The following is a 115343-nucleotide window of genomic DNA, read 5'->3' as shown; positions in this document are numbered from 1 at the left end:
AAACAGGAGGATTATGGTCTAATGCCAGGGTTCCTTCCTCATTAGCCGCTCAAAACGATCCAACTTTTGCTCCCTGCTGTAGATTTTTCTTGGGCGATCAACCTGCACAAATTAATGCAGTGGGAGGTAGTTTTCAGTGGAATGCTACGGAAAAAATAAATTTAGCCGCTTGGGGTGGTTATACTTTTACTGACTTTATCAATGCACTTCCTGATTTTGATGATGAGTTTGCCGTAGGGAATCCTAATATTAATGGGATTGGTGATTCTGCTGGGGAAGAGCCTTTTGCTGAGTCGGCAACTTTCTCACTTTCTTTCGGTTTTAACGAGCCTTTTGGTAGAGAAGGGGATCTATTCGGTTTTATATTTGGGATGCCTCCCAAATTAGTGAACGCAGGACCAGAAACCAGAGGGAATTCTGTACCATTTTTTGAGCAGGTGATAAATAATGAGTCTGAGACTGTCGTTACTGATAACAACCCTAACTTAGATACTGTAGGGACAATCTTACAAGAGGTTGATGCCCGAGGTTTACCAAGAACTGATGAAAATATCGGTCAAGTGGCTGATGATTTAGTTGATGCAGATGTTTTGCCTACTAGTTTAGGTCAAGAAGATGAAGCCACTTCCTTGCATTTTGAGTTTTTCTATCGCTATACAGTTAACGATCATATATCAATTACTCCAGGATTTTTCTTTGTGACTAATCCAGGTCATATTGCGGATAACGACACTCTTTATGTCGGAACTATTCGGACTACTTTCCGTTTTTAAAAGTTGATCAATAAAAGTTATCAGCTAATAGCTAATAGCTAATAGCTTTTAATCAGACGAGGTTTTAAGCTTTGTCTGATTTTTTTGTATCGGCTCATAGTATCGATGTTATTCAGTTGATACACAGCCTATGTTGTTCATGGCTCGAATCGCTGGTGAAAATTGAGGATTAATTTGTTTTAGCTGTCGATAAACATCACAAGCTTCTGTATACCTTTGACTTTTTTCTAAGGCAGCAGCGCGATTCATTAAGACAAATGGGTCGTGGGGTTGGATTTCTACTGCTCGATCAAAAGAGGCGATCGCTTCGTCGTTGCGGTCTAATGATGACAGAGTGATGCCACGAGCAACCCAAGATTTATAATCATTGGGTTGGATATTTAAGGCTTTTTTGAATGAATTGAGTGCCTCTTGATGCTGTTGAATTTGGCTTAAAGCTACTCCGCGATCGCGCCAGGCATGATAGAAGCTGGGATTAATTTCTGTAGAGCGTTCGTAAGAGGCGATCGCCTCTGGTAAATTTCTAAGACCATCTTGTAAAAGTGACCCACGATTATGCCAAGTTAGGTAAGATTTGGGCTGTAGTTTTAATGCTCGATCAAATGCTGCCAAAGCTTCCTCATATTTACGTAAAGCAAATAGTGTGTTGCCTTTACCTAATAAAGCTAAATGGGAATCTGGGTTAACAGTCAAAGCCTGTTCATAGGCTAAAAGTGCTTGTTGATGCTGCTGTAATTTACCCAGCACATTGGCTTTATCGAGAATAGCGGTGATATTTTTGGGGTTTTCTCGAACTTGCTTATCGTAGGCTTCGACCGCCTCTTGATAAAGTCGCATTGCCTCTTGAGGCTGATTAATATATTGCAGTGCCAAGGCTCTATTTTGCCAGAGTTCTGGGTTAAGAGGATCAAAAGCCTGAGCATTGTTAAAAGCGACCATTGCCTCTTCGTGTTTACCCATGCCTAGTAAAGCAACGCCACGATCTTTCATCGCATTAACGTAATCAGGTTTTAATCTCAGTGCCTGCTCTTGAGCTGCCAGAGCATCTGGATAACGTTCTAGTTTATATAAAGCCCTTCCTTTTCGATTCAAAACTGCCACATCTTTAGGACTTAACTGCAATGCTTTATCGTAAGCCGTAACTGCTGCTTCAAAACGTTCCAACCGATACAAGGCTTCACCTCTGCCGGCCCATACTTGGGAATTGTTAGGGCTAATCTGTAATGCTTTGTCGTAAGCGGCGATCGCAGCTCGATAACGTTCTAAATAAAATAAAGCATCTCCTCGATTTTTCCAAGCCGAAGTTGATTGAGAATTAATTTTAATCGCTTCTTGAAAACTTTTAAGGGCAGTTTTGGGGTCTTCTGATAACTGTTTTTTTCCCTGCCAGATATGGTAAAAAGGTCTTATAGTAGGAAATAATAGTTCACCCATGCCACCCAAGGCTAGGATAGCAATAACTACCGCTACGAAGTATTTAGGTTGTTGATAAATTCTATTAAATGCGGTTTTAATTTTGGATTGTAACTCTGAGGAAATAATTGAGGTAGTAGCAATCAATTTGCTGTTTTTTGACTCAATATTTTTCGTTGGGGAGTTAATTTGATTGAGATCGGTAATAATTTCCTCTGCCGAAGTGTAACAATTGGGAGCATCCAGAGTGATCATGCGCTCAATTATGTTGACTAATTTGCGAGAGAGCTTGCAGTTTTCTTGTTTGAAGATAGCTTTGACCACAGGGGGAGACATTAATTTGGCTGGATCTATGCCTGCGAGCATCTGAATTGCCATAATTCCGACAGCATAAAAATCAGCCTGATAAGCTTGTTGTTGTCTCCCATTGACTAAATTTTGTGGATAATAACTATTTTCTTCGGTAATTAGTTTGGTTGTTTTCTTTTGAATAATTAGACGTTCGACAAGATTGTGAATTAGACCAAAATCAATCAAAACAATTCGATGATCTGGTAGAGAGATGGCAAAATTAGAGGGTTTCAAGTTGCCATGTACAATTCCCTGTTGATGAATGGAGACGAGAATTGACAAAATCTCTTTGAGCCAGCTTATGGTTTGGGTTTCGCTAATCTGGGGAGTTTTTTGTAGTCTTGTAGCTAATGTTTCTCCCTCAATGTATTTTTGAATCAGATAAAAGCGGTTATTTTCCTCGAAACAAGCTAAAAGTTGTGTAATTTGATTATTGATTACTCTCATCTGCCAAACTGTGGCTTGTTGAACCCATAAAGCTTTGATCTGGGCTAGATTTACCGGGTCATCAAGTCTTAGCTGGAGTTGTTTAACTATGCATTTTAATCTTTGGGGCATTCCTAAATCTTCGGCCAAGTAGGTTTTGCTCCATCTACCTTTGTTTAGCTCTTGAATTAGCTTATATCGTCCACCGATTGTTTTTATTTGGTCTTGCTTCATTATGATTAGAGGTAGATGCTCTACCGACTCACAACCAGATTTGACTAAATCAATTCCACTAATTTGTTAATTTAAAGTTAAGTTCTTATTATAATGTTGGAAAATTTAAAGATAATAGTATTATGGACAGAGTATAAAGATTTATCATATTAAGTTTAATCAAAAAGTAGAGTTAAAAAAGGCGTTTAGGAATCTTAATTATTCTTTACCTGGCTGACCCTATTCTTGCCTCTCTCGTCTATTGTTCTATTGGGTAACTGTTATTGCTTTTTATAATTAGAAATTTTGAGCAGCAAAACGCATATTTGTATCTAGTATTATCTATATTAAAAATTATAAGTGAACTAGATAATATTCGGAGTGAAGTTCCTATGTAGAACTTATATCTTAAAGGTAAACTATATGCACTATTGGCAGCCAAACTACTGAAAATAATTATCTTTGAGCACCATTGTCGCTTACATTACTTTGTTCGAAAATGGTTCCATTTGCTTTAAGTCAAAAAATCATATACATCTTAATTCTCATCTTGAAGACCATGTCATTAAAACAAAAATTTAACCAAGTTACCCTGGCAGCTATTTTGGCAGGAGCTACTTATGCAGCTACTGCTCCAGTTTTTGCTCAACAACCAGGATTTCAACAACCAGGATTTTATTTTCCATCTGCTAGTTTTTTTAATCCTTTTGCAGCCTATTACCAGTCAGCTGACGATGAAGTCGACCTAGATCTTCTATTAGAGCAATTTCCAGAATTTAATTCGCGTTTAGAGGAAGCGAATTTACAAGATACTTTAGATAATCAAGATCAGTTAACTGTTTTAGTTCCAAGTGAAGAAGCATTTGCTAATTTATCTCCCGAAATGAAAGAGAAGTTAGCTGAGCCAGAAAATTTTAAAATGCTAATGCAATATCATTTGGTAGAAGGTCAGATTAGCGAATCAGACTTCCAAAATGGTTCAGTACCTACTGTATTAGAGGAAAATTCAGTACAGATTACTAGTGTCCCAGTGGGAGATGATCAGGTTAGCATCAAGTTAAATGAAGCTAATGCTAGTGAACCTCTGGCAGCCAGCGATGGTATGGTAATTCCCATCGACCAAGTCTTAATACCACCTGAATTGTTAGCTTCAGCTAAGAACTAAATTTAAGTAGGAGCATATTTAAACAAGCTATTGGCTAACAGCCAATAGCTTGCAGTTTTTGTTATTTTGTTAAAAACTTAATTCATTCGACACCCCAGGTTTCTCATCGCATCTAGAATTTGCTCAGAGCTAGGAGTAGCCAAGCGCGAACGACGGTAAGTGTCACAAGCTTCATTATATTGACCATTTTTAGTATAAATCATACCCTTCTGCCTCCAAATCATCGGCTCCTGTGGTTTGATTTCAATCGCTTTATCCAAAGCTGCTAACGCTTTTTGATCTTGATCGAGCATCTCCCAAGCAGTTGCCAGACCTAACCAGCTCTTAATATCTTGAGGCGCAATTTCGCTAGCTTTAGTCAGGGATTCAATAGCTTGAGTATAATTTCCTTGTTGATTTAAAGCTAGCCCTCGATCTCGCCACAGTGGTGCATAATTGGGATTAATGGCAATTGCCTTATTATATTGAGCGATCGCCTGAGGTAAGTTATTTTGATTATTCTGATGCACTAATCCTTTAGCGTGCCAAGCCATATAGGATTGAGGACGAATTTGTAAGGCTTGATCTAGGGCTGCTAATGCCTCCTGATCTTGACCGATTTTAGCTAAAATTTGCCCTTTGGCAACCCAAGCTTGATAGAGATTTGCTTTGAGCGCAATTGCCCGCTCGTAGGAATTTATGGCTTTCTGATACATTTGCCCAGCAGCAAAAAAGTCTCCTTGTGAAAGCCAAATACGAGCTTTTTCGGGATTTTTCTGGATTATATCTTGATAATTGCGAATAATTTCTTGATTGACCCGCGCAGCTTCTTGAGGACGATTTAAAGCTTTTAGAATCAGAGGTTTGTCTTGCCATAGCTTTAAATTTAACGGTTCAATGGCTTGAACTCGATTCAATACTGTTAATGCATCGTAATATCTACCCAAGGCTTGCAGGTTTTTAGCGCGATCGCTCAAAAATTGAGCATTAAGGCGATCAATTTCTAACGCTGCTTCCTGCATAGTCAAAGCTGTTTGGTACCCTTGTAGCTTATAGAGAGCTTTTCCTTTGTGATTATAAAGTTCTCCATCATCTTGCTGTAATTCTAATGCTCGATCGTATGCAGCGATCGCTTCAGTAAATCGTTCTAAACTATAGAGAACATCCCCCTGCTTCTTCCAGTTGCTAAAGTCTGTTGAATCTAACTCAGCTGCTTCATAATAGGCTTCTAAAGCCTCTGAATACAGCTCTAGTTTATATAAAGCATCGCCCCTACCTGACCAAGCAAGAACACTCTCCGGCTTAAGATCGATAGCTTTAGTGAAACTATTCAGGGCAGCTTGGGGGTTTTTGGTTAATAGCTGTTTACCCTGATACCAGTAGTAGAACGGTCTAACTGTAGGATAAGCAAATTCAATACTTCCAAGGAGAAAAAATATCCCTAGTAAACCGATTACAATTGGCAAGACAGGTTTTCTAGACTGGGTTAATTCCTCAGTATTTGTCGTATCGCTCTGTAATCCTAGGGGGTATTGAATTAAAGATTTGGCAGAAAAATTAATTTTGTGCAAGTCATTTAAAACTTTATCCGCGGATTGATAACGTTGTCCCACATCTAGATGAATCATCTTATCGATAATTTTCACCAATCGGCGATCAATCACAATTTGTTGTGACCAGATTATTTTTCCTGTTTGCTTATCTCTCGGAAATGTAGCTGGTTTGACCTTAGTTAAAGCTTCAATCATAGTCATACCCAAAGCATATAGGTCGCTATTAATAGTTGGTCTACCAGCAATTTGTTCTGGAGACAAGTAGTTTTTCTTATCTTTATTGTGGCTGGAGTCTAGAGTGACATTGGGTAGCATTTTTAAATCCGCCAAAATGCCAAAATCAGTCAAAATAACCTGCTGATCTTCATGGCGAATCATTAAGTTTGAGGGTTTAATATTGCGATGAATAATGCGATTTTGATGAATGAATCTTAAAACAGCAAGGGTACTTTCTAAAATGCCAATTATTTCTGCAGTCGATAGATTTTGCTGCTCTATTTTTTGAGCTAAGTTTTCCCCTGGGATATATTCTTGAACTAGATAAAATTCGTCATTTTCCTCAAAATGGTCCCAAAGTTGGGGAATTTGATCGTGGTATCCCAGTCTTTCTAAAACTGATAGTTCTTCCGCAAAACGCCGTTCTATAGTGATTTTGCCATCACTAGGTGTATCAGTCAGTTCAATTTGCTTAATTAAACAGGGAGATTGATATTGACGACGCAAATTATCAGCCAAATAAGTCTCAATACCAGCATTACCACCCAAATAACGGGTAATAGAATAACGACCTCCGATTACCTGTTTAATTTTAAGTAATGGTCGCAGATCCTGAAGTACCTCTAGAGCAGAACGATAGCGTTCATCGATACTTAAGGACATCATTTTGGTCAAAATTATTTTTAATTTGGGACTTAGCTGAATTTGAGTTAACCACAGGCTTGGAGTTGGCTCTAAATCTTTTGGCGCTTGTCCAGTCAAAGCATAAACTGCTGTTTTCGCTAAGGCATAGATATCACTACTAAAGTGGGATTGTCCTGCTTTTTGTTCCGGCGCTATGTATGCTTCGTTACCAAAGAGGTTGTTAGCAACTATATCTCCTTTGAAGTTAATTTCGGTTGATTCTACCTCCCGTATGGCGCCGAAATTAATCAGAACATAGGAGTTATCTTGTTTCCGTCTAACTAGATGAATCGGTTGAACATTACGATGAATAACATTCGTTTTATGGATAAAATCCAAGATCCTTAAAGTATCTTGGATGAGATAGACAGTATCCGCTTCATCAAATACTTTACGTTCAACTTCTTGAGCTAAATTATCGCCATCAATATATTCTCGAACTAAATAAAACTGTTTTTTTTCAATAAAATAGCGATAAAATCGGGGAATTTGCGGATGATCTCCCAACCTTTCTAAAATTGCTACTTCATTAATGAAGTGTTGTTTAATCGCCTGCCAATTTGCCTCATTTTTCCAAGTTGGCTCTAACTGCTCCACAGCACATCTAGCGTCTCCAGTAGCTTGTAAATCTTTTGCTAGGTAGGTTTTACTCATTTCCTTTCTACCTAACTTTTGAATAATCTGGTAGCGATTACCAATAATTGAGCCTGGAAAGTGCATTATTTCCTCAGAATTGGTGATGTTGGGGGCAGAATTGAGTAGTTCCCTGTTGGGAGTAGGCATAATTAATCTTGATTTAAAAATAAGGCAGCAATTTTTAGCAAGATTGAGCTTGGTAATTAGAGCTTAATTAAGTTGGATGACCTATTGTATGATCATTTTTTATTTCCTGGTGAAAGTCTCTCCTATTGAATTTTGCTTCAGGGCAATTATCTTAGCTGTATTACTTTCTCTGGCAACTCGCACTAATAATCCAGCTAATAGTAAAGAAGCAATAATTGAGTTAATCCCATAACTAAAAAACGGTAGAGGTAAACCGGTGGTTGGTAGAGAACCCGTAGCCACAGCAATATTAATTAATGATTGCCCCACAATAAAAACCATTGCTCCTACTGCAACTAACCGAGGAGTACTATGACGACATTTAATTGCTACCCTTAATGCCACAGTACCATAGCCAATAATTAATAACAGTAATAAGACACAGCCGATAAAACCAAATTCTTCAGCGTAAACCGCGAAAATAAAATCTGTAGAGCGAATCGGTAAGTATGATAATTTTTGTTGAGAAAGCCCAAATCCCGCACCATGTAAATTCCCTGAAGCGATCGCCAGTAAGCTTTGAATTAACTGATATCCTTTACCATGGTAATCTTTCCAAGGATTAATAAAAGAAGTAATACGATCTAACTGATAAGAATTTAAAGCTACACTTAAACTTGCTACACTAAACCCACCAATGGCAACTGACAGAAGTTGACTCCAGGGTAATTCTGCTGCTAAGGCAATAAGCCATAAACTCATCCCACATAAGCCAGTGGTACTTAAATTAGGCTGTTTTAAAATTCCAGCCAAGACCAAAGCAAATACAATCAACCAGGTCAACCGAACCTTGTTTTGCAGTTTGTTCCAGCGAGAAAACAAATAAGCAGCCTGTAAGACCAAAAAAGGTTTGATTAACTCCGATGGCTGTAATGAAAATGGTCCAATAGCAATCCAACGACTTGCTCCCATAGTAGTTTTACCCAAACCAGGAACTAAAGTGGCAAAAATTAACAATAGCAAAACTAACACTATTAAAGGAGAAATTTTGAGAGTTCGTCGTAAAGGCTTGCGAGCCATCCAATTGAACCCGAAAATACCTATGCCAACTCCAATTAATTGTCGCTTAAAAATATACAGCCCATCATTATAGTCCACCATACCCTCAGGGTATGATGCTGACACCAACGTAACCAAACCAATAATTAGCCAAATACAAGTCAACCAGTTTAATAATCGAGCTTCCCATGTCCAAGATCTGACTTGAGGATTGACAAAGGGAATTAAATAACTTAGATATTGCTTCACAGTTTTTGCATTAACAATATTTTCTCTTCTCAAAGGTAACAACTAGTCAACAAAAAAGAGGTCAATCAGACCTCCTTTTCGATTCAATTAATACGGTAGATACCTTAGGATAAGCCTGTATTCATACCTTGTTTGCCTGTTGCTAGCTCAACTTTCATAATTTTGCCACCCATCTTCATAATTCGTTGTTGCTCACGAAACCAATTATCGTAGGGAACAAGCTTGGTGAAAAAAGTATTTTGCAATTCTCTTTGAGTGCGAATTCTAGTTTGACTGGGAACACAGGCAGTCACCTTAAACATACGCATGAGATAAATTCTCCCTATTTATTAAAAAAAGTTTAGTTTTCCTGTAAGTAATTGTGTTTAGCAAAAATTTAGTTGCTTATTTATATCGTGCCACATTGGTTTAGTCTCTTAGATAGAACTAAAACATCAAAATTCGGGAGTCAGGAGTCAATACTAGATCATCTAAACTTACTTTTCTTTCGCGCTCGAAAAAACTAAGCTTTATTAGAACCAGCACTCACTCTAGACTTCCCGAATTTGTACGCTTACTATTCTACGATAAACTCAGGATGCTAATAGATCTTAGCTTAAGCCAGAGCAGATATAGTCGAAATAAACACCCATTTCTTTACCAGCATCAGCACCAACTAAGCTAGCAGTTACTTCTTTCATAGCTTGAATAGCTTGAACTGTAGAAGAAACAGGAACTCCTAAAGAATTATAAGTTTCTTTCAAACCATTTAATACACGCTCATCTAGGATCGAAGGATCTCCAGCTAGCATTGCATAGGTAGAATAACGAAGATAGTAGTCTAAGTCACGGATACAAGCTGCATAGCGACGTGTAGTATACATGTTACCACCAGGACGAGTAACATCAGAATATAGCAAAGATTTTGCTACTGCTTCTTTAACGATGCTAGCCGCGTTAGCACTAATTACGCTTGCTGCACGTACTCTTAGTTGACCAGTTTGAAAATAGTTTTTAAGCTTGTCCATAGCAGCACCATCGAGGTATCTACCTTGAACATCAGCTGAATTAATTACAGAGGTAATTGCGTCTTGCATAGTTTTGTTTCCTTATCTTACCTAGTCTTAAATGTTTAACACTGATAAGTTAGTGTATTTTTGAAAAAGTTTGTTACTGGTATATCAGCAGTTAAGTATAGATAGCTAGATGCTAAATACTACTGCATGGCTCCGATAACATAGTCGAAGTAGGAAGCTGCTTCGGTAGTGTCATCAGCAGACATCATGGAAGTAGCCACGTTTTTCATTTCACGGATGCTTTGAGCAACAGCACCTACATCAGTACCTAGAGACTTATACATCTCTTTCGCACCAACTAAACCAATTTCTTCAATTGGAGTTACATCACCTGCTACTACACCATAGGTGATTAGGCGTAGGTAGTAGTCCATGTCACGCAGACAAGTTGCAGTCATTTCTTCGCCGTAAGCGTTACCGCCAGGAGAAACAACATCAGGACGCTTTTGGAACAATTGATCGCCAGCTTGTTTAACGATGCGCTCGCGGGACTCAGTTAGAGTTTGAGCGATACGTAGACGGCTTTCACCAGTTGTTACAAAGGATTTAATTCTTTCTAATTCTCCAGGACTCAAGTAACGAGCCTCTGCATCTGCATTCACGATGGATTTCGTGACAATACTCATCGATGGATTCCTCCCAATACAATGAAATCAAATAAAGTAATGAGCTATCTTTAGAATCGATAGTGTTGTTCAAACAAGATCTCCAGCTCCCTTGTCCGAAGGCATAACTTCATCGCCGAAGCGATTTACCTAAGTTACTAGAGACGAGGTCATTCAACTAAACTAGGTTCTAAAACTTAAAATCTATGTTTGGCTGGTGCTGGATCAATCCCTCTGGATAATAGATTACTCTGTTTTGCTACCCAGTTTTCAACTTTTAGCTACAAATTAGTATCGCAGCTAGCCCAAACTAATGTGCAAAAAGTAGCTACTGCCTTAACAAACTTTTACATAAAGCTAATACTTGATATTAAATATTGCTCTACGTCAACTTTTGCTTTTAAAATGCCTCAGAGTCAATAATTTTAGTTGTCTCTTGGGGCTGACTTTTTTATTGGAGTGATAATCCAACTTAACTATCATCTGATACTTTGTTGCCGTTGATTGCTTTCCCTTAACAGAATTTAATGTTCAATCCCGCAATATTGTTGAGATTTGACAATCAAAACTAAGTATTCAATATCAAAGATAGTTCCCCCAGTTTTCTAATACTTATAAGCTAGATTAATCTGGGAAAAAATCAAAGATATTGATTACTTAAATAATTCTGACTAAACAGGGTATATCTTTCTATACGTTTAACTTGGTTGGCTCAAAACTGGGGACAACAATATCGTCGTTTTGTTTGGTCAATTGATTATAGAGCTTCTCTGTGTTGGGGAAATTAGCCGCTGGTAGAGTGGGGAAACGTCGGTAAGGAACTGTGTCTTCACCAAACACTTGTACATACTCCATGCTATTTACCATAGCTCCGATAAATGCCCGAATTCCTTGAGAAGCTAAAATTTGATTGTATTTCTGAATTTCCCTTTGATTTAATGGCGCACGACCCAAGAAGTGTTTGGTTCCCAACTCGATCGCCTTAGTATTGGGATAGGGAGTATAGAATTCTTTGATGTATAAGTCGGAACAACCTAACCCTTCAATAAATTCTTTGACGTTGATTTCGTTATTACCGAGGCGACTTTCGAGAACCGCAAACTGGGTTTGTACTACATAAGGATCGATATCGCGCTCAAATATCTGACGATACGCAGCCTTGATTGCGTTTTTCACCCCAACTTTGTCAAAGGTGTCAGTGAGCTTGAATACTTTACTTTGTTGACGCTGTACAGTAACCCCCTGTAAGATTTTTTGTTGAACTTCGGGAGTAGTACGGAAAGTACTCACTTGACCTAGTTCTACAAAACGAGGAGTTTCGTCTTTATCAACTTTGGCACCAATACCATCTTCAATTGCGCCAGGACGTGCTTTACGTAGCTGCAAACCAGCAGGGGTTAGATAACGTTCATAAGGAACAGTATCCTCACCAAACGCCGCGGAATACTCTTCTGAGTCAATAATGGCATCAACTAAAGCATAAAAACCTTTCTTAGAACAAAGATCAAAGTATTTATTGATTTCTTGACGACCATAGGTAGGACGACCCAACAAACGACGGTGAATATATTCCACCGCTTTAACCACGTATAAAGATGTCCAATATAAGTTACGGAATGTATCGGATTTTGCCAAGATTTTGATAAACTCACGTATTGTGATGTCACCATTCTCTAGCTTGATTTCTGCTACTTTAAGTTCTTGACCCTGATATACATCACGACCAAATACTTGGCGATAGCAAGCACGAATCACTGCTTGAGTTGAGTTTTCCGAGAATTTAACGCCACTACCATTGCTAGAACCTGGCAACTCGTTATTTAGCCGGAATACTTTTGCTCCGAGAGAACCAGGGAACTCTCCCCTGGCAGCAGGATTACTATTTTGATTCTTGATTCCTGCTCCGCGATGAATCAATAGACGTTTCGTATCTTTATTAAATGGTGCAGGACTACTGCTAGGATTACGAGTTTCTTTAGGGAAAATCGCCCCAAACTGAATTTCTAGAGGATCGTTACCCGAACCATATACGTGCTGGTCTGGTAGAGGACGATCATAGCGAGCAAAGGTAGTTACAAATTGGGGAACTTTACGGAAAGGCGCACTGTAATTCAACAGTTCTTGCTGCATTCCCCAATTGCGACATTCTTGAGCTTCTTGACCTAAGCCTCTAAGATAAGGAACTGTCTCTTCCCCAAAGTAGTCTGCATACTCTTGAGAATCAACTAAAGCATCGACTAATCCAGCTAATCCTTTTTCAGAAACAACCGAGAAATAAGCTTGAACTTCTTCTCGAGAAGAAGGACCACGTCCAAGAATGTGGCGGAAAGCTAATTCTAGAGCACGGCTATTAATAAAGGGCTCAAAAAACTGTTTCCGATATAAAGGAGATTTACATAAACGACGAACAAACTCTTTCATGGAAATATCGCCATTTTTTACCTGAGATTCCAGATAAGAAACAGACTGACCATAGGCGCGAGTAATATCTCGTTCAAAGATTTGTCTATATGCTGCTTTAATTACAGATTGCTTTTCAAGAGTAGACAAACCAGGCTTCATGACAAACTTCTGGCGGTTCTCTGCAGCATTAAAGTAACTTTGAGGCAACTGTAAACCCTGAATATCGGAAGAAGTGCCCTGACGCAATTTATTAGCAGGGGTAGATGCTTTAAACTCAGAGATAGCTACATCAAAATATTGAGTAACAATTTCTGCTGCTGACTGATCTTTACGAAAATAGTCTCTAGAAGCTGCTCGCATCTCTTGTAATGCCACAATTGTTGCTGCACTAGAGCAAGCTTTCTCAATGATTTCGCGCAACCCTCTAATATTAACTACCAGAATGTTGGGATCTCCTGCGACAATTGCATAGCTTATATAGCGCAAAAACCAGGACATATCTCGCAAGGACTTCTGCATATTCGCCGGTCCATATTGAGAAACGTTGATTGGTCTAAATCCTGCGGGAGCAGGACCAGACCCCCCTGCAAACAAGCTTCTAAATGCTCCAAATAGGTTGCCACTACTGCTATTGTCATCTTCTTTTTGCTCTACAACTAGCTCACTAGGCACACCAGTATTTCCGCTAGAGGTAGCCATCGCCATCTCTTCTACTGCTGGTGGTTTTTCCAAATAGGACATAGGAGAACCACCAGTAAAAATACGATTTGCCGCTCGTGAGACGATAATGTCCGCGTTGTTAGTTATGGTTTGAGCAATATTTAAACGTTGAAAACCAGATTTATAATATGCTGTTAATTCCTTAAGTTCGCCTCCTTCCAAGAAGCGGTCTTGCTGCTCCGCCTGCAAGATTGTAGATACCGCTACTGTTTGATAGAGTTGAGGACGGGCTAATGAACTGCCACCACTTGCCGTTACACTCATGTTTACTTTATTTATGTTTTTTACTTATAGTTCAGCTTTTAGCGTAAAACGTTTCGCGCTTTCTCAGGGAATTTATTAAGAAGTATGTATTAATATCATGACTTAGGTTAAGGTGATTTCTTTTTGTAAATTAATAGCTCTAAGAAATAATTAGTAATGTTTTCAAGACTTTAGAACCCTATGAATGACCTTTGTCAATCTTGCTTGTAATACAATATAATTATTAACTTTTAATAAGCCAGGTGATTAATTATTTTTATTATTTGTTCATGATCCCTGGCGATAAGCCTCTAACCATTAACTAGTAATGCATCGATTTTTACTAGTAAGGTATTCGTTTTATAACAGTCTTGCTGATAAGTAGTATGTTTAAACTTTTATAATCAAGAATCAGTATTTACTTGCTGGAATAGTCTAAATCAGCTAAAGGCAAACTATTTTAGAAAAAGTAACAAAAACTATCAGCAAAGGTAACAATAAACTGTAGGTAAAAAAATACTTTAGATCGGGCTATGACTACGACCTTTTCCCCTGCCAGTTCCCTTGAATCTCTACTAGGTAATGAAGCCGAAAGCTTATTAACCTATCAAGCAAAGATCTCAAAAGATATGCTGCACTTACCCGGAGCAGATTTTATTGAGCGTATTTTTGTGAATAGCGATCGCAATTCTCAGGTGTTGCGTAGTTTGCGACAGCTATATTCCACAGGAAGACTAGCTAATACTGGTTATCTTTCTATTTTACCTGTAGATCAGGGGATAGAACATTCAGGAGCAGCTTCTTTTGCACCTAATCCCATTTATTTTGACCCCGAAAACATCATTAAATTAGCTTTAGAAGGTGGTTGTAATGCTGTCGCGACAACATTGGGGGTGTTGGGCATGGTATCCCGCAAATATGCCCACCGCATTCCCTTTATTGTCAAGCTGAACCATAACGAATTACTAACTTATCCCAACCCCTCAGATCAAATCATGTTTGGTAACGTTGAACAAGCATGGAATTTAGGAGCGGTAGCTGTAGGTGCTACTATTTATTTTGGCTCAGAAGAGTCATCCCGCCAAATCCAAGAGGTTAGTGAAGCTTTTGCTCATGCTCACGAGTTAGGCATGGCAACTATTCTCTGGTGTTATCTGCGCAATGACGTTTTTAAACAAGATAAAGACTATCATTTAGCAGCGGATCTTACAGGACAAGCTAATCATCTTGGGGTAACTATCGAAGCTGATATTATCAAACAAAAACTACCAGAATGCAACGGTGGTTATAGAGCAGTTGCTCAGGCAACAGGTCAAAAATATGGTCGGACTGACGATCGTGTTTATAGTGAATTAACCAGTGATCATCCCATCGATCTAACTCGATATCAGGTACTCAATTGTTATGCAGGGCGTAGCGGTTTAATTAATTCTGGTGGCTCTTCTGGAGATAATGATTTTGCTGATGCGGTGCGTACGGCGGTAATCAACAAAAGGGCTGGCGGTTGTGGTTTAATTTCTGGTAGAAAAACTTTTCAGCGTCCGATGGAAGAAGGTGTTAAGTTATTTCATGCCATACAGGATGTTTATTTATCAAAAGATGTAACAATTGCTTAGTTTTGAGTTCGGAATTCGGAATTCGGAGTTCGGAGTTGTTTAGCGAAATAATGATAATTTGAACATTTAAAAAGCTATTAGTTTGAAAGTTCATAGCTTATTTGAGTTATCGTTTGTAAGCAATCAGTAGAGATTTTGGGGCGAAAGTTATTCGCCCTGAAACAAGCCATCGCTTTATACTCAATTTTTTTAGAGTTTTTGCTCCGTTGGTCTAATAAACTTCGTCATGAGAGCCTAAATTAAGCAACAAAATCGCAGTTTCTTCAGTTTTAGACTTTTTGATAAACTCAAACAAAATTCGATATTAATAATCAATCGAACAAGACCAAACATCTGCTAAATTTCCCGTTAACTTGTGAGTGCGAAGATTAGGGTGATAACAATCATTTTCAAGTTGCTTGAGAGTTTTGGCGATCGCAATACGTAGTTGGGGATTCTTACGGACTAAACGCTTAAAAGAGCGTAAAGATTTAGGAGTCCAAGCGATCTTCATTCTCGATCCAACTCTGCTAAAAAATCTTCGACAGAACCAAATTTAACTTGTTCTTCTCTATATTCTTGTCTTACATCTTCAATTTCCTGTTTTAGTTGCTCGCGTTTTTTTGCCTTAAGCGATTTTGGATGATTTCTATGAGAATAGTTTGATCTTCTATAGACAAGGCTTCTACTGTAGCGATCGCTTGTTGAAATACAGAATGAATCTGTATTGCTTTAAATTTCATAAATATCTAGAAGTTTTATATCTAATTACATTTTAGGTTTAATGTGAATTAAATTTGTTATTTTTGAGCAAAAATTAGCTAATCAGGCAGATATCTAAACTTAGCTTTAGTTACGGCAGGGGTTTGGGGAGGTCGTAACGTCCCCAATGGGGGGTCTGGGGGGTTAATCCCCCAGTAAACAAATTATGATTTTCAAGAATGAATTGACAATCAAACAGATTATAAATTAAGTATTTTTAATTCACATCAAGCATATTTTATCGATCTTAATCTATCTAATTTACAGCCGTTTTCAGTTGAATAGACTCTGTTGTAAATTAACTATTTCGTAGCTTTTAGCTATCAGCTATCAGCTATTAGCTAAAAGCCGTTTTAATATTTGATTGTTGTAGTCTACTTATTTGAAAAGCGCAGTAACTATTGCTCAGGAGATTCAGCGCCAATAACTTTTTCTCCTTGCTTTTCTTTCTCTGCTAATTCAAAATTTAAAGCTAAAAGTTTGACTAAAATGTCATCATTTGCTTTAAAATTATAAGCTTGCAAAACTAATTTATCTAGTTGCTGATGTAGCTGATAAAGTTTACTGGCTGGTTCATTAAAGTATTCATTATAAAGTTGCGTAATCCCCCATTGTTTTTGTTCCATTTGTTGCGTTCTATATTCGTGAAGTTCAACAGCTTTATCGCGGATCTGTTGCACTGTTTTTTGACTCGGCGTTTGCGGAAAAGGAAAAGTTTCAAAGCAAGTTGTATTTGTATATCTTGTGTCACCTTTCAAAGTAGAACTTTGTGCTTGTACCCACAGGCGATGAATCTTTGAATTTAAAATACCTAAAATATAGTAGTCATCTGAAGCAACTACAACATTCAAATCACCTGGTAGCCAATTAAAAGGCGCAGGAATAAATACAGCCCACTTAGAAACTCTTGGTAATGTAAAGTAATAGGATAAAGGTGCGATCACTTCTCTCATTTTTAAAGCATTTACCCCATGTTTCCACCAATTTAACCTTCTAAGTTTGCTACGATTTTTATCTCGCTCAGGTTTTACATAAGTTTTTATATGTTCAAAAGGCAATTGATAATCGCTAGCATCCTCTAATGACATATTGGCAAAATCTATAATCCATCTGTCGGGTTTTCCATTGATATTTTGAGCTAAATTATGACCCATAGAAAATAGTTTCAAAACCTGCTCGTTTTTACTATCTTCTGCAATCCATTCTTCAACTTGCTTTTTGCTAATAATAAAATCTTTGCCGACTGGACTTACACCCTGGAAGCATTTATTGTAATTAGCCCGTAAAGTTTTTGCACCAGAAACGTCAATATGAGGCTGTAGAGAGGAATTAATCAAACTAACTGGCTTATCATCTAAAAAATACTGCTGTGGTTTTTCCAAACTCCAATTAACAATACTGACGTGAACTTTTGCTTCACCCGACCAAGGTTGAGTAGAAATTGCTTCATGAATATGTCCACCGTTATCAGTCACGTAATCTAAAGTTGCTTTACGGCTTTTACCCTGACTAATAGAATTAGTGCCAACCAAACCAACCCTACCTATTTCCCTAATGTTATCTTGTGCTAAGCGAAACCAATAGCTACAAAAATCGACTGAATCTTTAACATCAGGAAAATGTTTAAATACCTTTTCTACATATTCATCGCCCAAATTTAACCTCATGTGTTTACCACCTAAAAAAGGAGGATTGCCAATAATTGCGTCAGCTTTTTGCCAGGGAGTGAAGAGGGCATCTTTGCAGACGATGTTGTTATCTAAAGTGTCGAGGGGTAATTCTTTTTCAGTTAAATTTAACTTGTCGATCGCGACTTTTTTAGCAATAGTTAAAGTTACTTTTGCCAACTCTACTGCAAAAGGATTTATATCCATGCCGTAAAATTGCAACGGGGTAACTAAACCCATCTGTACTTGTTGTTTACCAGCTTCGGATCTACGACGAGAAGCTATTTTATCGAGTAGTAACTTTTCAATTTCTTTTAACTCCTGATACGCCAGATATAAGAAATTTCCCGAACCACAGGCAGGATCGAGGACGCGATAGTTTTGCAGTTCTAGCTGTAAAGAATTTAATTCGGCAATGGTATTAGCAGCCTCAATTTTGTCATCCCAGTAATTACTAATCGTCGGTTTAACGATTTTCATAATGTCCGCTTCGGAAGTGAAGTGCATCCCGTAAGCATGACGTTCTTCTTGATTTGCCGTGCCCTCAAAAATATTACCGAAAATTGCAGGGCGAACCTGTTGCCAATTTTCCCGCGCTGCTGCATCGAGATAGTTTAATTCTTCCTTAGTTAATTCAATGGGATTTATTGTGGCAAACAAACCACCATTAAAATAATCTACACCTTTGTATCTACCTGCTGGAGTAATTCCAGGTCGATTCATTTGCTCAAACAGTCCACCCAATACATCATAGGAACTTTGACCTTGCAAACAATCTTGAATACAGCTAATAAACATATTGGCTGGTAATAATCCGCGATCTTCAGCGAACATAGCCAAGACACATTGTAATACCAATCTTTGGGCTGCAAGAATACTAAAACCTTCTTTTTCGCCTCTTTGTTTAAGAATTTCACATAGTTCGCCCATTTTACGGGCAGTTTCTTTAGTAACCTCTACCTGATTGTTTTGGAAAATGGGGTTTTTCTCCTCTACCCCCATAAAGCCAAATGCCGAATATCTTTCAGGTAATTGCTGTAGAGTAACTACATCTACAGGTTCATCTACTTGATTGTTGAAATCGTAGATCCAAAACTGATCGAAATTACACAGCATTACGTAGCGCGGACGATTAGGAACTATTCTCGTCCAGTAATTAAAAGCCTGTCGGTAATGTTTGCCTAAATCTTCCCCCTGCTTCTTCATCTCAATCAAGACACGGGGTTTCCAAACTAAATCCGCAAAACCTGTTTTACCTTTCTTGCTGCCCTTTTTGATGGCAACTTCATATTCTGCACCAGCCTGTAATGCCCCCTGATGTCCAAAAGCCTGAAAAAATTTATCTAAAAATACCTGCGCTTGACTTCGTTCTTTGCCTGAAATGTATTGCAAGCGGAAGTTGACAAATTCGTTGAGACTTTGGGGAGTAGCTACCATATATCTAGTCGGCTAACTGATATAAATAGCGTTCCCGTTTTCCCAAATTAACTTATACGAAAAATTACGTGATTTGTATCACTATGTTTAATTGTTAAGCAAAATTTACAAAGATAAATAGCGAGAATCAGCATCTTGAGTGATTTCTTCGACTGTTTCTAAGTAAGTTGCGATCGCATCTTTGATATTATCCAAAGCTTCTGCTTCAGTTTGTCCTTGTGACCAACATCCAGGCAAACCAGGACACCACACAGCATATCCCTCTTCGCTTTTTTTAAGTTTTACTTTGTAACGCATCTAGTTCAAATCCTCATTGTTCAACTTTATTCATCATAAATCTGGAAATTAGGCAAGGGGATTTAATTTGCCGTAGACACGATCAATAGGTAAACATTTCTTGTAAAACAGACATTACTGCTTTTATCTCTTTAACTGATAATGTTCCTAATTTTGTTATCAAACGTTTCTTATCAATAGTTCTAATTTGATCGAGCATTACTTGTCCCTGCTTGCCCTTGAAATTTATTGCCACTCGACTTTTATAGTCTCTTCGTCTAGTAGTCATTGGTGCAATAACTATCGTGCGAATATACTTATTCATTTCATCAGGAGAAACGATTATACAGGGACGAGTTTTTTTTACTTCCGAACCGATTGTAGGGTCTAAATTAACTAGATAGACTTCTCCCCTGTTTACCATTCCCACTCCTGGTCATATTCTGTGGGAATAACATCATCGATTAATAATTTATCATCTCCATTAGCCGCCATCTCTTGAAAAGATTCTAACCATCCTTCTCTTACCTTATGAGGACTCAATACCAAACTACCATCTTTAATTTCCATCTCAATTGAATCTGTGAACCCACATTGTTCCATAATTGTCTTAGGAATTCTGATTCCTTGAGAGTTACCAATTTTGATAATGTCTATTTTCATTTTATAGTAAGTAATTACATTGTATTTACCTTGAGTTTAACATTATAAAAAACTGAGCTATTCACCCTCTTTATTTTTTTGTTTCGATCCTTCATCCTTTAAAAATATGTCCGATTCACAAGCAATTAATCAGGCTGTTGCCAACCTGTACAATACTTATCCTTTTCCTCCAGATCCTCTTTCGGATCTCGAACCTCCTGGATACAATTGGCGATGGAGTTGGACAGCAGCTTATAGTTTCTGTACGGGAATGAAACCCCCTACCCAAGATATTCGCATTTTAGATGCGGGTTGTGGCACAGGTTCAGGTACTGACTATCTTATTCATCAAAACCCTCAAGCCGAAGTGATTGCGATCGATCTCAGTGAAAAGGCTTTAGAAGTTGCGGAGGAACGTTGTAATCGTTCGGGAGTAATTGCCAAACACGCAAAACCCGTTCAGTTTTTCAACCTCAAGCTGGAAGAAGCGACGCAATTGGAAGGAGAGTTTGATTTTATTAACTGTGTGGGAGTGTTGCATCATTTGCCTGAACCGGAGAAGGGCATCCAGGCATTAGCCAAAAAATTGAAGCCAGGAGGCATTCTGCATATTTTTGTTTATGCCGAATTAGGACGTTGGGAAATTAGTCTGATGCAAAAAGCGATCGCCCTCCTTCAAGGAGAAAAACGAGGGGACTATCGGGATGGGGTGAAAGTTGGTCGGGAAATTTTTGCTAATCTTCCTGAAAATAATCGAATTCTTAAACAAGAAAAAGAAAGATGGGCATTAGAAAATCATCGCGATGAAGCTTTTGCCGATATGTATGTTCATCCCCAGGAAATCGATTACAATGTGTCAACTTTGTTTGGCTTAATTGATGCTTCAGGGTTAGATTTTGTTGGTTTTTCTAATCCTCAATATTGGCAGTTAGACCGTCTGGTGGGTGAGTCTTCCGAGTTAATGTCCAGAGCGAAAAACTTAAGCGATCGCGAATTATATCGCTTAATTGAACTACTCGATCCCAACTTGACACACTACGAATTTTTTCTAGCTAAACCACCACTGAATAAAGAAGATTGGTCTGATGATCATGTTTTAGGTCAGGCAATTCCCGAATGCTATCCCTGTATGCAGGGTTTTCCTAGTCAAAACTTCCTCAATTTTGAATATCAGATGGTAAATTTGTCTGATGATGAATATGAATTCATGCTGGCTTGCGCCAAAAATGAAGCACAAAGGTTGAGTGTTAAGGAGATACTAGCTTCTTGTCAGTTAGATTTAGCAGGAGTAAGAACTCTTCTTGAGCGACAGTTAATCATCTTAAGTCCCCAAGAGTAAATGAACTTTTTGATCTTAGATAATTGCGATCGCTTTGACTGTATTGGGAACCCATTTCAGCTCTAAAAGTTTACTGGGAATTTAATTAAATTGTTCATTTAGAAATTTTTAATAATTGGTAACAATACCGTGATATGATCGCTGAGGACTGGGAATTAGAAGCATTGCTACCTGGTTCGTAGCGTTGCCAAGTAATGCCTTAGTAGACAGCTCGCTTTACGGGGTTAAATATTTGTCTGATAAGACAAGTATAATTACTTGAAAATTACTGCTTTATGCAGGAAAAAATCTAGTTTCAGTAACCAAAATCAAAGAATGGGTCAGCAGTCGAGTAGCGTAACTTTGTCTAATCAATCTCCAGAACCATCACTAGCACAAGATGAGCATTTTACTCCCCATGATTCTAATTCTTTAGAGAACCATGACCCAATGGCGGAATATTATCAGCTACAACAAATGTTGTTGTTGACTACTCTGGCATTAATGGGAATAATTTTTGTTCCTGTGTGGTATTTTGGCTCGCTGAACACTGCTCTTAACTATTTATTAGGTGCCAGTGTGGGACTAGTGTATCTGAGAATGTTAGCGAAGGAGGTTGAACGCCTAGGTCAACCAGAACAACGTCTCGGTGCTAAGGGGTTAGGACTTTTTGTCATTCTCATAATTGTCGCTAGTAAATGGCAACAATTGCACATTCTTCCTATCTTTCTTGGATTTCTGACTTATAAGCCAGCAATCATTATCTATACTGTGCAGTCAATCATTTGGTCGCCAGAAAAAATAGACAATGACGCTTAAAGTAAGCAATTTTTAATGAAACTACAAGAATGATTTTTATTTAATGTTTTGCTCAATCTAGGCATATGGAAATTCTAGGTGCTTTGACTTTTCTAAATATTTTCACCCTGGCAGAATTAGAAGTTGGAGAACATTTTCTCTGGAAAATTGGCAACTTCACAGTTCATGGACAGGTTTTTCTCAATTCCTGGATAGTAATAGGTCTGTTAGTAATAGCTTCTTTGGCTGCAACTCAGAATATCCAGAGGATTCCTAGTGGCATCCAGAATTTTATGGAGTTTGCCCTAGAATTTATTCGGGATTTGGCGAGGAACCAGCTAGGGGAAAAAGAATATCGTCCCTGGGTGCCTTTTATTGGCACTTTGTTTTTATTCATTTTTGTGTCAAATTGGTCTGGCGCGTTAGTGCCATGGAAACTGATCGAGTTACCCTCTGGCGAGCTAGCAGCCCCCACTAATGACATCAATACAACGGTGGCTTTAGCGTTGCTCACTTCCTTAGCGTATTTTTACGCTGGGTTGAAAAAGAAAGGATTAGGATACTTCAAACATTACATTGAACCAACTCCTATTCTGCTTCCGATCGCAATTTTAGAAGATTTCACCAAACCTCTTTCTCTAAGTTTCCGTCTTTTTGGTAATATCTTGGCTGACGAATTAGTAGTTGCCGTATTGGTTCTTCTAGTTCCATTGCTAATACCTTTACCAGTGATGGCACTGGGTTTATTTACCAGTGCAATTCAAGCCTTAGTATTTGCTACCCTAGCGGGAGCATACATTCATGAGGCATTGGCAGATCACGATTAAGAGGTTCGTTTAGAAGTTAGTTAATTTGCTTCTAAATTGATTCAATCTAAATGTTGAAGTGGATTTTTTTTTATCGCTTCACACCACTTTTTAAAGTTCTTTGTTCAGTAAATTTAAGTAGGTAAAATTATCATGGATATTCAAGCTGCTTCCGTTATCGCTGCTTCTCTTGCTATTGGTTTAGCTGCTATTGGCCCTGGAATTGGTCAAGGTAATGCTTCTGGTCAAGCAGTAGCAGGTATTGCTCGTCAGCCTGAAGCTGAAGGAAAAATTCGCGGTACTCTACTATTAACTTTGGCATTTATGGAATCTTTGACCATCTACGGTCTAGTAGTTGCTTTAGTACTATTATTTGCTAATCCCTTTGCCTAAACTTTTCTAGGATTTGTAGAGATACTAATTGATATTAATTTGGTATCTCTACAAATTTGATTGTTCAATCCAATTTGCCCTATAAAAATGTTTGATTTTGATGCGACTTTGCCTCTAATGGCAGTGCAGTTTTTAATCTTAACAGCACTGTTAAACGCAGTATTTTATAAGCCATTAACTAAGGTGCTGGATGAACGAGACGATTATGTTCGTGGTGGTGCTACCGGTTCTCGAGAGAAATTAGCTGAAGCTGAAAGCATAGTCAAGGAGTATGAGAAACAGATTGCCCAGGCGCGTCGTGAATCTCAAAATCTGGTACAAACAGCCCAAGCAGAAGCCAAAGAAATTACTGCGCAGAAAATAGCAGCAGCCCAACAGGAAGTTCAGTCTCAAAGAGAAGAAGCAGCTCAGGAAATAGAGCAGCAAAAAGCAGCAGCTTTGACTACTTTAGAGCAGCAAGTAGATTCTCTGTCTCGTCAAATCTTAGAAAAAATACTCGACCCAGAATTAGTCAATTAAATTAGAACTGATTAATAGCGGGATTAAATTTAAAAAATAACTGAATTCAAGATCTGGGTATGATAGAGACTTTATTATTTCTAGCAGAAGCACACTCAGAGGTTGAAGGTGGTTTTGGTTTAAACTTAGATATTTTAGACACTAACCTAATCAACCTCACCCTTTTGGTGGGGATACTGTTTTATTACGGTAAACCCCTTCTCGGTAATATTTTGGCAGAAAGACGTGCCAAAATTGTTGAGCAAATTGAAGCAGTAGAGCAGAAGCAAAAGCAGGCTGAAATTACTCTAGCAGAAGAAAAGAAAAAACTAGAGGAAGCTCAAAAAACAGCCGTTAAAATTCGTCAGGATGCCGAAGTTAATGCTCAAAAAGCCAGAGAAACTATCTTGGCTCAAGGAGAAAAAGAGGTAGAACGCCTCAAAGAAATGGCTGGTAAAGACCTCAGCTCCGAACAAGAAAAAGCGATCGCCCAGTTGAGAGAGCGTGTTGTCGCTTTGGCATTAGAGAAAGCGCGTTCTAGTATGGGAAATATGCTCAACGACGATGCCCAACGCAAGCTAATCGACAACAGCATCGCTAAATTAGGAGGTTAATAATTATGAGTGGAACTCTAGTCAGTAGTGAAATTGGCGAACCCTATGCTCAGGCATTAATGTCTTTAGCACAGCAAAATAACTTAACCGAACAGTTTGGCGAAACCTTTCGTTCTTTGAGTTCTCTTTTATCAGAGTCGGCAGAATTTAAAGATTTTGTGCTTAATCCTGTGATTAAAGGAGAAGACAAAAAAGCAGTGTTGAAGCAAGTAATGGGTAACGACGCAAACCCTTACTTAGTAAACTTTATGATGCTATTAGTCGATAAAAGACGCATTGTTTTTCTGGAGTCTATTGTCGAGCAGTATCTCAACTTGCTACGCAAACTCAACCAAACTGTTCTAGCCGAAGTGACTTCAGCGACAGAACTAAATGAAGAACAAAGAAATAACTTGGTTGAGAAAGTGAAAGCATTCACTGATGCTCGTGATGTAGAGCTTAAAACTAGTATTGACCCTGATTTGATTGGAGGAGTCATAATTAAGGTTGGTTCAAAAGTAATTGATGCCAGTCTTCGTGGACAACTTCGTCGCATTAGTATCAGTCTAAATCAATAAGACATAAACTGACGCAGTAGCTAAATGATTGCGTCTTATCAGCAAAAATAATCTAAAACTAATTCTTACAGACAATAAAAGCTATGGTTAGCATCAGACCAGACGAAATTAGCAGCATTATTCGCCAGCAGATCGAATCTTACGAACAAGATGTTCAAGTATCCAATGTAGGAACTGTTCTCCAGGTAGGGGATGGCATCGCTCGGATCTATGGACTAGAACAGGCAATGGCTGGGGAACTTCTAGAATTTGAAGACGGTACAGTAGGTATTGCCCTCAACCTAGAAGAAGATAACGTCGGTGCCGTACTTATGGGTACAGGCTTCGGTATTCAAGAAGGTAGTACAGTTAAAGCTACTAGTAAAATTGCTTCAATTCCTGTAGGAGAAGCTTTGATCGGTAGAGTTGTTGATTCATTGGCTGAACCTATAGATGGTAAAGGTGATATCAATACCAGCGAAACCCGTTTGATTGAATCCATGGCACCTGGGATTATTGAACGTAAGTCAGTTTGTGAACCACTGCAAACTGGTATTACCGCTATTGATGCGATGATTCCCGTAGGTCGTGGTCAGCGAGAGTTAATCATTGGCGATCGCCAAACAGGAAAAACTGCTGTAGCAGTAGACACTATCATTAACCAACAGGGTGAAGACGTAGTCTGTGTTTACGTTGCTGTGGGACAAAAAGCCTCTACAGTAGCCCAGGTAGTCGGCACCTTAGAATCTAAAGGCGCGATGGACTACACAGTTGTAGTGGCTGCTAACGCCAATGATCCGGCAACTCTTCAGTATCTTGCTCCTTATACTGGCGCAGCGATCGCTGAATACTTCATGTATAAAGGTAAGGCAACTTTGATTATTTATGATGACTTGTCCAAGCAAGCTCAAGCATATCGTCAAATGTCCTTGTTACTTCGTCGTCCACCAGGTCGTGAAGCATATCCTGGAGACGTATTCTATCTTCATTCCCGTCTGTTAGAGCGTGCAGCAAAATTAAGTGATGAATTAGGTGGTGGTAGTATGACAGCGCTACCCATTATCGAAACTCAAGCTGGTGACGTATCTGCCTATATTCCTACCAACGTAATTTCGATTACTGATGGTCAAATTTTCTTATCTTCTGACCTCTTTAACGCTGGTTTCCGTCCAGCAATCAACGCCGGGGTTTCGGTATCCCGTGTAGGTTCTGCGGCTCAAACTAAAGCGATGAAACAGGTAGCAGGTAAACTCAAACTGGAATTAGCTCAGTTTGCTGAACTAGAAGCTTTTGCTCAGTTCGCTTCTGACTTAGACGCAGCGACTCAAAACCAATTAGCACGAGGTCAACGTTTACGCCAAATCCTCAAACAGCCTCAAAATTCTCCCCTATCCGTAGCGGAGCAAGTAGCAGGGGTATATGCTGGTTTAAATGGCTATTTGGATGAAGTTCCTGTAGAAAAAGCGAGTGAATTCGCCCAAGGATTACGTGATTATATAGGTACTAGCAAGCCAAAATACACAGAAATCATCGCTTCTGAGAAAAAATTAACCGATGAAGCCGAAAATCTTCTGAAAGAAGCGATTAACGAATTTAAACAATCCTTCATGGCAGCAGCCTAAAAAAAGGGATGAGGGATAAGGGATGAGGGATAAGAAAACCTTCCCTCTTCAGCCCTCATCTTTCATAATTCATCATTCATCCTTTATAGACATGGCTAATTTAAAAGCGATTCGCGATCGCATCGCGTCGGTAAAAAATACTAAAAAAATCACTGAAGCAATGCGCTTGGTAGCAGCAGCCAAGGTTCGCCGCGCCCAAGAGCAAGTTAACGCAACCCGTCCTTTCGCCGATAACTTGGCGCAGGTTCTCTACAACGTTCAAGGCAAACTTAAGTTTGAAGATGTTGATTTGCCTTTGTTTAGACAACGAGAAGTTAAAAAAGTTGCTCTGTTAGTCGTTAGTGGCGATCGCGGTTTGTGCGGTGGTTATAACACTAATGTAATTCGTCGAGCGGAAATTAGAGCCAAAGAATTAGAAGCACAGGGTGTCAAGTATACTTTTGTTCTAATCGGACGCAAAGCAACTCAATATTTCCAAAGACGTGAAGCTCCAATTGACAAAACTTTTGTTGGTTTAGAGCAAATTCCCACTGCATCCGAAGCATCAGATATTGGTGATGAACTATTATCTCTTTTCTTGTCGGAAGAAGTAGACAAAGTAGAACTTATTTATACTAAGTTTGTTTCTTTAATTGCTTCCAAACCAGTTATTCAGACTTTACTGCCCTTAACTACCCAAGGCTTGGAAGTTCAAGACGATGAAATCTTCCGTCTAACTACTAAAGGAGGAGACTTCGGTGTAGAAAGAGAGACCGTTACTACAGAAGTATCCGAATTTCCCCAAGATACAATCTTTGAACAAGATCCCGTACAAATCTTGGATGCCTTATTACCTCTATATCTCAATAACCAGATTTTACGTTCACTTCAAGAAGCAGCAGCTAGCGAGCTGGCAGCCAGAATGACGGCAATGAATAATGCCAGTGAAAACGCTTCAGATTTGATGGGTACTCTAACTTTGTCTTATAACAAAGCCAGACAAGCAGCGATTACTCAAGAACTTTCTGAAGTAGTTGCAGGCGCGAATGCTCTGTAATTTTCAAGCTATAAGCTATAAGCCTTTTTTTCAAGAACATATTAATACTTTACTTTAACGTCTAGTGACCCTAGGCGTTTTTTATTGAGATTATACCGTTTAAAATTTAAAAGACAACAGATCGCTTTTGTAGGGGCGCATGGCAATGCGCCCTTACGATCAATGTGTAGTCAAAGCTATTCAATTTGGTATTAAGTGTGTCTATTTTGTGTTTCAATAGAAGACAAAAACAAAGGAAATTTAGCTCTTTTTTTTTAATTTCCACAGGGTCTAGAAAATCAATAAAGTGTTTGAATTGTGGCGATCGCTATTTTTATTTTTTTGCTCAGTAATTGATGTCAAGTATTTATTCTCGGAGGTATATACTACGCCAAGGGAAACAAGCCCTCTTGGGATTTTCTGTTGCCAATGTTTTAAATGGAATCAAGCAAAGTATAGCCTTCGGTGATAACACTCTCAACCACCACTCAATAGAAGCTGTTATTCATAATTTGACAGAGCAAATTCCTTTATGGATGAAGCAGTTTAAAATCCCTGGACTTTCTTTAGCCGTAATTCAAGAGAAAAAAGCATTTTGGCATCATAGCTTTGGAGTTAGAAATTACTATAGCCAAAAACCTGTTGATGATCGGACTATTTTTGCTGCCGCTTCCTTAAGTAAGCCTCTTTTTGCTTATGCTGTGATCAAAATGGTGGAAAGAGGATACTTAAACTTAGATACCCCCCTAACAGAATATACTGCTAAACCTTATATCAAAGACGATAGATTAAAGTTAATTACTGCTCGTCGAGTTTTATCCCATACTACGGGTTTTCCCAATTGGAGTGGTGATGAACCAGTTTGGATTGAAAATACTCCTGGAAAGAAATTTGGCTATTCGGGGGAGGGTTACTTATACTTGCAAAAAGTTATTGAGGAAATTACTAATCAACCTTTCGAGCAATACATATTCGACCAGCTATTAGCTCCCCTGAGCATGAATCAGAGTAGTTATGTTTGGCAACCCGCCTATCAATACCTAGCTACAGATGGACACGATCGCGACTTAATACCTCGCTCCATGAAAAAACCTACTGAGGCTTTATCAGCAGGAAGTTTGCGTACTACTGCTCAAGAATACGCCCAATTTATGATCGCGATGATGCAGTCGGGGACAGTTGATAGTCACTTACTAACTGAATCAAGTGTTCAGGAAATGTTACGCTCCCAAATACAACTTAATTATCATCTTGATTGGGGTTTAGGTTGGGGATTAGAATACTCCAATAATCAAAAATATTTTTGGCATTGGGGTGATGCTGGTATCTATAAATCATTTGCGATCGCTTCTCGTGAATTGGATACGGGGGTGGTAATTCTAACCAATAGTGAAAATGGTTTGAAAATTTGCCCTCCAATTGTCTCTGCTGTTATGTCAGGCGATCGTTTTGCTTTTGATTTTGAGATGATGGAATACTGAGTTAAATTGTGCCCTGTTCAATAGTCTTTTGAGCCAAATTGATCGCTTGACGACGAGTCTCAATTACTGCGCCAATTTCTTGGGCTAGTCTGGGAATTTGATGCAGAATAAGTTGTACGGCTTCGATTTTTAGCACTAGTACTGTCAAGTCTTCCATTGCTGATATCAAAAGGGAACTAGATAAATCGGACTGAGTTAGTAATGCCATCTCACCAAAAAACTCCCCTTTAGAAAGGGTGGCAATTTCTATTTCTTGACCAAAATTATTCGTTACAGATAATTGTGCTTGACCAGTAATAATTAAATAAAGACCCGTGTGCTTGGTTCCTCTGGCGATCGCTGGCTCTCCAATACCAAAATGCTTAATGACAGCATCTTGAGCCAGTTGTTCTAAAGCTTCTTGATCGATACTGGCAAAAGTAGAGAAACCACGCAGATAATCAACAAATTGAGCTAATTTTGACTCTGGATTAGATTTAGAAACAGGTTGATGATAAAGAGTACGAATTGGAAAGGGAATAGTCAAATTATATCGATTGGCAGCGTACCAGATACGAGTGATAAACTCATCTCTTATTTGCGGAATTTGATCGTAGTCAGCCAAAAATAGTTTGACTCGGTAATTAATCGAAAAATCACTATATTCCATAGTTCTAACTATAGGTTTGGGGTCGTCCAATACTCCTTCAGTAGCTAAAGCCGTTTCTATCAATACTTGTTTAACCTTATTAGGAGGATCTTTATAAGAAAAACCAATATCTATAGGTTCAGAGCGCAGCTTGCGCGGGGAACGATAATTACGGAATATTTCCTTGCCCAAAATCCCGTTAGGAATCACCAAAATTTCTAGGTCATAAGTCAGCAGGTGTACCGAACGCCAGTTAATCTCAATTACCTTCCCTTTAACTCCATTAATTTCTAACCAATCTCCTAAACTAAAAGGACGTTCAAACAGCAAAGCAATACCCGAAAACAAGTTACCTAAAGTATCTTGGAGAGCCAAACCCAAAACTAGAGAACCAACTCCTAAGGCAGCAATTAGTCCTCCTAAATCAGCTTTCCAGACTACGGAGAGAACTAAAGCCGTCCCCACTGCGATCAGAAAAAAGCGAATTAAATCGCGGAATAGTTTGGGCGTATTAGCTTGCCAAGTCCCCACTTTTACTTCTCCAAATAGTAGGGCGTTAGCTAAAGAGAGAACCGCGTGAATGGCACAGACACCGACCCCAGTTTCTATAATCTGAAGTAAGGGGCGATCGCTAGGAAAGGCTAAGACTTTAGTAAAGAGAATAAACAGAGCCAAACTAGGTAAAACTAGATTGCGAACAATTTGCAAAGTAGCTGCTAAAGAGCGATTGCGCTTTTGCAACCAGATACCAATCTCTCCAATAACTACGATCAGTAGCGGAAAGACGATAATTAGGATTAATCCCCAAATAAAAGATGCTTCTTGCCAAAAAGATTCTGCCATAAATCAATAATTAATAGCCTTTTTTTCTACTACAACCGACCAAGCTATCAAGTTTCCTTTGTCAGCAAGTTCCAAAACTGGAACTGACTCAAAATCATATAGATCCCCTAGACTAGCGTGAACATTATCTGTTACGTGAATAGAATCACTACTACTGTGAACCTGAAGATAATGAGCGATATTAACCGTATCTCCCCAAAGGTCGTAGCTAAATTTACTTTGTCCCACGATGCCTGCCACTACTTCCCCTGAATTAATACCAACACTTAGTTTAAGATTGGTCTGACGTTCGCGGTTAAAACGATCCAGAATCCACATCATTTCGATCGCGAAATCAACCACTCTCTTGGCATGATCGATACGGGATATGGATAAGCCACTAACTGCCATATAGCCACTACCAATAGTTTTCACTTTTTCTACTCCATAGCTTTCTGCTGCTTCGTCAAAAGCTGTAACTAAGCTATTAAGAAAAGAAACTGTTTCCTGGGCAGATAAACTTTTGGCTAGTTCATTAAATCCATGTAAATCGGCAAACAAAACTGTGACACTAGCAAAATTATCGGCAATAATTTTTTCTCCCTTTTTGAGTCTCTGGGCTACTGATTCTGGCAAAATACTTAAGAGTAACTTGTCGTTTTCTTGCTCTCTTTGTATGACTAACTGTTGCTGATGATTGAGACCGCTTACCATTTCGTTAAAAGAGTTACCTAGTTCACGAAATTCATCTTTAGCTTTTACTTTTACTACCACATCAGTTTGTCCTTGTTCTACTTGCCGAAAACCCCTGATCAGACTGTAGATCGGACGCACGAAATAATGAGAAAATATGCCAGCGATCGCCGTAACGAGGAAAACAATTGCGATCGTGGAAAAAAGTACTCGATGTTGAAAAGCCATAATCGGCGCAAAAGCTTCATCACGATCAATCTGAGCAATGATTGCCCAGTCCAAACCATCAATATCCAGTGGTCGGTATGCGTTTAAAGTGACCACTCCCCGATAGTCTTCAGTGATATCTGTTCCCGTCTCTCCTTCAAAGGCTCTTTTGACAGGGGGAGTATTAACTTTTTGATATAAAATCGAAGTATCAAATTTTTTGATCTGTTCTAAATCTTCCTCTGTAATACCTTTAGCTGCTATTGCCTGGAGATAAGCTTCCTTATCTTCCACTAGAAAACGAGAGTCCCCTCTCATCCCATAATCTGAACCGACTAAATAAGTTTCTCCTGACTTACCTAAACCATGACGTTGCCAATTGCCATCCCCCGTCATTACTTGATCAATCTCATCAATAGAGATTTGTAGAGCAAGTACACCAATTAATTTTGTACCATCAAAAATGGGACTAGCAATAAAAGCGGCAGGTTCAGCGTAGGAAGGACGGTAGGCTTCAAAATCGGCGATCGCTACCATACTGGGTTCGTTTTTTTGACGAACTGCCTGGACTACCCGAGCTAAATTACTCTTAGAATAAGCTCCTTGATAAAGATTGGTAGCAAAATCAACCTCTTTCTCTACTGAATAGACAATATTTCCTGTTTCGGTATCAATTAGTAACAAGTCATAGTAGCCGAATTTCACGATCAAATTGCGATAGATAGATTGAATTTGTTGGTGCAGACGACTATAGTTGCTTTTATCTAAAGGGTTATCGAGAAAATACTTTTTTCCAATAGCATTGGCATTATTAGCAATGTAATAGTATTGCAAATAACGAGCAGCATTTTCAGTAGGTAGCTCAAAAGACTGCAACTGATTTTCTGGAATATTTTCGGCTAATTTGGGCAGAAATTCTTGAGCATAAAAGGTTTTAAGTTTTTCATCCCATTCAGGTTGAATTGATGTTGATTCTAGTTCTTGATATGCCTGTTTAAATCCTTGCATGGTCTCAATCACACTAGGATTTTCGCTCATAGTTTGTACTTCAGCGCGAATATTTTTAAAATAAGTTTCAATCTGATATGCTTTGGATTCTTTAAGACTAATTAATTGATTAAAAATACTATTATTAAGAGCTTGCTGACCACTGCCATAACCGATAAAGGCGATCGCTAAAATAGAGCTGATACTAACCACTAATAGTATTAGCATTAGTTTTGACTGAATACTTAGTTTTCTGAGCAACTATATTAAGTCCTTTAACTAATTAATATACCTAAGCATATGATGGCATTCTCAACCTAAAATGTCTGCATTAAAATACGTCAGAATTGATGACTAAGTTAGAAAAAGTCAATAAAAAGGGGAACGGAAATTAGCAATGGAGAAGAAATTTTTCTGTTTCCTTATTATGAATTTTGTGACGCGCAACTAATCCTTTAGGGCTCAACGGGGTGGCAGTTTCTCCCCCGCTAATATGCCCTAAAGGATTCCCTTCGGTCTCGGAGCAGTAACCCTTTCGGGACAAAAGTTTGCGCTGTTTACCGTTCCCTTAAATTACTAATTTACTAGACAATTTAGATGCAAAATTACTCGGGTTTAACAAAAGAATCATCCTTAGCTTTTGCCAACATCAAGTTAGAATTGTTGACTTCAAATTGATAACCAATACCAAAATTCAAGGGTTTAATCTCACCTCGATCTGAAGTATAGATTTGTCTCAGATTGGGTTGATAACGATTGCCAAATAAAGCGATAGGAGTCGTGTAATTGCCATAAAACTCTAAATCCCATTGATTATTGTTAAATGAGCTTAAGGGCATACCTGAATCATCTTGCAATAGATAACTACTTTGAGACAAAATTGTATCTTTGATCTGAGTAAAGCTATCGTAATACATTAGATAGGAAGCAGCTTTAAGATAAGTTATGGGATTATCTAATTTAGCGACAAATTCAGCTATTTCAGGATGCTTATTCAGACCATCATTAGATAAATCTGTAGAAAAATAATAGAGAGTACGAGGGTCTTGTTCTCCTTCAGGAACATAAGCAATTTTGACTCCAGGAATTAAATCATCTTTCAAGGGTTTAATTTCAGCTTCCTGATTTAAACCAACATACTCTACATCGAGAATACGATTATTAGTACGTGCCATAAAGACATACAGAATTGGCAAGACTCCCTGTTGTTGTAAGTCCACTTTCATATCATTGGTACGAAAGAAACTAAATTGGAGAATTGCATAGAGAGAATTTCTCACTTCCTGCAATTTAGAATTGAACTGAGTGCTATTCAGACTAGTTAAATTAGGCACAGAACCAACAGGTTCTAATCCCACTAAGACCATTTCTTTGGCTTGGGGAAATAAGGAATAACCATAGAGAAAATCAGGACCACTAAAAGGATAAAATACCGTGGGATTATTAGCATTAATCTCTTTTAGTTCAGTAGCTGTCCATTCTCTGACTTTTGATATTTGCTGGGTTTCTAATTTGGCCCAAGAACTAGCCAGGGCATCATGATGAGCTTGCCAAATAGGAGCCTTTTCTAAGTCTAAAAAACTGCTATCATCTTCTAGTTTGATTCCTGCTAATACTTTAGCTGTACTAGTTAAACGATCTGATTTTTCTAAATTAAACTCTGCTAGAGGATCTGGTTTTGCCTCTGGTTTTACCTCTGGGACTACAACCGCGCTATCGTTAGAATCTTCTAAATTAGAGATGGTGTCTTTGTTAATAATATTATTACTAGAACTACAAGACTGGAGTAATAATAATCCGCTAGTAACAGCACCTAAAGTTGCAATTAACGATTTATTCATAATATTTACCATTTAAATTTACCTAGAAATAATTACAATTATTCGAGAAAAATAAGTATTACGCTGACCAACCAAGTTTATTTTTGGCAGCCACAAAGTAAACGATTAAACCTACTGCTAAAGTCATGATTCCTGCTAAGGATTCGACTGGCTTATCAATAAAGATAAATATCAACATCCAGAGGGAAATTCCCAAGAAAATTAAGGGCGTAATTGGATATCCCCAAGTTTTGTAGGGTCGACGGATCTGAGGATAGCGAAATCTATGTACAAACACACCCAAAACTGTTATGAAAGATGACAGAGTTAAGGTGAATCCGAGATAAGTAATTACTCGATCAAAACTGGAAGTTATGAGCAGAATAATTACAATGGCAAGCTGAAGCAAAATTGAATAGTAAGGAATACCATTATGATTCTTCTTAGCTAAGATTTTAAATAGTGGAATATCTTCACCAATTACCTGGGTTACTCTAGGTCCGGCTAAAACCATCGAACTGATTGAAGAAATTAAGCCAAAAGAAATTAATAACCCCATGATTTTGGCTCCGGAAGCTCCAAAAATTTGACCTGCTGCAATATATCCTACTTCCAGCTCTCCTGCTAAACTATCTAAGGGAGTGGTGTATAAAAAGATAAAATTCAGCAATAAATATAAGCCAATTACAATCAAAGTTCCGGTAATTAATGAACGGGGAATATTCTTTTCTGGTTCTTCTACTTCACTAGCTAAATAAACCGCAGCGTTCCATCCTGAGTAGGAATAGGTAACATAAACCAAAGAAACAGCAAACGGCGAACTAAAAATTAAATCTAAGTCATTTATAGAGGGCAAGAAACCTAAACCTTGACCATTTGCTAATAGCAAACCACAGGCAATCAGAATTACAATTAATAGCACCTTCAAAATGGTAAAAACCAACTGAAAATAACTACCTAACTTTAAATTTCTGGTGTGGATCAAAGAAACTCCAATGACTACCAGTAAGGCGATCGCCAATTGGGGAACTAACGGAAATACACTGGAAAAATAAGCTCCTAATGCCATCGCTGCGGCAGCAATTGGAGCGGCAAAACCTACCGTTACTGATATCCATCCTGATAAGAAACCTATTATGGGATGATATATCTGAGATAAGTAGTAGTATTCCCCACCAGAATGAGGCATAGCTGCACCTAATTCACTGTAGGTAAGGGCACCGCAAATAGCAAATATTCCTCCTACTAACCACAACATCAATAAGGTAAATCCCGATCGCAAATCAACGACTTGGAATCCCAAGCTAGTAAATACGCCTGTACCAATCATATTGGCGACGATGATACAGGTCGCTGTTGATAAACCAATCCGCGAAGAATTTTGGTTTTTGTTCAAAGACATTAAGTAAGTTTGTGGAGTACAACATAAACTTACCCAGATTGAGTGTGATGTCTGTCACTTAATATTTAAAAAATCTGAATCTAATATCAATAGGACTTACGCAGAAATAGCAGAAAATTCAGTTCTTGGGAGGGGTAAAGGGAAAAGGATAAAGGGAAAACTGGGTGCGTAAGTCCTAATCAAATAACCTTTATTGAGCTGATTCTTGCAAAATGTCTTCTAACTGTTGCAGATAAAGACCATATTCAAGCCAATTACCTCTTTGTAAAGCTTCTTGCGCTTGCTGATAAATTTCTAAGGGCGACAGTTGGGATGGTGAATCTGTCCTAGCTGGGATTAACTCTGAGGGGATTTGTTCAAATACAGAAGCTAGAGATTGTTCTAGAGTAGGAGTCATGACAATTTTTTTATCGTAAGCTACGATAATACGTGCTAATTCAGGCAATTCACCTTTTTCAGCACGAAGATAGAGTGGTTCAACATAGAGTAAAGAACCATCAATGGGGATGACCAGGATATCTCCCCGTATGACTCGCGATCCTCTCTGACTCCAGAGGGTTATTTGTTCGGCAATGTCTGGATTTTGATCGATTCTGGCTTCAATCTGGAAAGGACCATAAACTAGTTCTTGTTTTGGAAACTCGTATAATCTTAACTTGCCGTAGTTATTGCCATCGGAACGAGCTGCTATCCAAGCGATCATGTTATCTCGGTTGACGGGAGTAAAAGGTAAAATCAGCACAAATTCCTCTTTGGTTTCCCCTGGTAACTTCATAATTAAGTAATCTGGTTCAACCTCTTGCTGTTGACCATCATATAGTTCGGTGGCAAACCGCCAATCATCTTCGCGATTATAAAATACTTGAGGATCGGTCATATGATAGCTCAAGTACATTCGGGATTGAATTTTAAATAGATCTTGAGGGTAACGAAAATGAGCTTGAAGCGAAGGGGGAATAGCATCTTTGCTGATAAATAGATTGGGGAATATCTTACGGTAGGTAGCTAAAACAGGTTCATTTTCGTCCACTACATAAAACTGCATGGTGCCATCTTTAGCATCAACTACTACTTTGACCGGATTGCGGACATAGTTGATATTTTTATCGGTAATTAATTCAGTTTTTTGTTCATGGGCAACAGCTTCCGAATAGGGATAGCGATCGCTAGTAGTGTAGGCATCAACGATCCACTTTAGTCTGCCATCAACCACAACCATATAGGGGTCATTGTCAAATTGAAGAAAAGGAGCAACATGACCTACTCGTTCGGAAATTTCCCTGTAGTAATGGATACGAGAATCTGGAGTGAAGTAATTGGAAGTTAAAATCTTCAAGCTCCCCATATTGTAAGCATAGACTAACCTGCGCCACCAATTACCAATGGCTACTCCTCCAGCTCCATCATACATAGTGAAAGCATTTTCCGCCCCACGGGGATAGTCAAACTCGGGGGTATTCATGCCCGTATAAATATAGTCTTGAGTCAATTCGCCGTAATAGATAGCTGGCTCTTCGATCTCTAAATCTGTTTGAGAGATAGGGGGAATATTTTTCAGGAAGAGAACAGGTAAGCCATCGGCAGTTACTTCGTTAACAGGATTCATAACCAAGCCGTAACCGTGAGTATATTTGAGTCGCTGGTTAACCCAAGTACGAGCAGAAGATGGTACTTGAGCATAATCAAATTCCCTGGGAGAAAGCATCACCTGGCGATAGTTACCATTTAGGGTGTAGCGGTCAACGTCAACATCTTGAAATTTATAGTAAAAGCGAATTTCCTGTAGCTGGCGATAGGTACTCAGAAGAGGGCGATTATCCCACAGACGAATATTATCAATGGTGGCTTGATTTTCCGCCAAAATATTGGCATCAGATTTACCTGATAATTTTAGTTGATATTCTTTAGTATCTATCTTGGCTAAGTCATAAGCTTGTTGCGTGAACTTGATATTCTGCTTGATGTAGGGTGTTTCCTTAACTAACTCGTTGGGTTCTACTATGAAACGCTGTTGTAACTCTGGATAAATGCCAATAACTAGAATTAACATTACGGCATAGGCACCAATGCCATATATAGGCAATAAGAGCTTGTTCGACCAGGTAGCAACAATCAACCATAATCCTAAAAGTACCGAAGCGACGATCATCACCCAGAAGGCAAACAATCGAGCGTGGGTATCGGTATAACCTGCTCCCCAAACTATCCCTTGAGCAGAATAGAGCAGTTCGTAGCGTTCAAGCCAAAAATCTACCGCAATATCTAAAGCGATCGCCGCCAATAATAAGCTCAGATGAATTTTAATCGGCTTCGTTAGTAATTTTTGCCATTTATCTTCAATAATCAGGCTTTTCCATTGCCAATCAAATCGAATTGTTCCCTTAAATAGATAGACTAAAACTGCCAATATTAACCCCGCAATCAACAAAGTCAAAAACCAGTTTTCCAGATTATCTAATAGAGGTAAACGGAATAAATAAAAGCCAAGATCCCGTTGATAAATGGGATCGAGAAGATTGAATTCGCTGGAGTTGAAAAATTTGAGAATAATTTCCCATGATGCTGCACTTAAATTAGCAATACTTAGTGAGATGAGCAAAATTACCAACAAAGCGCTATAGTTGGCAATTTTTTGCGTATAGGGCTCAAATTCACTAGATTCAAGGAAACGAAAAGCGCGATCGTCTGTAAGACGCAATGCCAACCAGTAATTAAACCCTAAAAAAAAACCAAATACCCCAAAAGTTAGCAGCCAAATTCCCACTTGCCAAGAGATACGCTGCCAGAAAACTGACCCGAACCCTACCGCCTCAAACCACCAGAATTCAGTCAATAGGTAAATTATTTCCGAAACCAGAGTCAAACCTGCGATCGCTGTAAATAGCAGCGTGACTATTACTTTTTGCTTAAATTGCATCGGGACAAAAGCTGGATAATGTGGTGTTAGTTGTTAATTCTCAACTGTTAGTTGTTGATCGCTATTTTATTGGCATACTTCATTTATATTAGACGCTTCTCCCTTCTAGTATTCAGCAATTAAGATTTCTGTGCCAATTTTTAATTTCATTCACCAGACTTTTACACAAATTAGCTACTTTCTTAATAGAAGCTTAATTATTATATATCAGCTTCATCCTTATCTCATTTTTTATTATTTATGCTAAAAACTACCTACCCTGAATATTAAAAAAATGTATTAATCATTACAGCTCAAATACAGGAAAAAGTAAAGATTCCGATTATATATATATTTTCTGTTTTAGAGGAAAAAGACATCAAATTACTGACAAACAGCATCGTTTTCTACAAACCTTGTTGTTTAAGTGTCCTGATTAATTTTGTTTTACTTAATTGTTTTTAAAAAGTTAGTAGTTATCGTATATTTTATTTTTTTTAGTTTAGCTAATAACTTGAGCATCGAAGTAGGTGGCAATTTCCAATCGGGAATCGAAAAATAGGGTCTGAGAATTTTACTAATCATCATAAAGAGGATTAATCATGTTGGGTAACGTAAGTACAAGAGAGACACCTGTAATTAGACGTCTAGATCGCCTTGAGCAAGCAAATGCGATTGAAGTTTCGATTATTATGCCCTGTCTTAATGAGGCAGAAACTCTAGCAACTTGCATCAAGAAAGCGCAATGGTTTATTGCGGAAAACGATCTTGCAGGAGAAGTAATTATTGCCGACAATGGCAGTAATGATGGTTCTCAAGAAATTGCTCGGAGACTCAATGCCAGGGTGGTTCCAGTTCCTACCAAAGGTTACGGTAGTGCCTTAAAAGGTGGGATTGCAGCAGCCAGAGGTAAGTATATTATCATGGGCGATGCCGATGATAGTTATGATTTTAGTAGCCTTAATCCTTTTATTAAAAAGCTGCGTAACGGTTACGATCTAGTAATGGGGAACCGTTTTAAAGGAGGTATTGAAACTGGTGCGATGCCTTTTTTACACCGCTATTTAGGAAATCCTGTCTTAACTGGTATTGGCAAACTATTATTTGGTAGTCCTTGTAACGACTTTCACTGTGGTTTGAGAGGCTTTCGCAAAGATGCAATTTCAGCTCTAGAGCTCCAGACAACAGGCATGGAGTTTGCTAGCGAAATGGTAGTCAAAGCTACTCTTCATAAAATGCAGATTACCGAAGTGCCCACAACTTTATCTCCTGATGGTCGTAGTCGTCCTCCTCATTTAAATACTTGGCGTGACGGTTGGAGACATCTGCGCTTTTTACTAATGTATAGTCCTCGCTGGCTCTTTTTCTATCCAGGAATCTTTCTGATATTGGCTGGTCTTTTGGCAACTTTATCTCTACTGCCAAGCCCTAAGGTTCATACTTTGCTTTATTCTTCCTCTGCCATGACCATTGGCTTTCAGATTGTAATGTTTGCCCTCTTTACCAAAGTATTCGGCATCAGTGAAGGTCTATTACCAGAGGATAGACGTTTAAATCGACTATTTAAGTATCTCAACTTGGAAACCGGTCTTATTGCTGGGTGTGTCTTACTATTGATGGGTACTGCGGCATCAGTATATGCTTTTGGTATCTGGGGACAACACGATTTCGGTTCTCTCAATCCTACTGCAACTATGCCCATCGTCATTCCTGGAGTGACTTGTCTGGCCTTGGGTATTCAAGCAATTTTCTCTAGCTTTTTCTTAAGTATTTTAGGCTTAAAACGATGATTCAACAGCCTTGGTTATCAGTAATTATTCCCACCTACAATGGCAGTAAATATTTAGCTGCGGCACTCAATTCTGTAGTTGTCCAACAAGATGATGGACTAGAGTGTGTTGTGATTGATGATGGCTCGACAGACGATACCTTAGCAATTGTGGCAAGCTATCAAGACAAGCTCAATATTAAGCTGGTTACTAAAGCCAGACAGGGTAACTGGGTTGCTAGTACTAATCATGCTCTGTCTATTGCCCGAGGAACATATGCCTGTTTTCTGCATCAAGACGATCTCTGGCTACAAGGTCGTTTAGCAATCATGAAAAGTGCGATCGCGACTCAGCCTAATGCCAGTTTATATCTCCACGATTCAGTATTTATTGATCGGCAGGGTAAACCTTTGGGTTTGTGGCAATGTCCATTAACAGATCAAGAGACAGTCATCAGCTCTAAGGCAATGGTAGAAAAGCTATTGGTACAAAACTTTATTGCTATTCCCGCACCGATTTTTAAGCGACAAGCTGCTTTAGATTTAGATGGATTGAATAGAGAACTCTGGTATACTGCCGACTGGGATTTTTGGCTTAAGTTAGCTTCTCTCGGTGATAGCTATTACATCCCCAAACCATTGGCAGCATTTAGAGTACACGGTGATTCTCAGACAATACGTCGTAGCTCAAGTGTTGTGGAATTTCGGCAACAGATGCATTCTGTAGTGAACAAATACCTTCATCTCAAGCCAACTGCTGGAGTCGCTAAAGTAGCTTTTTTCTCGGCAGAAGTCAATACTACCTTGGCTGCAATGGTTCATGGGGAATCGACTAATTTGTTCAAATTAGCTACTGATTTCATGTTGTTAGGACCTATTGGTTGGCGGAGATATTGGCAGGATTCTCGTATTCAAGAACGTGTATCTGCTCGACTAAAAGCAAAATTTTAGAGAGAAAAAATGAAATAAGTAGCTAGGATGAACTGCTTACACCGTTACCAATTCTTATAGAATCAAATGAAAAAGCCTAATTTTTTTATTGTAGGACAGATGAAGTCAGGGACAACGGCTTTACATAATTTTTTGGGACAACATCCTCAGGTTTTCATGTCTCAGGTTAAAGAGCCACATTTCTTTTGCTCCGATTTTCATCTAGAGAGCGATCAGCACCATGGAAAGCATCTTTTTTTTGACTTTAGAGAAGAAAGTGAGTATTTACGACTGTTTGCCAAAGCAAAAGTTGAAAAAGCAGTAGGGGAGTCTACAGCTAATTACTTATATTCCTCAGTAGCAGCAGAAAAGATCCACAATTTTAACCCTGATGCCAAGATAATTATTCTTTTACGAGAACCAGCGGAGTTTCTTTATTCTCTTCATAGCCACTACGTCAAGTTTACGGAAGAGAACGAGCCAGACTTTTTAACTGCTTTGGCCTTAGAAACAGAACGTAAACAGGGAAAATATCCTAGTCCCAGAATCATGAGTCCTAGCTTTTTGTACTACTCTCAACGAGTACAGTATTATCAACAGGTAAAACGCTTTTATGATCGGTTTGGTTCTGAACAGATTAAGGTAATAATTTATGAAGATTACAAGTCAGAAAATGACCGTATTTATCGAGAGATTTTAGAATTTTTAGGCGTGGAAACTAACTTTACTCCTGAATATGATTCTCTTAATCTCAATAAAGAAGTTAAGTATAAAGCAATCAACGACTTAGTCAATATTCCTGTAGTCAAAAATATTTCTAAGAATTTATTTTCACAGCAATTTAACGAGTTTGTGCGTGATAATATTGTCGAAAAATTTCTTTGGCATCAAGTACCCAAAGCCACCATGCCTGAAGAAATTAAAACCAAATTGATGCAACAATATCAGCCTCAAGTTGAACAAATAGCGGATTTAATCGGCGTAGATTTGGTGACTAAATGGGGGTACGATACTGTGAATACTAAATGTTAAATACTAAATATCAAATAATAAATGCTAACTAAGAAGAATATTATATCTAGTATTTTATCTCTTGCTCTAGGATTTTTCTTGGTTTGGCTGCTCCTACGCTTTACAGAGGTAGATCTAGAGCAAATTATTGCTAGTTTTTATAGTTTGAATCCTTTCTACGCAGGGCTAGCAATCACAGCCTTAATTGCACATACTGTTTTAACAGCTTTTAAATGGGGACTAGTCACCCAAAAGCTGACTCCCGATAATCAGCAACCATTAAAATTTTATCTGCTTTATACTACTTTGGGTTCTCTAACCATGCAGTTTATGCCTCAATATGTGGGCATGGTAATAGTGCAGAATCTAGCCTTAAGAGCACATAAGATAAGTTCATTTTCTAAAGGTTTCTTGTCGGTTATTTACGATCAGTTTTTCAATCTGTTAATTCCTTTATTACTATTTCCTACTTCTTTACTATATGTTTTAGGATATATTTCCTTGTCGGTGGCAGTTTTTATCTGGATAGCCACCATTATTTTGACTCACTTTATTATTAACAAATGGCATCGCCGTTTGATCTCTTTTCTGATTAAAGCTTTAACTTGGGTCAAGCAATTGAAGGCAGATAAAAAACAAGCTTCACAACCAGCAATAGGAACAGGTAATGATTCTATTTTAGGTAAGCAGTTTACCCTTTATCTCTATTGGATTTCAATAATTCGCTACTTAGTCTGGATTATTCGAGGAATTTTGATTGCGATCGCAGGAGGCTTCAAAATTAAGCTTTGGGCAGTGGCGTTTATTTCCCCTATAATTCAGCTAGCAATGCTATTTAGCTTTACTCCAGCTAATTTGGGACTGATGGAATTTAGTTGGATTGGCTTATTAGGCTTGTTTGATGTACCAGATGCTAGTGCAGTTAAGTTTGCCCTGATGCAGAGATTTCTCTATATTGTAGCGGTGATGATCATTCTGGCGGTATTTGCTGTAGTTTCTCTTGTAGAGCGATTTGGTCTATTTCCTCAGAAGCAAAATTGAATTATATCTCTTATTTAACGTGAATTCGATGAGTACAAAATTTAATGGTAAGAAGTAGGGAATCGGGAATAGGCAACAGGCAATAGGCTATATTTTTCGTTCCTATCAGCATTGAAAATAGAGAATATTTTCGAGAATTGCTACCCAAATATCCTTTGTCGAACTGACGTCTTATTTACTTATTCCCAATGTTGAATTTTGCTTCTAAACTTAAACGGTCTCAAGTACCCGCACTTAGAGTAGCAACAATACTCAATCTAGCTGCCATTACTTTGGTTATTGCCGTATTTCTTAAAGCAGTTATAGATATTGACAAGAGCTATGATCCAGGCTGGTATCATTTACCTTTTGCTGGCAGAATTTGGGGCATTATACCTAAAGAAATGTTTATTGGGGATGAAGAGTGGTTTGAGCCGCGTTTTGAAGGGTTTCCCTTATTGGCACATTTTCTTCAGGGTTTTTTTTGGAAGATCACAGGACGGATTCAATCAACGAACTTAGTTAGTTTTTTTGCTATCTTTGGCTATTTTTGCTTTCTGAGATCATATTTCAAAGTCCCTTTTTATCTTGCTGTCACAGCTTTATTTTCTATCCCCTTAGTCTTATTTCATGCTAGCAGTAGTTTTGTTGATTTACTCGGTAACATAGGTGTATCGATGTTGATCATGATGATCTATCGCTTCTATACCAATAGGGAACTACCTCAACTGAAAGCATTGTTGGTAGCATGTTTGGGAGCGACGATGGCAGCCAATACCAAGACACTATTGCAGCCTTTAGTCTTTATAGCTTTAATTTTCGCTGGAGTAAGAATTGTCTGGCTTTACTATCAGCATCAGACAGCGATCAAATTTGGTAGAATTATTCCTCTGGGTTTATTGGCGACAGTAATTATCTTTGCCACGCCAGTTAAAAATACAGTTATCTACGGCAATCCCTTATATCCCATTAGAGTTGAGATAGCTGGAGTTGTACTCAATCATAAGCGAACTCCGAAGGCTTTTGAACAAGGCAATCGACAAATCAACTGGATTAGCTCGATGTTAGATATTAATACACCTAATGTCTGGTCAGCCGATCAATGGAGTCCTAATCCTGAACGTAATCGTCGGGGCGGTTTTTTTGGGGCTTATGTAGTATTTAATTTACTCTTACTGTTAGTTTTTGTGCTGAGGGAGTTTATCCAGAATAAATCTCTACCGCGGCATTTACATTCAAGAAAAGCTATCTGGGCAGTACTGGTGGTGGTGGTCATGTCTCTAATTCCGCTGAATTTTCCTGCCTCTCATGAACTAAGATACTTTCTGTACTGGATGATTACTTTAGTTTCTTTAAACCTCTACTTATTAGTATCACCAGGAAATAATCAGTTTATATTAGACAAATTGGTTCGGGTTAAATTTATCAGATGGATTTACCTCATATTTGTAACTATTGTTTTAATTAAAACTAGCTATCGACCAGTTACACCAGTTTTTTTCACCTTGGATAAATACGTTAATTTGGGAGTAAATAGAGAATTTTTGAGTCAAATCAAGCCACATAAAGAAATCTGTTTAATTAGCCAACATATGGGGGATGATGTGCAAACTGCTGATAAAGCTTCCCTAAAATATGCTTTTCTCTATACTTCCTATTTTCATCCTGAACTGGAATCTGACTACTCAATTAAAGTAGGGGGATATTATCCTAACCACGAAGTATTTGATCTGAAAATGTGTGGCGATCGCCACATTGTGCCTCAGGAGCTAAAGGAATTACCTTAAGCTGGTGGGTCAGAGATTCAGTTTGCTTAGAGGAAAAGTTAGAGCTAATGCTATGAAAAAAAATAATTCCTCAGTACAAGAGATAATATTATCTATCATTGCCGCAATTGTGGCGATCGCCATATTTTTAAAAGCAATGATCGATCTAGATCATAACTACGATGTCGGATGGTATCAGCTGCCCTTCGCCGCAAGAATTTGGGGCATAGTACCAGCAGAATTTTTTCAAGCAGATAATAGCATTGAACATCGTTTTGACGGGTTTCCCCTGTTGGCAAATTTTTTTCAGGGCTTGTTATGGAAAGTTACCGGGCAAATTCAAGCAACTAATCTAGTGGGCTATTTTAGTTTGATAATTTATTTTTTAGTTCTCAGAAGCCAGTTCCAAATTCCCCTGTATTTATCGGCGATCGCACTCTTTAGTATCCCCGCTGTACTAACCCATGCTCCTACTAGTATGGTGGATTTACCAGGTAATATTGGAGTCTCAATCTTAATCATGATGACCTATAAATTTTTTAGGTCGTCCAAGTTACCTTCAAAAACAGAACTTATCATTACGTTCTTGGGAGCGGCAGCAGCGGTAAATATTAAACCTCAATTGCAGCCGTTAGTTTTGGTAATTTATTGTCTAGTAGGATTAAGGCTGATTTGGCTATATTTAACCCATGTTAGGGCAGCGCAACGAAGACTTTGGCTAGTAGCCCCCCTGTCAATCATTGCTTCGGGGTTGATTTTTTTTACTCCAATTAAAAATCTGGCTATTTATGGAAACCCCTTTTATCCCATCAAAATCGAAGTAGCAGGAATCGTTCTGAATCATAAATTACCCGTTAAAGCCTATAGTGAAGGGGAGAGAGCTAAAAAATGGCTGCGCTCAATCCTCGAAATTAAGACACCTCAATGGTCAGTAGATCAATGGAATCAGAATGATGATCGCTATCTGGATCGTGGAGGTGGTTTTTTTGGTGCTTATGTGGTGTTCAATTTACTGTTGCTGGTAAGTTTGACAATCAGGGAGCAATGGCAAAATAGACAACCATCTCCTCCCAAAAAGTCTCATGATGCAGCTACAGCCTTAATTACGACTTTATTAATGTCTCTAATTCCAGCTAACTTTCCTCAATCTCACGAACTGAGATACTTTATGTTTTGGATGATTACTTTAGTCTCTTTGAATTTGTATCTGATTACCTCTATACAAAATCAAGCTGCAAAATGGTTGAAACCGAAACATTTAGGTTTAGTATATCTATTATTTCTGGGAATAGTTTTGACGAAAATCGATAGCTCTTACTTTAAACCCCAATTTAGAACTTTAGACAAATATTTAGCCAGCAGCGTCAAACCAGAACTATTAAAGCAGATGAGCCCCAATGCCAGAAACTGTTTAATTAGTCGACACGCCATTATCGATCCCGATGCCGTGCCTTTTGCTTCGATCGCCAACGCTTTTTTCTACAGTTCATATTTTCATCCCGAAATTAAACATGAATATAAGATTAAAGTTGCGGTAGATCCTCAAGGCTGTGACGATTTAAAGGTCATTCCGCCTAATGCCCAAGATTATATACCCAAGGATACTTAGCAACCCATAACTGATTTTACTATTGAGTAGCCTGGCAGTAGTTTATCAATAAAAAATAAATAAATAAATTTAAAAGTACTTTTATTCAGGCCTCATAATTTTTATGACCACTACTAATAATAAATTTTGGCAATCGTTAAAAATCAAACCAGGATTAGAAGCTGTTTTGCAGGCGATCGCTTTTCTGATTATGTTCTTGGTTTTTCTCAAGGCAATTATTGATATTGACACTAATTACGATACTTGGTGGTATCATCTGCCATTTGCTGCCAGAATGTGGGGCATTGTTCCTATAGAAGAATTTACGCCTCAATTAGTTATTCAACATCGATTTGAGGGTTTTCCGCTCCTAATTCAATGGCTAGAAGGCTTATTCTGGTTCATCACGGGAAGAGTCCAGTCCGCTAACTTAGTCGGTTTTTGTAGTTTGATAATTTACTTGGTGTTTCTCAAAACTTATTTCCAAGTTCCCCTGTATCTATCCGCCATTGCTTTGCTGGCAATTCCCGCTGTCTTTACCCATGCAGCTACTTGCTTTGTCGATTTGCCAGGTAACCTGGGTATGTCGGTGCTGATGATGATGACCTATCTCTTGTTTAGGGATCAACAATTCCCAAACCCAAAAGCTTGGTTCGTCATGTTTTTGGGGGCAGCAGTGGCAGCCAATACTAAGCCTCAACTACAACCTTTAACTTTCCTAGTTGGTGTGGCGATCGCAATTAGATTACTCTGGCTTTATTGGAATCAGCCCTCAAATAGTTTACCCAAACTAGGAAAAATTGTCCCGATTGCTCTAGTCGCTTCGCTGTTAATCTTTGCTACCCCAGTCAAAAATATAGCCTTACATGGGAATCCGTTTTACCCGATCAAAATTGAGGTAGCAGGGATTGTCTTGAACCACGAAGAAAATCCTAAAACCTACCAAGAAGGAAATCGACCCCAAAAATGGCTCGATTCAGTCCTGGAAATCACTACTCCGCCCTGGTGGTCAACTGATCAATGGAATGCAGGAATCGAAAAATATATGGATCGAGGAGGCGGTTTTTTTGGAACTTATGTTGTTTGCAACCTGCTACTTTTGGTTGGTTTGTTTATTCATGAATTAAAGCAAAATCGGCAATTAGCATCAGCAAAAAAATTAATTGATGCCCGCACCGCCTTGATTACAGTGTTATTAATGTCAATTGTGCCAGCTAATTTTCCGCAATCTCATGAACTGAGATATTTTATGTTCTGGATGATTTGCTTGGTATCTCTGAACTTATATTTGCTCTCCCGAAGTCAAATTGCTTGGCGACGATGGCGTTGGTTACAACCAAAATACGTGGGGGTAATCTATTTAATCTTCCAACTATTTGTCCAACATAAAGCTGGTAGATTCTATGGCAAACCAGTAGGGATTAGTTTAGAACAACAGCTAAAGGATACAGTGAGACCAGAACTATTAAGTCAAATCACCCCTAACTCTCAGATTTGTCTCAAGAGTAAACATGGCATATCTAACGAACAAAGAGTTCCCTTTGTCCCCATGCAAAATACTTTTCTTTATAGTGCTTACTTTCATCCCGAATTAGACTATTCTTATTCAGTGAAAGCCTCCCTCAATACAGCAGAATGTGGCGATCGCACTATTATTCCCAGTAGTTGATAGTGAGCTGCTAATTGATTCACCGAGGCTGTTCCCTGTTTCCTGTTCCCTGTTCCCTGTTCCCTGTTCCCTTTAATAGTTACTCCCAATCGGGATATTGTTGTGGGGCTTTGCCCTTACTGGCAATAATTTCGCCATAGTCAGGACGTAAATCATCTGTCTTAATCTCTTCTAGCTGTAACTGAAATTCCCACCAATCACCAAAATCAAAGATATATTCCATTAATGCTCCTGCTACCAAAGGCAAGTCACCAATCTTCACTTTATCGGTAAATAGTGAGCCATCGGCGTAGGGGTGGGAAATCTCGATAGTTCGACCAAACTGATTTTTATAGCGAAACATATCCAAATGATCGTCATCAAAATCAACTGCGTTTAAGATCAGCCTACTTAAATCCCAGAGAGTCATTTGACTGGAAATAGCTATACGTCGCCAAACTTTACCCAAAGTTACTTTAAAGATATAAACTCCAACCTCAGATTCAATTTCAGGAATTTCTAAAACATTTTGCCACTCAGGAAAATAGGGTTGTAAGGCTGGTTGAAGTTTACCAAATTTGATTGCAGTAGTATCTTCCTCTTCACCCCATATTATTTCTTGAGTAACAAAACCTCGAAATGCCGACTGCATCAACGCTTCGCCCCAGGATGTTTTTTTGACACTCTTAACCCGCCAACCTTTGCCAGATTGAGGTTTGCCATAATCAGCCTCAACCAGACCAAAGAGTTTCATCAGAGCTAGATTATGAAATTCTGGATAGTATCTCAAATTTTGCTGGCTTTCATAATTTTTGATTTTTTGACCCTGGGGTGGAATTTCTGACCAATATTGAAGACATTTAGTCCCCTCATTTAATGGAGTTCTCCGCTCTCCCAACATTTCTTCGTTGGCTATAATTAGCCATGCTTCAAGTAAATTAAAATAACGCTCTGTAAAATTAAGTTGATTCCAGTTAGTCAGTAGCTGTTCATTAAGCGTTAACACCATTTTTTTCCCTTTTTGGGTAATTTGTCCTAATCCTGAAGCTCTCAAGAGCAGATACAACCCATTAATTGAGGGATAAGACTTTTGTTGGGGACGTTGGAGATCGGTTTGGATCGGTTCCGAAAGTTGTTGATTGAATTTAGCTAAAGACTTCATCGGTATTAGGTGTCGCTTACCACTGACGGCGATGCCTTTGTCTCCGATAAAATCTAGTAGAGCTTGAAAGTCTTGTAATATTGTTCCTGGAGCAGTTTTGCTAATCTGTTGTTGCTTAAGAATAGCGATCGCCTCGGCTGATAATTCGGGCAGTTTCTCCACCAGTTTTTGTCCCATTTCCGCTTGAAACTGACGGCGAAAATCTTCAATTGAAGAAACTGAAGGAACTTCTATGGGAGATTTTGATAGTTCTTCTCCTGTCATCTCTGCCGCAAATTCGTTAAGTAGACTGCTCAATTCTGCCTGAAGGGATTCAGCAGGCAGTCCCAAGTCCTGAACTAAATCTAAACCACTTAACAAACCACCTAAATTCAGTGATAAAGAGTCAGGGTCAGATGAACGGAGCTTTTGGTTATGCTGTTGTTGAAATTCTAGCAATCCTTCCTCAGTAGTCATATCAAAACCCTGTGCTATCCCTGCCATCATGAAGGATTTGGCAATACCGAAGTTTTGCGGATCATTCATGATGTCCTTAAACTTAGGTTGAACTTGTTTTAAGAATTTGATAATTTTGTGAGCATGGGGGTGTTTATATTCACGCTTAAGAAACTGCCAAAATGCCATTAACTCAGGGATTGTCGAGTTAGCTTCTTCGGGATCGAGCAATGAAATCTTGTTGGGAAATATTTGAGTGACAATTACCTCAATACTATCTTTCGTCATTTGAGGCAAAGTTACCGATTCATAAGCATAACCAAAATAGAGCAGATTATCGATCCAACTACCTACATATTCTTCCATTTCAGGATGTGCTTTTAAATAGCTTTTGCCTTCAGGAGATTCGACAAATTCTAACACCAACTCTTCGACAAATCCTTCTAAAGCTGCGATCGCCTGATCGTAGTCTTGAATTTGATCTAGACAATGAAGATTAATGACCATAGCAGAGATTTTCTCACCCTATCCTGAATAACTTCCTTCATAGTAAATAATTTCTGTAATTAAACTATCAACAATTGAGCTAGATTTTAGATTTATTTACTAATATCTAATAGCTAGCAGCCAAAAGCTTTGCAGGGAATTAGTTTTATTGAATATTTTAAAGATTGCTACATCTAATATTATAAAAATCATAACTCCGCAATCCGAGCTCTTAAGAAATAAACAAATTGTTGCTCTCAGACATAACCAAGGCAACTCCTTGGACGCTCGAGTTCCTTAGACTCTCATAATTCAAAATTTGTCAAAATACCTGAAAAAACACCTGAACTATACCTGAATTTTTCCCCTGTTACTGAATACGAGCTAACTCCATAATACTAACCAATAAGTTTGAACTGAATTAGTGCTCTAAAGATAATTCCAAATAGCTCAGAAATCCGAGCTAATAGTGACTTAGCTAGCTTCAAATCTACTAAAGAAATTAGTAAATCAATAGATTTGACAAGCCACTGTAAATATTTTGAAACCGAAAGGCTAGCAAACACAATCCATTTTTTTTCTTAATTGAGGAGGAACCATATGACTTTATTTTCTGATGTTTTCGATTTATACTTTCAGACTGAAAGTAGTACTTTTTCTGCTGAAAGTATAAATTTTCATGTCACCGAGAACCAGGACAGCAGTGCTTTCGAAGTCAAGGGAAATTTTAGTGGTACCGAAGGAAATGACAATATCGTTGACAATAGTTTAACGATTAGTCATGATAACTTTCAGGGATTACAAGGAAACGACATTATTGTTGGCGGACTTGGTAATGATGTGATTCTAGGAGGAGAGGGCAATGATACTCTTTCTGGAGCAGGAGCGAATATAGTCTCTAATACGGGAGAGGTAGGATTCTTTGCGAACAGCTCAAGTGAAGGTAATCTCTATGGACAAGATACTCTTACTGGTGGACAAGGGTTAGATGTCTTCGTACTTGGCGATCCAAACAATTTTAATAACATTGAAGGTATTCCTGTCAGAACCAATTACTACAATGGAGCGGGTAATGATGATTATGCTCTGATTACTGATTTCAACCAAAGCGAAGACTTGATTCATCTTAATGGTTCTAGAAGCGACTACAATTTAGGTACATCTCCTATTGGTTTGCCCGAAGGGATCGGTATTTATCAATCAGAAGAATTAATTGCAATTATCCAGGGTGATATTACAAATCTAAATCTCGAAGCTAGCTATTTTCAGGATTCAATTGTCTAAATATGGCTTTTCGGGATGAACTCAGGATCTTTTCTGTTGCCTGTTAGCAATTCTCTTTTCCCATAAACTTTGCCAAAACATTGGCTGGAATCTCATCGTCAAAATTATCACTGATGGTTAATTTTCCTTCCCAACCTCCAGGTATTCTAGGCTTTTGATTTTCTTGATAGGGAATTAGTTTGACTAGAGGTTTTCCCGCCTTGGCAATGACAATTTCTTCTCCTGCTAATGCTGATTCAATTAATTTCGATAGTTGAGTTTTTGCTTCGTGAATATTAGATATTTTCATACTTTTAAATAATTGGCTAAGTTTAACTTAGCTAATTTAAAATATTACACTTTCTGCAAAAATAATACATTAGTAATTAATTCAAAATTTCCCCTGTTTCCTGTAAAGAATGAAGACGATGATAAATACCACCCTGATTTAATAATTCTGCGTGACTGCCAACTTCAATAATTCTTCCTGAATCTAAAACTATAATTTGGTCGGCTTCGCGGATCGTACTCAGGCGATGGGCAATAATTAAGGTAGTACGAGTACCTAAAATAGATTTCATTGCCAGTTGGATCGAACGCTCAGACTCATAATCTAAGCTAGATGTAGCTTCATCAAATATCAAGATATCAGGTTCAACAACTAAGGCTCGTGCAATACCTAAACGCTGTTTTTGTCCTCCAGAAAGCCTCACTCCCCTCTCGCCAACTACAGTAGAGTAACCTTGGGGTAATTCATGAATAAATTGATCTACTCTGGCTACTTGGCAGGCTTGTTTGACTTTTTCTCGGTCTACTTGAGGATTACCGTAGGTGAGATTGTCCCAGACAGTGCCGTTAAAGATATCAACATCCTGATGCACGATCGCCAGTCGACGACGATAGCGGGCAACATCTAAGTTACGAATATTTTCTCCGTCAATTTTAATTGACCCTTGATTGGGTTCAAAATAGCGGAATAATAGCTTAACCAGAGTCGATTTTCCCGAACCAGAACGACCTACTAAGGCAACTGTTTGATACGGTTTAACTAGTAAATTGATATTTTGCAGAATCAAGCGGTCGCTATGGTAGCCAAAACTAAGATGATTAAACTCTAACTTACCTGTAAATTTATAAGGATTATCTTGTACGCCTTCCATTTCTAGACTGGCAGCATCTACCCCAGACTCAAGCTGTATAAAGTCATGAAATCTTCTCATGGAAGCATAGCGACGGGCAAAGACTTCGGCTAGTTCATTAATCGGTTCTAGTTCAGCATAAGCCATACTAGAAACTGTGAGAGTAGTGACAAAATGTCCTAAAGTAATATCCCCTCTAATAGTAGAGATCAGGGTAAAAAGTAAAATTAGAAACACACAAGTTTGGATCACTGTGCGAGACCAAGTATGTAAATTAACATAACCCTTGTGGATACGATAGGTAAGATATTTAAATTCCCTTTCAAATCGTCGTTGCTGTCTCTGATATTCTTGAGCTTCGGTGGCAAAAGACTTAACGGTTTTGATATTGGTAATAATTTCTGAGGTACGGCTTTCGGTATTCTCCTCGTGTTTTTCCAATAATTCTTCTTTAAGAATCAGGATTCGCAGATGTTTAAAACTGTAAGTCAGAATTAACACAAAAGATACTAAAAAAGCGATCGCTATTCCTGGGGCTACCACTAAGATCATCACAAAAATGCCTAGGATTCTTGCCAGTTTAGGTATTAACTGCCCGGCAATTTCAGGATAAGTCCAGGTATGATTTTCGATTCCCCGCGCAATTCTCCCGGCAATCCGCCCCGGGTTATTTTCATCGTAAAAACCTAGAGGTAAAGTCAGGATTTTGGCGAGTACTTTAGTAAAATGATCTCTTCTTGCCTTGAGAGAAATTGCCCAGTGATGCCAATTACCAATCCAAGGCTGAATTGGCGATCGCACTACCGTAACTAAAAAAATTATTCCCAGCAGTACTCCTAAAGATAACCATTGACCCTCAGGGAAGTTTCCTACTTTCTGTACTACGACAATTAAATTTTCCAAAGGTCGATCCAGCGGTTGATTCGACAACACATTCAAGATTTGCCCAATGGTATAGGGAACAACCAGATCGATGATCTCAAATAAACTCGAAGCAGCAATACTAAAAATTGCGATCGCTTTATAATTACTGAAATAACCGACGATATCGCGAAAAGAAGCCATTTTAGAAGTCGAATTTTTAAAGTTTTAATGATGGAATATAAAAATTCAAAAATTATCAAATTATGTCAAATAATATATTTATGCTTTTTTAACAAATTGGTCGGCGTACTCACAGGAAAACTGTTTAGATATATACAGGCAGTTAAGTCGGCTAATAATAAATTAATTCTCTAAATTAACCATCTAATGTCTCCCAATTCCACTATAACTATTCCTAACTTGCATCGCGTAGTTCTTGAGAATGGCATCACTTTAATAGTCGTCGAAAATCAAGCAGCAGATATCATTTCAGGTCGCTTCTTTCTCAAAAATGCTGGTACTATTGCCGAAAAACCAGAGCAGTCTGGAGTGGCACATTTAGTCTCAGCCGTAATCACTAAGGGGACAGAACATTTATCTGCTTTAGACATTGCCGAACAAATAGAATCTATCGGTGCTGGATTGGGAGCAGATGCCTCTACTGATTATTTTTCCCTCAGTTTAAAAACTGTATCGCCAGATTTTCCTGAGATGTTAAAGCTATTGGGAGAGATCATGCGATCGCCTGTTTTTCCCGAATCAGAAGTAGAATTAGAACGCAAACTTACTCTTCAGGGAATTCGCTCCCAAAAAGAGCAGCCCTTTAATGTGGCTTTTAATCAACTGCGCCAACAAATGTATCCTCAGCATCCTTACGGGATATCTGTTTTGGGTACAGAAACCTCTGTTGAGAACTTAACACGTCAAGATCTACAGCAGTTTCATCAAACCTATTTTCGACCCGATAACCTCATCATTAGCTTGTCTGGGCGTATTACAAAAGAACAAGGTGTAAATCTAATTTCAGAAGTTTTTGGTGACTGGGAAAATCCCGATCAACCCTGTCCTCATTCTCATCTGACGATACCGACTGTAAATCCTTCTCAAGCAGAAATTATTCAAGATACACAGCAATCAATCGTCATGTTAGGTTATTTGGGAACTGATGTTAAAAACGATGACTATCCCATTTTGAAGCTCCTCAGTACTTACCTGGGTAACGGACTGTCTAGTCGTTTATTTGTTGAACTGCGGGAAAAAAGGGGACTAGCTTATGATGTTTCGGCTTTTTTTCCCACTCGTTTAGAAACTGCCCCCTTTATTACCTATATGGGAACAGCTCCCGCCAACACCGACATAGCCATTGAGGGTTTGAGTACTGAGGTGGAGCGCATAACCAAGGAAACTCTTACAGAAGAAGAATTACAGGGAGCCAAAAACAAACTCTTGGGACAATATGCACTCGGCAAACAAACTAATGGTGAAATTGCTCAAACCTTTGGCTGGTACGAAACTTTAGGTTTAGGAGTTGAATTCGATCAAACTTTCCAAGCGGCTATTCCCCCAATCACTCCAGCTATGGCTCAGGAAGTGGCTAGCAAATATCTTAGCCACCCTTATATTTCCATTGTTAAACCTGAAGGTTGAGATGAGTTCGGAGTTTGAAGTTCGGAGTTCGGAGTTTGCTTACAAAAGTTGCTCATAGGGGAGACCCTCGCAACGAACTAGCTTGCCAACGTAAGTTAGGAGTTATGTTTTTCTGAACGAAACAATCAGGACTCTAAAGATCTAGAAATTAGAAAGTTGCAAAATCATAACGACCTCACGTTTTAGTAAGCCTTACTTTCAGGCTAGTTTATTCTGAACTCCGAACTCCGAACTCCGAACTCCGAACTCCGAACTCCGAACTCCGAACTCCGAACTCCGAACTCCGAATTCCGAACTCCGAACTCCGAATTCCGAACTCCGAACTCCGAATTCCGAACTCCGAACTCCGAACTCCGAACTCCGAATTCACGTAGAGTTTACTCTTCTATCCAATTTTTAGCTCTGGTTACTGCTTTTGACCACATAGCGAAATTTTCTTGGGCTTGGGATTGTCCTGCTCCTGGCTCAAATACTCGATCTACTGGGCGATCGCTAGCTAACTTCTGATAATCATCCCAAAAACCAACGGCCAAACCGGCACCAAAGGCTGCTCCCTGAGCTGTAGCATCAAGTACTACAGGACGTTCTAAGGGTATTCCCAGAGCATCGGCTTGAAACTGCATTAAAAAGTTGTTTTGAGCTGCGCCACCATCGACTTTAAGCAGAGAAATGGGCTGGGTACTATCTTTGTTAGCTGCATCAATCACCTCTTTAACCTGATAGGCGATCGCTTCTAAGACTGCTCGAACCATATGTTCCCGTTGCACACCACCAGTAATGCCTAAAAAAGCACCACGAGCTTTCATATCCCAGTGTGGCGCGCCTAAGCCACTGAGAGCAGGAACAAAATAAACTCCGTTAGTACTATCTACCTGGTTACACAAAGATTCGGTTTCCGCAGCTTTAGCAATCAACTTCAGCCCATCCCTGAGCCATTGAATCGCTGCCCCTGTAGTAAAAATTGCTCCCTCTAAAGCATAGTTTGTTTGATCTTGAGTACTCCATGCTACCGTTGAAAGAAGTTGATTATTGGAACGAGTTACAGTAGTACCTGTTTGAGCTACTAAGAAACATCCCGTACCGTAAGTACACTTAAGTAATCCAGGGCGATCGCAACCATGAGCAAATAAAGCTGCCTGTTGATCGCCGAAAATAGCGGCAATGGGAATTTCTGTTCCTAATAAATCGCGATCGCTGGTGCCAAATACTCCCATACTGGGTTTGATTTCGGGCATAATTTGACGAGGAATTTGGAATAGGTCTAGTAAAGATTCGTCCCATTCTCCCGTATCAAGGTTCATTAACATGGTACGGCTCGCGTTGCTCACATCAGTAGCATGAACCTTTCTGCCAGTTAAATTCCATAATGCCCAGGTATCAACTGTCCCAGCCATTACGTTATCCCAGTTAGTATCTGGTTGATTTTGCTTCACCCAATCAATCAGCCAAGCTAGTTTAGTGGCGGAAAAATAAGCATCTAAGACTAAACCTGTTTTTTGTTGGATTACCTCGGCTTTACCTTCGGCTCTAAGGCGATCGCACATAGCAGCAGTGCGACGATCCTGCCAGACAATTGCTTTGTGGAGAGGTTTACCAGTAGTTTTATCCCAAAGTAAACAAGTCTCCCTTTGAACAGTTAAACCAATCGCCGCAATTTCTGTTGCATTTGCCTGATTGTCGGCAATTACCTGTTGCATACAGTTGCTGACATCCTGCCAGATTTCCGTGGCATTGTGTTCTAGCCATCCTGGTTGCGGGTAATATTGAGTTAACTCTTTATAAGCTTGACCGACTATATCCCCTTGCTGATCAAACAAGATTGCTCGATTTCCTGTAGTGCCTAAATCTAGAGAGAGAATATATTTTGTGTCGGTCATAAAAAAATCCCAAAATTCTGCCTGTAATGTTAGGTTTACAGCAAAGTTATGGCTTAACTATGTTTTATTAGGTTTTTTTAGGAATTTCAGAAACACTACTTAAAATGTGGTTTACTTACATATTTATTAGTTACTGCCAAAAATGAATTTTAGTCCTGTAAATACGATGACAAATATTTAATCGTAATCATTAAAATTGATGGGCTTACGACGTTCTGGTGGCTCTCGGTAATCGTCATAATCATCGTTGGAATTACTGCCATCAGAATTATCGTAATCATCATAACTATCCTGAACAGGATCATCATAATCATCATAATCATCTGAATAGTCGGTTTCAGAATCTTCTAAGGGCTGATAATCAACTACGTAGTCTCCAGGTATAGATTCATCTTTGTCTTCGTAGCTTTTGCCCAAGTCAATATTGTAATCACGACCTAAATCAGAATCATAATTTCTGCTGGTACTGTTGGAACCATAGTCATCTTCGGCATCATCGTAGCTTCTGCCTAAATCAACAGGGTTTGGTCTCCGCCGGGAAGTAGGGGGAGGCGTAGGCTCAGAATAGCGATCTTCAAGATTTTCTCTAGTCGATCGAGGGCGAGGACGAGGGCGGGAAGATGGACGAGGACTATCATCCCATTCATCACCAGCATTCCAATCATCGTAACCATTAGTCGGTGCAGTGGAACTGGGGCGAGGACGAGCAGGTGGACGGCTATCTCTATCTGCATAGCCATAGCGATCTGCTTCGCTGTCACGAGTTGTATAATCTCTCGGTTCAGGACGGGGACGACTTCGATCGCGTCGAGGTTCATCTCTTATATCAGGAGTAGGAGATGGTCTTCTTCTTTCTGCAGAACGACGAGAAGGTCGAGGTTGAGGATCGTCATAGCCTCTTAGCCTGGGGCTATTATAATTAGGCTTACCTTCATAATTGTCGTAGGTATCAAATTTATCTAGTTCCGCTTCAGTGTAGACTCTAGTACGACTTACAGGGCGATCGCGATCGACAATCGGGGTATTACGTCTAGCTTGCTCCGTAGCAACGCTCCGCATCCTAATACTATCAAAGGCAAAGAAAACCGCCGTTCCCGTAAGGAGAAATTGACCAAATTGCAAAATAGGATCTAGTCTCCAGCCGTTAAATAGCAAAATAATCCCACAGAGCAAACCTACGGCAGCAAAAAAGATATCATAATCCCTTGCCAACTCTGGACGAACTGAGCGCAGGAAAAATAGTCCCGCTCCTGCTACTGCTAAGAATAAACCTAAGATAGCGGCTGCATTCAGCCCAAAATTGACCATTACTATTCTCCTAATATGGCTCTATAAGATCTTAACTGATGTCTATCTTTACTTTAACTAGAACTAAATAGATCTCTTTAAATTACTCAATTACTATTATCTCTACTGTTTTCTCGATTGTGTACCGTTGGGAGAATATCGCTTATATTACTTACTTAATTAAGCTTAAATACAGCGACGGAACACAGGTATTATTACCTCTTCTCTAGGTTGGAGAAGATTCCGCCGCCAAAAATATAAATTATTTATTGCAGAATAGAATGTCGCAGTTACCCACGTTGAATTTTGTCACTCTGACTGAGAACAATCAATGCAATAGTTGCTGGAATAACCACAATCAATGCACCCGCTAGCAAACTTAAAAGAAAATTGGTCAATGAAGGAGTCATAATTTTTTATCCTGACTATATTTTTGTCTTAACTGTAATAATTTACGTTGTTTTGTAATTCTAAAAGTTTTTTAACCAAAACTAAAGTTAATTACAACATCGTTCCGAGAGGAAACTTAAGATCTATTGTAATAGGATGATGTTCAAAAGGAATAGGAGATTAAGAGGCAGAAAGCAGAAGCGCTGATTCTTGTTTCGAGTCTAAAAGCTTTTAACACACGAAATAACAGTACAATACATAACAGATATTTACATTCTGTAATATTTGTTTTTGCCGTACGTCTAATCTCATCAAGATTATGAATTTATCAAGTTTCGGAGCTTTGAGCATCAGCCTGTTATTGGGGTTGATGACAATTTTATTTATTTTTAGGATTGTTCTCACCTGGTATCCCCAAGCCGAGCTGACCCGTTTACCATTCAGTTTAGTTGTGTTTCCTACCGAACCTTTTCTCAAACCCTTACGCAAAATTGTTTCTCCCATTGGAGGCGTAGATATTACCCCTATCATTTGGGTGGGAATTTGCACTCTCATCCGAGAAATTTTAGTCGGTCAACAAGGATTAATTACAATGGCTCTGAGTCATTAACCCAAAAAATAAAAAAGTAATTTAGTCGCTCAGGTGTTCGGCAATAAAGTTAGTGTATATTTCTCCTTTGAGGAAGGCAGGTGTTTCTAAAATTTTCTGATGAAACTCAATGGTGGTAGGGACTCCAGTAATGGCACATTCCCGCAATGCTCGTTTCATGCGTTTAATTGCCAGATCGCGATTTTCTCCCCAAACAATTAACTTGCCAATCAGAGAATCATAATAGGGCGGAATTTCGTAATCTGTATAGACATGGGAATCCATCCTGACTCCTGGTCCTCCAGGGGGCAAATAAGCACTGATGCGCCCTGGATGGGGTCGGAAATTATGCTTAGGATCTTCCGCATTAATCCGACATTCGATCGCATGACCTTTTAACTGGACTTGATCTTGAGTCAGACTAAGTTTTTCCCCTTGAGCAACACGGATCTGTTCGGCAATTAGATCAGTTCCTGTAACTACTTCAGTTACAGGATGTTCTACCTGAATACGGGTATTCATTTCCATAAAATAGAAATCTCCCGATTTATCCAACAGAAATTCTACTGTTCCAGCACCAACATAATTAATTGATTTAGCTGCTCTAACCGCTGCATTTCCCATTTTTAAGCGTAGTTCTGGACTTAATACTGCGCTAGGTGCTTCTTCTAGCAATTTCTGGTGACGACGCTGAATGGAGCAATCTCTTTCTCCCAAATGAATTACATTACCGTGGCTATCGGCGATAATTTGAAACTCGATATGACGAGGACATTCAACAAACTTCTCTAGATATACTCCGCCATTGCCAAATGCTGCTTCTGCCTCTCCTTGGGCAGCTTGGAACATTCTGATCAAATCCGATTCATCTCGTACTAGTCGCATCCCTCTACCACCTCCACCAGCAGTAGCTTTAATCATCACAGGATAGCCAATTTTATCCGCAATAGCTTTAGCTTCCTCTTCGTCTCTTAACAAGCCATTACTGCCAGGCACAGTCGGTACCCCAGCTTGTTGCATAGTTTTTTTAGCAGTGGATTTATCGCCCATCGCCAACATTGCCTCTTTAGAAGGACCAATAAAAGTTAGTTGATGGTCATTACAGATTTCCACAAATCGGGCATTCTCTGCCAGAAAGCCATATCCAGGATGAATAGCAGTAGCGTTACGAGTTAAAGCTGCGGCGATAATATTGGGAATATTTAAATAGCTTTTTCCCGAGGGAGGGGGACCGATACATACACTTTCGTCCGCCAACTGAACGTGGAGAGCTTGGCGATCAATAGTAGAGTGTACAGCTACCGTGGCAATGCCCATTTCAGCACAGGTGTGTAAAATGCGTAGAGCAATTTCCCCTCGATTAGCGATCAGAATTTTGTCAAACTGCATTCTTTGAGTTGATTATTAGAGTCATGTTTAAGAATAGAGCTTTTTATGGTACTAAAAAAGAGATGCGAATTATCTCTTGCCTAATTCCGATGGCGGGCGATCGTCACTCCACCCCCACCAAGCAGTATTACACTCACATAGATAAAACTCTTGCCACTTACGGCGATCGCCCATGCTAACAGGCGCACGACGATTGAGCCAGACATTTTTGGCTTTTGTAGGTCTTTCCTTGCAATTAGGACAGCAGAAATCAACGGCATGAACTGCTGATTTAGTCCATTCTGGAGGAATTAGGGTAAAAGCATCCATAAAATTTATTAGAGATTTTTAAATAGTACATTAGATTATCTCAATTATTTTGTGATTCTGCTGTTGAGTTAAATAATAGCTAATAGCTCAGAGCTAACAACGACAAGTCAATAGCAAAAAACAGAGGTAATTAATTTACCTCTGCGGTTCTAATTTGATGATTTTTAGTTGTTATTAAGGACGCTTTTTGCCAGTTTTAGTAATGGGAGGGAAGATATTGATTCACATCAAATTGGCTTTGAACGTTAGTTTGAGTCCCTTCTTGGTGGATGAAGTTACCTTCACCGATCGCCGCAGCTTCATTAGAGTTGATCTGAACTGAATTTTGAGCGTCAGGAGAAGAAATACCATAAGCTCCGAAATCAAATTGATCTTGAACGCTAGTTTGAGTTGAGTCTTGAATAATCACGTTACCGGTGCCAACGGCAGCAGCGGAGTTACTATTAATTTGTGTTGAACCTTGAAAATCTTCAGCTAAAGCAGTTAAAGGAGCAAAAGCGATCACCGCAGTTAAAATTCCTAATGTAGATTTTTTCATAGTTTTAGACCTCGTTAATGTAAATTTAAAATTTAAGTATGTGTTTTGCTTACATTTACTAGTTACGAATGGTCTAATTATTTTATGCAAATTGTCGAAATTTATTTTTCAAATCATTGAACCTGCGAATACTACTTTAGCGATCGCAGGAAGAGGTTTAAATGTAGAGAGAATTTTGGCCAATTCAGAATTATCAGCATTTTTAAAGAAAGCGATCACTATTTTTGCTCAAGCTATCTCGAAAAAATCGTCTTCATCTTAGGGGCGATTAGAGCTACTTCCGTCTCCGGTTAATTGGCGTTGCCAGTGTTTGGAAAGCGATCGCGATGGTTCAATATAGTAAAAGTCGCTCTAAGCCAATGGTAATCTGAGGAAAAGCAAGCGGTGAAATTGTTCCCGCTTTATACTCGACAATTTGAGAGTAATTATTTGCTTCAGGTTGAGTGTGAACAAGAAGTTGGTTATTTTTTAAATCAATTACCCAGTACTCAGAAATACCATTACGAGCATAAGTAGTAGTCTTTTGTTCTAAGTCTTTGGTTAATGTTTCGTTAGATACCTCAATCAACCAGTAAATATCCTCTGGATAAGGATGATGAGTATCATAAATACTTTCTGGTAGACGAACAATAGCGATATCAGGTTCGGGTTCAGAATTATCTAAAGTAATCGGGTGAGATTCATAGACTTCAGCCAATCCGTCTAGCAATTTTCTCAAGTATTTGACAACCTTATGATTAGTATTGCGATGAGGAATTCCCTCTGGACTCATCTCAACTATTTCTCCCTCTAGTAATTCAACTTTTTGACCCGCTAATACTCCTGAATCAACCAAATCATGCCATTCTTCTATCGACCATTTATGGGTGGTTAAAGTCATATTCTTACTTCAATCTTTAATCGCCTCCATTTTTGATCATAAGTTGATTTTTAAGGTACACAAGTTTCAATTCAGTTGCCAAGTTTCAAATTTAGCTGCTTGATTAAATAATTAAAAACCAACAAAAAAACAGAGGTAAATAAATTACCCCTGTGATTATAGTTTGATGATTTGTTGTTGTTGTTAAGGACGCTTCTTACCAGTTTTAGTAATGGGAGGGAAGATACTGGTTCACATCAAATTGGCTTTGAACGTTAGTTTGAATTCCTTCTTGGTGGATGAAGTTACCTTCGCCGATCGCCGCAGCTTCGTTAGAGTTGATCTGAACTGAATTTTGCGCGTCAGGAGAAGAAACACCATAAGCTCCAAAATCAAATTGATCTTGAACGCTAGTTTGAGTTCCTTCTTGGATAACTACATTACCCGTACCAATAGCAGTAGCGGAGTTACTATTTACTTGTGTTGAACCCTGAAAATCTTGAGCCAAAGCAGTTAAAGGAGTAAGAGCGATAACTGCAGTTAAAATTCCTAATGTAGATTTCTTCATAGTTTTAGACCTCGTTAATGTAAATTTAAAATTTAAGTGTATTTTTTGCTTACATTTACTAGTTACGAATGGTCTAATCTTTTTATGCAAATTGCTGAAATTTATTTTTTAAACAGAATAAAGCGATCGCTTTTTTGCTCAGGTCAAAGTCGCTTCGCTCTAGTTAGTAGTTAGTAGTTAGTAGTTCGGAGTTGGACTCGTTTGGAAGCAGGTTTGAACCTCAACCAAACTCTTTCTCACGCTTTGGGCTACCGTGTACACATAAGTCTCCTGTGTTTCGTTTCTGAGATTTTTGTTCCCTAAATCCCCCAATTCTGGGGGAATTTAAGATCTTGTTCCCCCAAGTTTGGGGGCTAGGGGGGGCTAGATTCAGTATTTTGGAGTTGATCAGGAGAATTAAGGGGAATTAAATGTGTCAATTAGACTTTTCAGACAATCTCTAATAGCCGATAGCTAAGAAACTAACCAATCAATCCTTTAACGTGACTCATGATTCCTTCTGGATCGATTCCTTGGAAGGGGAATTGTTCCCAAAGTCCACCACAACCTTCTTCATGCACACCAAGATAGCCATACTTGGGAGTTAAACCTCTCTCTAGTAACCAAGAACCAAAACGACTACCTAAACCAGTACGGCGGTTAAATGATTCGACTACCATGACAAAAGGTGCTTTACCGATTTTCGCCATCATGTCTTCATCGATAACATTTAGGGTAGATTTGTTGATTAGACCAACGTTTATTCCCTGTTGTTTCAGACGTTCTACCGCATCTAAAGCACGATAAAGAGCATCACCAAAACTGACGATATAACCAGCATCTCCTTCACGAATAACTTCGTCTTTACCAGGGGCAAAAGTATAGTCACCGCTAAATAATTCGTTACCCGACTCGTCTAGGATCATGGGCACTTTGGAGCGAGTGGAGAAGATAAAGCGCATTCCAGGATCGTGGAAAACTTTGTTGACACAGGCACGCATTTGATTGGCATCAGCAGGGAAGTAGAGACGAGTTTCATATCCGTCGTCTAGCCCATTGTCCGCAAACATATTATTGATACCGAAGTGACAGGTGTTGTCTGCCATGTCATCAATACCAGCATGAGAGAAATGGCAGAGGAGGTTAGAGTTATTGAGCCGTGCCATAGTGATTTCGGAAATACACATCTCTAGGAAAGCACTAAAAGTAGCAAATACTCCTTGCTTACCCTCTTCCATGCCAAAACCAGCCGCAGCAGAAAGATTACCCCGTTCCATGATGCCAGAAGGGATAAATACATCAGGATAGGCATCGTGGATTTGTTTGAAACCACAGGAGCCTTCTAAATCACTATCAATAAAGATTACTTTTTCTTTCCGTTCAGCATCGCTCATCTTTCCGAGGACGGATACCACAGCTTCACCGAAGACATTACGGTTAGAACCAACTTTGTCGCTAACTCCCAAGAACTTGTAATCATTACTGGGCTTTTTGATGTTTTTCAAAAAGTCGGCTGCTGCACCCTGACCATGTTTTTCGAGATAGACGATCGCTTTATCAACGGGAATTACATCGTGACCGTGAGTAGAACCTTCAATACCTTCAATACCAGGACACATGGGACGCTTATTGATCAAAGCAATGGGACCATCACTAGTTACCGCAGCGCACATACGACTATAGAGAGAATCAATATCTTCGCCATCTCCCTCGTTAACACTTAAACCATGACCAGTCAAAGTTTTTTCTACGCTATAGCCAGGTAAATAATCAGAAGGATGTCCGGCAATAGTTACATCGTTATCATCAATAAATAGCTTTACATTCAGATTTTGAGCAACTGCAAAACGAGCTGCCTCAGCGTCATTACCTTCTTGTTGCGAACCGTCAGAACCCAAACAAACAACCGTTTTATCAGGGTTAGCCATTGCTATACCATTGATATAAGGCCACATATGTCCCAAACGACCAGAACTAAATTTAACCCCAGGAGTTAAACCCAATTCAGGATGACCAGGTAATTTAGAGTTAGCAGCACGATAGTTGAGTAAATTTTCTTTAGGTAAGTCACCATTAAGTGCTGCCATTAAATACTGAGTAGCTACACGGTGTCCTGCTTCATCAAAGAAGATCGGCACAAATTTATCAGGCGCACCTCGGAAAAAGGCATCTAGGATCATAACTTCGGGGACGGTATCGAAAGGTCCTCCTGTATGTCCTCCAACCCCTCTAGCTGCACCAGTCGCAGTAAAGAAGACGATCGTCTCACGGCAAAGCTGAATATTAGCTTTTAAGGTCTCTTTTTGTTCATCTGTCAAAGTGGAATTGCTAGGGTCTAAAGCCAAAGGCTTATAAGCGTCTAAATCGATGGGGAAACGAGTGCTTGTTGCAGTCATGATTTAATTCTTTTGTGTTTTAGTAAAGCTATGTATTAAAAAATTGCTACACCAAAAATGATGTCAATTTTTAGAAAAAGAAATCTAATATTCAGATAGAGTGTCAAACAAGTTCAAGTTTATCGGGTTATGGTATCTGAGGGAAATGATTTTTCAAAAAAGCTTTTATTAACTATAGCAACACAAAAATTTAGCAGCCAAGCCTGCCACGATATCTTTCCAATTTCGAATTACTGGTCATAAAAACCTCATAATTAATTGCACCCCATTTTGTTTGAATTACTTGTAAGCTATTATCTCTATTTTGATGTGGGATACCTATTGGTCCAGTGGGGATAGACGAGGAATAGTCTAGATTCTCAGCCGCAATTCCTTTTCCTGTCATAATGTCTTCGACAGTAATATGCTTAATTGTTGATAGTTCTACCGTGTGAAACTGTTTCTCTTTCATCGTAAAATCTCTATTTTTAATAATTAACTTGGTATTAGCGAGCAAGATATAAATTATTCAGATATTCTTATTCTTAATGAATTAATACGTGGGACGAGCAATATGTATGCAAGATTACATTTTTTACTTCTCAATTGATTTTCCTTTCGCACATATCCAGAAATTACGCATCGTCTAATTTTGGCTTGCAGGTTTGCACAATATCGTTGTTCATATTCAGAGCGATCGTCATGTTAATGACACGCCCTAGAACTGAAATAATTCGTAAAATGTAGAATATAAACTGTAAAAAAACTTCACATTTTTCTGATGACATTAAAAACTGAGACTAAACAAGACAATACTCAAGCAAATATCAGTCAGGAGATTAATCAAGGAACTGAAACCGAAAAGATTTTATGTCCCCATTGTCTACGCACGGCTAGTAACGGTATTAAATGTAAAGGGATTTGCGTTGCTGACAATGACTATTAGAAAATAAGTGTTGGTATATGCAGCATAGAAAAACAGTATCTCGCATAACCTATCCTCTAAACGAGCAATAGCTGATAGCTATTGCTACAAACGATATATTAGTTTCTGGAGGTGAATTACCCCTAGTCTTCAGAATTCCAAACTCCGAACCCAAATATCTTAAGTCTTCGCCATTAAAAAAATGCCAGTGATAATCATGACAGTACCAGCAGTAATGTTCATTACTCTCTTAGCTCTTGAACTTTGAAAAACCAATCTAGACTTATCTGCCATGTATGCATAACCAAGCTTTCCCCCACCTACAGCTATAGTCGCGACCATCATAATTATCATTGTGTCTAGAATAGCTACATTCTGCAAATCTAGAAAAGCAGGAAAAAAACTCATATAAAAGAAGATTGCTTTGGAATCACTTAGCGTAATCAATAATCCACTCAAGAAACTGGACATCAAAGAGGATTCCTGAATACCTTCAATCTCTACAGACTTTAATTTTGTATTCCAGAACTTGATGCCTAAGCAAATCAGGTAACTACCACCAAGATATTTTACGAGAATAAATAAACTGTCCATAGTTTCAGCGATCGCCGATAAACCATAAATAGCCAAAATTATGAAGAAAAAATCGCCAACTAATATTCCGATTACTGTCACCAGACCATAAGAGAATCCAGATGCAATCGATCTTGCTACTACAGCGAACACACTAGGACTCGGTAAGATTGCTAAAGCAATCATGGCTCCAAACAATCCTGTAATACTGCTCAATGTCATACTACTTGGCATAGACTCGAAAAAATCCTTGCAATATATGTCTTTCAGCTACTTGTGCTAGTAAGTCAGCTATCAAACTACCAATTAAAACCAGCGGGGACTAAAGTAGTCTCAATTAAATTTTTCAGAGCATCCGCCATTAATTTTTGTTCGCTTACTCTAGGATGACCTGGAGTAACTTGTTCAGTAATTAGTGAATAAACTTGATCGTCATTATGCTCATTTTTGTATCGAGCTACTGCTGCTGTTAAATAATTATCCCAAACGCGATCATGAAACATATTGGGAAACATACAAACAAAATAAGCATTAGGATATTTACTACGAAGATCGAGCAGAAAACTTTGATAGTGTTCTTGCCATTGGATACTGTTTAGGTCGGAGTTCAAATCAATAGTGGCAGAATCGTTCTGACCAAGAGCAATAATAACTAAATTAGGAATATATTGACCAAAATCCCAGCGAGGTGCGTCCTTTAGCGGTTTGATTTTGTCATATACCATTTCCATCCCAGTGCCATTATTCCAAAAACCATAACCATCTACTAGAGAAATTCCTGCTTGGGCGATTAAACTTAATTGAGCTTGATAATCTCTAGCTAACATTGCTCCAAAAGAAAGATAACCATTAGATAAATTATTAGTATCTCCTTCTGGATCTTGGGTGCTTGTTTGCTCGTACTCTACTACTGAGCCTGATGAAATAGAATCGCCATAAACTTCAATTTTTCGATTGGTTTTAATCTCTGGAGGTCTAAGGTTTTTATTAGCATCAATAGCAATGCCATGAAAAGAAAATTCTCCAGTAACATAATCATTTCTTTTTATAACTAGAGCTTGGTGAATACGGTCTTCTAAACCTTCAGCTACTGAATACATTTGAGGTTGAACATCATTATCTAAATTAATAATAATTGGCACGGGATTATCATCAAGATAGACCCCAATGTAATTAGTTCCTCCCCAATTATCATCGGCGAGTTTCAGTTTTAAAGTTGTTCCCTCAAAATTAAATCTAGCTGCTGTAGCAGGAAAAGAAAAGATTGGAGCTTGAGGATTTTGCCAGTTAACTCTACCTATATATTGAAAATTACTGTTGTCTGCTGCTATTTCTTGGAGACTATTAGAATTAAGCGGATAATGAGAACAAGCAATAAGTATCGATAAACTCAAGAAAAAAATCAATAAGCTCTTTTTCAAATTCATTTCTAATAAAAAACTTAATTTCAAGGCGAGGACTCTACCGTATCATGACGAGCACAACAACATTATTATTCAAGATAGGACAATAAACATTTCTGCTCTATTCTTTGACTCTAATTTCTATTTCGGCAACTTAACCAAATTATTGGGGAAACGTCTGATAGGTTTTAATTACGGCAGCAGCAGACATAGCTTGAAATAACTGATCGCATTTTTCTTGTTTCGCTATTGTGTAGGGATGATGATATATGTCGGCGATACTAATCGAGCTAGCAATGATCGTCAGCGACATTAAACATAAATTACGAATAAATGTACGGTTCTGCTTTAAATGGAGAATTTCTTGGCGTAGCTCGGATAGGGGGATGATGGTGCCACTAACAAGACCTTTCGTGTATTTAGTCCAAACCATTATCCTTATCTCTCCAGTGTGGAATTAAAGTGTTCTTGATGACCTAATATGTGAGTTTAGACGAAGATATGCAGGAATGAGGAGCTGTGGGTAAGTCGTGTTACGCTCTTCATACGCTACGTCCCACGGGTAGAGTAGGGCTTACTCGTGAGTTTTCAAAACAATTTGTGTAATTAATTCTGTCTGTGTACTTATAGAACCCATTTGGGATCTTTTTAAAAAATCAGTTGTTTCAGAGTTCCTTGTTTTGATTTATTGAACGATAAAATAAGGTTTAAACCAGCTATTTTGAAACAAAGCGATCGCCAGAATTGTTTTCAGAATAGTATTCAATACTTCTCGGTTAACAATTACTAACAATTACTATTGTATCGGTGAGCTTTAGGTAGTAGGTATATATAGGTAAGAACTCATAGCGATCGCCATGAATTTAGTTGATAGTGATTTATTGAGAGTCTCGGTGCTTAGCTGCTTTAGTTAACAAAGATTTCGCAAAGGCGATCGCATCTTCGGCGGAGTGTCCTCCCGTAATTTGGGCTAACTCGGCTGCCCGATTTTGCTGTTCCTTCAAGGGTTTAACTCGAACTACTGTGCGAATATCGGAGATACCAGAGTTACCATTTTTCTGTTTAGATTTATGGGATTGAGAAGTCTCTTCGATAATTGTTTTCTCTACTTTGAAATGTCCCTGAGCCATGGCAGCAATTAGGGGTTGATGGGTAACGCACAATACCTGATGTTGTTTGCCGAGTTGATGGAGTTTTTCGGCGATCGCCTGAGCTACTTTACCCGATACCCCGGCATCAATTTCATCAAAGATTAGAGTACTTGAGTATTGTTCTGTATCAGTAAAACAGGATTTGAGAGCCAGTAAAAAGCGGCTCATCTCCCCACCAGAAGCAATTACCGATAGGGGTTGGATTTTTTCTCCAGCATTGGGACTAAAATAAAATACTACTTTGTCTGCACCCATCGCCGTGGGAGAAATTTCTAGTAGACGACATTCAAATACCACTTTGTCCATCGCCAGAGGTTTTAGTTCTTTGACTAGCTGTTTTTCTAGTTTATTAGCTGCTTTTTGGCGAAGTTTAGTTAGCTTTTGACTTTCCTCAGTTAAATGGTCGATTGCTAATTGGTATTCTTGTTGCAAAACCTCAATTGATTGTCCACCGTCGGTAATTTGGGCTAATTCTTGTTCTAACTGTTCTAGAAGGGCGATCGCATCTGATAAATCAGGGCCATATTTACGACAAATATTTTTTAATTGTCTGATTCTCGATTCAATCTCACTCAAGCGTTCGGGATCTGCTTCTAGACCTTCGCTATAACTACTAATTTGTTGTCCTGCTTCCACGATCTGTGCTAAACCAGACTGTACCATTTCCAAAATAGGAGCTAATTCGGAATCGTATTCTGCCATTTCCATCAGGCATGATTCCGACTTACCCAAAAGATCCGCCGCTGCTGGTTCATCACGATCGCCCTCGTAGAGCAATTGATAGGCTTGATGACCTAATTGTTGTAATTCCACCACATGAGATAGGCGATCGCGTTCCTGTTCCAAGTCCTCTAATTCATTGGCATCGGATAATTCTGCTTCGTTTAAATCTTTGAGCTGAAACTCTAATAAATCTTGTCTTTGTAATAGTTCTTGTTCTGATTGAACTCGCTGCTCTAGTTCTCTTTTTATTTCTTGTGCCGCTTCATAACTACGAGAAACTTTAACTAGCTGATTACTAATCGATTTACCACCATAGGCATCTAACAAATCCCTTTGCTTTTCAGCAATTAATAAATTTACCGTTTGTCCTTGAGCCGTTATTTCTACTAAATAGGAGCGCAATTCTGCCATCAACTGACGATTAACTAAGACCCCATTAATCCGACTACGAGATCTGAGATTACTTTTCCCATTTACTAGTTCACGGCTACAAATCAGTAAGTCTTCTTCTAAGGGGTCAATTTCTTGCTCTGTCAACCACTTATTAAGACTGGAGCTAATCTGAAATGAGGCTTCGATGAGTGAGCGATCGCTACCAGTCCGAATCATACGGTTATTTGCCTTACCACCCAATACAATATCAATGGCATCGAGAATAATTGATTTACCGGCACCAGTTTCTCCAGTTAGTACACTTAATCCTTTATCTAAATCAAGTTCTAAGGAATCAACCAAAGCAAAATTATTAATTTTTAGATTAACGAGCATTTACAGATATCAATATGAGCTAGCTGGAATCAAAATTAAAAACAACATTTAAAACAACTATAACGGTTCTCAAATAAGTGAGGTACAAATATAAACTTAGTCAAAAACCTTAACCCCCTGTTCCCTATTGCCTGTTCCCTCTTCCCCAACTCCACGAAGATGTATCTCATTTATACAAGAAACGCTATATAACTACATCTGAGAAATTGCACCTCTTGCCATATCGGCGATCGCCCGATCCGTTGCTTTAGGTAAATGATAATATGTACCGCCAGCTTGTTTCGCTAATTCTTTAGCAAAGCCAGTAGAGACAAAACGACTTTCGGTATCAATTACCAACAATTTCATATTTAAAGCCCGAATTTTACCAGCAATATCGAGAAGTTCTTCTTTAATATTGGGTTTTTCGGCTCCTTCTTCTTGTGGTTCACCTAAGGAACGGGACAAGGGAATATTTCCCCGACCATCGGTAATGGCAACTATTACTACCTGCCCAATATCCCCGGACATTTGAGCATTGATACCAACGTTTACAGCTTGAGTTAAACCATGGGATAGGGGAGAGCCACCACCACAAGGAAGACTTTCTAGTCTACCTTTTGCCATTGTAATTGAGCGAGTGGGAGGCAAGAGAACATCGGCGCGTTCGCCTCTAAAGGGGATTAAGGATATCTGATCTCGGTTTTCGTAAGCTTCTGTTAATAAACGCATTACTGCACCTTTTGCCGACTGCATCCTATTCAGTGCCATGGAGCCAGAGGCATCAACTACAAACACAATTAAAGAACCTGCCTTCCGCGCCATGCGTTTAGAGCGCAAATCACTTTGTTCGACAATGACTTTGCGGTCTGGGTTGCGTTCCCGTCGAGCTTTTTGATATGGGGCAGCACTTCGCAAAGTGGCATCCACGGCAATTCTTTTGACTTTGCCTTTAGGAATCATCGGCTTAATATATCGCCCGCGATCTTCGGAAAAGATCAAACTGCGTGCACCAGATTTACCCTGGCGTTGCATAGTTTGGGCAAAAGTCAGCACACTAGGATCGAGAACTACCCCTTCAATATCAAAGACAAATTCATCGGGTATTGCTGGCGGTTCTTGCTCTTGGTCTTCTTCCTGTTCCTCTTCTTCCTGTTCTTCTTCGTCTTGATCCTGATCGGACTCGTCGTCTGGTTGTTGCTGTTGCGGTGGGGGTGGTGGAGGCTGGGGTGCATCTTCAGGGGGTGCTTCGATAGTAGTAGCGCGAGGAATAATTACTAGTTCTACTGCTTTACGCAAATCATCAGCAGTAACGTTATCTCTCCCATCTAAGGCGGCACAAGCTTTAGCTACCCTAACAGCAAATAGTTCAGCTCGATGTCCTTCTACTGTCCCCCTGACTGCTTCTTGCACTAAATAGAGAACTTGATCGTGAGTTATTTTGACTTCCTTAAGCCATTCCCGCGCCAGAATGATATCAGTTTTCAGGCTATCCATATCATCCTCATAAGCACTAACAAATTCTTGAGGAGAGTTGGTAAAGTCGATTACCTGATTAACCGCTTCTACCCGTTGTTCAAGAGATAATATGCCATCTGCAGAAAGAGCGATCGCAATCCGATCTAAGAGATGTTCTCGCAAAACTCCTTCTTCTGGATTATAGGTAGCAATTAAAAGCGGTTTACAAGGATGCTGAAAACTAATTCCTTCCCGTTCAATGACATTACGTCCATCGGTCAAAACCGTTAACAATTGGTTAGCTATTTGATCGTCTAAGAGGTTAATTTCATCGATATACAATACTCCGCGATGCGCTTGAGCTAGTAATCCTGGCTGAAATATGGGTTCACCTTGCTTAACAGATTCTTCGACATCTACTGAACCCAATAATCTATCCTCTGTTACTCCTAAAGGTATCTGCACAAAAGGAGCAGGAATGATTTGGGTGGGGATATCTTCTATAGCAGTACCACCATATTTAGCGACGGTATCATCATCCCAATTTTGAGGTTGGGTAGGGTCGCAATTGTAGAGTGAACCCTTAATAATTTCTATTGGTGGCAAAAGATTATAAATTGCCCGCGCCATAACCGACTTAGCTGTTCCACGACGACCAGCGATCGCTACTCCCCCCAGTTCTGGATCGACGGCAGATAATAATAAGGCTAGCTTGATTGCCTCTTGTCCGACAACAGCAGTGAGGGGAAAGTTAAAATTTTTGGGAGCAGTAGTTACAGCAGACATGGCGATCGCCCTGATGGTTCCTTTTGGGTAATAAAACGCAGTAACTTTTCACTTTAATCTATTTGGGGGGTCAAACTCAAAGGAACGACAAGATTTAACTCACTTCATAAAATGATTGCTCAATTGAGCAATCGTGAGTTACTAGTAGTGCGATCGCTTATTTTTATTCCCAATCGGGTTTCTGAGAAAAGGTTAAAGTTTTGTACGGCAATTCTTTAACCCTTCCCGATTATTTAAGTTCTAATCGACTATTGGTAGCAGAACTAAATGAAACTATCATCTAACGAACCGAAAACAGCCAACTCTTCACTATTAATTTGATCGAGCGAATTATTGAAGGAAGCATCGATTTCTTCACTGGAAACGCCTATTGCTGATTTAAATCCATCCGAATATTCATAGACTGTTTCTTGGCGATAATCGATGACGCCATCTGCATCGTAATCAGATTCATAAAGACTAGTTAATGGATTCCCCCTCCTATCGTAGGTGTTGGTGGTAGTAGAACGAGAATCAATGATACCATCGCCATCGGAATCAGATTCATAAAGTCTAGTTAATTGATTTCCTTTCCTATCATAGGTATAAGTAGTGGAATAACGAGAATCGATTGTGCCATCGTCGTTCCTATCGCGTTCAGAAATTCTAGTTAGTTGATTTCCTCTTCTATCGTAGGTGCTAGAATAGCGGGAATTAATGATGCCATCGGCATCGTAATCGGATTCGGAAAGACTAGAGCGTAAATTCCCTTTGCGATCGTATTTATTGATGGTGGAATAACGAGAATCGATATTGCCATCGGCATCGTAATCAGATTCATAAAGACTGGTTAGTTGATTTCCCTTGCGATCATAGGTGTAGGTACTAGAAGAACGAGAATCAATGGTGCCATCGGCATCGTAATCAGATTCATAAAGACTGGTTAGTTGATTTCCCTTGCGATCGTAGGTGTAGGTACTAGAAGAACGAGAATCGATATTGCCATCGGCATCGTAATCAGATTCATAAAGACTGGTTAGTTGATTTCCCTTGCGATCGTAGGTGTAAGTACTAGAAGAACGAGAATCGATGGTGCCATCTGCATCCTGATCGGATTCGGAAACGCTAGAGCGTAAATTCCCTTTGCGATCGTATTTGTTAGTGGTGGAATAAAGAGAATCGATGGTGCCATCGTCGTTCCTATCGGATTCAGAAAGGCTAGTTAGTTGATTTCCTCTCTTATCGTAAGTGCTAGAATAGCGTGAATCGATAATACCATCGGCATCGTAATCGGATTCGGAAACGCTAGAGCGTAAAGTCCCTTTCTTATCGTATTTGTTGGTAGTCGAATAAAGAGAATCGATGGTGCCATCTCCATCTCGATCAGATTCGGAAAGACTAGTTAATTGATTTCCTCTCCTGTCGTAAGTGTAAGTAGTAGAAGAACGAGAATCGATAGTGCCATCTCCATCTTGATCGGATTCGGAAATGCTAGAGCGTAAATTTCCTTTCTTATCGTATTTGTTGATGGTGGAATAACGAGAATCGATTGTACCATCGTCGTTCCTATCGCGTTCAGAAAGACTAGTTAGTTGATTTCCTCTCTTATCGTAAGTGCTAGAATAGCGTGAATCGATGATACCATCGGCATCGTAATCGGATTCGGAAACGCTAGAGCGTAAAGTCCCTTTCTTATCGTATTTGTTGGTAGTCGAATAAAGAGAATCGATAGTGCCATCAGCATCTCGATCTGTGCTGGTAGTAATTGTTTCAGTTGTATTTTTCATGATTTCTTCTCCTGTTCTTGATAGCAGAGAAGCTTTGGTTACGATAAATCCCTAACAATCTATAAATTGGCATGATGGTCTGTTCCCATAACTTGGACAGGATTCAGTTTTGAGATCAATGCTATTCAATTTATCTTCTTGTCCTAACTAGTAGCCAATTCTTCTCAGCCTGATAACACTGACTCCACACTTCCAATCTTCATCACTTCAAGTCCCTACCCTGATTTATCGTTTAACAATAAATTCTTGAATATCGCTTATTCTGGCATTGTTGTAGCGTAACAACTCTTGTCAGAAACAAACTAGCAAAAGTTAGCCTTGACATCGATAGAGTTATCCCAGAACTTGATGGAAAGTATTGAATTCTGCGGGAGCGTGTTAATTTAGTCGAATTTCGCTTTCTGTTAGTGCTGCTCTTTAACGATCAAGTCTTTGTAAGGTCTTAAATTTCAATTCCTTAATACCTGATGATGAGAGCAGATAATACTTAATCAAGTTAAGTACTATTACTTAACTACACTTTTATTATAACTAATACTAATTTGAGCTGGATACATTATGTATTTGATGATACAAAAGTTCATTAATAACGGCTCAATGTCTTTATGGTTAAATGTAAACAGACTAATATTCGCCAAGTAATTCACCTCGGACAAAAAAATAGAACGCCTGTAATAAAAACTTTTTCTTCGATCAATGCTTGTCGAGTAAACTATTAGGTCAATCCTCCACATCCAGAATTGAAAGTTGTTTTTAACCAAAAAAAAGATGATAGAAAATTACTAATATTTTTGAGACTAATATTTTGATAATAGTTATTTTGTTAAGTAATCAAATGAGACTAAATTTATTTATTTCTTCAAACACATAATAGTTATTTTGATACTATAAAAACTATTATGTGCTTATTTTGATCTATATGTAGTGTAAAAGTAATTTAAAGATAGTAATTGTTTTTATGTTACCCTTATTTTAAGAATAATACTTGGCATTTTAATCAAAATAATCTTGAAAACAGTTAGATAGCAACGCTTTGACTATGTCTTCTGAAAAAGATATCTACCAACGATTTGATGATATAGATAAAGAATTAGTTACGCTTCACACATCATTAATGGAGATGAAACTTGATTTAGAAGCAATTAATAAAAGATTAATTTCACAATCTAAAGTTTCTACATCTCAATCTAATGTCTTTACAAATACTAATAGCTGGTCATCCAATACTATTTGGTTTTTATTAGGTGTAGTATCTTTTATTTTTGGTTATCATTTATTTGATATCTTAGATTTATTTCGTAGTTTTTTAAATTGAGCTTATAACAGTATAGCGGTTCTCAAATCATTGAGGTCGGAGCTTTGCGGGATGCAAGCTCGGGTTTCCCGAACGTTTCCGCCCGTTCCTGTGACTTCGTACAAAAAAAGTAAATTACCGCTTAATATCATCTTTTACTGTTTCTTCTGTTCACCACTACCCATCATTGAAAGGTGGACAGACTAATATTCGCCAAGTAATTCACCCCGGACAAAGAGGTTGACATTTTTGTGTCACATTTAGAAATTAAAATTATGAAAAATTAATAAAGATTGCAATCATCGAAACAATACTAAGTAAGCTTAAAAGTCATGAAATCAATTGACATCCCTGCCCAACAGTCCCCTGAATTAGAGCCTAAGCTAAAAAAGCCACCAACAGAAAAACACCCCAAAGTAAGCAAAAACAAAAATAAGTTATCGGGATGGTTGATCGCAATCCTAATTTTGGGGGGAAGTGCAGCTTCATGGCAAGTATTGACTTCTTCTAAATTATCAACAACTCAAACTACTACTCAAACAATACCTCCTAGACCAGTAACTACCATCTCTTTAACCTCAGGTTCGGGTAATAGGCAGGTTAGATTATTGGGACAAGTAGAAGCAGGAGAACGCGCGACTTTAAGTCCCCAAATTGATGGTACGGTAAAACAAGTATTCGTTAGAGAAGGCGATCGCGTAACTCCAGGAATGACGGTAGCAATTCTTGACGATGCCGATCCCAGATTAGCTTTAGCAGAAGCCCAGGCAAGGTTGGCACAAGAAAAAGGTAATTTGGCAAGGTTGGAAGTGGGCACTCGCCCAGAAATTATTGCCCAAAGACAAGCTGAATTGAATTCAGCTAGAGCCAGAGAATTAGAAGCACAAGATAATTTAGCAAGGGTTTCTAGTCTAACTGATGAAGGGGCATTATCACGCAGAGCATTAGTAGAAGCAAGAGCAGAAGCAGATGCTGCCACTAGTGAGAAATTCCGTGTAGAAGCTCTTTTGGCAGAAGCACAAGCAGGACCTACTCAAGAAGAAATTGACGCACAGCAAGGATTAGTGGGTGCAGCCGAAGCAGCTGTAGAACAAGGACAGTTGGGAATGCAGCGCACAGAAATCAAAGCAGCATTTTCAGGAATTGTCCAGTCCAGGGATGTCGATCCTGGTGATTATGTCGAAGTCAGCGATCCTGTCTTAACTCTAGTGAGCGATCGCTCTTTGGATATCTTTTTAGAAATTCCCGAAAGCTTAAGCGGACAAATCGCACCAGGAATGACGGTAAATTTAAATGCTAGAGCATTACCTAATTGGCAACAAGAGACAGAAATCACCGCAGTAATCCCTACAGCTAATACAGCTTCACGCCGTCAGTTAGTGAGAGTCAGTTTAGATAATCCACCCCAGGGATTATTACCAGGAATGGCAATTCAAGCAAATCTAGCTATGCCAGTTGAAAATGTAGATACTTTTATCGTGCCTCGCGATGCTTTAACCAGACGGGGAGATGAATGGTTGTTGTTTGCAGTCGATAATAACCAGGCACAGCAGATAGATGTAGAAATGGTTGCAGATTTTGGTAACGATGTAGTTATTGCTAATCCTGAATTACAAGAGGGGCAAAATATTGTAGTTACAGGAGGAGATGGACTAACAGATAGTGCTGCAGTTCAGGTAGTAAGTAACGAGTAAATTATAAATATACTCTGACTAATTCAATATTATGCTCGAAGACAAAACCCACACTAAACATAAAACTAATCTAGGTTTAAGAACGAGAGATATTGTTGCTGCCTATACTTTATTGAGAATAGTTGTTGGAATTAATTATTTCAATCATGGGGCAACCAGAATTTTCAACATTCCTGCCTTTATGGATTCAATGGTCAATACCATGCAAGATTCTTGGATTCCTGAATTTTTGGTGAGAATTAATGCAGCTTTAGTACCACCAGTAGAATTAATAGTGGGTGCGCTAATAACTATCGGTTTGTTTACACGGGGTGCGTTAATCGCCTGTTTTATCTTGATGGCTATTTTAATGTACGGCGTTACTATTATTCAAAACTGGGATACGGCTGGCAGTCAACTAATTTACAACATTGTCTTATTTATTCTTTTAGCCGGAGTTGGTTTTGATCGCATTTCTGTAGATGCTTGGTTAAGACTTAAACGCACTCAAAAAATTCAAACAAAACAACAGTCATCAAACAATTGACTAGCGATCGCATGCACCATATTTTTTCTTTAAAAAGGATTCTGATAAGCTTAATTAGTACAAGTCTTATCTTACTTTTGTATTACAACTGGCTTTTCATCACAATTAGTAAGGATTCTCAAGGATTGGTACTAGCTCAGGATAGTTATGATGACTTGACAATTAGACGTTATTCTTCGCCGAATTTTGCTCAAGTCAACTCTTACTGGATTGAAACTGCTGAAGGTATTATTGTTGTCGATGCCCAACTTTTTCTTTCACAAGCAAACTATCTTCGTAACGAGATTCAAAATAATACAGGCAAGTCTGTAATTGCAGTATTGCTTACTCATCCTCATGCAGACCACTTTGCAGGACTACCTATTCTAGCTGAGGTCGCAGTTAACGATCTATCTATCTATGCTTCCCAAGGAACATATGATGAAATGAAAAATGGCAATGGAGGAAGACCTTTAACGGATTTAAAAGAAATATACGGTAATGATTTTCCTAACCCAGAAGATATCCCTTTACCTAATCGTATCGTAGAAAATGGCGATCGCGCAGCCGAGGCGAAGCCTCATCGCTTTGAAATTGGCGGTGTCACTTTTGAAGCTAGGGTCATGGAAAATGTAGACTCCCCTTCATCTACTGTTTGGATTTTACCAGAACATAACATCGCATTGGTTGGTGATTTTGCTCCCGATCGACGCACCCCTTCACTAAGAGGCGGTACCAGTGCTAACTATTTAGCTCGGTTGAAAGAGATGCGAGAGTTACTAGAGGAAAAAGAAATTGTAAAAGCTTACCCAGGACATGGTGAACCTGGGACACCAGAAAACTTAATTGACCAAACTATGGCATACATTACATATGTACGGACTCAAGTTGAAACGTCACTAGTAGATGATGCTGAATTGTCAGACAAAGAATCAACTGAGATTGAAGCGTCCATCAAAGATCGCTTTGACCTCAAGTACGATACTTTACTGCTACCACGTATTACCGAAATTAATCTTCGTGCGATCGCAGAAGAGTTAAAAGCAGACAAGGAACTTTGACTAATTGAAATCTAAATTAATCTCTATATGAAAAAGACTAAAACGAAATTTATTATGAATTTAAAGTGCGATCGCTCAATATAAATACTCCAATGATTAATTCAAACAAAACAAATGTTTATAAAATCAGACAAAGACAATATTATTTTCAACGATACTAACAGCGAAGAAAGACGCGAATTCATCAATAATAAACTATTTGAATTTAATCAAGCCCAATCTGAAAAAGTCGTCGAATGCGATCGCTTGAAAACCGATCCACCTACTTTTATAGAAATTTATGCCGAAATTAAACCACAAAAACTAGTTGGTGGTTTAGTTAGCTATATTGATTGGGCTAGATGGTTATATATAGATAGAATTTGGGTAGATGCAAACTATCGAAAACAAGGAATCGGACAATATTTAATTAAATTTGTCGAACAAAAAGCCATAAATAAAGGAATTAAACGGGTCAGACTTTGTACATTTGATTTTCAAGCTTTGCCTTTTTACAAAAAGCTGGGTTACAAAGTTTATGGTGAACTTGAAGACTTTCCTGAAGGTCATACACTCTACTATCTCAAGAAAGTTTTACTTAATTAAGAATTTTAAAATAGTTATATAGTAAACAATTATTTTTTAGAAAAAATTCAAAATTACCATCTTGTAATTAGGAGTTGATTATCAAATGAAATATATTCCTTTAGCAGCACGTATTTGTCTTTGCTCGATTTTTCTTAAAGCAGGAATTGGCAAAATTTTAGGCTTTAGCGGTACTACTGAAATGATGGCAGGTCAGGGTTTACCAATTCCCGAAGTTTTATTAGTATTTACTATTGCTTTTCAATTAATTGGTGGTCTTTCTTTATTATTTGGTTTCAAGGTCAAGATTGGTTCAATTCTACTGATTTTGTTTTTAATTCCTGCAACTTTAGTATTTCATAATCCCCTTGCCGATCCTGGTGAAATGAATTCTTTTCTCAAAAATATTGGTCTAATTGGTGGATTATTAATGACTATTTATGCTGGTGCTGGTGCATTAAGTATCGACAATCTCACTGAAAGAACACCAAGGCAACAACAAGTAAGTAACGAGGCTTCAGTAATCAGTAATCAGTAATCAGTAATCAGTAATCAGTAATCAAAAATTAGCAATTAACAAAAACAATGAGTTTAATTAGAACCGCCGTTCGTTGGCGACACGGCACAGGGGTCTTATTTTGTCTTTTAGCCTTATTTGGTATCCTCGCTTTATTTCAATTGCCTTTAGAACTCCAACCAGGAGGCGATCGCCCTGAAATTAGTATTACTACTCCCTATCTTGGTGCAAGTCCAGCGGAAGTAGAAGATTTAGTTACTCGTCCGATCGAAGAACGACTAGAAGAAGTGCAGGGAGTACAGGAAATTACCAGTACCAGTCGAGCAGGTATCAGTAATATTAATGTTGAGTTTAACTGGGATAGCGACATCGATCGCAGTTTAGTAGATGTTCTTAATAAGTTACAGCAAGTTGAAGCACTACCCACAGAAGCGGATGAGTCTGATGTAGAAGTGGTAAGTGGTAGTAGCAGTCCAATGATGTGGGTAATTTTAACACCCAAAGAAGGCTTTACAGCAGATGACTATCATTACCGTGATGTAGTTGATGATGTAGTTGTCCCTCGCTTCCGCCAGGTGCGGGGAGTGGGACAGTTTTTAGTATCTGGGGGTAGAGAAAGAGAGGTTGAAGTAGTTGTCGATCCTAAAGCCTTAGCCGATCGCAATCTTACTATTGGAGATGTAGCTAGCACCCTCCGTAGTAATAATCAGGATATTCGTGGTGGTCCTTTGGTATTGGGACGCAGAGAGTATCGAGTGAGAACTGTTAGTCGCATTCAAGACGTGGAACAGTTAGAAGGCTTTGTCTTGCGTCGGGATGAATCGGGAACAGTTTATCTAGGAGATGTCGCCGAAGCTCGCATGGGTCGTGCTATCCAAGACCGAGCCTTGCTACGCAATAACGAACCTGCGGTAGCTGTAGGAATTATTCGTCAGATAGGGGGCAACGTCCCCGAAATATCGGCAGGAATTAGAGAAGCTTTAGGAGAACTAGAAGCTAGATTTGATCGCGAGGGGGAAGGAATTGCTTTTGATATTCCCTATGATGAAAATGACTATATCAATGAATCAATTTCTTTTGTCCAGGGAAATCTAATTATCGGTGCGATTCTCGCTGCCCTAGTTTTACTTTTGTTCCTCGGCTCATTAAGGACCGTTGGCGTAATTGCGATCGCCATTCCCACTACTTTAATTACAGTTTTTATTGTTTTCTATATCTTAGGTCGCACCCTTAACGTAATCAGTTTAGCCGGGTTAGCCTTTGCAGTGGGAATGGTGGTAGATAATGCGATCGTGGTATTAGAAAATGTTTTTACTCATATGCAGCAGGGTAAAACTCCCATGAAAGCTGCGATCGATGGGACGCAGGAAGTAGGTGGCGCAATGTTAGCTTCTACTTTAACTACCGTGGCAGTGTTTGCACCTATCGTTTTAGTTACGGGAGAAGCAGGACAATTATTCTTTGATATTGGTGTGGCACTTTCGGCTTCCGTATTGTTTTCCCTCTTTGCTGCCCTAACCCTAATTCCCATGTTAGCGGGACTGTTTCTCAAACGTTCCGAAGCAGACCAAATGCTATCAGGAGGAGAATACAGAGGAGGAAATTGGTTAGAACGTGCGGTTATGCGAACTTCAGTTGTTTTTCGCTTAGGACAAAGCAAATTAGAGAATTTTCTCTTAAAAACTGTCCGCTGGTCATTAGGAAGAGGCAGACTAAAACGTCGTTTATTAGTTTTAGTACTTCCGATAGTTTTATTAGTCGCTAGTTTCCAATTATTACCTCCTGCTGACTACCTACCAGAAGGAAACCGTAACCTGATTTTGTGGTTAGCAGAACCCTTTCCAGGTACAAGTATTCCTGAAGCAGTAGAACTTTCTCAAGGACCAAGAGACTTTATCAGCGAACAACCAGAGATAATGCGTACTATTTATGTACATCGTCCTGGTTTGAGAGCCGTTGCGGGTTTTGTTAAGTCTGAATTATCCACCGGAAATAATCTCGACGATATTGTTAACCGTCTACGACAAGCAAGCGCCAATTTTCCTGGTTATCGTTTTCTTGTACCTAGGCGAGTGTCTATTTTCCAAGATCCTGGTAAAGAATTTGAAGTGCAGATTATTGGCGAAGACTTAGAAGAATTAGATCGGCTACAACAACAAATCAATCAGCAGATAAGTCAGTTAGAAGGAATTCAAAATGTCCGTTCCAATTTTGTCACAGGTGCGCCTGAATTACAGGTAATTCCCGACCGCGAACGGTTAGCAGAATCAGGGCTATCAGAAGGGGAAATAGGGGAAATTATTCAAGCTGCTTTGGGTGGTTTAAGAGCCTCTGAATTTGTTGATGGTAAACGAGAAATAGATGTCACTGTCGAATTGCAGAATACATTTGTGGAAACACCTGAACAATTACGACAACTAGCTATTTTCAACGGTAACGGTCAAAGATTGCAACTATCTGATGTTGCCGAAGTGCTGGAAACCACTGGTGCAGATACCATTAATCATGTCGATTTAGAAAGATCGATTACTCTAACCGCTAGTGTAGCCAGCGACGCTCCTTTAGGTGCATTGATTGATCGCACCGAACAGCAAATTCTTGAACCTCTACGTCAAAACTTACCTCCAGGTGTGCGAGTTGAATTGGCAGGCTCAGCAGATGTTTTAGCGGAAACTTTGTTTCAGTTAGGCTCTACATTTCTCCTTTCTTTGGTAATCACCTATCTGCTGCTAGTTGCTTTGTACCGTTCTTTTATCTACCCGCTGGTAATTATGGCAACAGTACCCATGGGTATGACAGGCGCATTATTATCCTTAGTGATCGCTAATTCTATCCCTGGTATGGTCGTACCTCTAGATATGATTACAGGGTTGGGTTTTGTAATTCTCACAGGGGTCGTAGTTAACAATGCTATTCTCTTAGTCGATCGCACCTTACAACTCCAAGCAGAAGGGATGGAATACGATGCCTCTCTTTATTATGCTGTCGGCGATCGCTTGCGCCCAATCTTCATGTCGGCAGGAACTAGCGTACTGGGTATGTTACCCCTAGCTGTACTGCCAGGTAAAGGTGCAGAACTCTATCAGGGTTTGGGTATCGCTCTCACAGGCGGTTTAGCTCTCTCTACTTTTTTGACTCCTACAGTGATTCCTGCTTTGATGGGATTATTACAGGATTTTCAACCTAGAAAAACTAGAAAAGAGCAAAAACTTCAACAGGATGAATCTCTAGAATTGGTAAACGAAAAACGTTAGAAAGTAAGAGCTGAGGCAAACAAGTATATTTTATAGAATGGGTAGAGTTTATTACTACACCAAAAATAGGTCTAATCTCAAATTCAATTATGAACTCCGATCTAAAAGCAAAAATAGAAAGGGTTGAAAATGGTTTGTTGTTACAGTCAGAAAATGAATCATCGGATGCTAAATACAAATTACGCGATCGCATGGAGTTTTATCAAGTACCAGGTGTAAGTATTGCAGTAATCGATCGAGGCAAAATTGACTGGGCAAAAGGTTATGGAGTAAAAGAAGCAGGAAGTAACGATCCGATAGATTCACAATCACTGTTTCAAGCTGCGTCAATTAGCAAACCTGTCACTGCTACGGCGATTATGCAATTAGTACAGTTAGGAAAACTAAACCTTGACAGTGATGTCAATGAGAAATTAGTTTCTTGGCAAATTTCTCAAAACCTTTTCACGCAAGAGAGAAAAGTTACCCTTAGAAATCTACTGAGTCATACGGCTGGTATGACAGTGCATGGTTTTGTAGGATATAGTTCTGATGAGTCAGTACCTACTTTGTTACAAATTATAAACGGTGAAAAACCTGCTAATTCGGACGAAATAAAGGTAAATAGCGAATTAAACCAAGAATTTAGGTATTCTGGTGGTGGATACGTAATAATTCAGCAACTTTTAGAAGATTTTACTGGACAGCCATTTGACGAATTTATCCAGGAAACTGTTTTAGACAAACTAGAAATGACAAACAGTACTTTTAAGCAACCGTTACCCGAAGCCAAAGTTAACTCTGCTGCTGTAGGTCACAATGACAAAGGAAAGCCTATAGATGGTAGTTGGCATACCTATCCTGAAATGGCTGCCGCTGGATTATGGACGACTCCTACTGACTTAGCTAAATTGGCAATCGCCATTCAAAAGTCTATAGAAGGCAAGCAAGATAGTATTCTCAATCGACAAACAGTTCACGAAATGCTTTCCCCACAAATTGGAGGATGGGGATTGGGTTTTAAAATACCAGAAGAGAATTTGGAACGTTTTGCTCATGCTGGTGCGAATGAAGGCTATCAATGTTTGATGCTGGCTGAAAAAAACACTGGTCGAGGTGCAGTAATCATGACTAATTCCGATTGCGGTATCGAGTTGGGATTGGAAATTATCGCTAGTATCAAACAAGAATATGATTGGGAGTAAAGCGATCGCTGTTTAAAAAATTATGTAGGTAAATGCGATCTTGTCTGACAACTTCAAGCAGAAGGAATGGAATACGATGCCTCATTATATTATGCTGAGTCGCGATCGCTATTTTGTCGATTATGTAGGGAAGTGCGATCGCTATTTCCTAAGTTCAAATTTTAAGCAATCTGAAGTGTATTGGGTGCGGGGATAGATTCGCCTTCTGTAGCCCACGCTTCTAAGTACATTTCAATGACTTCTTCTCCATTGCGAATTGCCTCTTCACGAGTTTTACCATGAGTACAAGGCATCACAACGCGATCGCTAAATTCAGGAATTGTCACTAGAAAAAGACGATCTCCATCATTCCATTGCACGATCATACTGTATTGATTCATCAAATTTTTCCTACCTTAATTCTTCTAATTCAATTAGTAACTTGGTTAGCTGTTTCTCCTAAGTATAGTGGTACATCATCTCCGTCTTTGCCTGAAATGGTGAGTGTTTTCTTTAGTAAGGGATTTCGCCAGCGTTCGTGACTACCTTTGCCACGCTTAGGTAAATAAACAAATCCTTCACGAGTAATTTGAGATTTTAATTCTCGAATTTTTCTGGGCATAGATTGTAATTTTCTTAACTGTTACTCATAATCGAGCGAACATTTATTTAATACCATACCTCTGTATATTATCTTGTCGGCGATCGCTATTTTTCAAAATTCTGCGATGAACTGCGATCTCGTTCCGAGCCAGCGAAGCTGACCGCGCCTTACAACTCCAGGAAGAAGGTATGGAATACGATGTTTCTCTTGATTATGCGGATAGGCGATTGCGTTCTTTATCTGTTGCCGATGTTTTTAAGTGTTAATGGAGTAGCTACAATTATGGGGAAAGTTCAACTACGAAGAATAATCAATTATGGTTCAATCTACAAAACACCTTTATATAGTTAAAGATGAAAACATTCTCAACGGCGAACCAATTATCAGAGGAACGCGGACACCTGTTAGAGCAATTGTAGAAACCTGGCGTATGGGAATTCCTCCAGAAGAAATTGTTAATGGCTTGCCACACTTGACCCTTGCACAAATATTCGATGCCTTGAGTTATTACAGCGATTATCAAGATAAGATTAACACTTACATTGAGCAAAATCGAATTCCCGACAATCTAATCGATCCTTTAGTACGTGATTTATGAGTAGTTTGTTTATTCGTCTTTACTTAGATGAAGATGTTAACGTGCTGGTAGCCGATTTACTTAATGCTAGAGGCTTTGATGTTTTAACTGTAAGAGATGCAGGGAAACTTCAAGCAAGCGATGCAGAACAACTTGCTTATGCTGTTAGTCAACAAAGAGCTTTAGTTACACATAACCGTAATGATTTTGAACGGCTTGTTCAAACCTATTTTGCTACAGAACAAAAGCATTATGGAGTAATTTTAGCCGTTCGCCGTCCACCCCAGGCAATTTCCAGAAGACTTCTAGCTATTTTGAATCAAGTAACAGCAGATGAAATGGAAAATCAAGTTCGATACATATAATTATTGATTCGTGATCGCGCCCTACAACTCCAAGCAGAAGGTATAGAATACGATGCTTCTTTATATTATGCGATAGGCGATCGCTTTTTCTTAGATTTTGCGGTGAAAGGCGATCGTGCCTTACAATTCCAAGATGAAGGTATGGAGTAGGACGCTTCTCTCTATCATGGTTAGTTGCGATCGCTAGTTTTATAATTACGTGGTGAAATGCGATCGCTAACAAGTTAAATCTTGTGCGTTATATTGTAGAAAAGATTGCACAAGATTTAGTTAACTGTCCATGGCTACTAATTTAGAAATTGACAATGAATTAATCCAAGAAGCATTAAGACTTGGCGGACATCGCACCAAACGTGCTGTGGTTGAAGCAGCATTGCAAGAATACGTACAGCGTCGCAAACAACTAGAAATTACTGAATTGTTTGGAAGGATTGAATATGAAGATGACTATGACTATAAGCAACAACGTGAGGGACTGTCCCCTGAGTCAAACGCAGGGGCTTGTATGCCCCGTCGCAAGTCATGAAAGTCATTGTTGATACTTCAGTTTGGTCATTATCGTTGAGACGATCAAAAAAGCAACAGAATGGTTCAATAATCAACAAACTTCGCGATCTAATTGTTGATAGTCGAGTAGTTCTGCTTGGTGCAGTCAGACAAGAAATTCTTTCTGGTATCAAACATCAAGAACAATTTGAGAAGTTAAGAAATCGCCTTCGAGCCTTTCCCGATCTAATATTAGATACAGAAGATTATGAATTAGCAGCAGAATATTTTAATCTTTGTCGTCGGCATGGTATTCAAGGGGCAAATACCGACTTTTTAATTTGTGCTACTGCCAATCGAAGAAATTATGAAATTTTCACTACAGACAAAGACTTCGTCAATTTTAGCCAATATTTACCAATAGTTTTGACGCAACTCTAACAATAGCTATTTTTCAACTTGTTTCTTTTGATTATGCGGTGAAGTGCGATCGCGGTTAAATAGTCATAAAGGCAAATACAGCACAATTCCTTTCCATTCAGCTTGCTCTGTACAATCTATTATCAATAACAACTTCAAGTAGAAGGTATGGAATACGATGCTTCTTTATTATGCTGTAGGCGACCTCGTGTAGCGAGCCATTGCGGAACTGCTAATCTAAAAATAAGTTCTTTGTTTAATCTTCAAAAATATCTTGTAAATTAATAATTAAATTAGGTAGTATTAGCTCTCCTGATAAAGTTTGTGGATTATTTAATATTTCTAGTTCTTCTTGTTGACGGTAAATTTCTACTTGTTTTTCGTCGGGATTAATCAACCAACCCAATCTAACACCACAGTCCATATATTCTTTCATCTTTTTTTGCAACTCACTAAGCTCGTCTGTAGGAGACATTAATTCGAGCGCAAAATCAGGAGCGATGGGTGCAAATTTTCTTTGCTGCTGTTTACTCAAACTATTCCATTTGGCAACTGCTACCCAGCTTACATCAGGAGAACGCACTGCGCCATTAGATAATTTAAACCCTGTAGAAGAATCAAAAACAATACCTAATTTCGTTTGATTGTTCCAATTCCAAACTTGGGCAGCTAAACTAATGTTGAACTTGCCACTTTCACTTCCTGTAGGAGACATAATAATTAATTGACCTTCAGAATTAGTTTCCAATCGCGCTTCGGGATTTTCTTGGCATAATTGTTCTAAATCTGTCTCGCTAATTCTGTCAATGAAGGGTTTGAGGCTTAAGGTAACACTAGTCATGATAATTTAGTAAATTTCTAATCAAACATAATATCTGTATTTATGATAATCATTGTTTAATATGCGATCGCCTGCGTCCGATTTTTATGTCCGCAGGAACTAGTGTACTGGGTATGTTACCCCTCGCGATCCTTCCAGGAAAAGGCGCAGAACTCTATCAGGGTTTGGGTATCGCTTTAACAGGCGGTTTGGCTCTCTCTACTTTCTTAACTCCTACGGTAATTCCCGCTTTAATGGGATTGTTACAGGATTTTCAACCTAGAAGAAGTATTAAAGAGCAAGAGCGTCAACAGGAAGAATCTAGGCAATTAATCAAAGATAAAAGTTAGAAAATATAACCCACATCCATCAGCCCCATATGCGAAGCGGTATCCTTTAGGACAGATAAAGTGCGTCTGAAATCGGGGTCAAACCATGATGAAATCGGGAAAGGAAAAAGAATTATAATTAGGGCGATCCGTAACCTGACGGAGCGTGTAATCGTTTACTTTAGGATGGTGGTTATGCTGGGAATTTTATTTGGAAATGTAAAAGAACTACCAAAACCAGTAGGTAAATATATTGTGGGAATTACGCAATTAGATTTTACCGATAAAAGCCGAAAAAAAGTGTTGACCTTTGAAGAGGATAATGCATTTAGAGAAATTCCTGTAATTATTTTCTATCCAGCCGAAAGTAATGGGGGTCAAGATAGCGCATCCTATTCTTCTCCAGAAATCTTAGATTTAGAGATTCTGAGCAAAATGACATTTGGACTCGTCTCAAACAATGTCGCAAAAATTAAGACCAATTGTTATCAAGACGTACCAATTTCATCAAGTCAAGATAAGTATCCAGTTATCCTTTTTAATCACGGTTATGGTAGTTACGCAATGCAAAATACAATATTATGTTCTGATTTAGCTAGTTCGGGATATATAGTTGTTTCTGTTGGTCATCCTTATGAATCTTTAGGAGTAAAATATTTAGATGGTCGTGTAATTAAAATGGATAAAACTATCCAGAAAAAATTGAAATCTGGCAATCTTTCAAAAGAATATAAAAAGAATGCTCGACGGGTATTAAAAGAGTCAAAAAAGAAATACTATTCAGATAGCAAAGCAATGCAAACAACAGAATATCTTTTTCTGGAAAACAATCAATATTTGAATGACAATGTAAAAATTTGGACAGCAGATTCTTCCTTTGTAGCTGACTCATTAGAAGAACTAAATACAGGTAAAATAGAATCAGTATTCAAGAGTAAATTACAGCTAAATTTAGGACTGGGAATTACAGGTCATTCTTATGGAGGAGCAACTGCTGCCCAGACTTGCCTAAATGACGATAGATTTGTAGCTGGAATAAATATGGATGGCGGAACTCTAGGAGATTTTTTATATGAAGATATCAAAAAGCCATTTATGCTTTTAGGTTCTCCTGTAATCAAAAACATTTCAAGAACGACTTATATATATAATACAGAAGACACCTATATGGCGATCTTAAATCGTACTGCACATTTGGGTTATACAGACGCACTATTTATATTAAGACAGGTAAATATTTTAAATCAAATAGGTAAAAGAGAAAAATATGAATTTCGTGAAATTATTACCAATTATCATTTAAGCTTTTTTGAAAAATATTTAGTAGGAAATCAAGAAATTGAGTTAAAAGACCTGAAGTATGATGGCGTTGAATTTAGGCAGAAATTAAATAACAAGCAGACAAATTAGCATTACATAATAAACAGTCTCGATTCTTTTTATTGTGTCGAGTCGCGATCGCGGTTAAATAGTCATAAAGGCAAATACAGCACAATTCCTTTCCATTCAGCTTGCTCTGTACAATCTATTATCAATAACAACTTCAAGTAGAAGGTATGGAATACGATGCTTCTTTATATTATGGTTCGTTGCGATCACTATTTTTAAAATCATGGGGTAAAATGCGATCGCTTTTCCTCAAGTTCAAATTTTAAGCAATTTGTAGCGTATTAGGTGCGGGAATAGATTCGCCTTCTGTAACCCAAGCTTCTAGATACATTTCAATTACTTCTTCTCCATTGCGAATTGCCTCTTCGCGAGTTTTACCATGAGTACAAGGCATCACAACTCTTTCTGCAAATTCTGGTATCGTAACTAAAAAAAGACGATCTTCATCATTCCATTGCACGACCATACTGTATTGGTTCATAAAATTTTTCCTACCTCAACTCTTCCAATTCAATCAATAACTTAGCTAGCTGCTTCTCTAAGTATAGTGGTACATCATCTCCGTCTTTGCCTGAAATGGTGAGTGTTTTCTTTAGTAAGGGATGTCGCCAGCGTTCGTGACTACCTTTGCCACGCTTAGGTAAATAAACAAATCCTTCACGAGTAATTTGAGATTTTAATTCTCGAATTTTTCTGGGCATAGATTGTAATTTTATTAACTGTTACTCATAATCGAGCGAACATTTATTTAATACCATACCTCTGTATATTATCTTGTCGGCGATCGCTATTTTTCAAAATTCTGCGGTGAACTGCGATCTCGTTCCGAGCCAGCGAAGCTGACCGCGCTTTATAATTCCAAGAAGAAGGCATGGAATACGATGCCTCTCTCTATAATGGGATAGGCGATCGCTTGCGCCCCATTTTTATGTCGGCTGGAACTAGCGTACTGGGTCTGTTACCCCTTGCTATTCTTCCAGGGAAAGGCGCAGAACTCTATCAAGGCTTGGGTATTGCTCTAACAGGCGGTTTAGCTCTCTCTACTTTCTTAACTCCAACAGTAATTTCCCCTTTAATGGGATTATTACAGGATTTTCAACCTAGAAGAAGTATCAAAGAGCAAGAGCGACAACAAGAAGAATCTAGAGAATTAGTAGAGGAGAAAAGTCAATAAGATAAGTTTTTAAAACATCTAAATGAGACTATGCGATTTCTCTCAACAACACAATCACTTATCAATAACTCTTCTAAATCTTTAACGAGGGAAAAGCGATCGCTCTGTAGTTTAAATTCTGTCTATTTCTCAGTTATTCCCACTGATAATAAAGCTCTTCAACATAAGTCATAATCTCTTCTTTCGGCAACCTGATTTTTGGCTTTTGTCTGGGATATAAACTTTCTACCGCACTGCTATCTTGCTCGACAATTTTAGCTGTCGATTCTACAAGCGATCGCTCGATGAGATTTTTGATTACAGGCACTTTTGTTAGTGGACTTTTCCAATTGGCATAAGACAAAACAAAAGTACGAGTGCGATTCTCTGTTTCTGGATACAGAATAAAGAATTGCCGTAATTCACCCAAGGGAATTTTAGCTTTAAACAATGTAGTAGAAGGGAAAGTTTTCAGCAGTCTACCTTCGCGATCAAATTCTAATGCATGATACGGACAGACAATAGAGTTACGAGACTTACATATCCAGCCATTAGATAGAGGTGCTTGCAGATGAGGACAAATATTATCTAAAGCCGAAATTTCTCCTTGATCGTTTTGCCAGATAACATAATCGCTTCCATTTAAAGTTATTTTGTAGGGTCGATTTATTCCTAACATCGAGCGGTGAGCAATTAACCAAGGTGCGCCTTTTAAAATAGGATTCATTACGGTTATATAAACTTTCGATTGACTATGTATAGCGGTTCTCGTATTAATGAGATACGCCTTGGTGGAGTCAGGGAATAGGGAATAGGGGTTTTCAGGTTTTTGACTAAGTTTATATTTGTACCTCACTTATTTGAGAACCGCTATATTCGTTATCCTATTAAGCAACTCCTATTCTTCTCATTGACTTGGGTTAAGAATTTCTTGTTTCTAAAACTAAAACTATTTTTGTAACTGCTGCATCATACTAAACACATCTGCTTGTCCCCAGTGTTTGACAACTTTGCCATCTACGATGTGATCGATGTGAACAAATGAAAATCGAACCCTTTTACCTGTAGCTGGAACGTCCATCAACTCTCCCTGATGAGTTCCGCAAAATATTCTACGAGTGACAACTTTATCGCCTTCTGCAATGATTTCATCTATTTGATGACAACCATCTGGGAATACACTAAACATTGACATTGCGTATTCTATAAAACTATCTACACCTTGGCGAGTAATCCCGTACATTCCATGACCTACAATGTCAGTAGCCATAAATTTCTGTCCTTGTTCGACATCCTGACGATCGAATGCTCGATACATTTTAATGACGATCGCTTTATTCTGTTCGAGTAACATAGTATTTTTCTGCAATAGTATATTTTCATCACTTTACTAAGCAGACAAACAAGGAGCATTGACTTAAGTTAAGAAATTTCTTTTTGATATACTCTTCGTTTTAAACGACTGAGAGATTCAGGCTCGATACCCAAATAAGAAGCTAAATAATATTGAGGAAGACGTTGTAATAATTCTGGTTCGTTTTTGAGAAGTTTAAGATAGCGTTCTTCAGGAGTATCTAAAAAAAGAGAAAGTAATTTATCTCGAAGAAAAAACGCTAAGTCTTCAGCCACAAGTCTTAAAAACTTTTGTCCGTCGGGAGCATTTTCAAAAAAAGCTATTGCTCGGTGATCGAATATAAGGATTTCGGAATCTTCAATCGCCTGACAGGAAAAACAAGCTGGTGTTTGTTTTTGGAAACTTTCATAATCTCCAAAAGTTTGCTTTTCGGAATGAAAAAATAAAGTGTATTCTTTCCCCTTTGTGATGACAAAGCTTCTCAAACAGCCGTTTAGAGTGAAATAAACGGCTTTACACACATCGCCTTGATGAAATATAAATTCCCCTTTAGAAACTTTTTGAGACTTTAAAAAAGATCGAACAAGTCTGGCATCAAATTTTAATTCTGGTGAAAGTTGTTGAATATAGTCAAAAAAAGCTCGATTCATTGCTAAGGTAAAATTCAGTATGGCAAATCGATCTTAACTTTTGCTTCGACTGCTATAAAAGCTTTCTAAACTCTTTGGGCGCTACTCCTACTAATCTTTAAAGTAACAACTGAGGTGGCTTTGATGAGAAAAACCCAGTTTCAAAGCTACATTTGCGATCGCTATTTTAAAATTATGTAGTGCAATGCGATCGCTATCATTTAACCAACTTTAACCACAAGAAATGACAAAATATGAATATCAAGCAAATTTCTATGCCAAAAAAGATATGAAAATTAAAGGTATCAAACGAGGTCAAACAATAGAATTACTAGAACAAGTTAATAATATTGCTGATGGAGAAGAGATTATAGTAGAAATTTCCCCTGTAACGTTTCATCCCCTCGCTAATCTTAGTCCGCAAGAACGGCAAAACCGAATTGAACAAGTTTTAGGTGCATGGCAAAACGATTCAGAAATTGATACCATCTTTGCTGAAATAGATCGAAAACGTCACAGCTATTATGGACGACAAATCGATTCACTAGACGATTGAGGTGGCAAATGTGTATTTACTCGATAGTAATATCTGTATTGCTTTAATCAAGGCTAATCCGATAGTTATGCCAATTTTTATGGCTAAAGCAGTTCAATGTTATATTCCCACTCTTGTTTTAGGCGAACTTTATAAAGGTGTTTACTGTTCCCAAAAAGTTGAGAAAAATCTGGTAAATTTGAAAAATTTCTTATCTTTAGTAGCAATTATTGAATTTGATCGCGTTGCTGCGTTAGAGTTTGGTTTGATTCAAGGCGAACTAAGAAGCAAAGGAAAACCTACAGGAGAAATAGATGCTTTGATTGCAGCCGTTGCACGTTCTCGCCTCGATACATTAGTTACCAATAATATTCGTCATTTTAAAAATATTGATGGCTTGAAGCTGGAAAATTGGTTAGAGCAGTAAAGCAAATTGCTATTTTTTGATTATGTGGTGAAATGAGATCGTGCCTTACAATTCCAAGATGAAGGTATGGAGTAGGATGCTTCTCTCTTTTATGGTTAGTTGCGATCTCTGGTTTTAAAATTATGTGGTGAAATGTGATCGCTTTTCATTTTAAATTAAATTCTTTTAAGCAATTCATCATATTCATCATGCGTACCAATCCAAAACCAGTAAATACAATCTGACTCCAACAAACCCAAAGTTCTGTAGTTCAAACTTACGCGAGCAGAATAAATTGGTTGTTTCTGACTTACTTTCTTGAATTGAAGACTGGGATGAGATGAATCTTTTTGCCACAGTTTGTATGCTTTAATAGCCTGTTTCCAAACTGATGGAGGAAGCTGCTTGAATCCTTTACGAAATGACTTAGTGACACTCGATTTCATTTTTCAGTCGAAAGAAAATCATCAAGCGAAACAGTTTCATCACTATTAATTTCCTGTCGCACCATTTCCGCCATCCGATCCCATTGTTCGTCAGTTGTTGAATTAAAGCGGGTTGACCACTTTTGCTCATCTTGTAATTCTTCTAAAAATCTAGAAGCGATCGCATCTTGTTGTTCTGGTGACAGTTTTTCAATTTCGGCGATCGCCAAACGTAGTAACTCAGTCATATTTTGATAGCAATTAATGTTACAAAATACCAAATCATATAGCTTTTTAATTTTAGCCAAAACAAATTTATTACTCGAACTAAATTTTTAGGGAAAGAAAAAGGCAGTTTTTCTTAATTGTGTCTGAAAGGCGATCACACCTTACAACTTCAAGCAGAAGGAATGGAATACGATGCTTCTCTTTATTATGCCTTGGCGCGATCGCTGTTTTTTGATTATGTCTAAAAGGCGATCTCATTTATGCAAGTTTGTTAAATTGTGAATAAGGATACGGAGGTATTGGCGATTGCAGCACAACAACAACGCATTCTAATTAGTCACGATCTTGGCGAAGCCAAGGCGCTACGCGATCGCAAAACAATGCCATCAGAATTTGCCCAGTTTATTACCAATAATCAAAGTTTAGGAGTGATTATTGTTTCAAGAAAAGTACCAATCGAAATTATTATCGAAGAATTAATCTTAATTTGGGCTGTTTCAAGTACAGAAGAATGGATAAATCGGATTGCTAAAATACCCCTTTAATAGAAGAATGAGCGAGATCACGCCCTACAACTCCAAGCAGAACGAATAAAAGATGAACTATAGTTTTACAGAAATTCGCTTACAGGTAGAAAATTACAGTAGAGCAGGTAATAAGGAAGCGATCATAGATTTATTAGAAAATTATTTACGAGCCGATTTAAAAGTAGAAGAAAGGATTTGGGCTTGGTGGAATTTAGTAGATAATCTTGCTATGTTACGCCGCTGTAATGATGCTGTCACTCAACAAGAGAATTATCTGAAATGGGCTATCTCTTCTAATCTAGCTTCTAAGTATATATTAGAAGTAATGAATGACGGAACTCAAGCCTTGTGTTGGTTACAACTGAATCGTCTTGATGACTGGATTAATATTTTTAATCAACTAATCGACAATACTGAACCTAGTCAAGAAAATAGATTGGCTCGCTTCTATTATTTCAGAACAGCAGCGCGAATTTTTAGCACCGCAACTCGATATAAATTGGCTGAAGATGCGATCGCTAAACTGAAAAACTTACTGCTAGAGAATATTAACTGGGAGAACAAAACCTGGGTAGAGATTGAGATATTAGCAGTAGAGTTAAACTTATTAGAAGCTGAAGGTAATGTTGATCGGGCAATCCAACTAACAGCAAAAATTAAAGAACAAATAGAAACAATAGAAAAATTAAAATTAGCAAATCCTACAAAAATTTCAACTCTTTGGCATAATAATGCAGCGCCACTTTTTCGTATGGGACTTTATTTAGAAGCCGAATTAATGTTCCGTAGAGCGATTGCTTTAAATTCTCAAAATTGGTGTTCTTTCGTTTTTTTAGCTGCTTGTCTGACCAAAATAAACAAATATTCAGAAGAATCGACTCAATTGTTGGTAGAAGCTGAATCTTTAACTAATCATAGAGATTACGAAGCCTTACTTTTTCGTATCTGTGCATAAATAATTAACAGTTTGAGCGAGATGGAAAAAACCGACCCTGGTTTAATATACTAATAGACAAAATAAATCAAGCTTTGGCGATAAAAATTTATATTGCGTTACCTTAAAAACAAATCAACACAAACTAAAAACAATTATTTCCATGACCCTTGCTACAGATAAGCCCTCTTACGATGGGATTAGGAACTGGGACTTCTTCGGTTATTGCTCAATTAATTGACCAAGGCGATTGCTCTCCGCCCTAAACAAAGGCTTAAGCCGCATGTCCTAAAGGACTAGCTTCGCGTCGCGCACCAGCAAAGCTGATCGCCGAAAGGTGCAGCAGCTAACTACTGACAGTCTCCTCATAGACAAGTCGATTCTCAAACTAAAATCTACGATGTTATCACACCAACAAAAACAATCCTCAAGCGAGCAGTGGCTTTACCAACGCTTCTTAGAAATATTGATCTATCCCAGCATTTGGACTGCTGCTGGAGTCGCCTCCCTGACTTACTTTGTCCAAGAAATCCTTAACCTGCCTCCTAACTGGCGAGCAGTTGCTCTCATTTTTGCTGCCGCTCTTCTTTTTTATAATTTAGACCGTCTTCTAGACTCCTACATCCAACCTATTCCTGACCCCAAGGTTCAGTCTTACGTTCGCCATCCTAGTTTTAGCCTCCTCTTACTGGTCACGGGATTAACACTGGGGATTTTACTATATCAAGCTCCGTTTCAGGTACAACTTGTAAGTTGTGGTGGACTCTTACCTTTAATCTACGGAATTCCCATACTGCCTTGGGCTAGAGGTCAAAATCTGCGGTGGTACCGACTCAAAGATGTTCCTGGCGCTAAGGCTTGGATTGTTGCCGGAATAATTACCTACGCTCTAGTCGCTGTCCCTCTAGCATACGCTGGCGTTATGTTTGAAGAATCAGCAGCACTGACTGCTCTATTCTTATTAATTTTTACAGGCACTAACTCCCACCTCTTTGACGTTCGCGATCTCGACTCAGACCGAGAACAGGGAGTACTGACTTGGCCTCTGATGCTAGGAGTAAGAGGAAATCGCCTCATCTGGACCGGTTTAAATCTTAGTTTGTTTGCCTTTTTAGTCTGGTTCTGGACAACAGGACTGAATTCTCCTGCATTAGAAGTGGTCTTGCCTGTGCTGGCGATCAATTTAGTCTTAATTTGGCTTCTAAGTCCCGACACTCCCAGAAATGTCTATAACATCGGCTTAGATGGCTGCCTGTTTCTACCACTTCTCTTAACTGAGATCTCAAATTCATTTTATTAAAATTGAATATTTGTCAGCAAATTTTCATAAAAATTACCAAAACTTAAATTTTTGTTACAATCTAAAGAGTAGTTTTTAGTTTAGAGATCTCACAAAAACAAATCATGAGTATTAGCATTATTCCTATCCCCGCACCTCTTAAGTCTCAATCTCGTTCTTATGACTTGAAAGAACGCCTTGACTGGGGAGAACCAGCTCTCACCATCATTGATGTTAGAGACCGAGATGCTTTCAACATCAGCCATATCATGGGAGCAGTTTCCCTGCCTATGACTGGGTTAGTCGATCATGCTTTGATTAATCTTGAACTTACTCGCGATCTCTATGTTTATGGTTCTACTGATGAGCAGACTGCTGAGGCTGCGACTCAATTACGTACTGCTGGCTATCAAAACGTGGCTGAATTAACAGGTGGCTTGGCTGCCTGGAAGGCTAATGGCTATCCGATTGAAGGAAACTCTGCTGTTGTTGCCTAAATCTAGAAAAACCAAATTAATCCTATCTTCCTTAATTGACAGCCAAACTCCCACCCCTTGCTAGAATTTGCGGGTGGGGTTTTTTATTGTACCTGGTAACAAGGTGAAAATCTCTTAGTTTTATCAGAATATTTACTGATGTCTGTTCACTTATAAGCTAGAGTAATCATCCCCAACTACTTTGTCACTTAATAATATTTACATTTCTTGAAGAAAAGTTACTATACTTTAAATATAATCAACAGATTGACGATTGATTTGATTTAAGTTACTGCCTAGTGAAAAGGCTAATCCTCAGCCGAAATGTAACAGTAGCTTCCGCAATTATTTATATTGATCTGTGTTCAAGTTAATCAACATAACTTTACATAACGACTAAAATTCCCCAGGTTTTCTATGTCTACTAACAAAATACTAACTGCAATATTTAGAGCTTTGGGCTTTAGGTATAAAACCCCAAAGCTCTTATTGATTGGTATTTATAATTTATTGAAGAGATAAGAGAGTTTGTGTTTATATGTTAAGTAATGATGCTAGTGTAACGAGGCGGAAATAAAACATTTATTTCAGACTTTTCCTACATCCTCTGAGGAGCGAATTTTTTTTATGAAGCAACTGCGTAACGCGGAACGTTTATTGCTAATCGGTCATATTTTATCGATGGTTTTTGGATTAGCAGGAATTATTTTAGTTTTACCGAATTCCGAATTTCAAGCCGAATTAGTTCAATTTAAATGGGGAGCAACTATTTTTAGTTGGTCGATGGCTGGCGGTGGGGTAATATATATGCTCTTGGGAACACTGGCAGTAGCATTTTATGCTTATCGAACGATTGGCAAATGGCACTGGCTTAGTTTTATGCTACCGGCGATCGCATTATCTTTAAGTAGTGAACTACTAGGTACTAGCACAGGGTTTCCTTTCGGTCACTATCGCTATCTTAGTGGTCTAGGATATAAAATTGCGGGTTTAGTTCCCTTTACCATTCCCTTATCCTGGTTTTATTTAGGTTTTAGTGCTTATATTATTGCTCGTGCTGGCTTAGAAGCTGTTGAACTTAAATCCTGGTTACGTCAATTTCTGGCGATCGCCTTTGGAGCATTATGTCTTACTTCTTGGGATTTTGTTCTCGATCCCGCTATGAGTCAAGCGGCGATTCCGTTTTGGCTCTGGGAACAACCAGGGGCATTTTTTGGCATGCCTTATCAAAACTTTGCTGGTTGGATGGGTACTGGCGTTTTGTTTATGACCGTGGCAGCAATTCTGTGGCGAATTAAACCCTTGAAATTACCTAATTATGATTTAGGCTTACCCTTAGCAATTTATCTCAGTAATTTTGCTTTTGCCACAATATTGAGTTGGTCAGCAGGAATATATCCTCCCGTATTTTTAGGAGTTATGTTAGGGGTTTTTCCGATCCTACTTTTTTACGAAATCGCTAAAAATCAAACTGATTCTACTTCTGAGCCAAATGAATTAGTCACCTCCACAGTTCCTGTTGCTGAGGCTGGAGTAATTCAGCAGTGAATTCAGAACTAATAAATGCTATTTCTCTGGGAGTTTTAATATTTCAGGGAGTAGCAACTCTGATTCTATTGTCTCGCTTGTTACCAGGAGCGATGCGTCGTTCGCCTCTTAAACCCCAACCGTTCAATCAAAGCTTTTCAGGAAAAGTCAGCGCGATTATTCCTACACTTAACGAAGCTGCCAGAATCAAACCTTGTTTACGGGGTTTGAGTCGTCAAGGTGGGGAACTAAGGGAAGTTATTGTCGTAGATAGTAATTCCCAAGATGAAACACCAGCAATAGTTCAAACTCAAGCCCAAATCGATTCACGTTTTCGTTTGATTAATGACCCTCCTTTACCTAAAGAATGGGTTGGTCGTCCTTGGGCATTACATAATGGATTTTTAAATAGTTCTAATCAAAGTGAATGGATTCTTGGCATAGATGCCGATACTCAGCCGCAAGCTGGATTAATTAACAGTTTACTTACTATTGCCACCACAGAAGGCTACGATCTAATTTCTCTGGCACCTCAATTTATTTTGCAATATCCAGGGGAATGGTGGTTACAGCCAGCCTTACTAGTCACCTTACTCTATCGCTTTGATTCTGCTGGAGTAAATACAGCTAATCCTGAACGAGTAATGTCAAACGGACAATGCTTTTTCTGCCGTCGTTCAGTCTTAGAATCATTGGCTGGTTATAGTAGTGCAGCAAATTCTTTTTGTGATGATGTCACTCTTGCCCGTAACATAGCAGCAGCAGGTTATAAAGTTGGCTTCTTGGATGGTGCCAAGCTGATTAAAGTCAGAATGTATGAAGGGGCGAAAGAAACTTGGCAAGAATGGGGGCGCTCGCTCGATCTTAAAGATGCTGCTTCGGTATTTCAAGTCTGGAGTGATTGGTGGTTTTTGTTATTGGTTCAGGGATTACCTCTTGTTTTATCGCTCGTTGCTTGGTTGCTACTTAATTTAGGGTACGGTTCAATTACTTTGGTTGCAGTAATAGGTTTGAATCTTTTCTTGCTATTTTTACGCCTCATTATCTTAATAGCGATCGCGTCTTCTTACCAACGTCCCGCTCAATTTTCTCTAGCTTCTTGGTTATTTTGGCTTTCTCCCCTTGCAGATCCTCTAGCTGTACTTAGGATTTTCTTATCTTCTCGACAAACTCCTACTCAATGGCGCGGGAGAATTTATTAATGGAACTTAGACCAAAACTAATCAAAACTAAATTAATAAACCAAAAAAATTTCAAGCATTGGTAGGTTCGGTATATCCTTGGATATATTCAGGCTCAAACTGACGTAATAATCTAGTAGCCTGACTAATTAAACTGTCTGTGCCTTTGGTGATAATGATGTATCGACCTGCATTAAGTCGATTACGATAGGTCAAAGCATCTCCACTACCCACTGTTAAGCCGACACCACCGCCAACAACAATAGCTCCTAATAATCCAGAAACCGCACCTAAAATACCGCCAATAATATGATTGATTATCGGGTTGACAAAGGAAAAAATTTCGATGTTTGTCAATAGATTAAATAAGTAACCTGTGGCAAAGCCAAAAGGGATAAGCCAATAAGCCAACTTTTTAGCTCTTTTGAGTCCTTGTTGATTAGGATTGATTAAGCCAAATTCATCGGCGCTTTGGTAGCCATCACCGAGGATAGTAACTTTTTCTGGTGATATACCATCTTTTTTGAGAATGGAATATGCCTCTTCTGCTTGTTGTTTATTGGCTAAAACTGCAACTAGATAGTTCATAGTATTCAATGTTTGATAAATATTGGTTTTAGGCGATCGCTTTATTTCCTCTGCAAGTATGAAATGTGTATGCGATCGCTATAGTGGAATTAAGAAATTAGACTGGTCAACGCCCAAGCATAAGTGACGAGCGCCAAAATAGCCAAACTGATGAGAGTCTCTTTTTGTGTAGTCAACCAATGCTGTAAGCCATTCCCAAGATAGGCTAAAGCAGCGCGGCGTTCAATAGCTAGTTCGGCCATCAAATCAGCTACTCTGGCGTCTACTTCTTCTAGAGGTATTTCACCTTGCTGATAAGCAACTTCTAGCTCATCTAACTGGCGCCAGTATTCTTTTGTTGCTTGAAGAAGATTAGGAAACATCAACTAAAACTGATAACTGTGGTTAAAATTTACGGTGGTTATGAAGCAGTAAGCCATGTCACATTTAACTTTGCGATTAGGCTCAATAGGAGCAGAGAGAATGATTTTTCTGGTCTTTCTCTCAATTAATCTAAGATGCAACATAGGTGCGTTTAAGCAATAGCAATTTACCGCCCAGAATAGTGCGGTCAGAAAATTCATTCTGGCAGCACCAGCTACTTGTTCACTACAGCAGACCCAACTGAGATAGAATGCCTTGACCGGTCATCAATTCAGTGGCTATGCCGATAACTATGCCCAGCATAGCCAGACGACCATTCCAGTTCTCTGCAAATTGGGTAAAGCCGAACTTGTTGTTTTGGTTTTCCATGAGATTAATTCTTGGTAACTTTGATCGCCGTGTTCGTAAAGATTTATTACATATATTATAAACAATTATTACGATAGGTGCATACAAGTACCAAAATAGTCACAAGTTCTATTAAGTAGGTAGGCAGAATGATTTATAAAACCATACTATTAAGCTATTTCCCTATCCCCTATTCCCTATTCCCTATTCCCTTACCGTAGGCATTTTATATTTAATTACACCCACCTACTTAGACGTTAAATGTAAAAAGGGTGAAGATTTATTCCCGAATTAGCGTCAAGTTTGGAGTTCTCGTTAATTTAAGAGAAGTTCTGAGTTTAAAAATCGGCGAATCAAGCCAATAGTAACAGCAGGAAGTTCTAGTTGCGGAGTAAGACCCACTTCTTCTAATACTTGAAAAACCTTAATTGCCGTCGGATTCATATTCGCTAAGCGTCTTCCAATATCAGGACCAGTAAACTGAGATTTTTGACCCCATATGATGGCCGTAGGAGTCGTCAGTTGCTCGATGTACTGAGATAGGTCAAAGCATAAATCTCCTCGCACGAAAGAAAGAGCACTATATTCCGCATTCGGTTGCTTAGCTGATTCTAAGTAAGCTTGTACTATCTCAGGATAGACTCGTTCTGGACGGGCAAATTGACGCTGTTCCAAAAAGTTACGAATTCCTAACTCATTAGCGACACCAAAATCGTAGATAAAGCGATCGAGGATTGGGGTACTGACCAGTTGGGCAAAGAAGCTACGTGTGTAGTTTTCTCCAAAATCAGAAAGTCCAGCCGGTGTAGTGAGAATCAAGGACTTGAACAACTCAGGACGAGCGATCGCTACTCGGATTGTAAAGGCCGCTGTCAAAGATGAAGCGATCACCGTAGTCGGTCCGTTGCAGGTGTTCTCTAAGAATTCAGGAATGGTGGTCAGGTAGTCATCAATCTGATAATTTCGGGTCAGATGGTCTGACCTTCCCCAACCAATTAAATCGGGTGCCAGAATGCGATATTCACTGGCAAAAGCGGGATAGACTTGAGACCACTCGTAAGCTGAGGAGCCACCTCCAAAGCCGTGCAGAAATACTAGTGTCGGCAGGGTTTCAGATGAACTTCCCTCTAGGAACCAAGGAGCCCCATCGGCTGTATAATAGACCATCTTGCCAAGACTAGTGGTCAGAGAAAGCTCGCTAAAACCAGGTAATTGAAACATAATATGTTAAAAGAAACGAATGTTGAGTGTTGATTCGGGCGCTCGGATAAGCTTGTCAATTCTTTAAATATAGTCTGACATTTCAGGTGGAAATATAATTTTCCAACAGCTTGCTGTACAAATTTGGACACTCTCGTATTATTAACTACAGTTTTAAAATTTGAATTTTTTCAGCGATTAAGACGGGTTTTTGAGAATAATTGGCTTCTATCTGTTTCTGAATCGATAAATCCCAGCCTAAATCGTAATCCCGCTCTAACTCAACTGCAATAAATGGACGTAGAGTCCCGTACACGATCGCTGTTTGTTCGTTATCAAGTTTAATTCTAGGCTTAAGTTGTACTACCAACAAATCTTCGCCGCCAAATACTTGTTCCTCATCAAGTTCAAATACTCCATAGCTTTTAAGATCTTCTAGCTCTCCTTTGATTGCTAAGGGCTTACCATAGTAAACCTCAGGACTACGAGTTAAATCCTCTGGGTCAGGTGAAAGCGTTAGGGAATCGGCAATAATTACAGGCTGGTTTTCATATTGAGTATAAAGGTTGGGGTCGAGATGTAAATCGTACTTCTGTTTAATATCAGTGAAACTCAATCGCTCTATTTTTCCACTAACTAAAACTTCGGGTGTTTTCTCCGTAGCAAATGTCAAAGGTGTTTGAGAGGTATCTATAACTAAAATACTGGCACCACTAAAAGCTCGATCTTTATCTAAAATTAAACCTTTTTCCCCTATTGTCTCGAGAACATCATTTCGAACTAATACGGATTTTCCCACAAAGAGGTCGATATTCTCGGTTATTGTAGCTACATCTACTAAACTGCTGCGGTCAATTTTTATTTCTGAACTATTGGAACAGGCTGAAAAAGTTACAATAATAAAGTAAGCGATCGCCAAAAACGATATTTTTTTAGCAGCTTTGATAGTTGAAGTTGAATAAGCTTTATCTAATGGCATAACGTCGATACATAGCAGCAACAAACATATACAGTCCATAGCAAATCAAACCAATACCAATTAAGCCTAACCACAGCCACCCAAAAGGTTTAGTAGCCAGCACTCGCAAAGCATTTTGTAATCCTCCAGCCAGCTCTGAATTACCAGAGAGAGCAGCTTGAATCAAGAAAATACCAGTTAAAACAAAAGCTATTCCTCTGGAAGCCACACCCAGTTTACCGATGCGTGTAGCCCATGTTTCTAATTGGTGGTGAATATCGTCCGACTCAAAATCACTTATGTATGAACCAGTGTAAGCTCCATAAACATAACCAAGACCGATTGTTGTGACAGTAATTCCCCCCAATAGAATCAACCATTCACCAACGGCTTGGTCAAATAATTGATTTACTAAGTCTTCCATGGTGTCGTCATATTCTCCTAATTCAAAAACTATATTGAGAGCAGAATAAGAAACACCCCCATAGCTCAAACCACTCATGATGTAACCGAGGCGTTGGAAAATACTCTTTAAACTCCAAGGATTAGAATGTCCTGACATAAGTATTGTCTGAAGTAATCTTCGCATTACATATCCTGTTAGAGCAATTGCTAATAAACAAACTAGCAACTTTCCCAATGGCTGCTTGGTAAGCCAAGTAAGGGTAAGATAGGTTCCCGATGCTTGTCGGTCAGAAACCACAGCAGCTTGAACTGCTAATAAGCCAATTAACAGGTACACAGTTCCTTTAGCAGCATACCCGATGAGAATATATTGTTTTAGCCAAGGATTAGCGCTTAAGCTTCCCTTTAGCCAACTCTTCGCTTTATTTGACCATTGACTAATCATTGATTATGAAATCGATTAATTTGTATCCCAACTACTGACTGGTTGAACATATCGAGGTTGTTCAGAATGAATTGGTGCGCTGCGGTGTTTCAGAAATCCACCCTGACGATTTTGAATCACAGCTTGAATTTCAGCAATAATCGATAACGCGATCGCCTCTGGATTATCTGCACCAAGATCCAATCCTACAGGACTATATAACTCCGATTCTAGTTGAGGAATAAAGCCTTCAGACTGTAAATCTAGAAGTAAACGGTTAGTTCTTTGCTTTGGACCAAGTATCCCCAGATATTTAACAGTCAGAGAACTTAATGTCTGTAGAAATTCTAGATCGTATAGATAATTATGACTCATCACTACGACTACAGTTTGTTTATTAAACTTGATTTGTGACTCAGTCAGCTCGGATAAACCAAAAACAACACGATCGCACTCATCAAAACGTTTTGCTGTCATCGTACGTCCTTGAGGATCGATGACGGTAACGTACCAGCCTAATTCTTTAGCAAAATGAACTACAGGAAGCACATCAAAACCAGCCCCGAAAATAATCAAGGAAGTTGGTGGTTGAATTACTTCCAAAAAAACTTCAACTATTTCCTCTGACAATCTATATACTTGCGACCGTGATTGTTGTTGTTGGAAAACAGATCTAGTATCTTGAGTAACAAGATCCTTTAGTTCAAAATTAGTAATAGTTGAAATAACGCTACCATCAGGATTTATTAAAATGCGATCAGTCGGGTTCGTCATAGCGTAATCGCTTGTTTCGACTGTGTTCGTACCTTCTACTCTAAATACAGTTGCGACTGCACCAGCTTGTCTAGTAGATAAACATTGGTCTATTAAACTCAGTACATTCGCTTGAGCGCTTTTTAATGGTTCGATGAGGATATAAGCCACCCCCTGACAACCCAAACCCAAACCCCAAATTAGATCGTCTTCAGAAGTAGTATCGTATTTAACTAGAGTAGAAATTCCTGTTTTGAGGACTTGTTGCGATCGCTCGACCACATCGCTTTCCAAGCAACCACCGCTAATTGTACCTACCTGTTGACCGTCTGAGGTAATTAACATTCTCGCCCCAGGACGACGATATGCCGAGCCTTCTACCTTAACGAGAGTTGCCAAAGCTGCCGTTTGTTCTGGTAGGAGTTGTTTCCAGACTTGAATAATCTCTTGTAATTCTTTCATGAGCTTTTGAGCCTACGCATAATATAAACTTAGCGATCGAGTTAAAAATATTCAATTTATAGGATTAATGGCTCTTTTTCAATTTGCCCCATTGATAAGTATCATTGACGACAACTACAACTAAGACAGCTAGGGCAATCTTTAAAATAGTTTTAAATGAGATATTTAGCTAAATATCTATTACTATTACAGACGGTTTACTGTCAAAAAATGATCGCATAGCCATATCTAACTGAATTAAAAAGCGATCGCCTTATTATTAATGAAGCAACCACCGACATTGTCATCAATATTCACTAAGATTAGAGAGAATTAACAATGTTGAATAATTACAAACAAACAATAACTAATTTTTTTAATCGTAGAACTAGCTATGATTATGAAGGAAAAGGTCATCCCGAAAATGCTAAAAGATTTTTAGACTTTGTGACCGTAAAACCAGGTCAAATTATCCTCGATCTATGTACGGGGACTGGTTTAGTAGCAATAACAGTGGCAAAAACTGTCGGACAGCAGGGTTCGGTGATTGGTGTGGATATGTCACCAGGAATGCTAACACAAGCAAAAACTAAAATTGAAGCCGAAGGAATTAAAAATCTGGAATTAATTGAAGCTGATGTAGAATCAGTTGATTTCAATAACGAACAATTTGATCGAATTTTTTGTTGTTCGGCACTGGTATATGTTAGCGATATTCCCACGCTACTTAACAAATGCTATCGTTGGCTAAAACCTGGCGGTTATTTGGCGTTTACTTCGTCTAACAAAGGTTCTCATTTATCCGAAGTCAGGGTTAGAGTTTGTAAGGATTTGTTTGACATCGATCTACCTCATATTATTAGACCTCTGTGGACTGCCGAAAAATGTACTAAACTCTTACAGGATTCTGGATTTCAAAATACTAAAATCGAAAAACACCTGTTTCGCAGAGAAAAAATAAACGATAATTATCGCTCTACGCAAATTGAAAATGAATTTTATCCTAGAGGCAATCCTTTATCAAATTTATCGCCAGTACAAAAACAACTGTTGCAGGTTGAATATATTAAGGCTGTTGATCACTTAATTGCAGAAACAGGAGTATGGCAAGAAGCAAACAATCTTTATGTTAAAGCTTGGAAATCAGCATGACTAAAAAAGCGATCGCAATTTGAATTTAATTGGTCAAGAGCGATCGCTCATAATCTGGAAAATTCAAGTTTTTTTAGATTTTTTAGATACTGCTGCAATATTTTTCTAAGCCTTTAAGAAATCTTCTACCTCTACTCGCGCTTGTTTGAGAATATTCCTTAAAATTCCTTCCCTGACTTCTCCATGATGGGGAATGGTGGTTCTTATATTAGTAGTTGAATTAATCCAAATTTCATGGTCTCCTTTTCCAGTACGATAAAATTCAAATCCTAACTTTCTCAATTTACGAGTTACCTCTCGATAAGAAAAACCTGCCAACCTACCCATTACACTTCAATAATTAAAGGATATTCAAATTGTTTGGGCATTGCCGATAGTGTCTCTTTAGATTTTGAGTTGCGATCAAGTTCTAAAAGAATACGAGCGAGATCTTCAGCTATAGCTACGGCTTCTTCAACTGTCTTTCCTTCTGCTACCAAACCTTGTATTTCATCGCTAGTAGCAACAAAGTATTCTTTTTGCTGTTCTTCAAATCTCTCGATCTTTAGTTTAACGATCGCTTTCATTATTTTTCGTTCTGATTAAAACTGAAAACTTAGTATGTTAATTATATCTATCGTCAACTACCAACACATATAAGTACCCATGTACTTCTATAGAAAAATATCGACAGAAATTATAGGCGCGATCGCCATTTGAATTTAATTGGTCAAGAGCCTTCTACCTTTACTAAAATTGCTAAAGCTGCCTTATGTTGATTTTTAAGCTGTTTCCAAGTAGCAATAATATCTTGTAATTCTTTCATAACAACTTATCGGGAGTAATAGGCAAATCACGAACCCGTTTACCAGTGGCATGATAGACAGCATTGGCTACGGCTGCTGCTACTCCAGTGGTGCTAATTTCACCTATGCCTCGCGCTCCTAAAGGATTAAAATGATAGTCGGGTTTTTCGACAAAAATAGCTTCAATTTGGGGAATATCTGCCTGAATCGGTACGTGGTAATCGGCTAAATTATGAATAATTACGCGACCAGAATGAGGATCGAGGAGTGTTTCTTCCATTAATGCCATGCCAATCCCAAAAATTACACCACCATAAATTTGACTGCGAGCGGTTTTTTGGTTGAGTACTCGTCCGATATCAAAAGCTCCCACCATACGAGTAACTCGAACTTGGTTGCGACGAGGATTAATCCGAACTTCAGCAAAATGCGCTCCAAAAGAATGAAAAGCAAATTTTTCGGAATCTGCACCTTCGTCTTCTACGACCCCTGGTTTAGTACGGGCTGCGATGGATTTATAGCGCGCTCCTCGATCTTGAGGTGATACTTCTGCTTCTACCAAGGGTAAGTGATGACGTTGTAAAATCTCTTGATAGGTTTCTCCGATATTAGGAGATTCAGCTACAAAAATACGTCCTTGTTCGGTAGTAATGTTTTCTACAGTGTAATTATGCAGTGGAGATTCAGAATCGGCGATCGCTATTTCAATTAATTTAAGACAAGCAGCCTCACAAGCTGAACGCACTGCGGGACTGACACTGCCTGCGGTTGAAGAACCACCAGATACCGAGGCTTTAGGCAATTTCGTATCGCCTAATTCAAATTTTACTCGCTCTATTGGTAAACCCAGAGTATCAGCAGCTATTTGGCTCATGATTGTATAGGTTCCCGTGCCGATGTCGTGAGTAGCGCTACCAACAATTACTTGACCATTAGCTAAAATTTGAGCTTTAGCAGCAGCAGGAAAGCGATAACCTGGATAGGTTGCTGTTGCCATCCCCCAACCAATTAGCTCGTCTCCATCTCCCATCGAACCAGGACGAGGATCGCGATTTTGCCAGCCAAAAGCATCAGCAGCGCGATGATAACACTCGATTAAATATTTGCTCGACCAAGGTTTATTGGACTGTGGATGTCGATCTGCATGATTAATGATGCGAAATTCTACGGGATCGATATCTGCTTTGTAAGCTAGTTCATCCATGGCTGATTCTAAAGCAAAAGTACCCGATGTTTCCCCAGGTCCTCGCATTGGTGTCGGCGTACTGACATTGACTCTTGCTATATTATGTTTGACCTCTAAATTGGGACAAGCATAAAGTAAAGTTGTAGTCATTCCACAAGGTTCTGCATGATCACCAATAAATGAGGTTTCGGTATCGGTAAGATGGCGAATTGCAGTTAGTTTTCCGGTATCATCTGCTCCTAATGTGATCTTTTGTATAGTGCGTGGACGATGTCCACAAGCAGAAAACATCTGCTGCCTGGTTAACATTAACCTCACAGGACGATTAACTTTACGAGCAGCGATCGCAGCTAATAAGGGATGAGTCCAGAAAAGTCCTTTGCAACCAAACCCTCCCCCGACAAAATGAGAAATTACCCGTACTTTTTCTTCAGGTAATCCTAATCCTTTAGCCAGCATTCCTCGCGTACCCATAACCCACTGAGTCGCATCATATACCGTCAATTCATCATCATGCCATTCGGCAGTAGTTGCCGAGGTTTCCATCGGATTATGATGTTCTAAGGGAGTTGTATAGGTTTCTTCAATAGTGACTGACGCTTGTTTTAGTCCGCCTGACACATCACCACGACTGGGTTGTAACTTTTCTCCCGCATCATATTTTTCTGACTGTTCTAAGGCTTGCTCAAGGTCGAATACTGGTTCTTCTATTTCGTAAGCTATCTTAGTTAGTGAAGCAGCTAGTCTTGCTTGTTCCAAAGTTTCAGCGATGACAATGCCAATATGTTGACCATCAAAATAAATGCGATCGCTCTGTAAAGGTAAAAACTTATCTCCTGGATAACCACTGCCAAAATCTCCATCTGCTAAAGCATTGATTTTTGGTGCATTCTGATGAGTCAGTATTGCTAATACTCCTGGTAATTCAGCTTCAGAAGTATCGATAGCTTTAATTCTTCCTTTAGCGATAGTACTCTGGATTAAATAGCCGTGAGCAATTCCTTCTAAGGGAAACTCTGCCGAATAACAAGCTTCTCCCGTAACTTTAAGTCTTCCGTCTACACGAGAAATGTCCTTTCCTGTTTGCTGTTGAATATTAGTTTTGTCTTGAGTACTGGTCATTAATCGATCTCCATTGTTGAGGCAGTTAATAATGCTTGTACCAGTGTCGATTTAGCTAAATCGATTTTAAAACTGTTATGGGGATAGGGTTGCGCCCCTTGTAATGCTGCTACTGCTGCTGCTGTAAAATTCTCTTCATTAGCAGCTACATTAACTAAAGCCGATTCTGCTGCAGCGGATCTCCAGGGTTTCGTTCCTACTCCTCCCATTGCCACTCTGGCATTGACGATCTTGTCCCCTTCGATTTCTATAGCTACTGCTGCGGAAACTAAAGCGTAAGCATAAGAATAGCGATCGCGTACTTTCAAGTAATGCGATCGCTTTGCCCAGGGTAAAGATGGTATTTCCACGGCTTCGATTAATTCCCCATGTTCTAAGGCTGTTTCCCGATGAGGAGTGTCTCCCGGAAGCAGATGAAAATCTTCAAAAGCAATACGTCGTTCCTCACCATTGGGTTGACGAGTCTGTACTACTGCCGCTAAAGCAGCCAAAGCAACACACATATCTGAGGGATGAGCAGCAATACAGCGATCGCTTGTACCAAAGATAGCGTGCATCCGATTAATTCCTTCAATAGCGGGACAACCCGAATTGGGCTGCCGTTTATTACAGGGATAAGAAACATCGTGAAAATAAGAACAGCGATTGCGCTGCATTAAATTTCCCCCTGTAGTTGCCATGTTACGTAACTGGGGGGATGCTCCTGCTAAAATTGCCTGGGATAATACCGGATAGCGATCGCGTACTGCCGAATGATAAGCAACCTGGGAATTGGTAGTGGAGGCACCAATACACAGCCCACCATCATTTTTAACGGCAATCTCTCCAGGAAGCCGGCGAATATCAATCAAGCGTTCTGGGGTTTCTACCCCTTCTTTCCACATATCCATAAAGTTTGTTCCCCCGGCAATAAACTTAGCCTGAGGATTTTCAGCGACTTGAGTAATAGCATCCGTGCGATCGCTTGCTCGTTCATAAGTAAAATGTTTCACGCAAGTACCTCACTGTTGCCTTTTGCTTCTTTTATTGCCTCTAGGATGCCTAAATAAGCACCACAGCGACAAATATTACCACTCATCAATTCGCGAATTTCAGCATCAGTCTGTGCCTGTCCTTCTGCGATTAAACCTACAGCTGACATAATTTGTCCGGGAGTACAGTAACCACATTGAAATCCATCGTGTTTAATAAAAGCTTCCTGCACAGGATGTAACTTATTATCTTGGGCTAAACCTTCGATCGTCGTAATTTCTTCTCCTTGATGGGCTGCTGCTAAAGATAGACAAGAAACAACTCGCTGTCCTGCAATTAAAACTGTACAAGCACCGCACTGTCCATGATCACAACCTTTTTTCGTTCCTGTCAGGCCCAAATACTCACGTAATGTATCTAATAAAGTCACACAGGGTTCGAGCTGTAACTCGTGTTCTGTGCCATTAATATTTAACTTGACTGACATCGTGTTAGAAGAACTTACAGAAGCTGACTGTGTCTCTTGTAGTGGCATTTGGTCGAGTATCGAAAAGTGCCGGTTTGAGTTGGCATTGCTCATTTATTTATTCCTTGACTTTACTGAATATCTATTTCTGTTGAAAATTTTCTAACTGTTGCCACAACAGAAAATCAACATAATTGCCGAATATTTTAATCGAGCGACGACTGCGCTATGCAGACTCCTCAAGTTGAACGTCAAACTGAATCAAGACGGGATACTTTATTAGTTTAGTCTAGTATTAGATCTCAACCAATGTTTCTAACTAACAGTCTCTAAAATCTGTATTAGCAGAGCTTCCAGGTTCTGCGTTCCTTCATGACGAATACCAATAAAAAAAGTCGGAGTTCGCTCTACTCCATGTTCCATTCCACTATTAATATCTTCTTGTAAACGATCACGATGAATACAGTCGCTTAATTCTCTTAATACACGAGGAATATCAAGTTCTAAACTCACAGCATATTCGATTAAATTGCCATCTTCCAATGCTTCTTGGTTTTCAAACAGCATGGAGTGCATTTCCCAAAATTTACCCTGTGAGCCTGCTGCTTCTGCGGTTTCTGCTGCCTTGACTGACTGAGGATGAAGCTCCGGTTGAGGAAAGTGACGAAAGACAAAACAGAAGCGATCGCCTAATTGTCGTTGTAGTTTCTCAACAGTTGAGTATGCCTGTCCCGACTGAGAACATTGATAATCTCCATATTCCATTAAAACTATAGCGGTAGTAGAGTTTCCTAGAACATGGTCATTGGGTCGTAGCGGAGGAATTTCAGCCGGGTTGATTTGGATCATGGACAATTAACGTAATTTTTGTTGAAGTGTTATTAATAAGCCGTTTAATTCATCCTAAGGATATACAGGTTTTGATTTCGCCCCCTCATAGTTAGGAATTTTTAGCCAACTAAAGATAGGTATCAAACCTTAACTTTTGGCTAGGTGTAACTAGCACGGCATAAAGCGGCAAAGCCGCAGCTATTAGCTATTAGCTTTTTTGATCAATTAAATAGTAAAAAGTCCCATCAAATTTCTGATACTTCATTCATCATCGTTTCACAAGGAAGAAAAATTATAAAGTTAGTTTGTCTTGGTTGACTTGCTAACTGAATTTTGCCCCCCAAAAGTTCTACTAATTTCTTCACGAGAGCTAGTCCAATACCAGTACCGCCATATTGCCAAGGATCGTGGTTGGGAATTCGATAAAATTTGTCAAAAACTCGCTGTTGTTCAGAGAGAGGGATTTCTATACCTGTATTACTAACAGTAAGTTTAATTCCATCCTGCATTGGTTGAGCTGAAATGATAATCCTTTCTCCCGCAGGTGTATATTTACAAGCATTATTAAGTAATTCTGTTAAAGCTCGTTTAATTGTCGATACATCTGATTTAAACAGGGGCAAGCTTGGAAGTACGTCCACCAACAGCTCTTGGTTTTGAGTATTAATTCTTTCCTGGAAGGGTTCGATAATTTGCGGCAGCCATACCGACAGCTCGAGCCATTGCATTGTCATGGTTTCTTTCTTGGCATCGATGTAGCAGAGAGTTAGCAGATCATCAACTAGTTGATTTTGTCGTTGACAAGCAGAACGAAAAATATCCAATACTCTAGTAAATGTTGCAGATTTATTGCTACCTATCTCTTTTTCTAGCAGTGCCTCTAGAGTTTCTGAAGCTAGCTGAATACTGCTCATAGGAGTACGCAATTCATGAGAAATTGTTCTCAAGAAATCGTCTTTGATGATATTTAATTTGGCAAGTTCTTCAACTTGTATTTGAGACTGTTGATATAATCGAGCTTGTCTAATCGCGATCGCGCATTGATTGGCAACCTGTTCTACCAACATGATTTCTGATTGTTCAAACAGCTCTTCTTTGGGTCGGAGGAGCCAAAGATTCCCCAAAATACCTCGATCATCAAAAATGGGACAGACTAATCTAGTGGCTTGAATTTTGCGAGGACTAAGCTCAGGAACTTTCTCTACAAATTGAAGAGATTGTTTTTGTAGTAGTTGTTGATAAAGCTCAGGAAAATTAGCTACTTGTCTCACTGTTCCCTGGCAATTAGGGGATTCAATTGTATATTCGTAAGCAACAGTCGCCATGGAGCGATCGCTATTGTATAGCTCGATTTTACAGCGTTCTATCTTTAAAACTCGTCCTAGTTCTTGAGTAACTGTCTGCAATATTTGAGGTTCATCAAGGCTATCTCTTACCTTTTCGGTTACTTTGCGAATCAAAGTTTCAAACTTGACCGAACTTTGTAGTTTTGCTGTCCGCTGCTTGACTTTTTGCTCTAAGTAAGAATTAAGGCTCTGAACTTGTTCATAAAGTTCGGCTTGTTGTACGGCAATTCCTACCTGTGTAGATAGTTGTTTGAGTAATTCTACCTCCGCAGGTTGCCATTGACGAGACGATTCACAATGATGAGCAATCAAAAGTCCCCACAATTCTCCGTTAGCAAGAATTGGCACCACTAAATTGGCTTTAACTTCAAATGCATTGAGTACATCAGTATAACAAGGAGCTAAATTAGCTTCTAAAACATTCTCAATGATATGAATTCTTCCTTGCCGATATTTTTCAATATGCTCGGCAGCAAAACAAGGATCTTCAATCTTAAACCCAAAAACAGTTTGCGCTTGGTATCTGATCGATTCCACTACGACCACCCCACTCCAGTCAGGCTCAAAACGATAAATTAACACTCGATCTGTTTGCAAAAACTGTCTTACCTCAGCAACGGTTTGACTAAGAATGACTTCTAGATCTAATGACTGCCTAATTCGTAGGGCGATCGCTGTTAATAGATTTGCTTGTTCCTGGCTGAGAGCAAAAGTCTCTGAATTATTGTTGGCGTTGGAGTCAGGCAAAAATTATTTTTCCTGTAGACACTTTCAATTTTTTAAATATTAATGCAAATCTTAATGTTTTTTAAAGCTTTACCGTGTAATTTTAATTAATTGTTAAATTTACTGCTCAATTTACTCGATACAAATCTTAATTCATCATTAATCTGAGTATTTAGACTTACAAAAACTGATAGTTTTGTAAACAAATGTTAACAAAGTAGTACTAACAATTTCAGTCAGCAATATTTACAGGATGGTATGAACACAGAAGAACTTTTGAGACAATATCAAGTTGGAGTGAGAAACTTTCAACGAGTCGATCTTGCCCGAGTAATTCTTAGAAACACTAACCTAGCTAAAATTGACTTTAGCCAAGCA

Annotated in this window: 108 protein-coding genes and 4 pseudogenes (2 of these 112 running past the window's edge); 51 read left to right on the top strand and 61 right to left on the bottom strand. The window is 38.8% G+C overall.

The window, feature by feature from the left end:
• On the top strand, positions 1–773 hold the final stretch of the coding sequence (locus PLEUR7319_RS0122100) for an iron uptake porin (RefSeq protein ID WP_019507416.1). The gene continues 1441 nt to the left of window position 1, outside the view; the window shows 773 of its 2214 coding nt (coding positions 1442–2214); its start codon lies off the left edge, out of view; its stop codon occupies positions 771–773.
• Positions 774–881: 108 nt separating this feature from the next.
• On the opposite strand, the gene PLEUR7319_RS36375 is transcribed toward PLEUR7319_RS0122100, so the two are convergent.
• Entirely contained in the window at positions 882–3197 is a 2316-nt protein-coding gene (locus tag PLEUR7319_RS36375) for a tetratricopeptide repeat protein (protein WP_019507415.1), read from the bottom strand.
• A 538-nt stretch (positions 3198–3735) separates the two neighbouring features.
• On the opposite strand from PLEUR7319_RS36375, the gene PLEUR7319_RS0122090 reads away from it, so the two are divergent.
• Positions 3736–4341 (top strand): fasciclin domain-containing protein, encoded by a 606-nt coding sequence (locus PLEUR7319_RS0122090; RefSeq protein ID WP_019507414.1) that lies wholly within the window; start codon positions 3736–3738, stop codon positions 4339–4341.
• A gap of 77 nt (positions 4342–4418) precedes the next feature.
• Here PLEUR7319_RS0122090 and PLEUR7319_RS0122085 read toward each other — a convergent pair whose 3' ends face one another.
• From PLEUR7319_RS0122085 to PLEUR7319_RS0122055, 6 genes are all read right to left on the bottom strand, one after another.
• Entirely contained in the window at positions 4419–7556 is a 3138-nt protein-coding gene (locus PLEUR7319_RS0122085; RefSeq protein ID WP_019507413.1) for a serine/threonine-protein kinase, read from the bottom strand.
• A gap of 99 nt (positions 7557–7655) precedes the next feature.
• Complete coding sequence (locus tag PLEUR7319_RS0122080) at positions 7656–8843, bottom strand: FtsW/RodA/SpoVE family cell cycle protein (RefSeq protein ID WP_036800586.1); 1188 nt, start codon at positions 8841–8843, stop codon at positions 7656–7658.
• Between the two features lie 104 nt (positions 8844–8947).
• Entirely contained in the window at positions 8948–9151 is a 204-nt protein-coding gene (locus tag PLEUR7319_RS0122075; RefSeq protein WP_026102699.1) for a phycobilisome linker polypeptide, read from the bottom strand.
• Between the two features lie 282 nt (positions 9152–9433).
• Positions 9434–9919, bottom strand: coding sequence for an allophycocyanin subunit beta (gene apcB, locus PLEUR7319_RS0122070; RefSeq protein WP_019507410.1), 486 nt, complete (start codon positions 9917–9919; stop codon positions 9434–9436).
• 119 nt (positions 9920–10038) lie between these two features.
• Positions 10039–10524, bottom strand: a complete 486-nt coding sequence (locus PLEUR7319_RS0122065) for an allophycocyanin subunit alpha (RefSeq protein ID WP_019507409.1) — start codon at positions 10522–10524, stop codon at positions 10039–10041.
• Positions 10525–11193: 669 nt separating this feature from the next.
• Entirely contained in the window at positions 11194–13890 is a 2697-nt protein-coding gene (locus tag PLEUR7319_RS0122055) for a phycobilisome rod-core linker polypeptide (RefSeq protein ID WP_019507407.1), read from the bottom strand.
• A gap of 512 nt (positions 13891–14402) precedes the next feature.
• On the opposite strand from PLEUR7319_RS0122055, the gene PLEUR7319_RS0122050 reads away from it, so the two are divergent.
• Entirely contained in the window at positions 14403–15485 is a 1083-nt protein-coding gene (locus PLEUR7319_RS0122050) for a class I fructose-bisphosphate aldolase (RefSeq protein WP_019507406.1), read from the top strand.
• Between the two features lie 211 nt (positions 15486–15696).
• On the opposite strand, the pseudogene PLEUR7319_RS36370 reads toward PLEUR7319_RS0122050, so the two are convergent.
• The 6 genes and pseudogenes from PLEUR7319_RS36370 to PLEUR7319_RS0122020 form a co-directional block, all read right to left on the bottom strand.
• A pseudogene (locus PLEUR7319_RS36370) lies at positions 15697–15978 on the bottom strand (type II toxin-antitoxin system YafQ family toxin).
• A 91-nt stretch (positions 15979–16069) separates the two neighbouring features.
• On the bottom strand, positions 16070–16207 hold the full coding sequence (locus PLEUR7319_RS42190; RefSeq protein WP_019507404.1) for a hypothetical protein: 138 nt from the start codon (positions 16205–16207) through the stop codon (positions 16070–16072).
• Positions 16208–16624: 417 nt separating this feature from the next.
• Complete coding sequence (locus tag PLEUR7319_RS0122035) at positions 16625–19330, bottom strand: DNA methyltransferase (protein WP_019507403.1); 2706 nt, start codon at positions 19328–19330, stop codon at positions 16625–16627.
• Between the two features lie 105 nt (positions 19331–19435).
• Positions 19436–19627: a type II toxin-antitoxin system HicB family antitoxin gene (locus tag PLEUR7319_RS0122030; protein WP_019507402.1), complete on the bottom strand. Its 192-nt coding sequence runs from the start codon at positions 19625–19627 to the stop codon at positions 19436–19438.
• 82 nt (positions 19628–19709) lie between these two features.
• Entirely contained in the window at positions 19710–20030 is a 321-nt protein-coding gene (locus tag PLEUR7319_RS0122025) for a type II toxin-antitoxin system PemK/MazF family toxin (protein ID WP_019507401.1), read from the bottom strand.
• Positions 20024–20269, bottom strand: coding sequence for an AbrB/MazE/SpoVT family DNA-binding domain-containing protein (locus tag PLEUR7319_RS0122020; RefSeq protein ID WP_019507400.1), 246 nt, complete (start codon positions 20267–20269; stop codon positions 20024–20026). Before PLEUR7319_RS0122020 ends, PLEUR7319_RS0122025 begins: the two co-directional genes overlap by 7 nt.
• Positions 20270–20375: 106 nt before the next feature.
• Between PLEUR7319_RS0122020 and PLEUR7319_RS0122015 the strand changes: the two genes are divergently transcribed.
• From PLEUR7319_RS0122015 to PLEUR7319_RS0121970, 10 genes are all read left to right on the top strand, one after another.
• A complete protein-coding gene (locus tag PLEUR7319_RS0122015) occupies positions 20376–21587 on the top strand; it encodes a class I SAM-dependent methyltransferase (protein WP_019507399.1) in 1212 nt (403 codons plus the stop codon).
• A 429-nt stretch (positions 21588–22016) separates the two neighbouring features.
• The gene (locus PLEUR7319_RS0122010) at positions 22017–22385 is read left to right on the top strand and encodes a hypothetical protein (protein ID WP_026102697.1); all 369 of its coding nucleotides are present in this window, start codon (positions 22017–22019) and stop codon (positions 22383–22385) included.
• Positions 22386–22450: 65 nt separating this feature from the next.
• The gene (gene atpB, locus PLEUR7319_RS0122005; protein ID WP_019507397.1) at positions 22451–23191 is read left to right on the top strand and encodes a F0F1 ATP synthase subunit A; all 741 of its coding nucleotides are present in this window, start codon (positions 22451–22453) and stop codon (positions 23189–23191) included.
• A gap of 132 nt (positions 23192–23323) precedes the next feature.
• Positions 23324–23563, top strand: a complete 240-nt coding sequence (gene atpE / locus PLEUR7319_RS0122000) for an ATP synthase F0 subunit C (RefSeq protein ID WP_019507396.1) — start codon at positions 23324–23326, stop codon at positions 23561–23563.
• Positions 23564–23650: 87 nt separating this feature from the next.
• Entirely contained in the window at positions 23651–24082 is a 432-nt protein-coding gene (locus PLEUR7319_RS0121995) for a F0F1 ATP synthase subunit B' (RefSeq protein WP_019507395.1), read from the top strand.
• Positions 24083–24141: 59 nt separating this feature from the next.
• Positions 24142–24675, top strand: coding sequence for a F0F1 ATP synthase subunit B (locus PLEUR7319_RS0121990; RefSeq protein ID WP_019507394.1), 534 nt, complete (start codon positions 24142–24144; stop codon positions 24673–24675).
• 5 nt (positions 24676–24680) lie between these two features.
• Positions 24681–25232 (top strand): ATP synthase F1 subunit delta, encoded by a 552-nt coding sequence (gene atpH, locus PLEUR7319_RS0121985; protein WP_019507393.1) that lies wholly within the window; start codon positions 24681–24683, stop codon positions 25230–25232.
• Positions 25233–25315: 83 nt separating this feature from the next.
• Positions 25316–26833, top strand: a complete 1518-nt coding sequence (gene atpA, locus PLEUR7319_RS0121980; RefSeq protein ID WP_019507392.1) for a F0F1 ATP synthase subunit alpha — start codon at positions 25316–25318, stop codon at positions 26831–26833.
• A gap of 91 nt (positions 26834–26924) precedes the next feature.
• Positions 26925–27869 (top strand): F0F1 ATP synthase subunit gamma, encoded by a 945-nt coding sequence (locus tag PLEUR7319_RS0121975; protein WP_019507391.1) that lies wholly within the window; start codon positions 26925–26927, stop codon positions 27867–27869.
• 335 nt (positions 27870–28204) lie between these two features.
• Positions 28205–29329, top strand: a complete 1125-nt coding sequence (locus tag PLEUR7319_RS0121970; protein ID WP_019507390.1) for a serine hydrolase — start codon at positions 28205–28207, stop codon at positions 29327–29329.
• A gap of 1 nt (position 29330) precedes the next feature.
• On the opposite strand, the gene PLEUR7319_RS0121965 is transcribed toward PLEUR7319_RS0121970, so the two are convergent.
• The 5 genes from PLEUR7319_RS0121965 to PLEUR7319_RS0121945 all read right to left on the bottom strand — a co-directional run bounded on the left by PLEUR7319_RS0121965 (position 29331) and on the right by PLEUR7319_RS0121945 (position 38805).
• Positions 29331–30800, bottom strand: coding sequence for a mechanosensitive ion channel family protein (locus tag PLEUR7319_RS0121965; protein ID WP_019507389.1), 1470 nt, complete (start codon positions 30798–30800; stop codon positions 29331–29333).
• A gap of 3 nt (positions 30801–30803) precedes the next feature.
• On the bottom strand, positions 30804–32894 hold the full coding sequence (locus PLEUR7319_RS0121960) for an adenylate/guanylate cyclase domain-containing protein (RefSeq protein ID WP_019507388.1): 2091 nt from the start codon (positions 32892–32894) through the stop codon (positions 30804–30806).
• A gap of 377 nt (positions 32895–33271) precedes the next feature.
• Positions 33272–34507 (bottom strand): hypothetical protein, encoded by a 1236-nt coding sequence (locus PLEUR7319_RS0121955; RefSeq protein ID WP_019507387.1) that lies wholly within the window; start codon positions 34505–34507, stop codon positions 33272–33274.
• Between the two features lie 58 nt (positions 34508–34565).
• Complete coding sequence (locus tag PLEUR7319_RS0121950; protein WP_019507386.1) at positions 34566–35888, bottom strand: APC family permease; 1323 nt, start codon at positions 35886–35888, stop codon at positions 34566–34568.
• Between the two features lie 190 nt (positions 35889–36078).
• Entirely contained in the window at positions 36079–38805 is a 2727-nt protein-coding gene (locus tag PLEUR7319_RS0121945) for a UPF0182 family protein (protein ID WP_019507385.1), read from the bottom strand.
• 581 nt (positions 38806–39386) lie between these two features.
• Between PLEUR7319_RS0121945 and PLEUR7319_RS0121940 the strand changes: the two genes are divergently transcribed.
• The 7 genes from PLEUR7319_RS0121940 to PLEUR7319_RS0121910 all read left to right on the top strand — a co-directional run bounded on the left by PLEUR7319_RS0121940 (position 39387) and on the right by PLEUR7319_RS0121910 (position 48536).
• Entirely contained in the window at positions 39387–40574 is a 1188-nt protein-coding gene (locus PLEUR7319_RS0121940; protein ID WP_019507383.1) for a glycosyltransferase family 2 protein, read from the top strand.
• Positions 40571–41503: a glycosyltransferase gene (locus PLEUR7319_RS0121935; RefSeq protein ID WP_019507382.1), complete on the top strand. Its 933-nt coding sequence runs from the start codon at positions 40571–40573 to the stop codon at positions 41501–41503. Before PLEUR7319_RS0121940 ends, PLEUR7319_RS0121935 begins: the two co-directional genes overlap by 4 nt.
• A 66-nt stretch (positions 41504–41569) precedes the next feature.
• A complete protein-coding gene (locus PLEUR7319_RS0121930) occupies positions 41570–42514 on the top strand; it encodes a sulfotransferase (protein ID WP_019507381.1) in 945 nt (314 codons plus the stop codon).
• A gap of 21 nt (positions 42515–42535) precedes the next feature.
• Positions 42536–43534 (top strand): lysylphosphatidylglycerol synthase transmembrane domain-containing protein, encoded by a 999-nt coding sequence (locus PLEUR7319_RS0121925; protein ID WP_019507380.1) that lies wholly within the window; start codon positions 42536–42538, stop codon positions 43532–43534.
• Between the two features lie 188 nt (positions 43535–43722).
• Entirely contained in the window at positions 43723–45300 is a 1578-nt protein-coding gene (locus tag PLEUR7319_RS36360; RefSeq protein WP_019507379.1) for a hypothetical protein, read from the top strand.
• A 52-nt stretch (positions 45301–45352) separates the two neighbouring features.
• Complete coding sequence (locus tag PLEUR7319_RS0121915) at positions 45353–46888, top strand: hypothetical protein (protein ID WP_019507378.1); 1536 nt, start codon at positions 45353–45355, stop codon at positions 46886–46888.
• A 103-nt stretch (positions 46889–46991) separates the two neighbouring features.
• The gene (locus PLEUR7319_RS0121910) at positions 46992–48536 is read left to right on the top strand and encodes a hypothetical protein (protein WP_019507377.1); all 1545 of its coding nucleotides are present in this window, start codon (positions 46992–46994) and stop codon (positions 48534–48536) included.
• A gap of 79 nt (positions 48537–48615) precedes the next feature.
• Here the strand turns inward: PLEUR7319_RS0121910 and PLEUR7319_RS0121905 are convergent, their stop codons facing one another.
• Positions 48616–50619: a plasmid pRiA4b ORF-3 family protein gene (locus PLEUR7319_RS0121905; protein ID WP_019507376.1), complete on the bottom strand. Its 2004-nt coding sequence runs from the start codon at positions 50617–50619 to the stop codon at positions 48616–48618.
• Between the two features lie 579 nt (positions 50620–51198).
• On the opposite strand from PLEUR7319_RS0121905, the gene PLEUR7319_RS36355 reads away from it, so the two are divergent.
• Positions 51199–51882 (top strand): hypothetical protein, encoded by a 684-nt coding sequence (locus tag PLEUR7319_RS36355; protein ID WP_019507374.1) that lies wholly within the window; start codon positions 51199–51201, stop codon positions 51880–51882.
• Between the two features lie 43 nt (positions 51883–51925).
• On the opposite strand, the gene PLEUR7319_RS0121890 is transcribed toward PLEUR7319_RS36355, so the two are convergent.
• Both PLEUR7319_RS0121890 and PLEUR7319_RS0121885 read right to left on the bottom strand, forming a co-directional pair.
• Entirely contained in the window at positions 51926–52171 is a 246-nt protein-coding gene (locus tag PLEUR7319_RS0121890; protein ID WP_019507373.1) for a type II toxin-antitoxin system Phd/YefM family antitoxin, read from the bottom strand.
• Between the two features lie 76 nt (positions 52172–52247).
• The gene (locus PLEUR7319_RS0121885) at positions 52248–54065 is read right to left on the bottom strand and encodes an ABC transporter ATP-binding protein (protein ID WP_019507372.1); all 1818 of its coding nucleotides are present in this window, start codon (positions 54063–54065) and stop codon (positions 52248–52250) included.
• 204 nt (positions 54066–54269) lie between these two features.
• On the opposite strand from PLEUR7319_RS0121885, the gene PLEUR7319_RS0121880 reads away from it, so the two are divergent.
• Positions 54270–55511, top strand: coding sequence for a pitrilysin family protein (locus tag PLEUR7319_RS0121880; RefSeq protein ID WP_026102694.1), 1242 nt, complete (start codon positions 54270–54272; stop codon positions 55509–55511).
• A gap of 377 nt (positions 55512–55888) precedes the next feature.
• Here PLEUR7319_RS0121880 and glpK read toward each other — a convergent pair whose 3' ends face one another.
• From glpK to psbX, 3 genes are all read right to left on the bottom strand, one after another.
• Positions 55889–57388 carry a glycerol kinase GlpK gene (gene glpK / locus PLEUR7319_RS0121875; RefSeq protein ID WP_019507370.1) on the bottom strand — a complete coding sequence of 500 codons (1500 nt, stop codon included), beginning with the start codon at positions 57386–57388 and terminating at the stop codon, positions 55889–55891.
• A gap of 177 nt (positions 57389–57565) precedes the next feature.
• The gene (locus PLEUR7319_RS36350) at positions 57566–58696 is read right to left on the bottom strand and encodes a Ycf66 family protein (protein ID WP_019507369.1); all 1131 of its coding nucleotides are present in this window, start codon (positions 58694–58696) and stop codon (positions 57566–57568) included.
• A gap of 269 nt (positions 58697–58965) precedes the next feature.
• Positions 58966–59085, bottom strand: a complete 120-nt coding sequence (psbX, locus tag PLEUR7319_RS0121865; RefSeq protein ID WP_019507368.1) for a photosystem II reaction center X protein — start codon at positions 59083–59085, stop codon at positions 58966–58968.
• Between the two features lie 299 nt (positions 59086–59384).
• Between psbX and PLEUR7319_RS0121860 the strand changes: the two genes are divergently transcribed.
• Positions 59385–59675 carry a YggT family protein gene (locus PLEUR7319_RS0121860; protein ID WP_019507367.1) on the top strand — a complete coding sequence of 97 codons (291 nt, stop codon included), beginning with the start codon at positions 59385–59387 and terminating at the stop codon, positions 59673–59675.
• Positions 59676–59696: 21 nt separating this feature from the next.
• Here PLEUR7319_RS0121860 and accC read toward each other — a convergent pair whose 3' ends face one another.
• The 3 genes from accC to PLEUR7319_RS0121845 form a co-directional block, all read right to left on the bottom strand.
• Entirely contained in the window at positions 59697–61043 is a 1347-nt protein-coding gene (gene accC, locus PLEUR7319_RS0121855) for an acetyl-CoA carboxylase biotin carboxylase subunit (RefSeq protein WP_019507366.1), read from the bottom strand.
• Between the two features lie 69 nt (positions 61044–61112).
• Positions 61113–61352, bottom strand: a complete 240-nt coding sequence (locus PLEUR7319_RS0121850; protein WP_019507365.1) for a hypothetical protein — start codon at positions 61350–61352, stop codon at positions 61113–61115.
• A gap of 196 nt (positions 61353–61548) precedes the next feature.
• Positions 61549–61890, bottom strand: a complete 342-nt coding sequence (locus PLEUR7319_RS0121845) for a hypothetical protein (RefSeq protein WP_019507364.1) — start codon at positions 61888–61890, stop codon at positions 61549–61551.
• 91 nt (positions 61891–61981) lie between these two features.
• Here PLEUR7319_RS0121845 and PLEUR7319_RS41425 point away from each other — a divergent pair, with 91 nt between their 5' ends.
• Positions 61982–62152, top strand: coding sequence for a hypothetical protein (locus PLEUR7319_RS41425; RefSeq protein ID WP_158441871.1), 171 nt, complete (start codon positions 61982–61984; stop codon positions 62150–62152).
• A 69-nt stretch (positions 62153–62221) separates the two neighbouring features.
• Here the strand turns inward: PLEUR7319_RS41425 and PLEUR7319_RS0121835 are convergent, their stop codons facing one another.
• The 4 genes from PLEUR7319_RS0121835 to PLEUR7319_RS0121820 form a co-directional block, all read right to left on the bottom strand.
• Positions 62222–62770: a Uma2 family endonuclease gene (locus PLEUR7319_RS0121835; protein ID WP_019507362.1), complete on the bottom strand. Its 549-nt coding sequence runs from the start codon at positions 62768–62770 to the stop codon at positions 62222–62224.
• A gap of 205 nt (positions 62771–62975) precedes the next feature.
• Complete coding sequence (locus PLEUR7319_RS0121830; RefSeq protein ID WP_019507361.1) at positions 62976–63317, bottom strand: hypothetical protein; 342 nt, start codon at positions 63315–63317, stop codon at positions 62976–62978.
• A gap of 461 nt (positions 63318–63778) precedes the next feature.
• Entirely contained in the window at positions 63779–65692 is a 1914-nt protein-coding gene (locus PLEUR7319_RS0121825) for a transketolase C-terminal domain-containing protein (RefSeq protein WP_019507360.1), read from the bottom strand.
• 190 nt (positions 65693–65882) lie between these two features.
• Positions 65883–66143: a hypothetical protein gene (locus PLEUR7319_RS0121820; protein WP_019507359.1), complete on the bottom strand. Its 261-nt coding sequence runs from the start codon at positions 66141–66143 to the stop codon at positions 65883–65885.
• A gap of 309 nt (positions 66144–66452) precedes the next feature.
• On the opposite strand from PLEUR7319_RS0121820, the gene PLEUR7319_RS41680 reads away from it, so the two are divergent.
• Positions 66453–66617: a hypothetical protein gene (locus PLEUR7319_RS41680; protein WP_019507358.1), complete on the top strand. Its 165-nt coding sequence runs from the start codon at positions 66453–66455 to the stop codon at positions 66615–66617.
• A 159-nt stretch (positions 66618–66776) separates the two neighbouring features.
• On the opposite strand, the gene PLEUR7319_RS0121810 is transcribed toward PLEUR7319_RS41680, so the two are convergent.
• From PLEUR7319_RS0121810 to PLEUR7319_RS0121785, 6 genes are all read right to left on the bottom strand, one after another.
• Positions 66777–67403: a LysE family translocator gene (locus PLEUR7319_RS0121810; RefSeq protein WP_051044454.1), complete on the bottom strand. Its 627-nt coding sequence runs from the start codon at positions 67401–67403 to the stop codon at positions 66777–66779.
• Positions 67404–67468: 65 nt separating this feature from the next.
• Positions 67469–68596 (bottom strand): SGNH/GDSL hydrolase family protein, encoded by a 1128-nt coding sequence (locus PLEUR7319_RS0121805; protein ID WP_019507356.1) that lies wholly within the window; start codon positions 68594–68596, stop codon positions 67469–67471.
• A gap of 139 nt (positions 68597–68735) precedes the next feature.
• The gene (locus PLEUR7319_RS0121800) at positions 68736–69005 is read right to left on the bottom strand and encodes a hypothetical protein (protein WP_019507355.1); all 270 of its coding nucleotides are present in this window, start codon (positions 69003–69005) and stop codon (positions 68736–68738) included.
• Positions 69006–69450: 445 nt separating this feature from the next.
• Entirely contained in the window at positions 69451–71214 is a 1764-nt protein-coding gene (gene recN / locus PLEUR7319_RS0121795; protein ID WP_019507354.1) for a DNA repair protein RecN, read from the bottom strand.
• A 192-nt stretch (positions 71215–71406) separates the two neighbouring features.
• Entirely contained in the window at positions 71407–73437 is a 2031-nt protein-coding gene (gene bchD / locus PLEUR7319_RS0121790) for a magnesium chelatase ATPase subunit D (RefSeq protein ID WP_019507353.1), read from the bottom strand.
• Positions 73438–73700: 263 nt separating this feature from the next.
• Positions 73701–75203 (bottom strand): hypothetical protein, encoded by a 1503-nt coding sequence (locus PLEUR7319_RS0121785; protein WP_019507352.1) that lies wholly within the window; start codon positions 75201–75203, stop codon positions 73701–73703.
• 1039 nt (positions 75204–76242) lie between these two features.
• Here PLEUR7319_RS0121785 and PLEUR7319_RS0121780 point away from each other — a divergent pair.
• The 8 genes from PLEUR7319_RS0121780 (at position 76243) to PLEUR7319_RS36345 (ending at position 85276) form a co-directional block, all read left to right on the top strand.
• Positions 76243–76518 (top strand): hypothetical protein, encoded by a 276-nt coding sequence (locus tag PLEUR7319_RS0121780; RefSeq protein ID WP_019507351.1) that lies wholly within the window; start codon positions 76243–76245, stop codon positions 76516–76518.
• A 311-nt stretch (positions 76519–76829) separates the two neighbouring features.
• Positions 76830–78191, top strand: coding sequence for an efflux RND transporter periplasmic adaptor subunit (locus PLEUR7319_RS0121775; protein ID WP_019507350.1), 1362 nt, complete (start codon positions 76830–76832; stop codon positions 78189–78191).
• Positions 78192–78222: 31 nt separating this feature from the next.
• Positions 78223–78717, top strand: coding sequence for a DoxX family protein (locus PLEUR7319_RS0121770; protein ID WP_019507349.1), 495 nt, complete (start codon positions 78223–78225; stop codon positions 78715–78717).
• Between the two features lie 125 nt (positions 78718–78842).
• Positions 78843–79757: an MBL fold metallo-hydrolase gene (locus PLEUR7319_RS0121765; protein WP_158441870.1), complete on the top strand. Its 915-nt coding sequence runs from the start codon at positions 78843–78845 to the stop codon at positions 79755–79757.
• Between the two features lie 114 nt (positions 79758–79871).
• Positions 79872–80342 (top strand): N-acetyltransferase, encoded by a 471-nt coding sequence (locus tag PLEUR7319_RS0121760; RefSeq protein WP_019507347.1) that lies wholly within the window; start codon positions 79872–79874, stop codon positions 80340–80342.
• Positions 80343–80427: 85 nt separating this feature from the next.
• Positions 80428–80859, top strand: coding sequence for a DoxX family protein (locus PLEUR7319_RS0121755; protein WP_019507346.1), 432 nt, complete (start codon positions 80428–80430; stop codon positions 80857–80859).
• Between the two features lie 47 nt (positions 80860–80906).
• Positions 80907–84092: an efflux RND transporter permease subunit gene (locus tag PLEUR7319_RS0121750; protein WP_019507345.1), complete on the top strand. Its 3186-nt coding sequence runs from the start codon at positions 80907–80909 to the stop codon at positions 84090–84092.
• An 89-nt stretch (positions 84093–84181) separates the two neighbouring features.
• On the top strand, positions 84182–85276 hold the full coding sequence (locus PLEUR7319_RS36345) for a serine hydrolase (protein WP_019507344.1): 1095 nt from the start codon (positions 84182–84184) through the stop codon (positions 85274–85276).
• 161 nt (positions 85277–85437) lie between these two features.
• Here the strand turns inward: PLEUR7319_RS36345 and PLEUR7319_RS0121740 are convergent, their stop codons facing one another.
• Together PLEUR7319_RS0121740 and PLEUR7319_RS36340 are read right to left on the bottom strand one after the other, a co-directional pair.
• On the bottom strand, positions 85438–85656 hold the full coding sequence (locus tag PLEUR7319_RS0121740; protein WP_019507343.1) for a type II toxin-antitoxin system HicB family antitoxin: 219 nt from the start codon (positions 85654–85656) through the stop codon (positions 85438–85440).
• A 10-nt stretch (positions 85657–85666) separates the two neighbouring features.
• Positions 85667–85877 (bottom strand): annotated as a pseudogene (locus PLEUR7319_RS36340) (type II toxin-antitoxin system HicA family toxin).
• A 298-nt stretch (positions 85878–86175) separates the two neighbouring features.
• On the opposite strand from PLEUR7319_RS36340, the gene PLEUR7319_RS0121730 reads away from it, so the two are divergent.
• The 5 genes from PLEUR7319_RS0121730 (at position 86176) to PLEUR7319_RS0121710 (ending at position 87728) form a co-directional block, all read left to right on the top strand.
• Positions 86176–86457: a DUF433 domain-containing protein gene (locus PLEUR7319_RS0121730; protein WP_019507342.1), complete on the top strand. Its 282-nt coding sequence runs from the start codon at positions 86176–86178 to the stop codon at positions 86455–86457.
• Positions 86454–86801, top strand: a complete 348-nt coding sequence (locus PLEUR7319_RS0121725) for a DUF5615 family PIN-like protein (protein ID WP_019507341.1) — start codon at positions 86454–86456, stop codon at positions 86799–86801. The genes PLEUR7319_RS0121730 and PLEUR7319_RS0121725 overlap by 4 nt, the downstream gene beginning before the upstream one ends.
• Positions 86802–86804: 3 nt before the next feature.
• The gene (locus PLEUR7319_RS41420) at positions 86805–86951 is read left to right on the top strand and encodes a hypothetical protein (RefSeq protein ID WP_019507340.1); all 147 of its coding nucleotides are present in this window, start codon (positions 86805–86807) and stop codon (positions 86949–86951) included.
• Between the two features lie 130 nt (positions 86952–87081).
• Positions 87082–87327 (top strand): type II toxin-antitoxin system VapB family antitoxin, encoded by a 246-nt coding sequence (locus PLEUR7319_RS36335; protein ID WP_019507339.1) that lies wholly within the window; start codon positions 87082–87084, stop codon positions 87325–87327.
• Positions 87324–87728, top strand: coding sequence for a PIN domain-containing protein (locus PLEUR7319_RS0121710; RefSeq protein WP_019507338.1), 405 nt, complete (start codon positions 87324–87326; stop codon positions 87726–87728). The genes PLEUR7319_RS36335 and PLEUR7319_RS0121710 overlap by 4 nt, the downstream gene beginning before the upstream one ends.
• A 235-nt stretch (positions 87729–87963) precedes the next feature.
• On the opposite strand, the gene PLEUR7319_RS0121705 is transcribed toward PLEUR7319_RS0121710, so the two are convergent.
• The gene (locus tag PLEUR7319_RS0121705; RefSeq protein WP_019507337.1) at positions 87964–88548 is read right to left on the bottom strand and encodes a Uma2 family endonuclease; all 585 of its coding nucleotides are present in this window, start codon (positions 88546–88548) and stop codon (positions 87964–87966) included.
• Positions 88549–88613: 65 nt separating this feature from the next.
• Between PLEUR7319_RS0121705 and PLEUR7319_RS0121700 the strand changes: the two are divergent.
• Positions 88614–88877, top strand: a pseudogene (locus PLEUR7319_RS0121700) (efflux RND transporter permease subunit); the annotation flags it as partial.
• Positions 88878–89051: 174 nt separating this feature from the next.
• Positions 89052–90266 carry a hypothetical protein gene (locus PLEUR7319_RS0121695; protein ID WP_036799077.1) on the top strand — a complete coding sequence of 405 codons (1215 nt, stop codon included), beginning with the start codon at positions 89052–89054 and terminating at the stop codon, positions 90264–90266.
• 241 nt (positions 90267–90507) lie between these two features.
• Here PLEUR7319_RS0121695 and PLEUR7319_RS0121690 read toward each other — a convergent pair whose 3' ends face one another.
• Together PLEUR7319_RS0121690 and PLEUR7319_RS0121685 are read right to left on the bottom strand one after the other, a co-directional pair.
• Positions 90508–90726: a type II toxin-antitoxin system HicB family antitoxin gene (locus PLEUR7319_RS0121690; RefSeq protein WP_019507334.1), complete on the bottom strand. Its 219-nt coding sequence runs from the start codon at positions 90724–90726 to the stop codon at positions 90508–90510.
• 10 nt (positions 90727–90736) lie between these two features.
• Positions 90737–90946 carry a type II toxin-antitoxin system HicA family toxin gene (locus PLEUR7319_RS0121685; protein ID WP_019507333.1) on the bottom strand — a complete coding sequence of 70 codons (210 nt, stop codon included), beginning with the start codon at positions 90944–90946 and terminating at the stop codon, positions 90737–90739.
• Between the two features lie 158 nt (positions 90947–91104).
• Here PLEUR7319_RS0121685 and PLEUR7319_RS0121680 point away from each other — a divergent pair.
• Positions 91105–91419, top strand: a pseudogene (locus PLEUR7319_RS0121680) (efflux RND transporter permease subunit); the annotation flags it as partial.
• Between the two features lie 133 nt (positions 91420–91552).
• Here PLEUR7319_RS0121680 and PLEUR7319_RS0121675 read toward each other — a convergent pair.
• The 3 genes from PLEUR7319_RS0121675 to PLEUR7319_RS0121665 form a co-directional block, all read right to left on the bottom strand.
• The gene (locus PLEUR7319_RS0121675; RefSeq protein ID WP_019507331.1) at positions 91553–92125 is read right to left on the bottom strand and encodes a Rieske (2Fe-2S) protein; all 573 of its coding nucleotides are present in this window, start codon (positions 92123–92125) and stop codon (positions 91553–91555) included.
• A 222-nt stretch (positions 92126–92347) separates the two neighbouring features.
• On the bottom strand, positions 92348–92752 hold the full coding sequence (locus PLEUR7319_RS0121670) for an ester cyclase (protein ID WP_019507330.1): 405 nt from the start codon (positions 92750–92752) through the stop codon (positions 92348–92350).
• Between the two features lie 68 nt (positions 92753–92820).
• Complete coding sequence (locus PLEUR7319_RS0121665; protein WP_019507329.1) at positions 92821–93402, bottom strand: Crp/Fnr family transcriptional regulator; 582 nt, start codon at positions 93400–93402, stop codon at positions 92821–92823.
• A 268-nt stretch (positions 93403–93670) separates the two neighbouring features.
• Here PLEUR7319_RS0121665 and PLEUR7319_RS0121660 point away from each other — a divergent pair, with 268 nt between their 5' ends.
• Together PLEUR7319_RS0121660 and PLEUR7319_RS0121655 are read left to right on the top strand one after the other, a co-directional pair.
• Complete coding sequence (locus PLEUR7319_RS0121660; RefSeq protein ID WP_026102690.1) at positions 93671–93937, top strand: hypothetical protein; 267 nt, start codon at positions 93671–93673, stop codon at positions 93935–93937.
• A 10-nt stretch (positions 93938–93947) separates the two neighbouring features.
• Complete coding sequence (locus tag PLEUR7319_RS0121655; protein ID WP_019507327.1) at positions 93948–94343, top strand: type II toxin-antitoxin system VapC family toxin; 396 nt, start codon at positions 93948–93950, stop codon at positions 94341–94343.
• A gap of 155 nt (positions 94344–94498) precedes the next feature.
• On the opposite strand, the gene PLEUR7319_RS0121650 is transcribed toward PLEUR7319_RS0121655, so the two are convergent.
• Together PLEUR7319_RS0121650 and PLEUR7319_RS0121645 are read right to left on the bottom strand one after the other, a co-directional pair.
• Positions 94499–94768 carry a hypothetical protein gene (locus PLEUR7319_RS0121650; RefSeq protein ID WP_019507326.1) on the bottom strand — a complete coding sequence of 90 codons (270 nt, stop codon included), beginning with the start codon at positions 94766–94768 and terminating at the stop codon, positions 94499–94501.
• Positions 94765–94995: a hypothetical protein gene (locus tag PLEUR7319_RS0121645; protein ID WP_019507325.1), complete on the bottom strand. Its 231-nt coding sequence runs from the start codon at positions 94993–94995 to the stop codon at positions 94765–94767. The genes PLEUR7319_RS0121650 and PLEUR7319_RS0121645 overlap by 4 nt, the downstream gene beginning before the upstream one ends.
• Before the next feature lie 258 nt (positions 94996–95253).
• Here PLEUR7319_RS0121645 and PLEUR7319_RS36330 point away from each other — a divergent pair, with 258 nt between their 5' ends.
• The 6 genes from PLEUR7319_RS36330 (at position 95254) to cruG (ending at position 100920) form a co-directional block, all read left to right on the top strand.
• Positions 95254–95520: a hypothetical protein gene (locus PLEUR7319_RS36330; protein ID WP_019507324.1), complete on the top strand. Its 267-nt coding sequence runs from the start codon at positions 95254–95256 to the stop codon at positions 95518–95520.
• A gap of 52 nt (positions 95521–95572) precedes the next feature.
• Positions 95573–96457, top strand: a complete 885-nt coding sequence (locus PLEUR7319_RS0121635) for a hypothetical protein (RefSeq protein ID WP_019507323.1) — start codon at positions 95573–95575, stop codon at positions 96455–96457.
• A 379-nt stretch (positions 96458–96836) separates the two neighbouring features.
• Entirely contained in the window at positions 96837–97736 is a 900-nt protein-coding gene (locus PLEUR7319_RS0121630) for a hypothetical protein (protein WP_019507322.1), read from the top strand.
• 104 nt (positions 97737–97840) lie between these two features.
• Entirely contained in the window at positions 97841–98212 is a 372-nt protein-coding gene (locus PLEUR7319_RS0121625; protein ID WP_019507321.1) for a rhodanese-like domain-containing protein, read from the top strand.
• A 606-nt stretch (positions 98213–98818) separates the two neighbouring features.
• A complete protein-coding gene (gene cruF, locus PLEUR7319_RS0121620; protein ID WP_019507320.1) occupies positions 98819–99739 on the top strand; it encodes a gamma-carotene 1'-hydroxylase CruF in 921 nt (306 codons plus the stop codon).
• Positions 99736–100920 (top strand): 2'-O-glycosyltransferase CruG, encoded by a 1185-nt coding sequence (cruG, locus tag PLEUR7319_RS0121615; RefSeq protein WP_019507319.1) that lies wholly within the window; start codon positions 99736–99738, stop codon positions 100918–100920. The genes cruF and cruG overlap by 4 nt, the downstream gene beginning before the upstream one ends.
• 51 nt (positions 100921–100971) lie before the next feature.
• On the opposite strand, the gene PLEUR7319_RS0121610 is transcribed toward cruG, so the two are convergent.
• The 7 genes from PLEUR7319_RS0121610 to PLEUR7319_RS36325 form a co-directional block, all read right to left on the bottom strand.
• On the bottom strand, positions 100972–101487 hold the full coding sequence (locus PLEUR7319_RS0121610) for a hypothetical protein (protein WP_019507318.1): 516 nt from the start codon (positions 101485–101487) through the stop codon (positions 100972–100974).
• Between the two features lie 89 nt (positions 101488–101576).
• Complete coding sequence (locus tag PLEUR7319_RS0121605; RefSeq protein WP_019507317.1) at positions 101577–101849, bottom strand: hypothetical protein; 273 nt, start codon at positions 101847–101849, stop codon at positions 101577–101579.
• Positions 101850–102075: 226 nt separating this feature from the next.
• A complete protein-coding gene (locus PLEUR7319_RS0121600; RefSeq protein ID WP_019507316.1) occupies positions 102076–102219 on the bottom strand; it encodes a high light inducible protein in 144 nt (47 codons plus the stop codon).
• 294 nt (positions 102220–102513) lie between these two features.
• Positions 102514–103419 carry an alpha/beta fold hydrolase gene (locus PLEUR7319_RS0121595; RefSeq protein ID WP_019507315.1) on the bottom strand — a complete coding sequence of 302 codons (906 nt, stop codon included), beginning with the start codon at positions 103417–103419 and terminating at the stop codon, positions 102514–102516.
• 145 nt (positions 103420–103564) lie between these two features.
• Complete coding sequence (locus PLEUR7319_RS0121590; protein ID WP_063822250.1) at positions 103565–104377, bottom strand: hypothetical protein; 813 nt, start codon at positions 104375–104377, stop codon at positions 103565–103567.
• A complete protein-coding gene (locus PLEUR7319_RS0121585) occupies positions 104364–105206 on the bottom strand; it encodes a DUF1206 domain-containing protein (protein WP_019507313.1) in 843 nt (280 codons plus the stop codon). Before PLEUR7319_RS0121585 ends, PLEUR7319_RS0121590 begins: the two co-directional genes overlap by 14 nt.
• Positions 105207–105221: 15 nt before the next feature.
• Positions 105222–106400 carry an XdhC/CoxI family protein gene (locus PLEUR7319_RS36325; protein WP_019507312.1) on the bottom strand — a complete coding sequence of 393 codons (1179 nt, stop codon included), beginning with the start codon at positions 106398–106400 and terminating at the stop codon, positions 105222–105224.
• A gap of 318 nt (positions 106401–106718) precedes the next feature.
• On the opposite strand from PLEUR7319_RS36325, the gene PLEUR7319_RS0121575 reads away from it, so the two are divergent.
• Positions 106719–107531, top strand: coding sequence for a class I SAM-dependent methyltransferase (locus PLEUR7319_RS0121575; protein WP_019507311.1), 813 nt, complete (start codon positions 106719–106721; stop codon positions 107529–107531).
• 105 nt (positions 107532–107636) lie between these two features.
• Here PLEUR7319_RS0121575 and PLEUR7319_RS0121570 read toward each other — a convergent pair whose 3' ends face one another.
• The 7 genes from PLEUR7319_RS0121570 to PLEUR7319_RS0121535 form a co-directional block, all read right to left on the bottom strand.
• Positions 107637–107858, bottom strand: a complete 222-nt coding sequence (locus PLEUR7319_RS0121570) for a type II toxin-antitoxin system HicA family toxin (protein WP_019507310.1) — start codon at positions 107856–107858, stop codon at positions 107637–107639.
• Positions 107858–108097, bottom strand: coding sequence for a type II toxin-antitoxin system HicB family antitoxin (locus PLEUR7319_RS0121565; protein WP_019507309.1), 240 nt, complete (start codon positions 108095–108097; stop codon positions 107858–107860). Before PLEUR7319_RS0121565 ends, PLEUR7319_RS0121570 begins: the two co-directional genes overlap by 1 nt.
• Positions 108098–108332: 235 nt before the next feature.
• Complete coding sequence (locus PLEUR7319_RS0121555; RefSeq protein WP_019507307.1) at positions 108333–110624, bottom strand: xanthine dehydrogenase family protein molybdopterin-binding subunit; 2292 nt, start codon at positions 110622–110624, stop codon at positions 108333–108335.
• Positions 110624–111616, bottom strand: coding sequence for a xanthine dehydrogenase family protein subunit M (locus tag PLEUR7319_RS0121550; RefSeq protein WP_019507306.1), 993 nt, complete (start codon positions 111614–111616; stop codon positions 110624–110626). The genes PLEUR7319_RS0121555 and PLEUR7319_RS0121550 overlap by 1 nt, the downstream gene beginning before the upstream one ends.
• Positions 111613–112131, bottom strand: coding sequence for a (2Fe-2S)-binding protein (locus PLEUR7319_RS0121545; RefSeq protein WP_071592961.1), 519 nt, complete (start codon positions 112129–112131; stop codon positions 111613–111615). Before PLEUR7319_RS0121545 ends, PLEUR7319_RS0121550 begins: the two co-directional genes overlap by 4 nt.
• A gap of 246 nt (positions 112132–112377) precedes the next feature.
• On the bottom strand, positions 112378–112911 hold the full coding sequence (locus PLEUR7319_RS0121540) for a thioredoxin domain-containing protein (protein WP_019507304.1): 534 nt from the start codon (positions 112909–112911) through the stop codon (positions 112378–112380).
• A gap of 227 nt (positions 112912–113138) precedes the next feature.
• Complete coding sequence (locus PLEUR7319_RS0121535) at positions 113139–114986, bottom strand: GAF domain-containing protein (RefSeq protein ID WP_019507303.1); 1848 nt, start codon at positions 114984–114986, stop codon at positions 113139–113141.
• 237 nt (positions 114987–115223) lie between these two features.
• Between PLEUR7319_RS0121535 and PLEUR7319_RS0121530 the strand changes: the two genes are divergently transcribed.
• Positions 115224–115343, top strand: the 5' end (the start) of a protein-coding gene (locus tag PLEUR7319_RS0121530) for a pentapeptide repeat-containing protein (RefSeq protein ID WP_019507302.1). Its footprint extends 438 nt past the window's final position; only the first 120 of its 558 coding nucleotides appear in the window; it begins with the start codon at positions 115224–115226; its stop codon lies beyond the right edge, outside the window.

Source organism: Pleurocapsa sp. PCC 7319, from assembly GCF_000332195.1.
In the GTDB taxonomy this organism is placed as follows: domain Bacteria; phylum Cyanobacteriota; class Cyanobacteriia; order Cyanobacteriales; family Xenococcaceae; genus Waterburya.
The sequence above is the reverse complement of the archived record's forward strand: the minus strand, read 5'-3'. Positions and strand labels throughout refer to the sequence as shown.

What these genes read in the sequence shown, in the direction of transcription:
- PLEUR7319_RS36375 (WP_019507415.1), bottom strand. Translation starts at nt 3,197, where the DNA reads ATGAAGCAAGACCAAATAAAAACAATCGGTGGACGATATAAGCTAATT.
- PLEUR7319_RS0122090 (WP_019507414.1), top strand. Translation starts at nt 3,736, where the DNA reads ATGTCATTAAAACAAAAATTTAACCAAGTTACCCTGGCAGCTATTTTG.
- PLEUR7319_RS0122085 (WP_019507413.1), bottom strand. Translation starts at nt 7,556, where the DNA reads ATGCCTACTCCCAACAGGGAACTACTCAATTCTGCCCCCAACATCACC.
- PLEUR7319_RS0122075 (WP_026102699.1), bottom strand. Translation starts at nt 9,151, where the DNA reads ATGCGTATGTTTAAGGTGACTGCCTGTGTTCCCAGTCAAACTAGAATT.
- apcB (WP_019507410.1), bottom strand. Translation starts at nt 9,919, where the DNA reads ATGCAAGACGCAATTACCTCTGTAATTAATTCAGCTGATGTTCAAGGT.
- PLEUR7319_RS0122065 (WP_019507409.1), bottom strand. Translation starts at nt 10,524, where the DNA reads ATGAGTATTGTCACGAAATCCATCGTGAATGCAGATGCAGAGGCTCGT.
- PLEUR7319_RS0122055 (WP_019507407.1), bottom strand. Translation starts at nt 13,890, where the DNA reads ATGAGTGTAACGGCAAGTGGTGGCAGTTCATTAGCCCGTCCTCAACTC.
- PLEUR7319_RS0122050 (WP_019507406.1), top strand. Translation starts at nt 14,403, where the DNA reads ATGACTACGACCTTTTCCCCTGCCAGTTCCCTTGAATCTCTACTAGGT.
- PLEUR7319_RS42190 (WP_019507404.1), bottom strand. Translation starts at nt 16,207, where the DNA reads ATGAAATTTAAAGCAATACAGATTCATTCTGTATTTCAACAAGCGATC.
- PLEUR7319_RS0122035 (WP_019507403.1), bottom strand. Translation starts at nt 19,330, where the DNA reads ATGGTAGCTACTCCCCAAAGTCTCAACGAATTTGTCAACTTCCGCTTG.
- PLEUR7319_RS0122030 (WP_019507402.1), bottom strand. Translation starts at nt 19,627, where the DNA reads ATGCGTTACAAAGTAAAACTTAAAAAAAGCGAAGAGGGATATGCTGTG.
- PLEUR7319_RS0122025 (WP_019507401.1), bottom strand. Translation starts at nt 20,030, where the DNA reads ATGGTAAACAGGGGAGAAGTCTATCTAGTTAATTTAGACCCTACAATC.
- PLEUR7319_RS0122020 (WP_019507400.1), bottom strand. Translation starts at nt 20,269, where the DNA reads ATGAAAATAGACATTATCAAAATTGGTAACTCTCAAGGAATCAGAATT.
- PLEUR7319_RS0122015 (WP_019507399.1), top strand. Translation starts at nt 20,376, where the DNA reads ATGTCCGATTCACAAGCAATTAATCAGGCTGTTGCCAACCTGTACAAT.
- PLEUR7319_RS0122010 (WP_026102697.1), top strand. Translation starts at nt 22,017, where the DNA reads ATGGCGGAATATTATCAGCTACAACAAATGTTGTTGTTGACTACTCTG.
- atpB (WP_019507397.1), top strand. Translation starts at nt 22,451, where the DNA reads ATGGAAATTCTAGGTGCTTTGACTTTTCTAAATATTTTCACCCTGGCA.
- atpE (WP_019507396.1), top strand. Translation starts at nt 23,324, where the DNA reads ATGGATATTCAAGCTGCTTCCGTTATCGCTGCTTCTCTTGCTATTGGT.
- PLEUR7319_RS0121995 (WP_019507395.1), top strand. Translation starts at nt 23,651, where the DNA reads ATGTTTGATTTTGATGCGACTTTGCCTCTAATGGCAGTGCAGTTTTTA.
- PLEUR7319_RS0121990 (WP_019507394.1), top strand. Translation starts at nt 24,142, where the DNA reads ATGATAGAGACTTTATTATTTCTAGCAGAAGCACACTCAGAGGTTGAA.
- atpH (WP_019507393.1), top strand. Translation starts at nt 24,681, where the DNA reads ATGAGTGGAACTCTAGTCAGTAGTGAAATTGGCGAACCCTATGCTCAG.
- atpA (WP_019507392.1), top strand. Translation starts at nt 25,316, where the DNA reads ATGGTTAGCATCAGACCAGACGAAATTAGCAGCATTATTCGCCAGCAG.
- PLEUR7319_RS0121975 (WP_019507391.1), top strand. Translation starts at nt 26,925, where the DNA reads ATGGCTAATTTAAAAGCGATTCGCGATCGCATCGCGTCGGTAAAAAAT.
- PLEUR7319_RS0121970 (WP_019507390.1), top strand. Translation starts at nt 28,205, where the DNA reads ATGTCAAGTATTTATTCTCGGAGGTATATACTACGCCAAGGGAAACAA.
- PLEUR7319_RS0121965 (WP_019507389.1), bottom strand. Translation starts at nt 30,800, where the DNA reads ATGGCAGAATCTTTTTGGCAAGAAGCATCTTTTATTTGGGGATTAATC.
- PLEUR7319_RS0121960 (WP_019507388.1), bottom strand. Translation starts at nt 32,894, where the DNA reads ATGCTAATACTATTAGTGGTTAGTATCAGCTCTATTTTAGCGATCGCC.
- PLEUR7319_RS0121955 (WP_019507387.1), bottom strand. Translation starts at nt 34,507, where the DNA reads ATGAATAAATCGTTAATTGCAACTTTAGGTGCTGTTACTAGCGGATTA.
- PLEUR7319_RS0121950 (WP_019507386.1), bottom strand. Translation starts at nt 35,888, where the DNA reads ATGTCTTTGAACAAAAACCAAAATTCTTCGCGGATTGGTTTATCAACA.
- PLEUR7319_RS0121945 (WP_019507385.1), bottom strand. Translation starts at nt 38,805, where the DNA reads ATGCAATTTAAGCAAAAAGTAATAGTCACGCTGCTATTTACAGCGATC.
- PLEUR7319_RS0121940 (WP_019507383.1), top strand. Translation starts at nt 39,387, where the DNA reads ATGTTGGGTAACGTAAGTACAAGAGAGACACCTGTAATTAGACGTCTA.
- PLEUR7319_RS0121935 (WP_019507382.1), top strand. Translation starts at nt 40,571, where the DNA reads ATGATTCAACAGCCTTGGTTATCAGTAATTATTCCCACCTACAATGGC.
- PLEUR7319_RS0121930 (WP_019507381.1), top strand. Translation starts at nt 41,570, where the DNA reads ATGAAAAAGCCTAATTTTTTTATTGTAGGACAGATGAAGTCAGGGACA.
- PLEUR7319_RS0121925 (WP_019507380.1), top strand. Translation starts at nt 42,536, where the DNA reads ATGCTAACTAAGAAGAATATTATATCTAGTATTTTATCTCTTGCTCTA.
- PLEUR7319_RS36360 (WP_019507379.1), top strand. Translation starts at nt 43,723, where the DNA reads ATGTTGAATTTTGCTTCTAAACTTAAACGGTCTCAAGTACCCGCACTT.
- PLEUR7319_RS0121915 (WP_019507378.1), top strand. Translation starts at nt 45,353, where the DNA reads ATGAAAAAAAATAATTCCTCAGTACAAGAGATAATATTATCTATCATT.
- PLEUR7319_RS0121910 (WP_019507377.1), top strand. Translation starts at nt 46,992, where the DNA reads ATGACCACTACTAATAATAAATTTTGGCAATCGTTAAAAATCAAACCA.
- PLEUR7319_RS0121905 (WP_019507376.1), bottom strand. Translation starts at nt 50,619, where the DNA reads ATGGTCATTAATCTTCATTGTCTAGATCAAATTCAAGACTACGATCAG.
- PLEUR7319_RS36355 (WP_019507374.1), top strand. Translation starts at nt 51,199, where the DNA reads ATGACTTTATTTTCTGATGTTTTCGATTTATACTTTCAGACTGAAAGT.
- PLEUR7319_RS0121890 (WP_019507373.1), bottom strand. Translation starts at nt 52,171, where the DNA reads ATGAAAATATCTAATATTCACGAAGCAAAAACTCAACTATCGAAATTA.
- PLEUR7319_RS0121885 (WP_019507372.1), bottom strand. Translation starts at nt 54,065, where the DNA reads ATGGCTTCTTTTCGCGATATCGTCGGTTATTTCAGTAATTATAAAGCG.
- glpK (WP_019507370.1), bottom strand. Translation starts at nt 57,388, where the DNA reads ATGACCGACACAAAATATATTCTCTCTCTAGATTTAGGCACTACAGGA.
- PLEUR7319_RS36350 (WP_019507369.1), bottom strand. Translation starts at nt 58,696, where the DNA reads ATGGTCAATTTTGGGCTGAATGCAGCCGCTATCTTAGGTTTATTCTTA.
- psbX (WP_019507368.1), bottom strand. Translation starts at nt 59,085, where the DNA reads ATGACTCCTTCATTGACCAATTTTCTTTTAAGTTTGCTAGCGGGTGCA.
- PLEUR7319_RS0121860 (WP_019507367.1), top strand. Translation starts at nt 59,385, where the DNA reads ATGAATTTATCAAGTTTCGGAGCTTTGAGCATCAGCCTGTTATTGGGG.
- accC (WP_019507366.1), bottom strand. Translation starts at nt 61,043, where the DNA reads ATGCAGTTTGACAAAATTCTGATCGCTAATCGAGGGGAAATTGCTCTA.
- PLEUR7319_RS0121850 (WP_019507365.1), bottom strand. Translation starts at nt 61,352, where the DNA reads ATGGATGCTTTTACCCTAATTCCTCCAGAATGGACTAAATCAGCAGTT.
- PLEUR7319_RS0121845 (WP_019507364.1), bottom strand. Translation starts at nt 61,890, where the DNA reads ATGAAAAAATCTACATTAGGAATTTTAACTGCGGTGATCGCTTTTGCT.
- PLEUR7319_RS0121835 (WP_019507362.1), bottom strand. Translation starts at nt 62,770, where the DNA reads ATGACTTTAACCACCCATAAATGGTCGATAGAAGAATGGCATGATTTG.
- PLEUR7319_RS0121830 (WP_019507361.1), bottom strand. Translation starts at nt 63,317, where the DNA reads ATGAAGAAATCTACATTAGGAATTTTAACTGCAGTTATCGCTCTTACT.
- PLEUR7319_RS0121825 (WP_019507360.1), bottom strand. Translation starts at nt 65,692, where the DNA reads ATGACTGCAACAAGCACTCGTTTCCCCATCGATTTAGACGCTTATAAG.
- PLEUR7319_RS0121820 (WP_019507359.1), bottom strand. Translation starts at nt 66,143, where the DNA reads ATGAAAGAGAAACAGTTTCACACGGTAGAACTATCAACAATTAAGCAT.
- PLEUR7319_RS41680 (WP_019507358.1), top strand. Translation starts at nt 66,453, where the DNA reads ATGACATTAAAAACTGAGACTAAACAAGACAATACTCAAGCAAATATC.
- PLEUR7319_RS0121810 (WP_051044454.1), bottom strand. Translation starts at nt 67,403, where the DNA reads ATGCCAAGTAGTATGACATTGAGCAGTATTACAGGATTGTTTGGAGCC.
- PLEUR7319_RS0121805 (WP_019507356.1), bottom strand. Translation starts at nt 68,596, where the DNA reads ATGAATTTGAAAAAGAGCTTATTGATTTTTTTCTTGAGTTTATCGATA.
- PLEUR7319_RS0121800 (WP_019507355.1), bottom strand. Translation starts at nt 69,005, where the DNA reads ATGGTTTGGACTAAATACACGAAAGGTCTTGTTAGTGGCACCATCATC.
- recN (WP_019507354.1), bottom strand. Translation starts at nt 71,214, where the DNA reads ATGCTCGTTAATCTAAAAATTAATAATTTTGCTTTGGTTGATTCCTTA.
- bchD (WP_019507353.1), bottom strand. Translation starts at nt 73,437, where the DNA reads ATGTCTGCTGTAACTACTGCTCCCAAAAATTTTAACTTTCCCCTCACT.
- PLEUR7319_RS0121785 (WP_019507352.1), bottom strand. Translation starts at nt 75,203, where the DNA reads ATGAAAAATACAACTGAAACAATTACTACCAGCACAGATCGAGATGCT.
- PLEUR7319_RS0121780 (WP_019507351.1), top strand. Translation starts at nt 76,243, where the DNA reads ATGTCTTCTGAAAAAGATATCTACCAACGATTTGATGATATAGATAAA.
- PLEUR7319_RS0121775 (WP_019507350.1), top strand. Translation starts at nt 76,830, where the DNA reads ATGAAATCAATTGACATCCCTGCCCAACAGTCCCCTGAATTAGAGCCT.
- PLEUR7319_RS0121770 (WP_019507349.1), top strand. Translation starts at nt 78,223, where the DNA reads ATGCTCGAAGACAAAACCCACACTAAACATAAAACTAATCTAGGTTTA.
- PLEUR7319_RS0121760 (WP_019507347.1), top strand. Translation starts at nt 79,872, where the DNA reads ATGTTTATAAAATCAGACAAAGACAATATTATTTTCAACGATACTAAC.
- PLEUR7319_RS0121755 (WP_019507346.1), top strand. Translation starts at nt 80,428, where the DNA reads ATGAAATATATTCCTTTAGCAGCACGTATTTGTCTTTGCTCGATTTTT.
- PLEUR7319_RS0121750 (WP_019507345.1), top strand. Translation starts at nt 80,907, where the DNA reads ATGAGTTTAATTAGAACCGCCGTTCGTTGGCGACACGGCACAGGGGTC.
- PLEUR7319_RS36345 (WP_019507344.1), top strand. Translation starts at nt 84,182, where the DNA reads ATGAACTCCGATCTAAAAGCAAAAATAGAAAGGGTTGAAAATGGTTTG.
- PLEUR7319_RS0121740 (WP_019507343.1), bottom strand. Translation starts at nt 85,656, where the DNA reads ATGAATCAATACAGTATGATCGTGCAATGGAATGATGGAGATCGTCTT.
- PLEUR7319_RS0121730 (WP_019507342.1), top strand. Translation starts at nt 86,176, where the DNA reads ATGGTTCAATCTACAAAACACCTTTATATAGTTAAAGATGAAAACATT.
- PLEUR7319_RS0121725 (WP_019507341.1), top strand. Translation starts at nt 86,454, where the DNA reads ATGAGTAGTTTGTTTATTCGTCTTTACTTAGATGAAGATGTTAACGTG.
- PLEUR7319_RS36335 (WP_019507339.1), top strand. Translation starts at nt 87,082, where the DNA reads ATGGCTACTAATTTAGAAATTGACAATGAATTAATCCAAGAAGCATTA.
- PLEUR7319_RS0121710 (WP_019507338.1), top strand. Translation starts at nt 87,324, where the DNA reads ATGAAAGTCATTGTTGATACTTCAGTTTGGTCATTATCGTTGAGACGA.
- PLEUR7319_RS0121705 (WP_019507337.1), bottom strand. Translation starts at nt 88,548, where the DNA reads ATGACTAGTGTTACCTTAAGCCTCAAACCCTTCATTGACAGAATTAGC.
- PLEUR7319_RS0121695 (WP_036799077.1), top strand. Translation starts at nt 89,052, where the DNA reads ATGCTGGGAATTTTATTTGGAAATGTAAAAGAACTACCAAAACCAGTA.
- PLEUR7319_RS0121690 (WP_019507334.1), bottom strand. Translation starts at nt 90,726, where the DNA reads ATGAACCAATACAGTATGGTCGTGCAATGGAATGATGAAGATCGTCTT.
- PLEUR7319_RS0121685 (WP_019507333.1), bottom strand. Translation starts at nt 90,946, where the DNA reads ATGCCCAGAAAAATTCGAGAATTAAAATCTCAAATTACTCGTGAAGGA.
- PLEUR7319_RS0121675 (WP_019507331.1), bottom strand. Translation starts at nt 92,125, where the DNA reads ATGAATCCTATTTTAAAAGGCGCACCTTGGTTAATTGCTCACCGCTCG.
- PLEUR7319_RS0121670 (WP_019507330.1), bottom strand. Translation starts at nt 92,752, where the DNA reads ATGTTACTCGAACAGAATAAAGCGATCGTCATTAAAATGTATCGAGCA.
- PLEUR7319_RS0121665 (WP_019507329.1), bottom strand. Translation starts at nt 93,402, where the DNA reads ATGAATCGAGCTTTTTTTGACTATATTCAACAACTTTCACCAGAATTA.
- PLEUR7319_RS0121660 (WP_026102690.1), top strand. Translation starts at nt 93,671, where the DNA reads ATGAAAATTAAAGGTATCAAACGAGGTCAAACAATAGAATTACTAGAA.
- PLEUR7319_RS0121650 (WP_019507326.1), bottom strand. Translation starts at nt 94,768, where the DNA reads ATGAAATCGAGTGTCACTAAGTCATTTCGTAAAGGATTCAAGCAGCTT.
- PLEUR7319_RS0121645 (WP_019507325.1), bottom strand. Translation starts at nt 94,995, where the DNA reads ATGACTGAGTTACTACGTTTGGCGATCGCCGAAATTGAAAAACTGTCA.
- PLEUR7319_RS0121635 (WP_019507323.1), top strand. Translation starts at nt 95,573, where the DNA reads ATGAACTATAGTTTTACAGAAATTCGCTTACAGGTAGAAAATTACAGT.
- PLEUR7319_RS0121630 (WP_019507322.1), top strand. Translation starts at nt 96,837, where the DNA reads ATGTTATCACACCAACAAAAACAATCCTCAAGCGAGCAGTGGCTTTAC.
- PLEUR7319_RS0121625 (WP_019507321.1), top strand. Translation starts at nt 97,841, where the DNA reads ATGAGTATTAGCATTATTCCTATCCCCGCACCTCTTAAGTCTCAATCT.
- cruF (WP_019507320.1), top strand. Translation starts at nt 98,819, where the DNA reads ATGAAGCAACTGCGTAACGCGGAACGTTTATTGCTAATCGGTCATATT.
- PLEUR7319_RS0121610 (WP_019507318.1), bottom strand. Translation starts at nt 101,487, where the DNA reads ATGAACTATCTAGTTGCAGTTTTAGCCAATAAACAACAAGCAGAAGAG.
- PLEUR7319_RS0121605 (WP_019507317.1), bottom strand. Translation starts at nt 101,849, where the DNA reads ATGTTTCCTAATCTTCTTCAAGCAACAAAAGAATACTGGCGCCAGTTA.
- PLEUR7319_RS0121600 (WP_019507316.1), bottom strand. Translation starts at nt 102,219, where the DNA reads ATGGAAAACCAAAACAACAAGTTCGGCTTTACCCAATTTGCAGAGAAC.
- PLEUR7319_RS0121595 (WP_019507315.1), bottom strand. Translation starts at nt 103,419, where the DNA reads ATGTTTCAATTACCTGGTTTTAGCGAGCTTTCTCTGACCACTAGTCTT.
- PLEUR7319_RS0121590 (WP_063822250.1), bottom strand. Translation starts at nt 104,377, where the DNA reads ATGCCATTAGATAAAGCTTATTCAACTTCAACTATCAAAGCTGCTAAA.
- PLEUR7319_RS0121585 (WP_019507313.1), bottom strand. Translation starts at nt 105,206, where the DNA reads ATGATTAGTCAATGGTCAAATAAAGCGAAGAGTTGGCTAAAGGGAAGC.
- PLEUR7319_RS36325 (WP_019507312.1), bottom strand. Translation starts at nt 106,400, where the DNA reads ATGAAAGAATTACAAGAGATTATTCAAGTCTGGAAACAACTCCTACCA.
- PLEUR7319_RS0121575 (WP_019507311.1), top strand. Translation starts at nt 106,719, where the DNA reads ATGTTGAATAATTACAAACAAACAATAACTAATTTTTTTAATCGTAGA.
- PLEUR7319_RS0121570 (WP_019507310.1), bottom strand. Translation starts at nt 107,858, where the DNA reads ATGGGTAGGTTGGCAGGTTTTTCTTATCGAGAGGTAACTCGTAAATTG.
- PLEUR7319_RS0121565 (WP_019507309.1), bottom strand. Translation starts at nt 108,097, where the DNA reads ATGAAAGCGATCGTTAAACTAAAGATCGAGAGATTTGAAGAACAGCAA.
- PLEUR7319_RS0121555 (WP_019507307.1), bottom strand. Translation starts at nt 110,624, where the DNA reads ATGACCAGTACTCAAGACAAAACTAATATTCAACAGCAAACAGGAAAG.
- PLEUR7319_RS0121545 (WP_071592961.1), bottom strand. Translation starts at nt 112,131, where the DNA reads ATGCCACTACAAGAGACACAGTCAGCTTCTGTAAGTTCTTCTAACACG.
- PLEUR7319_RS0121540 (WP_019507304.1), bottom strand. Translation starts at nt 112,911, where the DNA reads ATGATCCAAATCAACCCGGCTGAAATTCCTCCGCTACGACCCAATGAC.